The organism is Luteimonas sp. A537, assembly GCF_054052065.1.
In genome coordinates this window covers 1-114,671 of the sequence record NZ_JBSVRH010000001.1, presented here as the reverse complement: position 1 = coordinate 114,671, position 114,671 = coordinate 1, and the positions used below count along the sequence as shown (strand labels likewise).

The following is a 114,671-nucleotide window of genomic DNA, read 5'->3' as shown; positions in this document are numbered from 1 at the left end:
TGCGCGGGATCGGGGTGGCGGTGAGCGTGAGCAGGTGCACGTTGGCGCGCAGCGCCTTCAGCGCCTCCTTCTGGCGCACGCCGAAGCGCTGCTCCTCGTCCACGATCACAAGCCCGAGGTCCTTGAAGCGCACGTCCTTCTGCAGCAGGCGGTGGGTGCCGACGATGACGTCGATCGTGCCCTCGGCGACCTTCTCCAGCTCGGCCTTGATCTCCTTGGTGCTCTTGAAGCGCGACAGCACCTCGACCCGGATCGGCCAGTCGGCGAAGCGGTCGGCGAAGTTGCGGTAGTGCTGCTCGGCCAGCAGCGTGGTCGGCACCAGCACCGCGACCTGCTTGCCGGCGGCGGCGGTGGCGAACGCCGCGCGCACCGCGACCTCGGTCTTGCCGAAGCCGACGTCGCCGCAGACCACGCGGTCCATCGGCTGCGAGGACTGCAGGTCGCGCAGCACGGCCTCGATGGCGGCGTGCTGGTCGGGCGTTTCCTCGAACGGGAAGGTGGCCGCGAAGGGCTCGTACATGCCGCGGTCGACGTCGATCGCGAGTCCGGCGCGGGCCTGGCGCTTGGCCTGGATCTCCAGGAGTTCCGCTGCGACGTCGCGGACCTTCTCGGCCGCCTTGCGCTTGGCCTTGGTCCACTGTTCGCCGCCCAGCGAATGCAGCGGCGCGGTCTCCGGCGAGGCGCCGGAGTAGCGGCTGATCAGGTGCAGCTGCGCGACCGGCACGTACAGGCGGTCGCCCTTGGCGTATTCGATCTCCAGGTACTCGGCGGGCATGCCGCCGGCTTCCAGCGTCACCAGCCCGCGGTAGCGGCCGACGCCGTGGTCCTCGTGCACGATCGGCGAGCCTTCGGACAGCTCGCCGAGGTCGCGGATGATCGCTTCGGGCTCGCGGCCGACGCGCTTGCGGTGGCGTGGCTGCGTCGCGCGCTCGGGGAACAGCTGGCGCTCGGTGAGCACTACCAGCGGCTCGCCGCCGCCGGCCGCGTCGCCGTCAAGCGCGAAGCCGTCCTCCAGCGGCGCGACCGCGATCGCGAAGCGCGCGACGCCGGTGGCGAAGCTGCGGAAGTCGGGCAGCACCTGCGGCCGCAGGGCGGCGGCGTCGAGCACCTCCAGCAGGGCTTCGCGACGGCCGGCGCTGTCGGCCGACACCAGCACGCGGCCCGGATAGCTGCCGAGGAAGTCCTTCAGCGGCGCGGCGGCGGCGTCGTGGCGCGCGGCCACCGGGAGTTCCGGCGCGGGCTGCTCGCCCAGGCGCGCGGCCTCGGCGTGGCGCGGATGGTCGGCGCCCGCGAGCTCGATCCGCGGCGCGTCGTTGAAGCGCGCGCGCAGTTCGTCCGGCGCCAGCCATAGCGCGCCAGGCGGCAGCACGGGATGCTCGACGTCGTGGCGCCGCTGCTCGTGGCGTTGCTCCGCCTGGGCCCAGAAGTGATCGGCCGCGGCCGGCGCGCCCTCGTCCACCAGCGGCAGGGTGGCCTCGCCCAGATAGTCGAACAGGGTGGCGGTGGCGCCGTCGGGGAAGAACAGCGGCAGGTAGTACTCGATGCCCGCCGGCGCCGCGCCGGCCTTCAGGTCCTGGAACAGCGCGCTGCGCCGGGTGTCGATGTCGAAGCGTTCGCGCAGCGCGTCCAGGGCCCGCCCGCGCGATGCCTCGTCGAGCGGGACCTCGCGGCCGGGCATCAGCTGGATCGCCTGGACCTTGTCCAGCGAGCGCTGGCTCTCGGGGTCGAAGACGCGGATGGTGTCGATCTCGTCGTCCAGCAGCTCGACCCGGAACGGCGCCGCCTCGCCCATCGGATAGACGTCGAGCAGGGCGCCGCGCACTGCGAAATCGCCGGGATCGTAGACCTGCGGCACGTTGCGGTAGCCGGCCGCGTGCAGGCGGCGCTTCTCGGCGTCGAGGTCCAGGCGCTGGCCCACGCGCAGGTCGAAGCTGTTGCCGATGACGTAGGACAGCGGCGGCAGGCGCTGCATCAGCGTCTGCACCGGCACCACCAGCACGCCGCGCGTCATCGTCGGCAGCCGGCGCAGGGTGGCCAGGCGCTGCGAGACGATTTCCGGGTGCGGGCTGAAGCGGTCGTAGGGCAGGGTCTCCCAGTCGGGGAAGCCAAGCACCGGCAGCGTGGGGTCGGCGCCGAGGAGCGTCTGCAGGTCGGCCTCTATCTGGGTCGCCGCATGGTTGTCGCGCGCCACCGCCAGCAGCACGCCGTCGTGGGCGCGCGCGGCCGCGGCCACGAACCAGGCCAGCGCCGAGCGCGAGGCCGGTGCGCGCCACCACGCCCGCGGGCGCCCGGGACCGGGCAGCGGGGGACGGGGCAGCAGGAGGGGGGCGGAGCTGGCTGGGGGAGTCTTGTCGGTCATTCAACGCGCGGAAAGGCGGCGGCGCCAACGGCGTGGCGCCGCCGGTGCGAGGGCGCGCAGTTTAACCCGTGGTCCTGTCGACGCCGGCAACCGGCGTGGTCGCGGCCAAGGGCAGGCGCAGGCGAACGAAGCCCGGGTCGGCGCCCTCGACCAGCTCGAAGCCCATGGAGCGCGCCAGGTCCAACAGGGGACCGTTGTCCTCGAGCACGTCGCCGTGCACCGCATCGAGCCGCTTGCCGCGCGCCCAGCGCGCGACGCGGCGCATGAGGTGGCGGCCGAGCCCCATGCCGGCGACGTTGCGCCCGACGAGGATCGCGAACCGCGCCTCGCGCGTGCCGGGGACCACGGCGGCGTGGGCCAGGCCGGAGAGCATCGCCTCGCCCGGCGGCAGCGGCTCGGACACGACCAGGGTGAAGGCGGTGCGCGCATCGGGCTGGGCGAGGCGCATGGCCTCTTCCGCGCCCATGGCATCGGCGCCGGCAAGCAGGTGGCGACCGAGTTCCCCGGGCTCCATCAGCTCGAAGCCGGCACGGAGCACGGGCGCATCCTCGGAGCGGATGGGGCGGATCAGGACGTCACGGCCGTTGCCGAGGCGGATCTCCTCGTGCCACGGCGGAAGGCGGTTTCTTGCGACCATGGAGCGGATGCTGTCACGGTCGAAGTGAAGCCGGCCTCTACATCCCGGCCCCGACGGCCGGCAGCGGCGTGCATGCGGCCGCGCCCGGTGGGGTTCAGGGGGGGCTGCGCAGCCAGTGCAGGCGCGCGCTCGCGCCGCGTTCGCCCAGGGCCCGGGCCAGGGCTGCCAGCGCCGGCTCCAGCACGGCGTCCAACTGCCATGGCGGATTGACCACCATGAGGCCGCTGCCGTTCATGCGCAGCGGCGAGTCGTCCGGGCGCACCATCAGTTCGGCCAGCAGCGCGGACTTCGCCGGCAGGTCGGCGGCGCGGCGCTGGAACGGCCCAAGCGTGCGCCGCAGCTTGATCGGGTACCAGAGCGCGAACACGCCCTGCGGGAAGCGCCGCAGGCCGTCGCGGATCGCGGCCAGGGAATCATCGAACTCGGCCAACTGGCTTTCGTAGGGCGGGTCGACCAGCACCAGGCCGCGCCCGATGCGGGTGTCGCCGTCCCGCGGCGGCAGCAGGGCGCGCATGGCGGCATAGCCGTCGCCGGCCTGCACGCGCACGCGGCGGTCGTCGGCGAAGGTGGCGCCCAGGACCTTGACTTCCTCCGGCTGCAGTTCGCAGCAGGCGATGCGGTCGTCGGCGCGCAGCGCGTGCGCGAGCAGCCATGGCGAGCCCGGGTAGGCATCGGCGCCGTGCAACTGGCGGCAGGCGCGGACGGCGTCCAGGTAGCGGCGCAGCAGCGGGTCCTTCGGCGTCTCGGCGAACAGGCGGGCGATGCCGTCGTCGGCCTCGCCGGTGCGCTTCGCGCTGGCGCCGGCAAGGTGGTACAGGCCGCGGCCGGCGTGGGTGTCGAGCGCGAACAGCGGCGCCGGCTTGGCCACCAGTGCATCGCACAGGGCCAGCAGGACGACGTGCTTGAGGACGTCGGCGTGGTTGCCGGCGTGGAAGGCGTGGCGGTAATTCATCGGCGAAGGATACCGGTCCTGCGCCGGCCCGCGGCCCCGGTATGCTGCGCGCCATGCCCGCGCACGCGCCGACGACGCCATCCACCCTGCTGCTGGTCGAGGACGATCCGGCGATTGCCGAGGCCGTGCTTTACGCCCTGCGGGCCGAGGGCCACGTGGTCGAGCATCTTCTGCTGGGTGGCGGCGTCGCCGCACGGGTGCGCGCCGGCGGCATCGACCTTGTGCTGCTCGACGTCGGCCTGCCGGACATCGGCGGCTTCGAGGTCTGCCGGCAGCTGCGCGCCTTCAGCGCGGTGCCGGTGGTGTTCCTGACCGCGCGCGGCGACGAGGTCGACCGGGTGCTGGGCCTGGAGCTGGGCGCGGACGACTACATCGCCAAGCCGTTCTCCCTGCGCGAACTGGCGGCGCGCGTGCGGGCGCGATTGCGGCGGCATCCGGCGGCCGCAGACGGGCGCGGGGCGCAGGCCGAGTCCGCCCTTGCACCCGCCAGGCATGGCCGCTTCGAACACGATCCCGCCGCGCGCCGGGTCCGTTTCACGGGCGTACTGCTGGACCTGACCCGCTACGAATACGCCCTGCTCGCCGAGCTGCTGCGCCGCCCCGGCGCCATCCTCAGTCGCGCGCAGCTGCTCGACCGCGCCTGGGACGACGCCCTCGACAGCGGCGAACGCACCGTCGATACCCACGTCAAGACGCTGCGCGGCAAGCTGCGCGCGGTCGACGCCGGCGCCGAACCGGTGCGCACGCATCGCGGCATCGGCTATTCGCTGGACGTGGACTGAGTCCGGTGCGCATCGGCCTGCGCATCCTGTTGGGCTATTTCCTGATCGTGGCGCTGGCGGCGCTGCTGCTGGGCCAGGTGTTCCTGCGCGAGGTGAAGCCCGGCGTGCGCCAGGCGATGGAGGACACCCTGGTGGATACCGCCAACGTGCTGGCCGAACTCGCCACCGACGACCTGCTGTCGGGCCGCATCGATGACGGCCGCTTCGCGACCCGCATCCGGGCGCTGGCAGGGCGCGACATCGGCGCCGGCATCTGGGGCTTCGAGAAGCGCGACGTGAACTATCGGGTGACGGTGACCGACGACCGCGGCATCGTGGTGTTCGATTCCGCCGGCCGCGACCTGGGCGCCGACTACTCGCGCTGGAACGACGTCCACCTGACCCTGCGCGGGCGCTACGGCGCGCGCTCCACGCGCAGCGACCCGGATGACGACGCCAGCTCGGTGATGCACGTCGCCGCGCCGATCCGCGACGGCGCGCGCATCGCCGGCGTGCTCACCGTGTCCAAGCCCAACCGTGCGATGGCGCCGTTCATCGCCCGCAGCGAAGCGGTGATCCTGCGCTGGGGCCTGGTGTTGCTGGGCAGCGCGCTGCTGGTGGGCCTGTCCGCGGCCTGGTGGCTCTCGCGCCAGCTCGGCGGCCTGCGCGGCTATGCCGACGCGGTCACCGCCGGGCGGCGCGCGGTGCTGCCGCGCTCGGCGGGCGAGTTCGCCGACCTCGGGCGCGCGCTGCAGACCATGCGCGAACGCCTCGAAGATCGCCGCTACGTCGAGCGCTACGTGCACACGCTGACCCACGAGCTGAAGTCGCCGCTGGCGGCGATCCGCGGCTCGGCCGAGCTGCTTGAGTCACCGCTGCCCGAAGCCGACCGCCGGCGCTTCGCCGCCAACATCGGCGCCCAGAGCGAACGCATGGCCGCAATGATCGACAAGCTGCTGGCGCTGGCCGCGGTGGAGCACCGCCAGCGCATCGAGGATCCGGCGCCGGTGGACCTGGCGTCGATCGCGCGCGATGTCGCTGAAGCAGTCGCGCCCCGGCTGCGTGCCGATGGCGTCGTGCTCGAACTCGAGGCCGATGAACCGCTGCCCTCGCCGGTCGGGGATGCGTTCCTGCTGCGCCAGGCGCTGGAGAACCTGGTCGACAACGCGATCGCGTTCTCGCCGCGCGGCGGCAGGGTCTTGCTGGCGCTGCGCGCGCGCGACGGCGGCGTGGCGGTGGACGTTTCCGACGACGGCCCGGGCGTCCCGGACTACGCGCTGGACCAAGTGTTCGAGCGCTTCTATTCGCTGTCGCGCCCGGGCGATGCCGGCCGCAGCAGCGGCATCGGCCTGACCTTCGTCGCCGAGGTCGCCAAGCTGCATGGTGGCCGGGCGTCGCTGCGGAATCGCGACGGCGGCGGTGCGCTTGCCGGCATCGAACTGCCCGCTGGCTGATCGCCGACTTCACACTCGCCTCACCGTCACCCCGCACTCCACACACGCTGTCCCGCCAGGCTGCCCGCACTTCCCGGGAGGACTGGACATGAGACTGTGGTTGAAGATCCTGATGGTTGCGGCGATGACGCTCGCCATCCTGGTGCCGCTGGCGATGGTGGGCGGCGTGGTGGAGGAACGGCAGTCACGACGCGCGGAAGCGGTGGCGAGCATCGCGGCCAGCTTCGGCGGCCGCCAGGTGGTGTCGGGGCCGGTGCTGGTGGTGCCCTATACCGAGAACGTGCGCGAGCAGGTGGCCGACGCCGCCGGCGTCATGCGCACCACGCTGCGGCGGCGCACGCGGCACTGGACGTTCTTCCCCGAGACCCTGGTGGTGGACGGTGAACTGGTGCCCGAGACCCGCAGGCGCGGCCTGCACGAGGTCCGCGTCTACCAGTGGCAGGGCGCGGTGCAGGCGCGCTTCGACGCAAGCGTTCCCGATGACGGGCCCGAGGGCGCCGAGCGAAGCATCGGCGAACCCTGGCTGGCCTTCGGCATCGCCGACGTGCGCGGCCTGCGCGAATTGCCGCGGATGCAGTTCGGTGGTCGTGCGCTGCCGCTGGCGCAGGGCATCGGCCACGAGGACGGTCCCGGCGTGCATGCGCGCCTGCCGGCCCCGGCGGCGGGCGCACGGCTCGCCTTCGAGACCCGGCTGGACATTGAACTGCGTGGCACCGAGTCATTCGCGATGATGCCGCTGGCGCGCGACAACGACCTGCGCCTGCGCTCGAGCTGGCCGCATCCGCGCTTCGAAGGGCTGTCGCCGGTGCACGACCGCGACGGCGCCGGCTTCCGCGCGCAGTGGAAGGTGGCGTCGCTCGCCACCGACGCCCAGCGCCGCTATCGCCGGCATGCGTCATTGGGCGACGCCGGTCCGTCGCTGCACTGGAGCCCGGATCCCGACGCCGCCGGCATCACCCTGGTCGACCCGGTGAACGCCTACCTGCAGGCCGAGCGGGCGACCAAATACGGCGTGCTGTTCGTGCTGCTGACCTTCGTCGCCTTCTTCATGTTCGAGCTGATCCGCCAGCAGCCGATCCACCCGATCCAGTACGGACTGGTGGGCCTGGCGATCGCGATCTTCTTCCTGCTGCTGGTCAGCCTGGGCGAGCACATCCCGTTCGGGTTCGCCTACCTGTCGGCGGCGGCCGCGTGCATCGGGCTGATCGGCTTCTACCTTGCGGCGGTGCTCGGTGGTGCGATGCGCGGCGCGGGCTTCGCGGCGATGCTGGCCCTGCTCTATGCGGCCCTCTATGGCCTGCTGGTCTCCGAGGACAATGCGCTGGTGCTGGGTGCCGGCCTGCTGTTCGTGGTGCTGGCGGCGATCATGGTCCTCACACGCCGGATCGACTGGTACCGCGTGGGCGCGGCGCTGCCGTCCTCGGGCCGCTGAACGCGTGCGCTCAGGACAGGCCCGGAACGTGCGAACCCAGCCACAGCGCGCCGCCGCCGAGCAGCGAGCCGATCACGGTGGCGGCAAGCACGTCGCTGGGCCAGTGCAGGCCCAGCACCACGCGCGACAGGGCGACCATCGCGGTGAACGGCAGCAGCAGCCAGGCCAGCGGCGGGTAGTAGGCCAGGGCGACGATGGTGAAGGCGACCGCGTGCAGGGTGTGGCCCGACGGGAAGCTGAACTCGTCCAGCGGCGCGATCCAGGCGCGGATGCGGACGTCGGCGGCATAGGGCCGCGGGCGCCGCGTCCAGCGTTTGAGCCCCTTGTACAGCAGCAGCGCGACGGCGCCGGTGGCGGCCATGTGCGCCGAGGCGCGCAGGCCGTCCAGGCCATCCACCAGCACCATCGCCGCCATCAGCAGGTACCAGGCCACCCCGTCGCCGGCGCGGCTGACCGCTGCGAAGACGCGAAGCACGCCGCTGCGCGCGCACCAGCCGTTGGTGCGCAGGCAGAGGAAACTGTCGGCCCAAAGCCGGCGGTCATGCGAGGGCAGGGTGGACATCGGCGTGGCTCCGGTCGCGGGCGATTCCCCGCAGGATGGCGTCGAAATCGGCGGCGACCTGGGCCGGCCGCAGCGGCTGCACCGCCATGCGCGCGCCCTGGCCCATGTCGCGACGCGAACGGTCCTCGAGCGAAAGCCGGCAGGCGGCATCGATGAAGGCGGCTTCGTCGTGCAGCTCGATCGCCGCGCCGTGCAGCCCGTGGCGCAGGTGTTCGGCGGCGGCGCCGTAGCGGAAGGCGACGGTCGCCACGCCGCTGGCCATGGCCTCGATGGTGACGTTGCCGAAGGTCTCGGAGAGGCTCGGGAACAGGAACAGGTCGGCGCTGGCGAAGTGGCGGGCAAGGTCGTCGCCGCGCTGCAGGCCGCAGTAGATGAAGTCCGGGTTGGCCTCGCGGATCCGCGCGAGCTCGGGGCCTTCGCCCACCCAGACGAAGCGCGCGTCCGGCCGCAGTTCCTGCAGCCTGCGGAAGGCGCGGACCGCGAGGTCGAGGTTCTTTTCCGCGGCCACTCGGCCGATGTAGGCCACGGCGAGGTCGTCGGGGCCCAGGCCCCAGCGGGCGCGCAGCGCGACGTCGCGGTGCGCCGGGTCGAAGCGCCGGGTGTCGACCGCGCGCGGCAGGTGCACCACGTGTTCGAAGTCCAGGCGTCCAAGCTCGGCGCACAGCTCCCTGGTCGGTACCAGGGTGGCGGCGGAGCCGTTGTGGAAGCGCCGCATCCAGGCCAGCGCGAGCGGCTGCATGAACGCCACGCCGTAGTCGCGCATGTAGTGGTCGAAGCGGGTGTGGAAGCCCGAGGCCACGGGGATGCCGAGCGCCTTGGCGGCGCGCATCGCCGACCAGCCCAGCGGGCCCTCGGTGGCGATGTACACCGCGTCGGGGCGCTGCCGGCGCCAGCGGCGGCGAAGCTTCGCGACCGAGGGCAGGCCAAAGCGCAGGCCGGCGTAGAACGGCACCCGGACGCCGCGGGCCAGCACGTGGCCGGCGGCCCCGGTTTCACCCCGATGCTGCCGCGGGCGCACGACCTCGACCTCGTGGCCGCGGGCGCGGAGTCCGCGCTCCAGCTCCTGCACGGTGAGCGCTACGCCGTTGACTTCGGGCGGATAGGTCTCGGTGACGATGGTGTAGTGCATGCGGGGCTCCGGTTTGACCGAAGCCTGGCGCCTGGCGGTGTCGCGCCTGTTGCAGGAATATGACCGCGGTGTGACCCGGTTCGATGCGTGCCGCGGGCCCGCGCGCGAGTCGCGCTACCAGTGCAGCTGCACCCGCGCTTCGACGATCGACGGGTCGTCGCTGACCACGGCGCCGCTGGCGGCGTCCGTGCGGCGGCTGGCGACGTCGACGTAGTTCAGGGCCAGCTTGGCGTTGCTGCGCCAGTACCAGTTGACGCCCACGGTCCAGGCCTCCATGCGGCCGCCGCGCACGGCGCCGTCGTCCAGGTCGAGCTGGTCGTAGCGAAGTCCCAGCTGCCAGAGCCCGCTGTCGCCCACCTGGGTGCGCGGCAGGCCGCCGCGGTAGTCCCAGGTGGTACCGCCCGGTGTCCACATCGCGCTGGCGTAGCCGCCGCTGGTGTCGTAGGCGGATGCATCGATGCGATCGCCGCGGGCGAGGAAGTACTCGCCCTGCAGCTTCAGCGGGCCGCGGATCCACAGCGCCTCGAGTCCGGTGGTGGCCAGGCGGTCGACGTCGGCCATCGGACCGCTGTCGACCAGGCGTTCGGCGAAGTCGGCGTTAGGGCGCGCGCGCAGGCGCAGCTGGTCGCTGTCGGTATCGCGGTCGACGTGGCTGAGGCCGAGATGCAGCACCTGGCCTTCGTCGCGGACCGGTGCCCACCAGGTGCGCAGGCCGTAGCCCGCACCGTGGGCATCGTGGTCGAGGTTGCGTCCGAACCAGCCCAGCGTGGCGCCGTGGCTGCCGGCGTCGTAGCTCCAGGTCGCGCCCAGGCGGCGGCCGGTGGCGAAGGTGCCGGTGGCGGCGGCCTTGGCGATGAAGTCGTTGTTCTTGGCCGAGGACAGTTCTTCCAGTCCGTTGAGTTGCTTGGACTGGCCGAGCAGCAGGGTATGGCTGGGGCCGTCGTCGCCGCCGAAGCGCCAGGACAGGTTGTTGTCGAGGTAGCTTTCGCCTTCGACGTCGTAGCCCAGCACCCAGGACAGGTTGCCGGGGCCGCTGCCCTTGAGCACCAGTTCGAAGCGGCGCACGCCGGTGGCGCGGTCGCGGCCGTCGTCGCGGCCGTCCAGGTCCATCAGGTCATTGTCGAACCAGTAGCCGTCGACCTGGAACATGCCTTCGAATGCGACGTCGGAGCCGGCGACGGTGCCCAGCGGGATCTCGGCGTGGGCGGGAAGGCAGCAGGCGGCGGCCAGGGCGATCGGCAGCAACAGGAATTTCATCGGGACGTCACGATCCGGTCATCAGGGGGGGGCGATGGAGTTTAACGCGCGCACCGTGAGCGGCCTTGGAACGCAGCGTATGCCGCCGCCGCGGCCTGGCCGCCAGAACACCCGCCAACCCGCACCCGCACCCGCGGCCGCGGCCGCGGCCGCGGCTCAGCCGCCCAGCTGGCCCGTGTCCACGCGGCTGAGGCCGCCCGGAGCCTCCTGGAAGCCGGCGGCCAGCAGCGCCAGGCGCAGCGCGGGCTCGTCGCTGCGGGCCAGCGTCTGCAGGGTGTAGCGTCCGTCGGCCTCGATGGCGAAGGTGGCTTCCAGGTGCAGGCGGCCGCCTGCATCCTCCGGAAGCAGGGCGAGCGAGCCGGTGCGGCCTTCGCAGGCCGGGCTGCCGCTGAGCAGCATCGGCGGAAACGCGTGCCCTGCAGGACCGGTCCCGGGCAGCGTGGCTTCGATCCGCACGCGGCCGCCGGCCTCGCGACAGGCTTCGCCGTCGAACAGCAGCCGCACGTCCTCGAGCGAGGCGCGCAGGCCGAGTCCCGGCGGCGCCGGCAGGGGCAGCACGCCGTTGCCGCCGTCGATGCCGCGCAGGCGCCCGCCTTCGAGCACCAGCAGGGCCTCCGGCGTGTGCAGCCGCAGGCGCTGGCGGCCGGCCAGCAGCGGCAGCGGCGACAGTCGCGTGCCGACGTCGCCGAACGCCGCGCCGTGCCAACGCAGCTGGCGCAGTTCGCCGCGCCACAGGCTGCCGCCGGCGTCCACCGCCGACAGCCCGGGCGGCAGCGGCAGGCGTGGCAGCACCAGCTGCAGCGGCACTGCGAGCAGCAGGGCGACCGCGAAGGCCCCGGCGAACCACGCCGCCAGGCGACGGCCGCTCATGGCGCCGCCCCGCCGAAGCCGACTTCGGCGCGCAGGCCGCCGTCGGCACGCTCGACGCGCAGCGACGAGGGGGCGATGCCATCGCGCCCGGCCAGTTGGCCGAGCCACCCATGCAGCGCGGGCGAGGCCACGCGCTCGAAATCGAGCACGAAGGCGCCGTCGGCGGCGCTGCGCTGGCGGCTCGGGGCGAGGCCGGCTTCGCGCACGCTGTCGAGGATCCGCCGCTGCAGGGCTTCGCCGCCGGCAGGTGGCGATGAGCCGCGGGAACCGGCCAGCATCGCGACCTCGGCTTCGACCTGCTGCACGCCGGCGATGGCGCGCGCGTGGCGGTCTTCGGCGCCTTCGCGCAGCGCCTGAAGTGGCCACAGCAGGCCGTACCACCAGGCGAAGGCCGCCAGCAGCGCGGCCATCACCGCCAGCATCACCCGCTCGCGGGGTTCGCGGCCCCGCCACCAGCTCCGGATCCGGGTGTCGATGGTCATGCCGAAGGCTCCAGGGCCAGGCCGGTATGCAGGCCGCCGGGGACGTCGCCGCTGCCGCCCTCCACCAGCGTCCACCCGTCGGCGGCAAGTGCGCCGCGGATGGCCTCGATGTCGTCGGGCGCGGCGTGGAACACGACCGCGCGCAGGCGGTCGCCGCGCAGGTATTCGAGTTCGACCAGGTGGGTCCCGGCGCGGCCGGCGACGGCGGCGAACAGCGCGCCGCTCGCGGCCGTGAACGCATGCGGCTCGCGCACGGCCTGGAGCTGGCGCGCGAGCGCGTCTGCGCCGGTGCCGGTGCCGGTGCCGGCGCCAGCGGCGCGGCCGGGCAGGGCGTCGCGCACCAGGGCCCCGGCGCGCGATTCCAGCGCGTGCGCGGCCAGCTCCAGGCGCAGCGCCTGCGCCGCCACGAGGACCAGGGGCGACGCGACCAGGGCGGCGGCAAGCCAGGCCAGGCGCCGCCACGTCGCATGCCCGTCGTGCGCGGAAGCGGGCGCGAACGCGCCCTGCAGCAGGTCGACTTCCGGATTCAGCGCGCGCGCGGCGCAGGCCGCCAGGTCCCCCGGGAGCCGCAGTTGCTCCCGTCCGACCAGCACCTGCGCCGCCAGCGCCGGCGTGGTGCAGAAGGCGAGGCCGGGGCCGCGCACCAGCCAGCGCTCGCCCGCGTCCAGCACCTGCACGGGGTCCGCGTCGCCGGAGGGCGGCGGCAGCAGCAGCTGCTCCGGGACCGCGGCGTCGGCGCGCAGGCCGAAGCCCGCCGCGCGCGCCAGCCACTCGCGCAGGGCCGCGGGCTCCACGGACGCGATGGTGCGGGTTCCATCCGCGGCGCCGGCGTCGAGAGCGACGTGCAGCGCGGCGGGGCGCGCCAGCCGCTCGGCGAGCAGGGCCTGCGCCGCCGCGCGCGCCTGGGCCGCGGTGTGCGCCTTCAGTGCGATGCGGTCGATGCGCACGGCGTCGCCAGGCACCACCAGCACGGTGCGCGTCGCGGTGGCCATCGCCGGCGCCACGGTCCCTGGCGGCATGTCGGTCCGCGACAGCACGCGGCCATCGTCGGCCAGGCCCAGGCAGGTGGCCGACGCCGCGGGATCGGCGGGCAGGAACAGGATGCGATTGCTCATTCGTCGTGTGTCCATCGGCGCGCCACCAGGCGCGCGGGGTCATCGGAGTCGCTGTCGAGCAGCGCGCTCAGCACCACTTCGGCGCCGTTGTATTCCACTTCCGTGCGGAGCTTGAAATAGCGGGTGCGCACGCGAAGCTGCTCCAGCACGGGGTTGGACAGCCGCGCCGCCAGCACCGGCGGCTGGGTCGCGAACGCGGTCACGTCCAACCAGCCGCCGGCCGGGCGCGCGGCGATCACGCGTCGCGCGGCGCCGATGTCGAGGGCGTTGTCGCTGAGCATCGCCAGCACCACGGCGTCATCGTCTTCCAGGGTGTTGACGTTCACCGGCGCCAGCGTGCTGTCGGGCAGCGCGCAGACATGGGGGCGCAGGCGCGCGTAGGCCGCGGCGTCGTGGCCGGCGATCGCGCGCAGCTCGCTGGCTTCGGCGAGCAGGGCGCCGGCGGTGCGATGGCCGGGGCCACGCGTGGCATAGGCCGCGTCCTCCGCTCCCGCCGGCCCCGGCAGCTGATCGCTGTCGATCCAGTCCACCAGGGCGTCGGACAGGGTGGCTGCCTGCACCGGATCGAACTCCAGTGCCCGCAGCAGCGCGAGGTACTGGCGCACGCCCGCCTCGCGCCGCGACCATTGCCCGGCCACGCCTTCGACCACGCTGTTGAGGTTGAAGCAGGCGGTGCCGTCGTCGATGCGCACGCGCATCGCGCCGCCATCGATCGGGAACACGAAGGGCCGGCCGTTCCAGTTTCCAACCAGGGTGGTGCGGCGGTCGCCGGCATCAAGCTGCGCGATGCGCGAGCGCGCCAGCGCCTCGCTGCCGAGCGCGTACCACTGGGCCTGGACCAGCGCCTGCGCGTTGCCGGTGCGGCGCAGGCCGAAGCGGATGTCGTCCAGCACCGCCACCAGCAGCACGGCCATCACCGCCACCAGCAGCAGCACGGTCAGCAGCGCGGCGCCCCGTTCGCACACGATGGACGCAGTGTGCCCGCGGCCTGGCCCGTGCCGGCAGGAACGGTTCACTGCGCGATCCCCGGAAGCAGGAATCGCTGGCGCACGCCGCCGATGCCGTCGAGCTCGAGCTCCAGTTCGATCGCCGCCGGCAGGTCCGTGGTGCCGCCGTGCCAGCCGTCGTTCCAGCGTTCGCCGGAAAGGTAGGCCACGCGTGCAGCCGAAATGCCGTCGATCAGCACCCGCGCCGATGGCGGAACGGCGCCGTCCACGGCCGTGCGCGCGCTGCGCTCCAGGCGGCCGTCGACGATGCGGTATTCGACGTATTCCAGCGATGCGCGCGGGCTGCCATCCGGATTCTCCAGGCCGCGACGGACGAAGGCGAACAGCGGCCCCGGTTCACCCGGGCGACCACCGGTGAAGGCGTCGCGTGCGTTGCTGCCATCGGCGCGCCGTACCATCCGCAGCGCGGCCTGCGAGAGGTCCGCGCGCAGCAGCGCACGCGCGCGCTGGAACTCGCCCAGCCGGTCCATGCGCGCACGCAGCACGCCCTGGCTGTCGACGGCGTAGGCCATGGCGGCGACGCCGGCGGCCGCGATCAGGCCGAACAGCGCCAGCGAAACCATCACTTCGAGCAAGGTGAAGCCGCGCTGCCCGCGCATGGCGGGGGCAGCACCGGGCGCACGAACGGGACGCGCGCCACCTCGCGGGGCGGCGCGGCTCACTGCGGCACGCTCCGGAACAGCGACACCTCGGCGGCCACGCGCTCCCCGCCGGGTGGCGACACCCTGATGTCGACGCGCAGCAGCGCCGGATCGGCGGTCGGCGTGGTGCTGCGGCTCCAGCGCCAGGCGACGCCGCCGGCCTCCTCGCTGCCCGCGGCGTCGCCGGCAAGCGCGCGCAGGTCGAGCGTCGCGGCGTCGACGGCAACGTTGTCCGCGACCACCGCGGCCAGCACCTTCTCCTCGATCGCGACCGCGGTCCGCGTGCTTTCGCCGGCGAGGTTGAGCAGGCCGAGCACGGCCAGCGCGAACACGGCGAGCGCCACCAGCATCTCGATCAGCGAGAAGCCGGCGGCGCGTGGGTCAGCGGGCGACGCCATCGATCTCCACCTCGCCGCCACCGCCCACCGCCACGCGCGCGCGCCGCCCTTCGCGTAGCAGCACCAGGCTTTGCGGCGTCGTCGCGCCAGTGGGGTCGAAGCGGAACGAGACCCCGGCCTCGCGCCGCGGAAGCCGCGGCTGAGTGCCCGGCGCCCAGTCCACGCTGGCGAAGGCGCGGCCGTCGAGCGGCTGCCAGCCATCGAAGCGCCGGCGCGAGAATCCGTAGCCACCCGCCGTCACGCGGACCTCCACCGTGCGCATGCCGAGGATCGCCTCGTCGCGGGCGTGGGCCAGGCGCGCGGCGAAGGTTTCCGCCTCCTTCGCCAGGGCGTCGTCGCTGGAGGGCAGCGTCAGCGCCACGGCCGCGCCGGCCAGGCCGATGACCAGCAGCACCACCATCAGCTCGACCAGGGTGAACCCGCGCGCGCGCCGCATGCCTTCGCCTCAGCGCCAGTTGCCGATGTCGGCGTTGTCGCCTTCGCCGCCCTCGGCACCGTCGGCACCGAAAGAGAAGACATCGAAACCGCCACTGCGGCCGGGCTGGCGGTACTGGTAGGCCTGGCCCCAGGGATCGTCGGGCAGGCGGCGGATATAGCCGCCCTTGCGGTAGCGCTCGGGCCGCGCGAGGCCGGACGGCGCGTCAAGCAGGGCGTCGAGCCCTTGCCCCGTGTTCGGGTAGGCGAGGTTGTCCAGGCGATAGGTCTCCAGCGCCTGCTCCAGCACCGAGATGTCGGCGCGCGCCTTTTCGGTCATGGCGCGGTCCTGGCTGGGCATGACGTTGATCATCACCACCGTCGACAGCAAGCCGATGATGACGATGGCCACCATCAGTTCGACCAGGGTGAAGCCGGCGGCGCGATGCCGGCCGCCGGTGCCGGAATGGATGGGAGTGCGTGTGTCGCGGCTTTGCATGTGGTCCTCCGTCAGCCCGCCACGAGGGCGTTGAATTGCAGGATCGGCAGCAGGATGGCGAGCACGATCACCGCCACCGCCGCGCCGAGCACGATGATGATCAGGGGTTCGAGCAGGCTCATCGCCGCCGTGGTGAAGGTGTTGAACTCGCGTTCCAGGTAGTCGGCGGCGCGGTCGAGCATCGCTGCGAGCCGCCCGCTATCCTCGCCGCTGGTGGCCATGTACAGCAGGGTCGGCGGGAACACCGCGGCGCGCTTCATCGCGTGCGACAGGCTGCCGCCTTCGCGGATGACCTCGACCATCGATTCCGTGGCTTCGCGCAGCACGGTGTTGCCGACCGTGCGCGCGGTGATCGCCAGGCCTTCGATCAGCGGCAGGCCGCTTTCGGACATGGTGGCCAGCGTCCGCGCCATGCGCGCGGCGTGGACGTCGCGCAGGATGCGGCCGAGCAGGGGCAGGCGCAGCAGGGCGGCGTCGAAGCGGCGGCGGACAACGGGCCTGCGCAGCAGCCGCACCGCGGCGAACCCGGTGGCCGCCAGCAACACCAGCATCGGCAGCCACCACGTCGAAAGCAGGTCGGAGATGCCGATCACGATGCGCGTGAGCAGAGGCAGCTCGCGGCCCATCGACTCGAACTGCTCGACCACCTTGGGCACCACGAAGACCATCAATGCGATCACCACCAGCACCGCGGTTACCGCCAGCGCCGCCGGATAGACCAGGGCCGAGACCAGCTTGCTGCGCACCTGCTGGTCGCGTTCGTGCAGGTCGGCCAGGCGTTCCAGGATGGCGGGCAGGGCACCGGTGCCTTCGCCGGCGGCGACCATGGCGCGATACAGCGGCGGAAAGGCGCGGCCTTCGCGCGCCATCGCATCGGACAGGCGGAAACCTTCGACCACGCGCGCGTGGGTGGCCATCACCACGCGCCGCGCCGGCGCGCGTTCGGACTGGCTGCCGATCGTGCGCAGCGCTTCTTCCAGCGGTGCCACCGCCACCAGGGTGGCGAGCTGGCGGGTGAGGAGGGTCAGGTCCTTGGCGCTGAAGCGGCCGCCAAGGCGCGCCGTCTTCTCCGCGCGCTCGGTGGCGGGCTCGACCCGCACCGGCAGCAGGCGCCGGCCTTCAAGCAGGCGCCGCGCTTCGGACGCGTTGCCGGCGTCGAGCACGCCCTCGCGGTTGCGGCCCTGCACGTCGAGCGCGGAGTACTCAAACGCCGCCATGGTCCTGCAGCTCCTGGCGGGTGACGCGCATGGCTTCCTCGAGCGTGGTGTCGCCGCGCAGCACGGCGTTGCGCGCGGCGTCGCCAAGGCGGCCGGCGGTGACGAAGGCCTGTGCCGCCAGCGCGTCCTCGTCGGCACCGGAGCCGATCAGCTGGCGCATGGGCTCGTCGATCTCGAGCGCTTCGTGGATGCCCAGGCGCCCGGCATAGCCGGTGTGGCTGCACTGCGCGCAGCCGGTGGCGCGGTAGAGCGTGGCGCCGGCCGCCGAAGGACCGAGCAGGCGGATCGCGGCCGGGTCGTCGACCATCGGCTGGCGGCAGGCCGCGCACAGCCGCCGCAGCAGGCGCTGCGCCAGTACCAGGCGCAGGCTCGACGCCAGCAGGAAGGATTCGATGCCCATGTCGCGCAGGCGCGTGACCGCGCCGGGCGCGTCGTTGGTGTGCACCGTCGACAGCACCAGGTGGCCGGTCAGGCTGGCCTGCACCGCGATCTGCGCGGTCTCCGGGTCGCGAACTTCGCCGACCATCACCACGTCCGGATCCTGGCGCAGGATCGCGCGCAGGCCGGCGGCAAACGTCATGCCGACCCGCGCGTTGACCTGGGTCTGGCCGACGCCGTCGATGGCGTATTCCACCGGGTCCTCGACGGTGAGGATGTTGCGGCGGCCGTCGTTGAGCGCGGCCAGCGCCGCGTACAGGGTGGTGGTCTTGCCAGCGCCGGTGGGACCGGTGACCAGGAGGATGCCGTTGGGCACGCGCAGGGCGCGTTCCAGCGCTGCGCGAACCGGTGGTTCCAGGCCCAGGCCGTCGAGCGTGAGCGTGTCCTGGTCTTTGTCGAGGATGCGCATCACCACGCGTTCGCCGCCGCGCGCCGGCAAAGTGGAGACGCGCACGTCCAGCGCCTTGCTGCCCATGGCCAGGCCGATGCGGCCGTCCTGCGGCAAGCGCTTTTCGGCGATGTCCAGGCGCGCCATGACCTTGACGCGCGACACCAGCAGCGGCGCGATGCGCGCCGGCAGGCGCAGCGCTTCACGCATCACGCCGTCCACGCGCATGCGCACCACCAGCGCGGATTCGAAGGATTCGATGTGGACGTCGGAGGCGCCGATGCGCGCGGCCTCGGCGATCAGGCCGTTGATCAGGCGGATCACCGGGGCATCGTCCTGCGCGTCGAGCAGGTCGGCGGTGGCGGGGATGTCGCCGGCCAGGGCGTCGAGGTTGCCGGGAAGCTCGAACTCGCCGCCGCCGCCGGCCAGCGCGGCGTCGGCGTAGAGCTCCGACAGCCGGCGGTCGAAGGCGCTGCGCGGCAGGACTTCGACCTCAAGCTCGACCCCGAGGCTGCGCCGCGCTTCCAGCAGCGCGGCGGGATCGGCGTCCTCGCGCAGGCCGACCCGTGCATGCGCGCCTGATTCGCCCATGCCGAGCAGCACCACGCCGTGATGCTTGGCGAAGCCGTAGGCGAAGGCAGGTAGCGCTTCGCTCATCGCGCGTGGTCGCCGGTGGCGTCGTCGTCGCCGGATGCCGGCAGGGGCGTCGCCGTGGCACCGGGCGTCGCGGCAGGCGCCGGCATCATCGGCGGTGCAGTACGCAGGTATTCGCGCACCAGCTCGTCCAGCGCGTTATCGCGCTCGCCCATCACCGGCAGCTGGCTGCGCATGTAGTCCCAGCGCCCGGCACTCATCGCCTGCGCGTCCGCCGTGCTGCGCACGATGGTCGGGCGGATGAAGACCATCAGGTTGGTCTTGTCGCGCGAGCGCGACCGGTGGCGGAACAGGTGGCCGACGATCGGAATGTCGCCCAGCAGCGGCACCTTGGACACGGTGTTGCGGTCGCTCTGGTCGAGCAGGCCGCCAAGCGCGACGATCTCGCCGTCGTCCACCAGCACCCGCGTCTCGACCTCGCGCTTGTTGAGCACCAGTTCGGCGAAGTCATCGCTCACCGGCCCGGCGATCGAGGACACCTCCTGGCGCAGGGTGAGCGTGATGCCGCCGCCGGCGTTGATCTGCGGCGTGACCTCGAGCTGGATGCCCACGTCCTGGCGCGCGGTGGTCCGGAACGGGTTGCTGTTGGAGTCGCCCAGCACCTCGCCGGTGGTGATCGGCACTTCCTGGCCGACAAGGATCCGCGCCTCTTCGTTGTCGAGAGTGAGGATCGACGGCGTCGACAGCAGGTTCGACGCCGTGTCGCTGTTCACCGCGTCGATGATCAGGCCGAAGGTGGCGTTGTCGTTGCTGCCGGCGATGCCGCCGAGCGCGCCGTTGATGCCCAGGAGCGACTGCACCGCGGCCTGGCGGGCGAGGTCGAGCACGCCGTTGTCGTCATCGTCGTCATCGCCGCGGCGCTGCTCCGCGTACCAGCCGGCGGCCAGCGGCATGATCCCGGGATTGGCACCTGGGTGCTGGGTGGCGAGGAAGGGGATGTTGCTGCCTTCCTTGCCCGCGATCAGCAACTGTGCGCCGAGGCGCTTTGCGGCGTTATCGGAAATTTCGACCACGATCGCCTCCACCAGCACCTGCTCTCGGCGGGTGTCGAGCTGGGTGATCACGTCGACCAGCAGGCGCTGGGTCTCCGGATCGGCGTTGATGATCAGCGAGTTGGAGCCGGGGTAGCGGACGATGGTCGGGCGTTTGCCGGGCACGGCGGTGATCAGCTGTGCGGCGTTCGCATCGGTGGCGACCCCCGTGGCGCTCGCCGCGCTGCCCGTTGCCGACTCCTCGCCGTCGGGCGTCTGCCCGACCAGCTGCTGCAGCACCGGCAGCAGCTGCTCGGCGCTGGCATGCTGCAGGCGCACCACGCGCACGCCGCCGGTGCGCTCGGCGCGGCGGTCGAGTTCGAGGATGGTCTGCACCACGCGCTGCACCGCGGTCGGCGCGCCGCGGACCACGATCGAGTTGCTGCCTTCCACCGGCTGGATCGAGAGTTGGCCGCCTCGGCCTTCGCCGCCGCCGAACAGCTGGTTGACCGTCGCCGCCACTTCGCGCGCCGAGCTGTTGCGCAGGGTCACGGTGTCGATGCCGGCGGTGTCGCTGTCGATCTGCGCCACCAGGCCGCGGATGCGGCGGATGTTGTCGGCGTAGTCGGCGATCAGCAGCGCATTGCCCTGCGGCGTCGGCACCACCACGCCGCCGCGGCCGATCAACGGCTTGAGCGTTTCGGCGGCGATGCGGGCGTCAACGGTTGAAAGCGGCAACACCTGGGTGGTGAACGCCGAGCCACCGCTGCCGCCGCCGGGCAGCTGCGCCGCGGCGGTGTCGGGCACCACGCGGTAGGCGCCCGGCCCCGCGCTCACCGCCACCAGGCCGTTGGCGCGCAGCACCGCGAGCAGCACGCCCAGCAGCTCGGCCTCGTCCATGGCCACGTCGCGGGTGATGTTGACGCTGCCCTGCACTGCGGGATCGATGATGAAGGTGGTGCCGGTGGCGCGTGCGACGTCCTGGATGAAGGCGCGGATATCGGCGTCCTGCGCGCTCACGCCCGCGGTGTCCTGGGCGAAGGCGAAGGGCGCCGGGTGCGCGACCAGCGCGAGGGCGAGTGCGATGGCGAGGAGTCGCTGCTTCACGGTGTCTTGGCCTGCAGGGTCGCGCTGCGGATCTGGCCGTCGCGCCGGTAGGTGAGGGAGATCGAGGACGCGCCGGAGAGGCTGTTGGCGAGCTCGGCGTAGCGTTCGGCGTCCAGTGCCTCGTTGTTCACCGACAGCAGGACGTCGCCTGCCTGCAGTCCCGCCTGGCGCAGCACGGCGCCGTCGCCGCGCGGGATCACGGTGTAGCCGGTGATCCGGCCATCGGTTTCGTCCGGGCGAAGGCCCATCTGGGCGAGCAACTGCGCCGGGTCGATCGCCGGGTCGGCCGTGTCCGCGGCCGGTGCGGATGTTGGTGCTGTATGCGCGAGTGGCGGGGCTGCATGCGCCGCTGTCGGACGGGCTGGCGTGGGGCGTGCGTCGGGCTTCGTGAAGCGGAGTTCGCTGCGACGCCCGCCGCTGTCGAGTACCACGTGGTCGGCTTGCACCTCGGCCAAAGCCACGCCAGGTGCCACGGCTTCGCCGGTGCTGTACGAGCGCTGCGGGCCTTCGCGCATGGCGATGATGGCGCTGCCGCCGGCGGAGGCGGGGCGGACCGCGAACAGGCGCAGGCCGGAGGCGTCGGCGCTGGCGGCGATGCCCGCGCTGTGGTCGGGGTAGAAGGCATCGATGGCCAGGCGCCCGGGCTGCTCGCGGATGACCGTCGCAGCGTCGATCGCGGGCGCGCCCGGCGGGGCGGGCGGCAGCAGCAGCCAGGCCAGGCGCGCCGCCTGGAAGGCCAGCAGCACGACGATGGCGACCTCGACCGCCCGCCGCAGGCCATCGGGCCTGCGGAAGCTGTCAAGGGCGGTGCGAACGTCGGGAAGGGAATGGAGTGCGGGCACGGGCAAGGGCGTCGTGGCGCAGGATGCTGCGCCCTCGCGACAGGATGCGAAGCTTTCGTGACAGGCTTGTTGCAACTGACACATTCGTGTCGTTTTGCGGGGAGTGCCTTGACGGGACACTCCCGCACGTTGCCCCCATTTGCCCGTCGCGCCTCTTCCCCCGCGGGCGGTGGAAGAGGGCTCTCACGTCCGGACACTCCCGCAGACGGGGGAAGAGGGTTCGTCAGAACTCGGTCGAGATGCTGAACGAGTACGACACGCCCGGGTCGTAGCGCAAAACGTGGATCTTCTGGCCGCCGCCGCCCTCGATGTACTCGTCGTACTCGGTGTCGAGGATGTTGCGCGCCGCGAAGCCCAGGGTCACCGGCGTTTCACCAAAGCGCATGGTCTTGCGCAGGACGAGGTCCAGGGTCAGGCCCGGGTCTTCCATGACGTCCTGGCGCAGGTTGTTGCCGCGGGCCGAGATGCGCTCGCTGACGTAGTTGGCGATCAGCGTGGCCTGCAGGTCCTTCGCGGTGTTCTCGATGCCGAACTGCAGGTTGGCGATGTGCTCCGACTGGCCCTGCATCCGGCTGCCGTCAAGGATCAGGCTGCGTGCGGGCTGCGTGGTGCCGCTGCCGCCGTCCAGGGCGACCGTGTCGTTCGCGCCTGCGTTCACCTCGGAGTCCGTCCAGGTGTAATTGGTGGCCAGATACAGGCGATTGTCGTCCCACCATTCCGCGGCGATGCCGGGGTCGAAGTACTTCTTGAACTCCAGCTCGGCGCCATACACCGTGGCCTCGGGCGCGTTGACGAAGGTCTGCCACAGCTCGTCACCGCCGCCGGTGAACATGATCGATTCGATCGGCTTGTCGATCTGCTTGTGGAACAGGCCGGCGGTGAAGTATTCGCCCGAGCCGAAGAACCACTCGTAGCGGACGTCGAGGTTGGTCAGTTCGCTGTCGACCAGATAGGGATTGCCGTAGAGCTGGCGATCCTTGTCGGGATCGGTGTACAGCTGTGGCGAGAGCTCGCGGAACTGCGGCCGGGCGATGGTCTGCGAGGCACCGAAGCGGACCTGCCGGTTCTCCGCGACGTTCCAGGTCAGGGTGAGCGCGGGCAGGATGTAGTCGTTTTCGAGCGGCGCCACGGCCTCGGCGCGTGCACCGGTGTAGATGTTGTACGGATGCACCGCCTGGGTGGCGTCCTCGTAGCGGACGCCGAGGGTGCCGCGCAGCTTGGGGGTGATCTCGCCGTCGACCTGCAGGTAGGTGCCGAGCACTTTGAGCGTGGCGTCGTAAGCGGCCTGGCCGGCTAGGCCGGTGGTCTCCTCCAACCGCAACCAGCCCTGGCTCAGGTTGTAGTCGGAGAACAGGTAATCGGGGCGCTGGTACGGGAAGTAGTGGGGCAGGGTGGCGCCGTTGCCGGGGCCGTCTCCCGCGAAGTACCTGAACTCCCGCGACCAGGCGTTGCGGTCGTTGTCCATGTACGAGGCACCACCGCTCAGCGTGACGTCACGCTCGATTGGCAGGCGCCAGGTGACGTCGACGCCGCCGCTGGCGACCTCGTCCTCGACCTTGCTGAAGCGGGTGTAGTTTTCCTGGTTGCCGACCGAGTAGGCCCAGTAGCCGTCGCCTTCGTCGCGGAAGCCGATCATCTTCTCGTAGGGCACGTCACGGGTCGCCTGGGCCCGGGCGGCGCGCCACTCGACCTTGAGGTCGCCGTACTCGCCGAATTCGTGCGAGCCGCTGATCTGGTTGTTGACCATCCCGCGCTCGAACCAGCGGGTGTCGTCCCTGCGGTAGCCGTAGTTGCTGATGTAGTCCATGCCGGCGCGGCTGCGGGCTTCCTTGAGCGTGTCGTGCACGTACAGGGTCGTGAGATCGATCCTGTTGTTCCCCCACTCGTAGCCGGCGCCGAGCAGCGCGTTGACGCGGGCGTTGTTGCGGGTGGAAAGGAACTCGTAGTCGTTGCCGTAGGCAAGCGTTTCCAGGTCAGGGCCGAGGAATACGCCCTGCTCCTGGTCGCCGAAGATGGTGCGCCACTCGTTCTCGAAGCCAGCCACGGCGACGAAGCCGATGCGGGCGTCGTCGCCCATGTCGGCGGACCAGCCGGCGCTGAAGCCGAAATTGACGTCCGGGTCGATGCTGTCGTTTTCCTGCAGCACGTTGACGCTGGCGTTCTCGAGGCTGCGGCCGATCGTCGCGAGCTCCTGGTTGCTGAAGTTGTTGCGGTCGACCCGCTTGCCGGTGCCGATGGCGTCCTGGAGCGCGCGCGGCATCTTGCGGGTGCCGTCGTCGTAGCCCCAGAAGTCGTCGCCGCCGCCGCCGTAATAGGTCAGGCCCTTCTCCATGGTGGTGTTGTCGTTGAAGCCACCGCCCACGCTGAGCTTGAAGAAAGGCTCGTCGGGGATGTTGAGCGACTGCAGGTCGATCACGCCGCCGCCGAACTCGCCGGGATAGCGGACCGAATAGGTCTTCTGCACGGTCATGCCCTGCAGCACTTCGGCCGGGAACAGGTCCAGGGGCACCACGCGCTGCATGGGCTCCGGGCTGGGCAGCGGCGAGCCGTTGAGCAGCGCCGACGAATAGCGCTCGCCAAGGCCGCGGACGTAGACGAACTTCTCGCCGACGATGCTCACGCCGGACACGCGCTGCAGGGCGGCGGCCGCGTCGGCGTCGCCGGTGCGCTCGAAGTCCTCGCGCTGGACGAACGACGCGACCTCGGCGGTCTGCAGCATCGGCTCGGGGATGTATTCGCCACGTACTTCGACGGCGTCGAGCTGGACCGCCTGGTCCGGCGCCGGCTGCGCGGCCACGGCGCCCGACTGCGCGATCGTGGCCTGCACGATCGTGGCCTGCGAAGGCACCGCGGCGTGGCCGCCGGGCGCTTCAGGCTGCTGGGCCCACGCGCCCTGGCATGCGATGAGTGTGGTGATCGCGACGGACAGGCCGCTGCGTGACGGTGTGCGCTTCATAGTGGGACCTTGGACTGTGCGGATGCGGTGGTGCCGGACGTAGGGAGGGGCGGCCATCGTGGCCGCCCCTTTTTTCTGTTGCGGCAGGTGCGCCGGTCAGCAGGACGAACCGGCCGTCAGGCCGCAGGTCCAGCCCTGCCACCAGGTGTCGTTCGCGTCCCTCACGCCGCCGATGTAGTCGACCTGCTCGAAGAAGCTGTGCTTGCCCGGAAGGTTCGCGACCGCCGGGACCGCGCTTTCGTTGGCACCGTTGACGAACACGCCGGTCAGGGTCGAGTTGCCGGCAACGGTGTTCGTGCCCGCAGCGAAGGCGGCTTCCGCGTCGGCGTTGTTGAAGTTTTCCGGGCAAGCGAAGAACACCGACTCGAGGATCGCGCTGCTGCCACGCTCCGGCACCTGCTCGATGCTCAGGCAGGTCAGGCCCTTGCCGGTGCCGCCGGCCTTGCGGGTGACCACGGTGTTGTAGATCTCCGCGCGGCTGCCGAGGTTGACGGTGAAGCCGGAGCCGTTGCCGCTGCTGCCACCGGCACGGCCGACGTAGGTGAAGTTCGCGACCTGCGGGTTCGAGTACTGCCCGGCGGTGAGCGGGATGGGATTGCTGCTGTTGGTACCCGACCACTCATTGAGGTTGTCGCCGGTGCTGTCGCGCTGGACCACGACGCCGAACTGCACGCCGCCGTTCCAGCCAGAGTCGATGTCGAGGCTGTCGTCGCTGGCGCCGGTGACCACGATGCGGCGGGCGTTGACCGAGCCGCCGAAGATCTCGATGCCGTCATCGGAGCTGTTGTGCACCTGGACGTACTCGACCGTGGTGCCGCTGCCGACGCCGCCCATGGTGAGACCCTGCAGTTCGTTGCCACCGGAGAACGCGAAGCCGGAGTAGCGGATCTGCATGTACTGCACGGTGCCGGAGTTGTCGGTGGCCGCGTTGCCGCCGTACATACCAAGGTCACCGCCCTCGATCCTGGTCTCGCAAGCTGCGCTGCCCGGCTCGAAATCGCCGATGCAGGTGTTGACCGGCGCGCGGCCGGCGAGCACCAGGCCGCCCCAGCGGCCATCGGTTTCGGCGTCGGCATTGCCTTCGACGTCGATCTTCGCGGTCAGGATGATCGGCTCCTCGGCGGTGCCGAGTGCATAGATCTTTGAACCGCGGTTGACGACCAGGGCATCCGGGCCGGCGGAGGCATACACGGTCACGCCCGGCTCGATGTTGAGGATGCCTTCGCGCGCACCCGCTTTCGGCGCGGCGGGGTCGCCACCCATGTCCTCGCCGACGTGGACGGCGCCATTGATGGCGTAGACGGTGCCGGCAGCCTTCGGGACCGTGAGTTCGCCGATGATGCGCTCGGGCAGCTCGCAGGCGCGGAAGTCGGCGATGGTGCCGATGTTCCTGAAGCCTTCCGGGCAGTTCTCGGCGGGGCCACTGGTCGGCGGCGGCGGAGGCGGCGGGGGAGTGGTCGGCGGCGGAGGCGGCGGGGTGGTCGGCGGCGGTGGGAATGCGCCTTCGCCGGGCGACGCGACGCGGTCGGCGCCGCCACCGCAGGCACTGAGCGCGAGCACCGCGCCAAAGGTCATGAGGAGGGCCTTGGAACTATGGCGCATGGACATCGGTTGGGTCTCCGGGAGGAATGGACTGCGAACGCAGCGATGGAACCGCGGCCGTTGCTCGCCCTCGTTGGGCGGCGTCCGCTGCGTTCCGGATGAATCGGAAATGAAGGCTAGATGCGTGCCGTTACAGCTTTCTTTCAGGGAGAAGTCGCACGGCGGCGAGTTGGCATGCATGGCAATCGCGTGACATCCGGAAGACGGCTGTCATCGCGCGGTCATGTGTCCGGTGTCTGCTTCACTCGGGCGATTCCTCACGGGCATGACCATGGACACACCGGTGATCGATCACGCACTGCTGCAGTGGCTGCTTGAGCAGGTGCAGTCGGGCGCGTCGCCAGAGGACGTGGTGGTCTCGATGGTCGCGCGCGGCTGGGCGGAGGACGATGCCGTCGCCGCGCTCGAGGATGCGATGCGCGGACACCTCGACGCCCATGCGCTTGCGAACGACCTGCCGCCGCCGGAAAAGGTGCCGGCACCGATCGTTATGAATGGACCGTCGGTGATCGATGCCGGGGACCGGCGCGTGCGGGTGCTGGCGAACATGCTGCATCCGCGCGTGGTGGTGTTCGGCAGCGTGCTGTCGGATGCGGAGTGCGACGCCCTGGTGGAGATGGGGCGACAACGCCTGCGACCCTCGGCGGTGTTCAACCCGGACACCGGCGCCGACGAGTCGCACGAGGCGCGGAGCAGCGAAGGCACGTTCTTCAGCCGTGGCGAGAATGCGCTCTGCGCGCGCGTCGAACGCCGCCTGGCGGCCCTGGTCGATTGGCCGCTGGAGAACGGCGAAGGCCTGCAGCTGCTGCGCTACGGCCCGGGCGCGCAGTACAGGCCGCACTACGACTACTTCGATCCCGACCGCCCCGGCGCACACGTGGCGCTGTCGCGTGGCGGCCAGCGCGTGGCGTCGATCGTCATGTACCTCAATACGCCCGACTGCGGTGGTGCGACCACCTTTCCCGACGCCCGCTTTGAAGTCGCGGCAGTCAAGGGCAACGCGGTGTTCTTCGCCTACGATCGACCGCATCCGATGACCGGCAGCCTGCATGGCGGCGCACCGGTGATCGAGGGCGAAAAGTGGGTGGCGACCAAGTGGCTGCGAGTCGGGCCGCACACCTGACTGACCGCATGTCGGAGTATTTGCACCGCTCATCAATTGAAAGATGCTTTGTCATCGAGGTGTAACCCAACGCAGCGCCGCGCGTAGTGTGATCACTGCATCACCTACAGGCGCTTCGTGCGCAGGAGCACCGACATGCAGCGGATCGCGATCCCCCTTCTCCTCTCCGTGGCCCTTCCGTTCGCCGCCGCCGCGGCCGAGACCGCGCCGCAGTCGACCCAGCAGGTCTACACCTACGCGCTCGAACTCGACGCCGACGGCCGCATCGCGAGCCTTGAGCCGCACGGCAGCGCGCCCGGGCCCACCACCTCCGCCCTGGCCGCGGAGATCCGCGACTGGGTGTTCAACTCCGGCGCGGCCGCCGGCGCCTCGCGCACCTTCCTCCGCGTGGTGGTCGACGAGGCGGCCGGCGGTGGCCACGAAGTGGTGTCTGCCACCACCGGTCCGGCGCTGGCGGCGATGACCCCGCCCGACTACCCGATGCGCGACCAGCTCGCCGGCCACGAGGGCATGGTGGTGCTGCGCCTGGAAGTCGCCGCCGACGGCTCGGTGAAGGATGCAGGCGTGCACGCGGCCACCGGCACCGTGTCGCGGGCGATGGCCGATGCCGCGGCGGAAGCGTCGCGCCAGTGGCGGTTCTCGAGCGAGCAGGTCGGCGGCGAGGCGGTGGCGTCCACGCTGCTGTGGCCGGTGTGTTACCTCGGCCCCTGGTCGTCGCCATCGGCATGCAGCTGGACCGGACCCGATGCCCAGCGCTTCTCGAGCAAGAGCGTGCTGCCGCTGCAGCCCAACGTCACCGTGTCCTGGACGGCGGCACGCTGAGCCGGGCGCCGGCGGCCGTCGCTCAGGCGGTCGCCCCGCCGGCATGCGCCGCGTCGCCAGGCGCCTTGCCGGCAGGCGTCTTGTCGGGATACGTGCACAGATCGCGGATGACGCAGGGCCCGCACTCCGGGCGCCGGGCCTTGCACACATAGCGCCCGTGCAGGATCAGCCAGTGGTGGGCGTCGAGCAGGTAGTCCGCCGGCACCCGCTTCACCAGCCGGTCCTCCACCGCGCGGACGTTGCCGCCGTGGGCCAGGCCGGTGCGGTTGGAGACGCGGAAGATATGCGTGTCGACCGCCATCACCGGCTCGCCGAAGGCGGTGTTGAGCACCACGTTGGCGGTCTTGCGGCCCACGCCCGGCAGGGCCTCGAGCTCCGCGCGCGTACGCGGCACTTCGCCGCCGTGGCGTTCGATCAGGAGCTTCGCCATCGCGACCACGTTGGCGGCCTTGGCGTTGTACAGGCCGATGGTGCTGATGTAGCGCTTCAGTCCGTCCTCGCCGAGCGCTGCGATGGCGGCGGGCGTGTTGGCGACCGGGAACAGGCGCCGGGTGGCCTTGTTGACGCCGACGTCCGTGGACTGGGCCGACAGGGCCACCGCCACCAGCAGTTCATAGGGCGAGGCGTACTCGAGCTCGGTGACCGGCTTCGGGTTCAGCGCGGACAGGCGCGCGAACATCTCGCGCACGTCGGCGTTGGGCATGATCCGGCCGCGCCGCTCGGGAAAGGCGCTCAAGGCTGGTGACCCGATGCGCGCGCCCTGGCGCGTGCCAGCGCCGCGGCTGCGGCCGCGGGCAGGGTGGGGCGGGAGGGCGCCGAGAGTGTGCCAACGCCAGTGTCGGTGCCAGCGCCCGTGTCGATGCTCATGCCGTGCGCTGCACCGCCGGCAGCTGCTTCGCCCGAGGCTGCCTCGTTTGGAGGATTGCCTGCCGGCAGCCCCCCGCGGGCGCGCAAGCGCTCATTGGCGATGCGATCAAGGCGTGCATCTCGGGCGCGATAGCGCTCGCGCGCCGCCCACGCCGCGAGCAGCCGGTCGCGCGCGGCCGACAGCACGTGGTTGCCTTCGGCGTCGAGTCCGGACAGCGGCTTGAAGCGCGCCAGCCCTGCCTCGATCGCTGCGTCGAGATCGTCGTCGCGCAGCAGGTCGAGAATGCGTCGTGCCTGAGCGGCATCCAGTGCACCCGCGCCCATGCCGCCATCTCCTCCGCTCGACATGCGTCCGCTCAGCGGCCGTTGAACGCCGGCTTGCGGCGCTCGAGGAACGCGGCCATGCCTTCGCGCGCGTCGTCGGTGGAGAAGGCGAGGCCAAACTGCGCGCTCTCGTACTCCAGCCCGTCGTCGATCGCGCACTCGCCGCCGACATGGATCGCATCGAGGATGCCGCGCATCGCCAGCGGCGCGTTGCCGGCAAGCTTCGCGGCCAGCGCCATGGTTTCGGCTTCCAGCTCCGCCGCCGGCACCACGCGGTTGACGATGCCCAGCTGCAGGGCGCGGGCCGCATCCACCGGCGCGCCGAGCAGGGTGAGCTCGAGCGCCGCCGCGCGGCCGGACAGGCGCAGCAGGCGCTGGCTGCCGCCGAAGCCCGGCAGCAGGCCCAGGGTGACCTCGGGAAGGCCGAGCTTCGCGGTGTCGGCGGCGATGCGCAGGTGGCAGCACATCGCCAACTCGAGCCCGCCGCCCAGGGCGAATCCGTTGACCATCGCCACCACCGGCTTGGGCATGCGCTCCATCCGCCGCATCAGGCGCTGGCCGACCAGCGAGAAGTCGCGCGCCTGCACGGCGCTCAGTGCCGACATCTCGGCGATGTCCGCGCCGGCAACGAAGGCCTTGCCACCGCTGCCGGTGAGCACCACGGCGCGGACGCGGTCGTCGGCCGCGGCGGCATCGAAAGCAAGCTGCAGGGCCTCGAGCGTGCCCCGGTTCAACGCATTCAGCTTGTCGGGGCGGTTGACGGTGAGCACGCGGACGGCGCCATGGTCGGCGGCCAGGATGAGTTCGGACATGGAATCCTCGGTGTCGGGCCGGGCGGAACTTCCGCCGCCGGGCAGGGTCGGAATGGGTGGTGTCAGTGGCGGTTAAGCACTGGGGCCGGTATCCTAACGTGTCCAGACGGGGCGGCCAGGCCGCCCCGCCGCATCTTGGACCCAACCAATCGGCAATTCCGGAGAGTCCCACGAATGAAGTTGCGCCTGCTCGCTATCGCCCTTGCGGCCACAACCCTGGTTGCCGGCACCGCCGCAGCCCAGGACACCACCTCTGAGAAGGGAAAGCTCAGCTATGCGATCGGTTACAACACGGGCGCGGAGCTCGCGGAGCTGACCGAGCGGGGCGAAGCCATCGACGTCAACACCGTCGTCAAGGCGCTGCAGGATGCCTACGGCAAGAAGGATCCCGTGGTCGCCGTCGACCAGCTCCGCACTGCGGTCGAGAACATGCAGAAGCGGCAGCAGGCGAAGATGGAAGCCGAGTTCAAGAAGGTTTCCGACGCCAACAAGGCGGCGAGCGACAGCTTCCTTGCCCAGAACAAGGCCAAGGCAGGCGTGAAGACCCTGGCCAGCGGCGTCCAGTACCGCGTGATCGAGACCGGCAACGGCGCCAAGCCGACGCAGGCCAGCGATGTCGCGCTGACGTACAAGGGCTCGCTGCCTGACGGCACCGTACTGATCGACACCAACCAGGTGCCGCAGGGCCAGACCCCGGGTCCGGTCGAGCTCAAGGTCAGCCAGGTGCCGCTGGACGGCCTGCGCGAGGCGCTGCTGCAGATGCCGGCCGGCTCGCGCTGGGAAGTGGTGCTGCCGGGCGACAAGGCCTATGGCAATGACATCCGCGCCGGCCGCATGGCCAACCAGGCGGTGGTGTTCGACGTCAAGCTGGTCAGCGTCAAGTGACCGCGGGGCGCCGACGGCGCCCCTTGTCCAGCTGCGCGGCCTCCGCTGCGCACGCTGCTGCTCCAAGGACGCGCCGGCCCCGTGCCGGCGCGTTCGTGTCCGGGGCCCGCGCAGCAATCCGGATACCGGGATGAACACCGCCTTCCGCGCAGTGCAGAGCCCCTGCACCGGCGTATGTACCCTTGATCCGAACGGCTTCTGCGACGGCTGCCTGCGGACCGGCGACGAGATCGCGGGCTGGCTGGCGATGGACGACGCGCAGCGCGAGCACCTCATGGAATCGGTGTTGCCGGAGCGTGAGGCACGCCGCGGCTGATGGCCGGCGTGCCCGCCGACGCCGCGCTGCAGGCTGCGCTGGGTCCGCTGAACGCGGTACCCGTCGGCCCGGCCTGGAACCTCGACGAACTGAGCGATCTGCTGCCGGCGCATGCCGCGCTGGCTGATGCCGCGGTGCTGGTGCCGCTGGTCGGCGAAGGCGAGACCAGCGTCATCCTGACCCGGCGCCACGATGGCCTGCGCCAGCACGGCGGGCAGGTGAGCTTTCCCGGCGGGCGGGTGGATCCGGGTGATGCCGGTCCGCTCGCCGCCGCATTGCGCGAAGCGGAGGAGGAAATCGGCCTGCGGGCCGCCGATGCGCGCGTGCTCGGCTACCTGGATCCGCTGGCGACCGTCTCCGGCTTCCGGGTGCTGCCGGTGGTGGCGCGGGTGCCCGCCGGTTTCGAGCCGCGTCCGCGGCCGGGTGAGGTGGCCGAGGTCTTCAGCCTGCCGCTGGCGTGGCTGATGGCCCCCGAGAACCTCGACCGTATCGTGATCAACTACCTTGGGCGCGAGCGCCACGTGCTTGAATACCATCGCCACGATGCTGCACCGGGCCAGCGCGTCTGGGGCGCCACGGCATCGATCCTGTACAACCTGCGCCAGCGCCTGCTGGCCGTTGGAGGCCTGCCATGAACGCAACGCCCGGTTGGAGCACCCTGGTATCGCCCGCCGAGCTTGCTGCATGCCTTGGCGACCCGATGCTGGTGCTGCTGGACGCCCGTTTCTCGCTCGGCGATCCCGCGGCCGGCGGGGCGGCGTGGCGCGATGGCCACCTGCCGGGTGCGCTCTACGTACACCTGGACCGCGACCTGTCCGGGTCGCACGTGCCGGGCGCCGGTCGCCACCCCTGGCCCGGTGCCGCGGAGTTCGGCCGCACGCTTGCCGCCCTCGGCATTACCCCCGCCCACCAGGTCGTCGCCTATGACGCCGCGGACGGTGCCTTCGCCGCGCGCGCCTGGTGCCTGCTGCGCCTGGCAGGGCACGCCCGCGTGGCGGTGCTCGATGGTGGCCTCGCCGCCTGGCGCGCGAAAGACCTGCCGCTGGATACAGCCATTCCGGACGTGCCGCCGGCCGCGCCGTACCCGGTGGCCTTCGACCGTGCGCGGCTGTTCGATGGCCAGCGGGTGGAAGCCCACCTTGCCGCCGGTGGCCGGCTGCTGGACGCGCGCGGCGGCGAGCGCTTCCGCGGCGAGGTCGAGCCCATCGACGCGCGCGCCGGGCACGTGCCAGGCGCGACGTCGAGGCCCTACGCGCTCAACCTGGATGACGGCCGCTTCAAGCCACGCGACGTGTTGGCCCAAGAGTTCAGCGCGCTGCTCGGCAACGACGCCCCTGCGCGGGTGGTGGCGATGTGCGGCTCCGGCGTGACCGCTTGCCATCACCTGCTGGCGATGGCGCATGCGGGGCTCGACGGCGCCGGGCTCTACACCGGTTCGTGGAGCGGGTGGATCGAGGACCCGGCGCGTCCTGTCGCCACCGGCGACCACTGAGTCGCGCCGCTTCCCATGCGCGCAGCCTGCGCGTGGCAGATGCGCCGTCGTATTGCTGTGCCGCGTTACTTGCCCAGCCGTGCCACCAGCGCGCGCAGTCCGGCCTGGGTGTCAGGATCGTTCCAGGCGTCGACGAAGGTGTCGATGTCGATGCGCTCCGGCGCCAGCGCGGCGAGCAGGTCGGCGCGGGCGATCGCGCGGGTGTGCAGCACCGGTCGGCGCGGCAGCGCCAGCAGCCCTTCCAGCCAGGCGCGGGCGCGTGCAACCACCTCGCCTGGAGTGGCGAGCTCGTCGACGAGCCCGATCTCGAGCGCGCGCGCGCTTTCGACCAGCTCGCCACCCACAAGCATGCGCTCGGCGCGATGGGGACCGATCACGCGGCGCATCAGGTGCTGGATGCCATCGGGCGCGACCAGGCCGACCTGGGTCTCGTTGAGGCCGATGCGGAACGGCCCTTCGGCCATCACCCGGTAGTCGCAGCACAGGGCGAGCACGCAGCCGCCAGCGGGCGAGTGGCCGGTGATCGCCGCGGCCACGGGCACCGGTGATGCCGCCAGCGTGCGCGCGGCGTCGAGGAAGCCGGTCCAGGCCGCGCCCAGCGCTTCGCGCGACTGCAGCGACATGAGGTGGGGCACGTCGAGCCCGGCAGAGAAGACCTTCTCGCCGCCCGACAGCACCAGGCCCTGCGCGCCGGCATCGACGGCCGCGGACACGGCTGCCGCCAGTGCCCGGCAGAGTTCGGGGTTGAGCGCATTGACCGGCGCGCGCGCGAGCCTGAGTTCGGTGATCGCGCCATGGTCGATGGTTTCGATGAATGCTGTCATGCGTCGTCGGATCCGCGCCGGAGTGGATGGCTATGATAGGTGCATGACCAGCCTCCTTCGCACTCTCGTTCCCGCCATGCTGCTGTGTGCAGCCACCGCAGGCGCTTTCGCGTCCGGCCCTGTTGGCTCTGATTCCGAAGCCACCGTCGATCCCGACGCCTGCACCCCGCGCGTGGTCGAAGGCTGGCTGCGTTCGCCGCCGATGCCGATGCCGATGATGGCGGGCTTCGCCCGTATCGAGAATCCGTGCGCGACCGACGTCGAAATCGTCAGCGCGCACAGCGACGCGTTCGCAAGCGTCGAGCTGCATGAAACCCGGGTTGTCGATGGCGTCAGCAGGATGCGCGAAGTGCCTCGCTTGCCCGTGGCCGCGGACGGCGAAGCGGTACTGCAGCCGGGCGGCCTGCACCTGATGCTGATGCGTCCGGTGGCGCCGTTGCAGGCCGGTGGCTCGGCACGCGTCGAATTCACCCTCGCCGACGGCCGCAGCATCGGTGCCGATTTCGAGGTGCGCGCCGCCAACGCGCGCTGAGGTCGAGGGCCAGGCGCCGGACGGACACCGGGGCGCGATTCTCAGGAATGAAACATCGGGCACCTGCGTCTTCCGCAGGCGTCGGCCCCTGTCCGTCGCAGGTCCAGCGCACCTGGTCGCGCGCTTCCGGGCGTGGCACGCCGCGGCACGTTGCAGCCTTATCAATTGCTTGCGTAATCCTCTGTGGATTGGCACCAAACCTGCGTAAGGCAGGGTCGCACCGGCGTGCTGTACCTCCCCCCCTTGTGCGCTGGCGCGACATCCCCCCAGGAGAACGACAATGCGCATCCACAAGAGCATGTTGGCAGCAGCGGTGCTGCTTGGCATCGGCCTGTCCGCACAGGCATGGGCACAGGACCAGACCGAAGCCGGACCCGGCGACAACAACGCCAGCAATACCGAAGACAACAGCAGCGGCGACGGCTCGGCATCTCGCGGGTCACGCTGTACCGGCTGATGAATCGCCATGGCCTGCGTGGCGGCGCCGACGAATCCGGAACCGCCTGAGCTTTGCGGTCAGTGGCCGCCTGCTCAGCCAGCCGCGATCGCGCGCACGACCTCCGGCAGCGGCGTGGGGCGTCCGCTGGTGCGGTCGATCCACACCATCACCACATGGCCATCCGCGTGCAGCAGCGCGCCGTCGGCGCTGGTGATGCGGTGGCCCAGGGTCACGCTGCTGGTGCCGACGCGGTCGGCGGTCAGCTCGACCACGACCGAGCCGGGGTAGGGGATCGGCTGGCGGTAGTTCATCTGCACCGCCGCCAGCAGCGGGGCGGTGGTGTCGGTCACCCACTCCGTGCCCAGCGACTCGAACCAGCGGATCCGCGCCTCCTCCAGGTAGGTCATGAAGTTGGAGTTGTTGACGTGGTTGAAGGCGTCAAGGTCGCGCCAGCGCAGCTCGATGGGCATGCGCTGCAGCAACTTGCCGTGTTCGGCGGGTTCGCGTGTCATGTGATGTCCCTGGCCTTGCGGCGACGGGTGGGGGTTCCGGTCTTGCCGCGCGAGCGCGGGCGCGGCGCCTCGCCGACCACGGGCGCCCCGGAGCGCGCCCTGTGTTCGTCCAGGAGCTTCGCCAGGAAACGCCCGGTATGCGACTGCGGCATCGCCGCGACCTCTTCGGGGGTGCCTTGGGCAATGATCTCGCCGCCGCGGTGGCCGCCATCGGGCCCGAGGTCGATCACCCGGTCGGCGGTCTTGATCACGTCGAGGTTGTGCTCGATCACCACCACCGTGTTGCCGTCGTCGCGCAGCTTGTGCAGCACGCCGAGCAGGTGGTCGATGTCGTGGAAGTGCAGGCCGGTGGTGGGCTCGTCGAGGATGTACAGCGTGCGCCCGGTGTCGCGGCGCGACAGCTCCTTCGACAGCTTCACCCGCTGCGCCTCGCCGCCGGACAGCGTGGTCGCCGACTGCCCCAGCCGGATGTAGCCCAGGCCGACGTCGGTGAGCGTTTCCAACTTCCGCGCCAGCGTCGGCACTGCGTGGAACAGGTCCAGCGCGGCCTCGACGGTGAGTTCCAGCACCTCGTGGATGTTGAGGCCCTTGTAGCGGATCTCGAGTGTCTCGCGGTTGTAGCGCTTGCCGCCGCAGACATCGCAAGGCACGTAGATGTCCGGCAGGAAGTGCATCTCGACCTTGATCAGGCCGTCGCCTTGGCAAGCCTCGCAGCGACCGCCGCGGACGTTGAAGCTGAAGCGGCCGGGGCCGTAGCCGCGCACGCGCGACTCCGGCACCTGCGCGAACAGCTCGCGCAGCGGCGTGAACAGGCCGGTATAGGTGGCCGGGTTGGAGCGCGGCGTGCGCCCGATCGGCGACTGGTCGATATCGACCACCTTGTCGAACAGGTCCAGGCCCTCGACCGAGCGGAACGGCGCCGGCGTGTGCGAGGCGCCGTTGATCTCGTTGGCCGCCAGGGCGTACAGGGTGTCGTTGATCAGCGTGGACTTGCCCGAGCCGGACACGCCGGTGACCACGGTGAACAGCCCGTTGGGGATCACCAGGTCGACGTCCTTGAGGTTGTTGCCGCTGGCACCGAGCAGGCGCAGCTCCAGCTTGGGATTCGGCGCGTGGCGGGTGGCCGGGATCTCGATCCGGCGCTTGCCGGAGAGATACTGGCCGGTCAGCGAGCGCGGCGCGGCGAGGATGTCCTCGTAGCTGCCTTGGGCCACCACCTCGCCGCCGTGCACGCCGGCCCCGGGGCCGATGTCGACGATGTGGTCGGCCAGGCGGATCGCGTCCTCGTCGTGCTCGACCACGATCACCGTGTTGCCGAGGTCGCGCAGGCGGGTGAGCGTGCCGAGCAGGCGCTCGTTGTCGCGCTGGTGCAGGCCGATCGAGGGCTCGTCGAGCACGTACATCACACCCACAAGGCCGGCACCGATCTGGCTGGCCAGGCGGATGCGCTGGGCCTCGCCGCCGGACAGCGAATCGGCCTTGCGCTCAAGGGTGAGGTAGTCGAGGCCGACGTCGACCAGGAAGCCCAGGCGCTCGCGGATCTCCTTGACGATGCGCGCGGCCACCTCGCCCCGCCAGCCGGGCAGTTCCAGCCCGGTGAAGAACTGCAGCGCCTCGCCGATCGGCAGCACCACGATCGACGGCATCGCGCGCTCGGCCACGAAGACGTTGCGCGCCGAGCGGTTCAGGCGCGCACCGCCGCAGTCGGGGCAGGGCTGCTCGCTGATGTACTTGGACAGCTCCTCGCGCACCGCCGAGGATTCGGTCTCGCGGTAGCGGCGCTCGAGGTTCGGGACGATGCCCTCGAAGGCATGGCTGCGCTTGCTGCGCACGCCACTCTCGGTCACGTAGGTGAACGGGATCCGCTCCCCGCCGCTGCCGAACAGCACCGCCTGGCGCACGGCTTCGGGCAGCTCCTGCCAGCGGCTGTCGACGTCGAAGCCGTAGTGCCGCGCCAGCGACGCGATCAGCTGGAAGTAGTAGTGGTTGCGGCGGTCCCAGCCGCGCACCGCGCCGGCCGCCAGCGACAGCTCGGGATGCACAACCACGCGGCCCGGATCGAAGAACTGGCTGACGCCCAGGCCGTCGCAGGTCGGGCAGGCGCCGGCCGGGGCGTTGAAGGAGAACAGGCGCGGCTCGAGTTCGGGCAGCGCGTAGTCGCAGACCGGACAGCTGTAGCGGGAGGAGAACAGCAGCGGCTCGGCCGCGTCGTCGTCGAGCGGACGAACCTCGGCCATGCCGTCGCCCAGCTTGAGCGCGGTCTCGAAGGATTCCGCCAGGCGCTGCTGCATGTCCTCGCGTACCCGGAAACGGTCGATCACGGCCTCGATGGTGTGCTTCTGGCGCAGCGCCAAGGGCGGCACGGCATCGATCTCGTGCACCACGCCATCCACGCGCACGCGCACGTAGCCCTGCGCGCGCAGCTGCTCGAACACCTGGGCGTGCTCGCCCTTGCGCTCGCGGATCACGGGTGCAAGCAGCATCCAGCGCTGCTCGGCGCGCGCCGGGTCGCTGCCCAGGGCCATCACCTGGTCGACCATCTGGCTGACGGTCTGCGCCTCCAGCGGGTACTGGTGGTCCGGGCAGCGCGGCTGGCCGACGCGGGCGTAGAGCAGGCGCAGGTAGTCGTAGATCTCGGTGATCGTGCCGACCGTCGAGCGCGGGTTGTGCGAGGTCGACTTCTGCTCGATCGCGATCGCCGGCGACAGGCCTTCGATGTGGTCGATGTCGGGCTTGTCCATCACGCTCAGGAACTGGCGCGCGTAGGCCGAGAGCGACTCGACGTAGCGGCGCTGGCCCTCGGCGTAGATCGTGTCGAACGCGAGCGAGGACTTGCCGGACCCCGACAGCCCGGTCACGACGATCAGGCGGTCGCGCGGCAGGTCGAGGCTGATGTCCTTGAGGTTGTGGGTACGTGCTCCGCGGATGCGGATGAGGTCGAGCGCCATCGGGTAGTCCGGGGGAAAGGAGAGGGTAGGCGATCAACCAGCCTACCAGCCCCTTGGATGGGGGCGATCCGCCGGATTTCCAGAACCCCGCCGTCGCGGGCAAAAGAAAGGGGCCCGGCGAACCGGGCCCCTCGCATGTCACGTTGCGACCTGTATCAGCGGCGCGCGGTGTAGTTCACCGTGATGGTCTCCGAGCATACGTCGGTGCCGGCGTTGCAGACCTGGTAGGTCGCCGAGCCGGGGCCCGCCGACTCAGCGGTGAAGGTATGCACGAACGAGCCGGTGTTGGCCGAAGTGGCCACCACTTCGCCATCGAACAGCACGTCGACCTGCTCACCTTCGCCACCGGTCCACGCCAGCGGCACGCGGATGCGCTGGCCACGCAGCGGGAACACCTGGCGAGCCACGAGGTCCGCCGGAGCGGCCCCACCGCCTCCCTCGATGTCGTAGCTGGCGACCAGCGAAACGTCCGTGGCCGACTCGTAGCCGTTGATGCGGATGAACCACTCGCCCGCGGCGGGTGCCGGGATCAGGCAGTCCTCGATGCTGCCGTACAGGAACGGGCGGCAGTCATAGAGCGTATCCGTCGGCTGCGCGCCGTGCCTCACGTAGAGGTCGGTGTCGCCGTTGGCACCGTCCATCAGCACTGCCAGATTGCTGGCGCCCTCCGGAACGTCGATGAAGTAGAACACGTCCTCGCCGGCATCCACGCTGATGCCCGTCTCGGCAACGCCGTTCTGGAGCTCGGTGGGCGGATCCACCTCGACCGGCGTGTCGTCATACGTGCCTGTCACGGAGTAGCCGTTGGACGCGCTGTAGGAAACGACCCTGACGTGCCACTCACCCGCGCTGGGCGCGGTGAAGTTGCAGGTTTCGGCAACCACGCCACCGGTCCACGGACGGCAGTCGTACAGCGAGGCGGTCGGCGCCGCGCCGTAGCGGACGTAGATGTCCGAGTCGCCGGTCGCGCCGGTCCCCGGGGTCAGGTCGAACGTCAGCGATCCCATGTCCGCCGGCACGTTGAGCACGAAGAACTTCTCGTTGCCCGCGCCCATTGATTCCAGTGGGACGGCGACGCCGTTCTCGAGCTCGGTCGGCGGCGGCGGCAGCGGCGGCGGCGGCGGGTCGGCCGGCAGCGCTTCCTCGCCGGATGCCACTGCAACCGCGCGGCCGGCGTCGATCAGGCTGGCGCACCAGCGCGAACTGGTGTCGCAGTTGGTTACCAGGCCGTTGGCGGCATAACCGGTGTTGCGCAGGATCGTCGCGACCTCGTCCGGCGGCAGCCACTCACCCGCGGCCTCCATCATCAGCGCGGCCGTACCGGCCACGTGCGGGGCCGCCATGGATGTGCCGGCGTACCAGGCATAGGCGTCGTCTTCCTGCACGGTCAGGCCGCTGTTCACCGTCGACAGGACCTGGTCCTCTTCCGGCAGGGAGCCGCTGCCGCCCGGAGCCGCGACAGTGATGTCCGCGCCAAAGTTGGAGCTGGCGTAACGCGTGTTGTCGGGACCCGTGCCCGCCACCACGATCACACCGTCGCAGCCTGCCGGAGCGAAACCGGCGATGTCGGAACTCGAGTTGCCCGCTGCAACGACCACGGAGGTGCCGTTTGCGACGGCGATGTCGATCGCGTCCTGCATGTCGGTCGGACATGCGATCGAGCCGCCCAGGCTGAGGTTGATGATGTTTGCGGGGGTGGCGTTGTCGGGAACGCCCGGAACGGAGCCGCCCGAGGCCCAGACAATGGCGTCGTTGATGTCCTCGAAGCTGCCGCCCGCGTTGCCCAGGACGCGGACATGCTGGACCTTGGCGCCGTGGGCAACGCCCGCGCCACCAACGCCGTTGTCGGTCAGCGAGGCGATGGTGCCGGCCACGTGGGTGCCGTGCCAGCTGCTGTCGTACTTGCTGTCCCAGTCGCCCTCGTCATTCGGATCCGGGTCGCGGGCATCGTTGTCACGCGCGTTGGCGGGGTCGGAGATGAAGTCATAGCCCGCGATGAACTGGCCGGCCAGGTCGCCGTGGTCGACCTGTCCCGTATCGAGCACCGCAATGATGTAGCCGGTGCCGTCGACGCTATCCCAGGCTTCGGTGGCATTGATGCCCATGCCGCCGCCTTCGTAATGCCACTGCTGCGCGAACAGCGGGTCATTCGGCTCGAACATGCGGTACATGCGGCCGTTGGGCTCGACGGCGCGGATCGCGGGGTTGTTCCTCAGCGCGGCTTCGAGCTGCTTGCGCTCGACCACGTCGATGGAGCGCGCCGTGCGGATGATCTGCGCACCCGTGCCGGTCGTGCGCTCGATCGCGATGCGGGTACCGAGCAGCTTGCCGACGGTATCGAGCTGGCGCTGCAGGTCGGCCGCGGGCTTCGCGCCCTTCTGGAAGCTGACGATGAAAGAGTCGTATGCGGTGTCCGCCGGCGCCTTCAGGTTGGTTCCGTAGGGATGGCCGGGCTTGGCGAACAGAGGGGCCTTGACGGCGCTCTTCTGGGTCTGTGCCGGCTTGCTCGCCGCCGGCTTCTTGAGTGCCGCGTAGGACGGCCCCGCGACGAGGGCGGCGGTAATCGCCACCGCGAGCGCGGTTGTTGTGGTGTTCCAAGTCGTGCTTGTCATTTCGTTCCTCTCTCCTTTCGTCGATCCGGCGCAGCTATGGCGTCGGCCCCATCCACGCAGTGGCTGTTGCTACTTCAGTGGAAGCTGTTCGCGCATCCGCGGCGCGACCAGGGGTCGACGGCCTGCGGACGGGCGGAATTCGGATATGGACGCGCCGTGGCGCGGATGCGCGGTGCCGCAGGGCAGGCACGAAGCCGGGCGGGGCGGGCTGGCAGCGCGTGCGCGATGCGGCACGCTCGTGCGCCAGTCACCCTGGGGACTGGCGTGGCCTTGCGCCGCCTTGTTGCTGCAGGTGGAACGATGCACGTACAGAGGCTCTCCGTGAAAGCAGACGATTCGACCCTCTGCTTTGCGGATATCCGCAAAGCAAACGGGTGCCTGGAGCTGTCCTTGCAGCGAACGGTCCCCTGTGACCCGTCCGACCGTTCGAACCTACCGGAAGCGGGGGGCGATGCGCAACCGTATAACCCCCATTCACCCTGGTTTGACCCGAAAGCCCCGTTCCAATTACAATTCCGCTCCTGTCTACCCCAAGGGTGGCAGGCGACCACAATAACTACATAGGAAGCTTGGTCATGTATGCAGTCCTGGTAACAGGCGGAAAGCAATACCGCGTGATGAAGGGCGAGACGCTCCGCGTCGAGCTGCTGGACGTCGAAGCAGGCAATGAGATCACGTTCGACAACGTGCTCATGCTTGGCGACGGCGAGGGCATCAAGGTTGGCGACGCGCTCAATGGCGCGACCGTCACCGCCACCGTCAAGGCCCACGGCCGCGCCGACAAGGTGCGCATCGTGAAGTTCCGCCGCCGCAAGCACCATCGCAAGCAGATGGGCCACCGGCAGCACTACACCGAAATCGAGATCACCGGCATTGCCGGTGGCGACAAGAAGTAAGGAGACGCAGCCATGGCACATAAAAAGGGCGTAGGTTCCTCGCGCAACGGCCGCGATTCCAACCCGAAGTACCTCGGCGTGAAGATCTATGGTGGCCAGGCGATCGATGCCGGCAACATCATCATCCGCCAGCGCGGCACCCAGTTCCATCCGGGCAACGGCGTCGGCCTCGGCCGCGACCACACCCTCTTCGCGCTGATCGATGGCAAGGTCGAGTTCACGACCAAGGGCCCGAAGAAGCGTCGTACCGTGAACGTGGTTGCCGAGGCCTGAGCCTGGCAGCACGCTCCGCGAAGGCCCCGCTCCGGCGGGGCTTTTCGTTTCCGGCGCCTGCGCCGGCACCTGCTGCATGTTCGATCATCCGCCGCGGCTTCATCGCCCGGCCCCGCCACAGCCTGGATCCATCGCCATGAAACTCGTCGACGAAGTCGAAATCACCGTCACCGCCGGCAATGGCGGCAATGGTTGCGTGGGCTTCCGCCGCGAGAAGTACATTCCGCTCGGCGGCCCCGACGGCGGCGATGGTGGCAATGGCGGCGATGTCTGGCTTGAAGCCACCCGGAACCTCAACACCCTGGTCGACTTCCGCCACCAGCGGGTGTTCCGCGCCCGCCGCGGCGAAGACGGCATGGGCCAGCAGCGCTACGGCAAGGGCGGCGAGGACACGGTCATCATGGTGCCCGTTGGCACCCAGGTGCTGAACATCGATACCGACGAGGTGATCGGTGATCTGGTCGGCGACGGCGACCGCCTGCTGGTCGCGCGCGGCGGCAAGGGCGGGCTCGGCAACATCCATTTCAAGACCTCGGTCAACCGTGCGCCGCGAAAGGCGACGTCGGGTGACGAGGGCGAGCAGCGCGGGTTGCGCCTGGAGCTGAAGCTGCTCGCCGACGTCGGGCTGCTGGGTTTTCCGAACGCCGGGAAGTCGACCCTGATCCGCGCCGTGTCGGCGGCCACGCCGAAGGTGGCGGACTATCCGTTCACCACGCTGTACCCGAACCTCGGCGTGGTCAGCGTGGAGCCCGCGCGCAGCTTCGTGATCGCGGACATCCCCGGGCTGATCGAGGGCGCCGCCGACGGTGCCGGCCTGGGCGCGCTGTTCCTGCGCCACATCCAGCGCACCGGGTTGCTGCTGCACTTGGTGGAAGTCGAGCCGCTGGACGGCTCGGATGCCGGCGACCAGGTGCGCGCGATCGAGCGCGAGCTGGAGAAGTTCGACGCCGGCCTGATGGCCAAGCCGCGCTGGCTGCTGTTCAACAAGGCCGACCTGCTGCCGCCGGAAGACGCCCGCGCCCATGCCGAACGCGTCGTTGCGGCACTGGGTTGGACGCAGCCATGGTTCGTGGTCTCAGGCCTCGCCGGCGAGGGCACCCGCGAAGTCATGCTGCGCGTGCAGGCCTTCCTCGACGAGCAGGCCCGCGACGCCGCGGATGCGGCAGATGCCGCCGGGGTTTGAGGCGAGCGTGGTGGGAAGAGCGGTTTTCAGCCACGGATTTAAGCGGATGAACGCGGATCAGAAGCAGAGCCATTCATCGTGCCTTTGCTCTATCCGCGTGTATCCGCGTAAATCCGCGGCCAAAAACGCCTTTCTGTCGGCCCACGCAAAAAGCCCGGCCGGAGCCGGGCTTTTGTCCACCGCGCTGCGGCGTGCTTCAGGCGGCGCTGGCCAGCGCCTTGATGCGCGCGGTCAGGCGGCTCTTGTGGCGGGCGGCCTTGTTCTTGTGGATCAGGCCGCGGGCGCTGAAGCGATCGAGCAGGGGCTGCGCGGAGGTGAAGGCCTCCTGGGCGCCGGCGGCGTCGTTGGCGTCGAGCGCCTTGAGCACTTTCTTGACGGCGGTGCGCAGCTGCGAACGCTGGCTGTTGTTGCGCAGGTTGCGCACGACAGCCTGCTTGGCGCGCTTCTTGGAAGACTTGATGTTGGCCACAATGGGATCCTGGGAACGGGTGTAAAGACGGAATTCGGGTCAAGCGAGCAGGAAATTATGGGGGAATCAGGGGCTTGCGTCAAGAATCCTTGCCAGATGGAGGCGCGGGCGTGAACGGGGCTGGACAGGACGGGTCGAAAGCTCCGGGCAAGGCCACCCCGGAAGCGGTCGCGGGGCTGGATCCCGCCGCGTCGATGCCCGCGATGCCCCCGGCCGAAGACGGCGCAGTGGCGGACGCGGCCACAGGCGGCAGCGAAGGCCCGGACCCGGCAGGAAAAGGCCCGGGGCGCCGCGGCGGCGGCCTGCTGCGCTCCACCGCGGTGTTCAGCGCGATGACACTGCTGTCACGGATCGCCGGTTTCCTTCGCGACGCGCTGCAGTCGCGCGTGTTCGGCGTCTCGGTGGCGATGGATGCGTTCGTCATCGCCTACCGGATCCCCAACTACCTGCGCCGGATTTTCGCCGAAGGCTCGGTGCAGATGGCGTTCGTGCCGGTATTCAACGAGCTGCGCGAGCGCAAGGCCCCCCGGGAGCTGAAGGAGTTCCTGGATGCCATGGCCGGCGCACTGCTGGCCGTGGTGCTGGTGTTCGCGGCGGTGGGCATGCTCGCGGCGCCGCTGGTGGCCGCCGTGTTCGCGCCGGGCGCCGTGGACGAGCCGGGGAAGCTGGGCCTGATCGCCGACATGTTGCGCATCACCTTCCCCTACCTGGTGTTCATTTCGCTGATGGCGCTGGTGGCCTCGGTGCTCAACAGCTTCGGCCGCTTCGCGCTGCCGGCAGTGACGCCGGTCCTGCACAACCTCGTGATGATCGTGGCGATCGTCTGGGTGTCGCGCTACTTCGCACAGCCGGTGATGGCACTGGCTTGGGGCGTTCTGGTGGCTGGCGTGCTGCAGTTGGCGCTGCTGTGGCCGGCCCTGGGCAGGCTCGGCCTGCGCCCGCGCTTCCGGCCTGGCTTCCGCCATCCCGATGTGCGCCGGGTGGCCAGGCTGATGGTGCCGACGCTGTTTTCCTCGTCGGTGGCGCAGCTCAACCTGCTGGTGGGCACCGTGTTCGCGTCGCTGCTGGTCACCGGCAGCCAGACCTGGCTGTACCTGTCCGATCGCCTGGTGGAATTCCCGCTGGGCCTGTTCGGCGTGGCCATCGGCACCGTGATCCTGCCGCACCTGTCGCGGCGCCATGCCGCAGAAGACAGCGAAGGCTACGGAGCTGCCCTGGACTGGGCGCTGCGCATGGCGCTCCTGGGCGGCGTGCCGGCGGCCATCGGCCTGCTGCTGCTGGCCGAGCCGCTGACCGCGGTGGTGTACCAGGGGGGCCGCTTCACCGCGCACGACACCCGCATGGCCGCGCTCAGCCTCTCGGCGATGAGCATCGGCATCCCGGCGTTCATGCTGACCAAGGTCCTGGCGCCGGCGTTTTTCGCGCGCCAGGACACGAAGACGCCGATGCGCGCGGCGATCATCACCGTCATTGCCAACGTGTTGATGACCATCGCCTTCACCACCCCGCTGTGGCTGTGGGACGTGCAGGGCGCGCACGGCGGCATCGCCCTGGCCACTGGGCTGGCGGGGATCCTCAATGCCTGGCTGCTGTGGCGCTATGTCAGGCGTGCCGGCCTGGTGCGCCTGCAGCCGGGCTGGGGACGGTTCTGGCTGCGCCTGGTCGTGGCCTGTGCGGCGATGGCAGCCGTGGTGCTCGGGCTTCGTGGATGGGTGGGGGACTGGACCGCGATCGAAAGCCTGGTGCTGCGCACGCTGTGGCTGCTGGCGGTGGTTGCCGGTGGTGGACTGGCCTACGTCGTTGCGCTGCTGGCACTGGGCCTGCGGCCGCGGCACCTGCGCCACTGAGCATGGGCGCGCGGCGGCGTCGGTATACTTGCCGACCGACTGCGGTCGGGCGCGCTGCCGCTGTTGGCGGCGCCCAACCATCCTGGACCCCATGAAGCAGCTGTTCCGCGACGTCGACGGCGGGCCCCTGTGCCCCGAAGGCAGCGTGGCCTGCATCGGCGCCTTCGACGGCCTGCACCTCGGCCATCGCGCGCTGGTGGGTCACGCGGCGGAGCGCGCGCGTGCGCTGGGCCTGCCGCTGGCAACGCTGAGCTTCGAACCCCTGCCGCGTGAGTTCTTCGCGCCGGACGCGCCGCCGCCGCGCCTGATGCTGCCGCGCGCGCGCGCCGAGGGCCTGTTCGCGCTCGGTGCCGACCTGGTGGGGCTGCTGCGCTTCAACCGCGCGTTCGCGGCGATGTCGCCCGACGGGTTCGCCGAACGCGTGTTGGCGCGGCGCCTGCGCGCGCGCGAAGTCTGGGTCGGTCCCGGCTTCCGCTACGGCAACCGCCGCGCGGGTGACCTCGGCACGCTGCAGGCCGCGGGCGCGCGGCTGGGCTTCAGCGCCGGCGAGATCGCACCAGTCATGCTCGATGGCGGACGCGTGTCGAGCACGCGCATCCGTGCGGCGCTGGTCGCAGGGGATTTCACCGCCGCCGCGCGCCTGCTCGGCCATTCCTACGCCATTGGCGGGCGCGTGGTGCGCGGCCGCCAGCTCGGGCGCACGCTCGGCTTCCCCACGGCCAACCTGCGCTTCCGCGGCAAGGTGCCGGCGCTGCAGGGCATCTACGCCACCCGCGTGCATGGCGTTGGCGACGCGCCCTGGCCTTCGGTGTCGAGCTTCGGCACCCGGCCCACGGTGGACGGCATCGAGCCACTGCTGGAAGCCCACCTGTTCGATTTCGACGGCGACCTGTACGGTCGCCGCATCGAGGTGGAATTCGTTGCGCGCCTGCGCGACGAAGAAAAGTACCCCGACCTGCCGACCCTGGTCGCGCAGATGGACCGCGACGCCGTGCAGGCGCGCGAAATTCTGATGCATACCCCGCAGCGAGCGACCGCGTGACCGACGACAGCCAGCGCTACAAATCCACCATCCTCCTGCCCGAGACCGCGTTCCCTATGCGCGGCGACCTGCCGAAGCGGGAGCCGGCCACCCTGGCGCGCTGGGAGGCGGAAGGCCTGTATGCCCGCCTGCGCGAGCATGCCGAGGGCCGGCCGCGCTTCGTCCTGCACGACGGCCCGCCCTATGCGAACGGCGTCATCCACCTGGGCCATGCGGTCAACAAGATCCTCAAGGACATCATCGTCCGTTCGAAGACGATCGCGGGCTTCGACGCGCCGTATGTCCCGGGCTGGGACTGCCACGGCCTGCCGATCGAGATCGCGATCGAGAAGAAGCACGGCCGGGTTGGCGTGAAGCTCGACGCCGCCGCCTTCCGCCAGGCCTGTCGCGAGTACGCGCTGGCGCAGGTCGAGCTGCAGAAGGCCGACTTCAAGCGACTGGGCGTGCTCGGCGAGTGGGACGATCCCTATCTCACGCTCGACCCGGCGTACGAAGCCAACGAGATGCGCGCGCTGGCGAAGGTGATCGACAACGGCCACCTGGTGCGCGGCGCGAAGCCGGTGTACTGGTGCTTCGACTGCGGCTCGGCGCTGGCCGAGGCGGAGATCGAATACCAGGACAAGGTCTCGCCTGCGGTCGACGTGGCCTATCCGGCGCGTGAAGCGGACGCGGTGGCGCGCGCCTTCGGCACGGTGCTGCCCGGCGGCGTCGAACTCGCGGCGCCGATCTGGACCACCACGCCGTGGACGCTGCCGGCGTCGCTCGCGATGGCGCTGGGCCCGGACATCGAATACGCGCTGGTCGAGGGGCCCGCGCACGACGGGCGTGCCCGCTGGCTCGTCGTGGCCGCGTCGCTGGCTGCGAAGGTCCTGGCACGCTACGGCGTCGAAGGCGAGCCGGTGGTCCACGGCCATGCCAAGGGCGCTGCGCTGGAAGGCCTTTTGTTCGCGCATCCGTTCTACGCCGAACGCGACATCCCGGTGATCCTCGGCGACCACGTCACCGACGACGACGGCACCGGCGCCGTGCACACCGCGCCCGGCCACGGCCAGGAGGACTTTGCGGCGGCGCGCGAGTACGGCATCGTCGACCGCTACAGTGCGGCGCAGATGAACCCCGTCGACGGGCGCGGCGTGTACCTGCCGTCGACGCCCGCGGCGAACGGCACGGAGCTGGCCGGCACCCATATCTGGAAGGCCAACGACGCCATCATCGAGGTGCTGCGCGCGAGCGGCGCGCTGCTGGCGGATTCGAAGATCGAACACAGCTATCCGCACTGCTGGCGGCATCGCACGCCGGTGGCGTTCCGCGCCACGCCGCAGTGGTTCATCTCGATGGACAAGGCCGGCCTGCGCCGCGACGCGCTGGCCGCGATCGAAGGCGTGGAGTGGTTCCCCGGCTGGGGCGAGGCGCGCATCGCCGGCATGGTCGAGGGCCGCCCGGACTGGACGATCTCGCGCCAGCGCACCTGGGGCGTGCCGATCGCGCTGTTCGTGCATCGGGTAACCGGCGAACCGCATCCGCGTTCAAGCGAGCTGATGCGCGCCGCGGCCGACCTGGTGGAGCGGGGCGGCATCGACGCCTGGTTCGCGCTTGATCCGGTGGCGCTCCTGGGCGACGAGGCCGCGGACTACGACAAGGTCACCGACATCCTCGATGTCTGGTTCGACTCCGGCCTCACCCACGAGTGCGTGCTGGCGGCGCGCGGCATCGGCAAGCCGGCCGACCTGTACCTGGAAGGTTCCGACCAGCATCGCGGCTGGTTCCAGTCCTCGCTGCTGACCGGCATCGCGATCGACGGGGCGGCGCCGTACCGGCAGTGCCTGACCCACGGCTTCACCGTGGACGAGCACGGCCGCAAGATGTCGAAGTCGCTCGGCAACGGCATCGAGCCGCAGGAGATCATGAAGACGCTCGGCGCGGACATCCTGCGCCTGTGGATCGCATCGGCCGACTACAGCAACGAGATGTCGCTGTCGAAGGAGATCCTCAAGCGCAACGCCGACGCCTACCGCCGCATCCGCAACACCGCGCGCTTCCTGCTCGGCAACCTGCACGGCTTCGATCCGGCGGTGGACCTGGTGGCGCCGGCCGACATGGTCGCGCTGGACCGCTGGATCGTGCACCGGGCACACGGCGTGCAGCAGAAGATCGTCGATGCCTGCGCGCGCTACGACTTCGCCGAAGTGGTGCAGCTGCTGATGAACTTCTGCAGCGTCGACCTGGGCTCGCTCTACCTCGACGTGACCAAGGACCGGCTTTACACCATGCGCGAGGACTCGCGCGGCCGGCGCAGCGCGCAGACCGCGATGTACCACATGGCCGAGGCCTTCGTGCGCTGGATCGCGCCAATCCTGTCGTTCACTGCCGACGAAATGTGGGGCTACCTGCCGGGCGAACGCGAAGGCAACGTGCTGTTCGCAACCTGGTACGAAGGCCTGGCCCCGTTGACCGATGACGCGCCGCTGTCGGCGCGTGAGTTCGACGACCTGCTGCGCCTGCGCGAGCAGGTGTCCCGGGTGCTGGAGCCGATGCGCGCCAGCGGCGCGATCGGTGCCGCGCTCGACGCCGAGATCAGCCTGACCTGCGGCGTGGCCGACCAGAACCGGCTGTCGGGCCTGCTCGACGAGCTGCGCTTCTTCTTCATCAGCGGCGACGTGGCCCTGCTGGCCGATGACGACGCCGGCGAAGTCGTGGTGGCCGCCGTGCCCACCGACAAGCCGAAGTGCGTGCGCTGCTGGCAGCGCCGCGGCGACGTCGGCACGGTCGAGGCGCATCCACAGCTGTGCACGCGCTGCGTGTCGAACGTGGAAGGCCCGGGGGAGGACCGCCTGTGGTTCTGAGGCCGAAGCCCAACGCATTGCCGTGGCTGATCGTTTCGCTCGTGGTGCTGATGCTCGACCAGATCAGCAAGCAGTGGGTGCTGACCAGCCTGCCGGAGTACACCGCGATCCCCGTGATCGAAGGCTTCTGGAACTGGTACCGCACCTACAACACTGGTGCCGCCTTCAGCTTCCTGTCCGACGCCGGCGGCTGGCAGAAATGGTTCTTCACCGTGCTCGCCTTCGGCATCAGCGGCCTGCTGGGCGTCTGGCTGGCGCGCACGCCGCGCGCGGACTGGCGCACGGCGCTGCCGTTCGCGCTGGTGATCGGTGGTGCCATCGGCAACGTGATCGACAGGCTGCTGCACGGGCACGTGATCGACTTCATCCAGTGGCATTGGCGCGACCATTACTGGCCGGCGTTCAACATCGCCGATGCCGCCATCGTCGGCGGCGCCATCGGCATCGCCCTGTTCGGAATTTTCGCCCCGAAGAAGCCCGAAACCCTGTAGGACAGCTGTTTGTGGGAGCGGCTATGGCTGCGGCCGGGGCACCACGCCATCGCGGCTATAGCCGCTCCCACAAAAGCGGAAGGCCGCTCCGGCTCCAGCGGAAGGCCGCTCCCGCAAGGGCAGGAGCGCTCCCATTGGGGCAGGGGTAGAATGGCGGCATGGATATCCTGCTCGCCAATCCCCGTGGCTTCTGCGCCGGCGTCGACCGCGCGATCGAGATCGTCAAGCGCGCGATCGAGACGCTGGGGGCGCCGATCTACGTGCGCCACGAGGTCGTGCACAACCGCTACGTGGTCGACGACCTGAAGCAGCGCGGTGCGATCTTCGTCGAGGAGCTCGACGAGGTGCCTGACGGCAATACGGTGATCTTCAGCGCCCACGGCGTCTCGCAGGCGGTGCGCCACGAGGCCGACCGGCGCGGCCTGAAGGTGTTCGACGCCACCTGCCCGCTGGTGACCAAGGTTCATTTCGAGGTCGCGCGCCACTGCCGCGCCGGCCGCGACGTGGTGCTGATCGGCCATGCCGGGCATCCCGAGGTCGAGGGCACGATGGGACAGTGGAGCCGCGAGCGCGGCACCGGGTCCATCTACCTGGTCGAGGACGTGGACGATGTCGAGGCGTTGCAGGTCGCGCAGCCGGACAACCTGGCCTACACCACCCAGACCACGCTTTCGGTGGACGACACCCGCGGCGTGATCGCGGCGCTGCGGGCGCGCTTCCCGGCGCTCCAGGGCCCGAAGAACGACGACATCTGCTACGCCACCCAGAACCGCCAGGACGCGGTGCGCCTGCTGGCCACCGAGTGCGACCTGGTGCTGGTGGTCGGCTCGCCCAACAGCTCGAATTCCAATCGCCTGCGCGAGCTTGCCGAGCGCGACGGCGTCGAGGCCTACCTGATCGACGGCGCCGACGAGATCGACCCGGCATGGGTGCTTGGCCGTCGCCACGTGGGCGTGACCGCAGGTGCCTCGGCGCCCGACGTGCTGGTGGAAGGCGTGCTGGCGCGGCTGCGCGACCTTGGCGCCGACGGGGTGCGCGAGCTCGATGGCGAGCGCGAGAACATGGTGTTCGCCCTGCCCAAGGAGCTGCGGCTGCGCTTGGTGGACTGAGGCGCGCGCCTCCGGGCGCCTGCGCCGGATGGCGCTCCGGAAAGGAAAAGGCCGCCCGGGGGCGGCCTTTTCCATGATGCTGGTGCCGGAAATAGGAATCGAACCTACGACCTACGCATTACGAATGCGCCGCTCTACCAACTGAGCTATTCCGGCGGGGTCGCACATTGTAGGGGCGGCCGGCACACCGGTCAAAGCATCACAGGCCCACGATCTCCAGGCCGGTGCGCAGCCGGTCCGCCAGGCGCATGGCCAGGGCCACGATGGTGAACGTCGGGAAGGCCCAGCCGCCCGTGGGGAACACCGAACTTCCGGCGACATGCAGGTTCTCCAGGCCATGGACCTTGCAGTCGCGGTCGACCACGCCGTCGCCCGGCCGGTCGGACATGCGGGTAGTGCCGATGTGGTGGGCCGTGCCCACGAGGCCGGGGCTCAGCGTGGTGTCGGCGACCCAGGGCGCGGGCTCGAAGCGGCCGCCGCAGCAACGCGCGGCCTCGCTGCCGAGCAGGCCGGCACTGGTGCGGAACGATGCGTAGTCGAACTCGGTGAAGCGCCAGTCCACCCGGACCTTGCGCAGCCCCAGGGCATCGCGTGACTCGCCGAGGGTGATCCGGCTTTCGGGGTTGGGCGACTGCTCGAAATAGGCCATCAGGTCCACGGACCTGACGCTGTCGACGGAGCGATGGCGGAGCTTGCGGGCGACGGCACCGGCCACGTGTCCGGCGTTCATGCCCATGCGCAGGGCCAGCCGCGCGCGTTGCCCGCCGCCAGCGGGCGGTGGCGCGGCCGCGGGCGGGCCGGCGATGCCCGAGGCCAGGGCGCGCTGTACTTCGTCCTCGACCGCCCGGTCGTCGTTGGCCGGCGGCGTGCGGAACGTGGCGCGCAGGTCGCGCAGTGCCTGCAGCCCGGCGGGCGCGGAATCGAGCACGGGCAGTGGCCGGGCGCGGGCGTTGAGAAGGCGCAGCCGGCGCTGGGCGCTGTCGGCCAGCGCGAGCTCGCGATAGAGCGGACGCGATTCGCGTTGGCCGTCGCGGTCATAGGGGCGCAGCAGCGCGTCCAGGTTGCCTCTGACGATCCGTCCGGCGAGGCATCGCGGGTGATCCATGAAGTAGCGGCCGACCTGATCGTGGGCATTGCCCAGTCCGCGCGGGTGCGCGCCATCGGAAAGCAGCAGCAGGCGTGCATTCTCGATGCCGCCGGCCGCAAGCACGTAGTGGCGCGCGTTCACGGTGCCGCGGCGGCCGTCCAGGCTGCCGATGCGCGCGGCCTGCACGCGCCCGGCGCCCGGCGTGGCCGCGAGCTCCATCAGGTTGGCGTGCAGCAGCAGGGTGATGTTGTCCGATTCTTCGAACAGAGGCCGGTACTGGGCCTGGAAGAAGACCGGGCTCTCGATGCATACGCGGTCCACCGCGCATTCCTCGAGCAGGGGCAGCGCATGCGCGAAATGCGCGTTGCCGAAACTGCCGTCGCCGATGCCATGGCGCGGATCGATGCGAAGCGTGGACCGCGCGTGGCCGCACCAGGTGGCGAGCTCGTCGAAGCCGATCGGCCAGCCGCTGGCGGGCACCCAATCGCGCGACGCCAGGTCCAGGCGCGTCAGCGGCACGCAGCCGCCGCCCCAGAGCCGCGAGCTGCCGCCCAGCGCGCGCAGCCGGCACAGGTGCGGGTCGAGCCTCGCGGGGCCCACGGACTCGCCTTCGTTCAGCGCCTGCGCGCTGCGCTCGCTTTCCAGGCCTCCGCTTTCAAGCAGGCATACGCTGAAGCGGCTGTCTGCGAAGGCGGTGGCGATCGCGATGCCGGCCGGTCCCGCGCCGATGATGCAGAGGTCGCTCCGGTAGTCGCCCGGCGCCGAAGGATCAAGGTAGTCAAGGATCAAGCGTGGTCTCCCTGGAGCGGCAGCCGCGCATTCGGGGGCGCCGCTGATTGACAACGCCAAGCCCGGCGGGCAGCGGTCATCCACGGCGGCTTGCACGGGACCGGGGGCCACGTCTCGCGTGGCGCGACCCGGCGCCGCTATCCTGAGCTCCTTCCGAACAGGATCCTTCCATGGCCAAGGCGCGCACTGCCTACGTCTGCACTGAATGCGGGGCCGATTCCGGCAAATGGCAGGGACAGTGCGGCGCGTGCGGGGCCTGGGACACGCTGTCGGAGATCGTCCTGGAGACCGCCGCTTCATCGAAGGCCGCCGCCCCCGCGCGGCGCGGCGGTTGGGCAGGCAAGGCCAAGGTCCCGGAAGTCACGCCGCTGAAGGACGTCATGCAGGTCGACGACCAGCGGGTGTCCACCGGCATCGGCGAATTCGATCGCGTGCTGGGCGGCGGCCTGGTCGAGGGCGCCGTGGTGCTGGTGGGCGGCGATCCGGGCATCGGCAAATCCACCCTGCTGCTGCAGGCCGTGGCCAGCATGTCCGCAGCGCTGCCGGGGCTGTACGTGACCGGCGAGGAATCCCTGGCCCAGGTCGCCGGCCGCGGCCACCGCCTTGGCCTGCCGCTGGATGGCGTGAACGCGCTGGCCGAGACCTGCGTCGAGCACATCCTCGGCCATGCCGCCAGGCTTCGGCCCAAGCTGATCGTGGCCGACTCCGTGCAGACCCTGTGGACGGAGACCCTCACCGCGGCGCCCGGGTCGGTCAGCCAGGTGCGCGAGTCCGCCGCGCGCCTGGTGCGCTACGCCAAGGAAACCGGCACCGCGGTGTTCCTGGTCGGCCACGTCACCAAGGAGGGCGGCATTGCCGGTCCGCGCGTGCTCGAGCACATGGTCGACGCGGTGCTCTACTTCGAAGGCGAGTCCGGCAGCCGTTTCAGGGTGCTGCGCGCGTTCAAGAACCGCTTCGGCGCGGTCAACGAGCTGGGCGTGTTCGCGATGGGCGACAAGGGGCTCAAGGAAGTGCCGAACCCGTCGGCGATCTTCCTCTCCGGCGGCACGCGCCAGCCCGGCAGCTGCGTGATGGTGACCCGCGAGGGCACGCGGCCGCTGCTGGTCGAGGTGCAGGCCCTGGTCGATTCCTCGCCGCTGTCCAATCCGCGCCGGGTGGCGGTGGGCATGGAGCAGAACCGGCTGGCGATGTTGCTGGCCGTGCTGCACCGCCATGGCGGCATCGCGGTAGGCGACCAGGACGTGTTCGTCAACGTGGTCGGCGGCATCCGCGTGCAGGAGACCGCGGTCGACCTGCCGGTGTTGCTGGCCGTGCTGTCATCGCTGCAGGACCGGCCGCTGGCGGACAAGACGGTCGCCTTCGGCGAGGTCGGCCTGTCGGGAGAGATCCGCCCGGTGCCCAACGGCGAGGAGCGGCTGAAGGAGGCCGCCACCCACGGCTTCAAGCGCGCCATCGTGGCCAAGGCGAATGCGCCGAAGGCCGGCCGCTACAAGGATCTTGAGGTGGTGGGCGTCGAGCGCCTGGCCGATGCCATCGATGCCGCGGGCTGAGGGGCTGGCCACGGCCGCTCCCACGACACGCCGGGGTCTTCAGGCGCGCTGCAGGACAAGCTCCAGCACGAACTTGCTGCCGAAGAAGGCCAGCACCAGCAGCGCCATGGCCGCCAGCGTCCAGTGCACCGCCTTGCGCCCGCGCCAGCCGAAGCGCCAGCGGCCCAGCAACAACACGCCGAACACAAGCCATGACAGCACGCTGAGCACGGTCTTGTGCGCAAGGTGCTGGGCGAACAGGTTTTCGACGAACAGCACGCCGGTCAGCAGGGTCATCGCCAGCAGTACGAAGCCGGTGCCGATGGTGCGGAACAGAAGGGTTTCAAGTTCGACCAGGGGCGGCAGGGCGCGGAGCCAGCGGTGGATCTCGCGACGACTGAGCGCGCGATCCTGCAGCCAGAGCATCCCCGCCAGCAGCGCGGCCACGGCGAGGGTGGCGTAGGCCAGGAGTGCGAGCCAGGCGTGGAACTGCAGCCGCCAGTCCAGCGGTTCCGGCGGCAGGTGGCCGTGGAGGTGGTTGCCGAGGAGCGCCAGCGCCGCGAGCGGGAACACCACCACCCCGAGCGAGGCCGTGCGTCCGCGGGCGCCAACCGCGGTGGTGAGGGCCGCCATGCCCAGGGTCACCAGCGAAATCGCCGCGAAAAAATGCATGTCGGCGCCGCCGAGCCCGCGCCAGGCCAGCACGTGTTCGAGTGCATGCGCCAGGATGGCGCCGCCCGCCGCGAGCGGCCAGGCGCGGCCGCGCTGGCCGCTCCGGATTCCGCGCACCAGCAGGCCGGCGGCCGCCATGTAGAGAACGATCGCGATGAGGACGGGAATCATCCGCGCAGTGTCGCATACGCACCGGCCGGCCTGAACGGGCGGCGACGCCGTGCGGCGGGCGCTATGCTGTCCGCAAGCGGGGCCGCGGCCCCGTGGCACTCCAAGCCCGGCTGCCTGTGTTCGATGGATATTCCAATGGATATGGCGACCGGGCCGTGGCCTTCGCGGCCACCGGGTTGGACTGGAAACGGGCCGGCCTCCCTTGTCCTGGAATGGAGCGACAACATGGCTGCCATGGTCGACCGTTTCGGACGGTCGTTCCCGTATCTGCGCCTCTCCCTGACCGAGGCGTGCAACTTCCGCTGCAGCTATTGCCTGCCGGACGGCTACCAGGCGGACGGGCGTCCGCGTTTCCTCGAACTCGATGAAATCCAGCGCCTGGTGCGCGCCTTCGCCGCGCTGGGGATGAGCAAGATCCGGCTCACCGGCGGCGAACCGACGCTGCGCAAGGACCTGCTGCCGATCATCGCCGCGGTGTCGGCCGTGCCCGGCGTCCGCCGCATCGCCATCACCACCAACGGCACCCTGCTGCCGCGCCACGTGCGCGAGTGGCGCGAGGCAGGCCTGACCGCGCTCAATGTCAGCCTGGACACGCTGGACCCGGAACGCTTCCGGGCGATCACCGGCCACGACCGCTTCGTCGAGGTCACCGAGGGCGTGGAGATGGCGCTGGGCCTGGGCTTCGATTCGGTCAAGCTCAACGCGGTGCTGCTGCGCGGGCGCAATGACGACGAACTGCCGCGCTGGTTCGACTACCTGCGCAAGCGCGATGTCGCCATCCGCTTCATCGAACTGATGCGCACCGGCGACAACCTCGGGTTCTTCGAACGCCACCACCTGCGCGCCGAAGCGCTGGAGGAACAGATCGTCGAAGCCGGTTGGACGCTGCGCCCGCGCGCGCCCGACGCCGGCCCTGCGCGCGAGTATTCGCATCCGGATTACAGGGGTCGCATCGGCATCATCGCGCCGTACTCGAAGGATTTCTGCGCGGGCTGCAACCGCCTGCGGGTGACCGCGCGCGGCGACCTGCGGCTGTGCCTGTTCGGCGACTTCGGCATCGGCCTGCGCCCGCTGCTGCAGTCCGACGACGACCATGACCCGCTGGTCGCGCGCATCAGTACCCAGCTCGGACTGAAGGCGGCCGGCCACGGCCTGCACCAGGGCGAGACCGGCCTCACCCCGCACCTCGCATCCATTGGAGGATGAGCGGCGCAATGACGGACCAACGCATGGGCGGACAGCGCGTGACCAATGAACCCGCGGCCTTCCACATGGCCGACATCCGCAACAAGCGGCCCACGCGCCGGCGCGCGGTCGCGGTAGGCGAACTGATGGCCGGTGCGGCCGCCTTCCCGATGATCGTCGAACGCCGCCTGCCCAAGGGCGACGCGCTGGTGATGGCCGAAGTGGCCGGCCTGCAGGGCGCGAAGATGGCCTCGGCGCTGATGCCGCTGTGCCACCCGCTGCCGCTGGAGCTGGTGCAGGTGCGCTGCGTGCCGGTGCCGGCGCGCAATGCCATCCGCGTGTACTGCGAGTGCGCCACCGAAGCCCGCACCGGCGTTGAGATGGAAGCGCTGGCAGGGGTCAACGCGGCGCTGCTGACGCTGTACGACCTGACCAAACCGGTGGAGCCGGCGCTCGGCATCGACGGCATCCGGCTGCTGTTCAAGGAGGGCGGCAAGAGCGGCCTGTGGCTGCATCCCGACGGCATGGATGAAGGCGAGCACGCGCACTACCGGCCGCGCGACCTTGCCCGCCTGGATGGCGTCCTGTGCGCGGTGCTGACGCTCAGCGACCGCGCCAGCCGCGGCGAATACGAGGACCTGTCCGGCCCGCTGCTGGTCGATGGCCTGCGCCGCCTCGGCGCGCACGTGGCCGGCGCCGAGGTGCTGCCCGACGGCATCGAGCCGCTGGCCGGAAGGCTGCGGGCACTCGCCGGCGAGGGCGTGCGCATCTGCCTGACCACCGGAGGCACCGGCCTTGGCCCCGAAGACCGCACGCCCGAGGCGCTGCGCTCGGTGGCCGACCGCAGTGTCGATGGCCTGGCCGAAATGTTCCGCAGCGAAAGCGCGAAGCACACCCCGCTGGCCTGGCTCAGCCGGGCCGACGTGGTGCAGGTCGGCGGCATGCTGGTGTTCGCGCTGCCCGGCAGCCGGCGCGCGGCGCAGCAGGGCATCGACATCCTGGCGCCGCTGCTCGCGCACGCGCTGGCCATGGTCGATGGCGGGGGGCATCCGTGAGCGGGGCGCTCGCGTACGACGATGCGCTGGCGATGGTCCTGCGCGAAGCGGCGCCGCTTGCGATCGAGCGGCGCGCCCCGCAGGACGCGCTGGGCCAGGTGCTGGCCGAGGCCGTGGCGAGCGAAGCGGACCTGCCGCCTTTCGACAACTCGGCGATGGACGGCTTCGCGCTGCGTGCCGCGGACAAGGTACTGGCCGCGGGCCGCGAGTTCGACGTCTGCGGCGCGCAGGTGGCTGGCGACGAAGCCGCCGCGGCCGGTGGGGGCGCCTGGGAAATCATGACCGGCGCACGCATGCCCGAGGGGCTGGACAGCGTGGTGCCGGTCGAGCGCGTGGAGATCCTCGGGCACGACGGTGACGGGCGGCCGCGACGCATCCGGCTGGCCACCGACGTGCCGCGCGGCGACAACGTGCGCCTGCGCGGCGAGGACATCCTCAGTGGCGCGCCGGCCGTGCCCGCCGGCAGCCGCATCGGCGCGGCCGAACTGATGGTGCTTGCCTCGCTCGGCGTCACCGCGGTGGCGGTGCGGCGGCGCCCGCGGGTAGCGGTGATCAACACCGGCCGCGAGCTGGTCGACGACCCGGCGCGCCCGCTGGCCTCGGGCGAGATCCGCAACAGCAACGGGCCGTTCCTGGCCGCACGCGCGGCCGCCGCGGGCGCGGACGTCGTGCTGCGTGAAACCGTCGGCGACGAGCCGGACATGTTCCTGGCTGCGCTCGAGCGCGCGCTGGTCGCAGGTGCCGACGTGGTGTTGAGCACCGGCGCGGTGTCGATGGGCCGCCACGACTTCGTGCCCGACGCGCTGCGCGGCATCGGCGCCGGCATCCGGTTCCACAAGGTCGCGATCCGCCCGGGCAGGCCGCTGCTGTTCGCGCGGCTGGCCGGCGGCGCGCTGTTCTTCGGCCTGCCCGGGAATCCGGTGTCGAGCGCGGTGGGCCTGCGCTTCTTTGCCGAGCCCGCCCTGCGCGCGATGGCCGGCATGGCGGCCGAGCGCCCCCTGCGCATGCCGCTGGCCACCGCCTACCGCAAGCGCGCGGCGCTGCGCTTCCACCTCAAGGGGCGGGTCGAGCTCGTCGACGGCGGCCTGCGTGCCCGCGTGCTGGAGGGCCAGGAGTCATTCAAGGTGCTGCCGCTGCTTGCGGCCAACGCCTGGATCGTGGTGCCGCCGGAGTCGATGGCGCTTGAGGCGGGCGAGATGGTGGAGGTCCATGGCCTGGGGCATCTCGAGGCCCCGCTGATCGGAGAGGTGCCGGAGTGAAAGTGCAGCTGAGCCTGTTTGGTGCGTTCCGGGCGCATGATCCCGCGGCGCAGGTCGAGCTGGAGGTTCCCGAGGGCGCGCGCGTGTCCGACCTGCGCGAGGCCCTGGAGCAGCACGCACGCGAACACTGGCCGGCGTTCCGGCCGGAACTGCTGAAGGCGTCGGCCTTCGCGAGCGAGAGCTCGGTGATGCGCGATGCCGAGGCCCTGGTCCCCGGCGTCGCGATGGCCGTGCTGCCGCCGGTGAGCGGAGGTTGAGCATGGAGCGCTTCCACTGCGCGGTGACCGACATCGCCGACGGCCCGCTGGATCCCGCGGCGGCGCTGGAGTTCGTGTCCGACCCCGGCTTCGGCGGCATGGCGATGTTCATCGGCCGCGTGCGCGACCTCAACCACGGCCGCGTGGTCACCGGCGTCAGCTACGACATGTTCGAGCCGTTGGCGCTGAATGGCTTCCGGGCCATCGCCGAGGATATCGATACCCGCTTAGGGCCGAAGGTCCGGCTGTACGTCGCGCACGCCAAGGGGCGCCTCGGCGTGGGCGACCTGGCGGTGGTGGTGGCCGCGGGTACCCCGCACCGCGACGAGGCCTTCCGCGCCTGCCGCGAGCTGATCGAGAAGGTGAAGCACACCAGTCCGATCTGGAAGCAGGAGCACTACGGGGACGGTGACAGCGTGTGGAGCGAGGGCTGCTCGCTGTGCGGCGTCGATGAAGCCGCCGATGACCGTCCGGCTGGCGCGGCTTCGACGTTCGAAGGAGGCGCGTCGCTCCCGTCCGCCACGGGGCGATGAAAGTCCAGCTCCAGGGCCAATCGCTGCGCCTGCGCATCGACGAGGAAGAGCTGGCGCGGCTGCTGGCTGGCAAAGAGCTGGTGAACGAGACGCAGGCGGCGCCCGGCGCCATCGCCTGCCAGCGGCTGCGGCTGCTGGTTGGCGGCGCTGCGCGCTTCGACGCCGATGGAGGGGCGTGGACCTTCAGCCTTCCCGACGCCGAAGTCCGCGGCTACGTTGCCCGGCTGCCATGCCGCGATGCCCTGGAGTTCGAGCTGCCTGGCGGCGGAGCAGCGCTGAAGCTCGCCTTCGAAGTCGACGTCCGCGACAGCGTCCGCCGCCGCGGTCCACCGCAGCGCCGCAGGACGCCGCGCCCCGAGTGACGGCCGCCGCGATTGCCCGGCGGGCCGGGAAGGGATCCCCGGCTGAAAGCTATACTTGGGGGTCCACAGCTCCCTGCCAGGCGTCCCCATGTTCGAATCCCTCACCCAGCGACTCTCCGGCACCATGGAGCGCCTGCGCGGTCGCGGTCGCCTGACCGAGGAGAACATCCGCGAGGCCACGCGCGAAGTGCGCATCGCACTCCTCGAGGCCGACGTCGCGCTGCCCGTGGTCCAGGCCCTGATCGAACGCATCAAGGTGCGCGCGGTCGGCCAGGAGGTACTGAAGTCACTGACCCCCGGCCAGGCCCTGATCAAGGTCGTGCGCGACGAGCTGACGTCGGTCATGGGCGCGGCCGCGTCCGACCTCAACCTCAACGTGCCGGCGCCGGCGGTCGTGCTGATGGCCGGCCTGCAGGGCGCGGGCAAGACCACCACCGTCGGCAAGCTCGCCAAGCTCCTGAAGGAGAAGCGGAAGAAGAAGGTGATGGTGGTCAGCGCCGACGTCTACCGTCCCGCCGCCATCGCCCAGCTGGAGACGCTGGCCAAGCAGGTCGACGTGCGCTTCTTCCCCTCGGACGTCTCGCAGAAGCCTGCCGACATCGTCCGCGCGGCGATTGCCGATGCGCGCAAGTCGTTCATCGACGTGCTGCTGGTCGACACCGCCGGCCGCCTCGCCATCGATGAGGCGATGATGGCCGAGATCAAGGAGCTGCACGCCGCGGTCAAGCCGGTCGAGACCCTGTTCGTGGTCGACGCCATGACCGGCCAGGACGCGGCCAACACCGCCAAGGCCTTCAGCGACGCGTTGCCGCTCACCGGCGTGGTGCTGACCAAGACCGACGGCGACGCCCGCGGCGGCGCGGCGCTCAGCGTGCGTTACATCACCGGTCGCCCGATCAAGTTCATCGGCACCAGCGAGAAGGTCGACGGCCTGGACGTGTTCCACCCGGACCGCATCGCCAGCCGCATCCTCGACATGGGCGACGTGCTGTCGCTGGTCGAGCAGGTGGAAGGCCAGGTCGACAAGGACAAGGCGCAGAAGCTCGCCGAGAAGGTCGCCAAGGGCAAGAAATTCGACCTCAACGACATGCGCGACCAGCTCGAGCAGATGCAGGGCATGGGCGGCATCCACGGCCTGATGGACAAGCTGCCGGGCATGGGCCAGATCCCCGATTCGGTGAAGAACCAGGTCACCGGCAAGGAAGTGCCACGCATGGTCGCGATCATCGGCTCGATGACCAAGAAGGAGCGCCGCAACCCGGCGCTGCTCAACGGCTCGCGCCGCAAGCGCATCGCCGCCGGCTCCGGCGTCACGCCGGCCGACGTCAACAAGCTGATGAAGCAGTACCAGCAGATGGAAAAGATGATGGGCAAGCTGGGCCGCGGCGGCATGAAGGGCATGATGCGCGGCCTGCAGGGAATGATGGGCGGGCGCGGCGGGATGCCGTTCCGCTGAGCGCGGACCATCGCATGGGCGGCGAGCCTGCCTTCGCTGGTGCTGCGCCGGCGGTGAGCGATCCCTTGGCCGCCGGGCACTTCACCACCCTCCAGGTCCGCAACGGCCTGGTGCAGGGCAGGGACCTCCACCTCCTGCGGCTGCGCAACGCGTCCCGGGAGATGTACGGCGGCGGGCCGCGCAAGGCCGAGGTGCGCGCGCTGATACGTCGCCGCCTGGCCAACGCAGGCGAGGCGGGCAGGGACTGCACGCTCCGGGTACAGGTGCGCCCGGTGCCGCCGGATACAGGTGGCGACGATGTGTTCGGTCCGCCCTTGGAGTTCGATTCGCCGGACTACGAAGGCGGGATTCCCGCCACGCAGCGCGTCGATGTCGGGATCGGTCCGCCGCGCCTGGTCCCGGTGGCCCCGCTTCGCCTGCGCAGCCATCGCGGGCTGCGTGCGTGGCCAGGCGTGAAGCATCTCGCCATCGGCCCGCAGTTGGACGCGCGCAATGCGGCCATCGCGGCCGGCTTCGATGATGCGCTGCTGGTCGCCGAAGACGGGCGTATCGCCGAAGGCACGTTCTGGAACATCGCCTTCTGGGATGGCCAGGTCCTGACCTGGCCGCTCGCCCCCGCGCTGCCCGGCACCACGGTCATGATGCTGCGCATGGCGATGGCCGGGACCGGGGTCGCGGAGCAGCGGGTGACGGTGATGCTGGACGGGATCGACCGGCAGCGCGCGGCGGTAGCGCTCAATTCGCGGGGGATCCAGGAGATCGCGTCGATCGACGGGCAGCGGTTGCCGGGCGATGCCGGCTTCACCGCCCGGCTGAGGGCGCTGCTCGCGGAGTGGGACTGGACGTCCTTCTGAATCGGCGGCGGAGGGGTGTCGCGCGGGGCGGCCGCCTGCGCTACAATTCCCGGCTTACCTCGCCATCCTGGCGACTGGGCAACACAGAGAACGCACCATGGTCAAGATCCGCCTTACCCGCGGTGGCGCCAAGAAGCGCCCCTTCTACCACATCATCGTCACCGACTCGCGCAGCGCGCGCGACGGTCGCAACATCGAGCGCGTGGGTTACTACAACCCGGTCGCGCAGGGCGCCGAACAGCGCGTGGTGCTCGACACCGCCCGCGTGGACCATTGGGTCTCGCAGGGTGCGCAGGTCAGCGACAAGGTCCGCAACCTGTACAAGGAAGCGACCAGCACCGCGGCGGCTCCCGCCGCCTGATGGCCGGGCCGCGCGTTCGCGCGCGGCCACATCCTTCATGGACACCACCGGGCGCCGCATCCTGCTGGGCAGGGTCCACGGCGCCTTCGGCGTGCGTGGCGAACTGAAGCTGGAATCGTTCACCGAGCCGGCACGCGCGATCCTTCGCTACCAGCCCTGGATCCTGCGCGATGCGCAGGGCCGCGAGCGTGAGCTGTCGGGCGCGCAGGGCCGCGAAAGTCCCAAAGGCCTGGTCGTGACGCTGCCGGGCATCGAAGACCGCGACGCCGCCGAGGCGATGCGCGGCAGCGAAGTCCGGGTCCCGCGCGCGGCGCTGCCGCCACCGGCGCCCGGCGAATACTACTGGGTCGACCTGGAAGGCCTGCGCGTGGCCAATGTCGAAGGCGTCGACTTCGGCACCGTGTCGCACCTGTTCTCCACCGGCGCCAACGACGTGCTGGTGGCGGTGGGTGATCGCGAGCGGATGATTCCCTTCGTGACTCCCGATTACATCGTCTCGGTCGATTTCGAGGCCGGCCTGGTCACGGTCGACTGGGACCCGGAGTTCTAGGCATGGCCGCGGGCGCCATCGACGCCATCGACGTCGACGCCAACACGCGCGATCCGATGCGCATCGACGTCATCAGCCTGTTCCCGGACTTCGTCGCCCAGGTGGCCGGCCACGGCGTGGTCGGGCGCGCGGCGGAGCGCGGCCTGCTGTCGCTGCACGGCTGGAATCCGCGCGAGCATGCCGAAGGCAATTACCGCCGCGTCGACGACCGCCCCTTCGGCGGCGGGCCGGGCATGGTGATGCTGATCGACCCGCTGCGCGCCGCGCTGGCCGCCGCGCGCGCCGCCGACCCGGCGCCTGCGCACGTGATCTACATGAGTCCGCAGGGGCGGCCGCTGGACCAGGCAAAGGTTCGCGGCTTGGCCGCGCTGCCGCGCCTCGTGCTGTTGTGCGGGCGCTACGAAGGCGTGGACGAGCGCCTGCTCGCGGCCGAGGTCGACGAGGAGCTGTCGATCGGCGATTACGTGCTGTCCGGCGGCGAACTGGCCGCGGCGGTGGTGGTCGATGCCGTGGCCCGCCTGCTGCCCGGGGCCCTGAATGATGCGGAGTCGGCCGCCCAGGACAGCTTCGAACCCGCGGCAAACGGGGGCGGGGGGCCGCTGCTGCTCGATTGCCCGCACTACACACGGCCGGTGGAGCATCCGCTGGGGGCCGTGCCGCCGGTGCTGCTCTCCGGCAACCACGCCGCGATCGCGACCTGGCGCCGCCAGCAGGCGCTGGGTCGGACCTGGCTGCGCCGCCCGGACCTGATCGACCCCGGCGCGCTGTCCCGGGCCGACCGTCGCCTGCTCGACGAATGGCTGGCCGAATCCGGCCTGGCTCCCGCCGGCAGCGTCCCGCGCCCGGCCGGGTAACACGCCGCTGGCAGACAAGCAGGAAACCACGCTACAATGCGCGGCTAGCTGTAACCACGCCAAGACGCGGGTCCACGTGCACTCGCGCTATAACAGCCCACAGGGCACTACCAACAGGCACAGGCAATCACGACCATGAACAAGCCCTCACTCAATACGCTGCTGCAGAACTTCGAGACCGAGCAGGTCACGCGCGAATTCCCCGTCTTCGGTCCCGGCGACACCGTGATCGTCAATGTCAAGGTGAAGGAGGGTGCGCGCGAGCGCGTCCAGGCCTACGAAGGCGTGGTGATCGCGAAGAAGAACGCCGGCCTGAACTCCGCGTTCACCGTTCGCAAGATCTCGCACGGCTTCGGCGTCGAGCGCGTGTTCCAGACCCACAGCGCGGCCATCGATTCGGTCGAGGTCAAGCGCCGCGGCGCGGTGCGCGCGGGCAAGCTGTACTACCTGCGCGAGCTCGAAGGCCGCAAGGCGCGTATCAAGGAAGACCTGGCCGGCAACGCCAAGGCGCGTGCGAAGGCCGCCGCCGAAGCCGCTGCAGCCAGCGAGGCAGCGTCGGCCGAGTAAGCCCGGCCACGCGCTCCACCGGACGGCCGCCTTCGGGCGGCCGTCCGCGTTTCCGCGATCAATCCGCTGCCGGCGCAGCCACGGGCACGCCTGCCGGCATGGCGGCCGCGTACGTCCGCGGTGCCATGCGCGGGCAGGAGTCGGCCACCGGTGCCGGCGGCTGCGCCGGTATCTCGGCGGGGATCGCGACCGCATCCGTGTCGCCGTCGCCTGCCAGCATCCGCGCCTCGCGCCAGCGACCCCAGCGGTAGTAGGCCAGCGACATCACCATCGCGCACAGCGCGCTCACCGGGAAGCTCAGCCAGATCGCATCCGCCCCCAGCGCCGGCTGCAGCAGGTTGGCGAAGGGCACGCGGATGCCCCACAGCGCGACCACTAGGATCAGCAGCGGCGGCACCACCGCGCCCGTGGAGCGCACCACGCCCGAGACCACGAAGGTCACGCCGAAGAACAGGAACGACCAGATCGCGATCAGGTTGATGTGCTGCCCGGCCTCGATCGCCGGGCTGCCCGGGGGCAGGAACAGCGACAGGATCCGCGGGCCGAACAGCAGCAGCGGTGCGATCAGCGCGCCGGTCAGCAGGAAGTTGAAGGCGACGCCGGCACCCATGGTGCCGCCGACCCGGTCCCAGCGCCCGGCGCCGACGTTCTGCGCCGCCATCGAAGTGCATGCCGCGCCCATCGCCATCGCCGGCATCTGCACGTAGGTCCACAGCTGCAGGGTGGCGCCATAGGCCGATGCGGTATCCACGCCGTAGCTGTTGACCATGCTGATCATCACCAGCATCGCCAGCGATACCAGGATCATCTGCAGTCCCATGGGCACGCCCTTGACCACCAGCGCGCGCACGATGGCCGGGTCGGGCAGGTAGGCGCGCACTTCCGCGCGCGGGATCCACAGCGGGTGCCGGCGCCAGCGCAGCCAGGCCAGCATCGCCGCCAGGCTGCAGGCGTTCGCCACCAGGGTGGCGCCGGCGGAACCCGCGATGCCCATCCGCGGGAACGGGCCCAGGCCGAAGATCAGCACCGGGTTGACCACGATGTCCACGACCACCACCACGGCCAGGAACACGAACGGCGTGCGGGTGTCGCCGGCACCGCGCAGCACCGCGGTGAGGAAGGCGAACATGTACATGAAGGGCACCGCCAGGAAGATGATCCTGAGGTAGGCCTCGGCCAGCAGCAGTGACGCCTCCGGCGTGCCCATCCAGTCCAGGATGTGGCGCGCCAAGGGCAGCCCGGCGGCGGCCACCAGCAGCGACAGCGCACCGAAGAAACTCGCGCTGGTGCCGATGACGCGCCGTGCCCGGACCGGGTCGTGCGCGCCGATCGCCTGCGCGACCAGGATGGTCGCGGCCATGCCGATGCCGAACACCGAGCCGAGCAGGAAGAACATGATGTTGTTGGCGTTGGCCGTGGCGACCAGGGCCTCTTCGCCGAGGAAGCGCCCGACCCAGACCGCATTCACCGAGCCGTTGAGCGACTGCAGCACGTTGCCGGCCAGGATCGGCAGCGCGAAGACCAGCAGGGTAGGGGCGATGGCGCCCGCGGTGAGGTCGCGCGTCGAAGGTTTTGCCATTGGCACATCGTGCCAGAAGCGATGTCGAGGCCGGCGTTAGAATCAGGGCATGACTGCACAGGACCACGCGCCCGCTGCGACGGCCGGCGTACGCATCGATATCTGGCTGTGGGCTGCGCGCTTCTTCCGGACGCGCACGCTGGCGAAGCAGGCCGTGGACAACGGCAAGGTCGAGGTCGGCGGCCAGCGGCCGAAGCCCTCGCGTGCGGTGCGGGTGGGGGACGCGCTGCGGGTGGCACGTGGCGAGGACGTGTTCGACGTCGAGGTGCTTGCCCTGTCGGACGACCGCGGCCCGGCACCGGTCGCGCGCCTCCTTTACCGCGAGTCCGACGCCTCCCGTCAGGCGCGCGAAGAGGCCGCATTGGCCCGGCGCGCGGCGCATGACGGCTATCGCGCGCCGGAGCACCGCCCCGACAAGCGTGCGCGCCGCCTGATCCGTGCCCTGGGCGACATTGACGCCAGCTGACATGGAAAAGGCCGCGGCCCCAAGGGAGCCGCGGCCTTCGTTCGGCTGCGTCGGAACGGGAGATCAGCTCTCCGAGCGCGGCTCCTGCTCACCCAGGCTGTTGGGCGAGGTGGTGCCGGCAAACGCGCCAAGCTTGCGCAATGCCGCCTCCACGCCCGCGCCGTAGGCAGGATCAGCCTTCGTGCAGTTGTCGACGTGGCGCTGCTTGATGAAGTCCGGCGCATCGCCCATCGCACGGGCGGTGTTGTCGAACAGCAGCTGCTGCTTGTCCGGCGTCATCAGCCGGAACAGGTCGCCGGGCTGCTTGTAGTAATTGGCGTCGTCGTCGCGGAAGTCCCACCAGTCGGCGTCGCCGGTGATCTGCAGCGGCGGCTCGCGGAACTGCGGCTGCTCCTGCCACTGGTTGAAGCTGTTGGGCTCGTAGTGCAGCCGGCTGCCGTAGTTGCCGTCGACCCGGCCGATGCCGTCACGATGATTGCTGTTGACCGGGCAGCGCGCGGCGTTGACCGGGATCTGCTGGTAGTTGGTGCCCAGCCGATAGCGCTGCGCGTCGGCGTAGTTGAACAGGCGCGACTGCAGCATCTTGTCCGGCGACGCGCTGATGCCGGGCACCAGGTTGCTGGGCGCGAAGGCGCTCTGCTCGACGTCGGCGAAGAAGTTCTCCGGATTCCTGTTGAGCTCGAACTCGCCGACCTCGATCAGCGGGTAGTCACCCTTGGGCCAGACCTTGGTCAGGTCGAAGGGGTGGTAGGGCACCTTCTCCGCCTCGGCTTCCGGCATGACCTGGATGTACAGCGTCCATTTCGGGAATTCGCCGCGCTCGATCGCGTCGTACAGGTCGCGCTGGTGGCTCTCGCGGTCATTGCCGATGATGTCCGCGGCCTCGGCATCGCTCAGGTTCTTGATGCCCTGCTGCGTGCGGAAGTGGAACTTCACCCAGAAGCGCTCGCCGGCCTCGTTCCAGAAGCTGTAGGTATGCGAGCCGAAGCCGTGCATGTGGCGATAGGTGGCGGGGATGCCGCGGTCGCTCATGACGATCGTGACCTGGTGCAGCGCCTCGGGCAGCAGCGTCCACCAGTCCCAGTTGTTGGTGGCCGAACGCAGGTTGGTGCGCGGGTCGCGCTTCACCACCTTGTTGAGGTCCGGGAACTTGCGCGGATCGCGGATGAAGAACACGGGGGTGTTGTTGCCCACCATGTCCCAGTTGCCTTCCTCGGTGTAGAACTTCAGCGCGAAGCCGCGAATGTCGCGCTCGGCGTCCGCCGCGCCACGCTCGCCGGCGACGGTGGTGAAGCGGGCGAACATCTCGGTCGTCTTGCCGACGGCCTCGAAGATCTTCGCCCGGGTGTACCTGCTGATGTCATGGGTGACGGTGAAGGTGCCGAAGGCGCCGGAGCCCTTGGCGTGCATGCGCCGCTCCGGAATCACTTCGCGCACGAAATTGCCCAGCTTCTCGTGCAGCCAGACGTCCTGCGACAGCAGCGGGCCGCGCGGGCCGGCGGTGAGACTGTTCTGGTTGTCCGGAACCGGGGCGCCGAAATCGGTGGTGAGATGGGTGACGGGGCATTTCTTCCCGTCGTCGGAGGGCTTGTTCATGCGCTGGCTCCCAATGCCGTGGTGGTCGGCCCTGACTCTAAGGCCGGATGATTGGAATATGAAATCGATTCAACGCCATTGATTGATAGCCCATGGCTATTGCCGCGGATCACTTCTTGCCGAACAGCCCGCCGCCGATCTTCATCAGGTCGCCGATGCCGAGCTGGCCATCGCCGTCCTGGTCGAGCACCGCACCGAGCAGGCCGCCTGCGCCGCGCTGTTCGCGAATGGCGCGCTGTTCCTGGCCGAGGATGCCGCTCAGCGCGTCGGCGCCGTCACCGCTGGCCCCGGATTGGCGCTGCTGGAACATCTGTTTGGCGAGGTAGGCCATCACGATCGGCGCCAGGATCTTCATCAGCTGCCCGGCCTGGCCCTGGCCCAGCCCGGTGGCCTGCGCCACGCCGGCTTCGGCACGCGGCTGGTTGCCGCCGAAGATGTGGCCAAGGATCGCGCCGCCCTGGCTGGCGCCCGCACCGGCGCTGCTGCCTCCGCCCAGCACTGCGCCCATCACGCCGGCCAGGTCCAGGCCGGCATGGTCCTTCTGCAGCGCGCCGTACAGCGCCTGCGCGCCCTGCGGCTGGCTGGCATTCTTGCCGAGTGCGCCCATCAGGAGCGGCAGCGCCGCGCGGATCGCGTCGGACGCCTGCGCCGGTGCGACACCCAGCTGCTGTGCAACCTGCTGTGCAGGCGCGCCCTGGAGCTGTGAAAGAAGATCGTCGGTGAGATTGGCCATGTTCGTATCCTCGGTGTCGGATCCCCGATGCTACGTCGTTTCGATGGCGCAACGGCGCGCCAGGCGTGCCGGATCAGGACTTGCGCGATGGTGGCTGTCCGGGGTCGGGTCCATCGATGCGCGGCCCCCAGTGCTCGATGGCGTGCAGTTGCAGGCGACGCTCGACCAGCCTGCGCCACGATGGCACCAGCGGCAGCTCCAGCACCGGTTCCAGCGCCAACGGGTCGAGCACCCGATCGAACAGCAGGCGGTTGAGGCGCTGCAGCGACCAGTCCGGCCACGGGCGCTCAAGCAGGCGCAGGGTGTCGCCAGCCTCCGCCGCTCCCGGCTGCGGCACGCGGTAGTACCAGCCCGTGCGGCCGCTGTCCTGTACGCGGCGCGCCATGTCCGGTACGCCGAAGCGGTCGTTGAGCTTCCAGCACGGCTGCCGCCCCTGGCTGACCTCGAGCACCGCGCTGCCCAGTGTGAACCGGTCGCCGATGCAGACCGTGCCCTCCTCGAAGCCCTGGCCGCTGAGGTTCTCGCCGAATGCCCCTGGCGCGGCCAGCACCGGCAGCGCCCCAAGCTCCGCGCGCCACGCCGAGTAGTGGTCGAAAGGGTAGTGGTGCACGGCCTTGTCGACGCCGCCGTGGACGCGCAGGTCGCCCTGCTCATCGCCGTCCAGGCCGGTGGCGGTGATGCGCACCAGGCCGCTGCGCGGGCGCTTGTCGATCCCGCTGCGGCTGCCCGGACGCGTGTACGGCACGGCCACGCCCGTGAGCAGGGCATCCACGCGCATGCGGATGTCCGGCGCGGGGCTCATGACAGCGTCTTCAGCCGGTACAGCGCTTCCAGCGCCTGCTTCGGCGTGAGCTCGTCGGGATCGATCCCGGCGAGCGCGTCCAGCGCGGCGGACGACGGCGCGAACAGCCCGAACTGCTGCGGCGAATCGAGCGTTTCCGCCGACAGGGGCGGCGATGCGGGCTGGCCGTGCTGCTCGAGTTCGGCCAGTCGCGCGCGCGCCTGGCGCAGCACGGGCTTCGGCAGCCCGGCCAGCGCGGCCACCTGCAGCCCGAAGCTCCGGTTGGCCGGACCATCCTTGACCGCGTGCATGAATACGAGCCGGTCGCCGTGCTCGACCGCGTCCAGGTGCACGTTGGCGATCCCGCTGCCCGGCGTGGCCAGCGCGGTCAGCTCGAAGTAATGGGTGGCGAACAGCGTGTAGCAGCGGTTGTGCGCGGCAAGGTGGCGCGCGCAGGCCTCGGCCAGGGCAAGGCCGTCATAGGTCGACGTGCCGCGCCCGATCTCGTCCATCAGCACCAGCGAATGCTCCGTGGCGTGGTGGAGGATGTGGCTGGTTTCGCTCATCTCGACCATGAAGGTCGACTGGCCGCGGGCAAGGTCGTCGCCGGCGCCGATGCGGGTGAGGATGCGGTCGATCGGGCCGATGCGCGCGCGCGCCGCCGGCACGAAGCTGCCGATGAAGGCCAGCAGCACGATCAGCGCGTTCTGGCGCATGTAGGTGCTCTTGCCGCCCATGTTCGGGCCGGTGATGACCAGCATCCGGCGCGCGCTGGTATCCGGATTGCCGTCAAGCATCAGGTCGTTGGGCTCGAAGGGTTCGTCGCGCACCGCTTCCACCACCGGATGGCGGCCGCGTTCGATCTCGAGGCAGGCGTCATCGACCAGTTCCGGGCGCGACCAGTCCAGCGCCATCGCGCGCTCGGCCAGGCCGGCGAGCACGTCGAGTTCGGCGAGCGCCGCGGCGCAGCGCTTGAGTGACTCCAGGTGCAGGTTGAGTTCGTCGAGGATCTGTTCGTAAAGCAGGCGCTCGCGGGCCAGCGCACGTTCGCGCGCCGACAGCACCTTGTCCTCGAAGCCCTTCAGTTCCTCGGTGATGTAGCGCTCGGCGTTGGCCAGGGTCTGCCGCCGGGTGTAGTGCGCCGGTGCCTTGGCCACGTGCGCCTTGCCGATCTCGAGGTAGTAGCCGTGCACGCGGTTGTAGCCGACCTTGAGCGTGGCGATGCCGCTGGCCGCGCGCTCGCGCGCCTCGAGGTCGATCAGGAACTGGTCGGCATGGGTCGACAGCCGGCGCAGTTCGGCGAGCTCGGCGTCGTGGCCGTCGGCGAACACGCCGCCGTCGCGGGCGAGGACCGGCGGCTGCTCGACCAGCGCGTCCGCCAGCAGCGCCGCCTGGGCCTCGTGCTCGCCCAGGCTTGCCACCAGCGCCTGCAGCCGCGGGGAATCCACGGCCGCGAGCGCCGCGCGCAGCCCGGGCAGCAGGCCCAGCGCATCGCGCAGCGTGGACAGGTCGCGCGGGCGCGCGGACCGCAGCGCGATCCGCGACAGGATGCGTTCGACGTCGCCGAGCGCGCGGAAGCGCTCGCGCAGGTCGCGCTCGACGCCGTCGGCGAGCAGCGCACCGACCGCATGCTGGCGCTGGCCGATGATCCCGCGGTCGCGCAGCGGGCGATGCAGCCAGCGCCGCAGCAGGCGCCCGCCCATCGGCGTGACCGTGCTGTCGAGCACGCCGAGCAGGGTGTGCTTCTGCTCGCCGTCCACGCGCGTGTCGAGCTCCAGGTGGCGACGGGTGGCGGCGTTCATCGCGATCGCGCCGTCGCTTGATTCCAGCGCGATCGCGGTCAGGTGCGGGAGGCGCTGCTTCTGCGTCTCCTCGACGTAGCCGAGCAGGGCGCCCGCCGCGGCGATGGCCTGCGGCAGGTCCTCGATGCCGAAGGCGCCCAGGTCGTGCAGGCCGAAGAACTGCAGCAGCTGCCGGCGCCCGCTGTCGGCGTCGAACAGCCAGGGCGCGCGCCGGCGAACGCCGCCGCGGCCGGTCGCGAACGCGGGCCAGCCCTCCTCGTCGGGCAGCAGCAGCTCGGCGGGATCAAGGCGTGCGAGCTCGGCCTCCAGCGCGTCGTCGCCGACGACCTCGTTGGCCAGGAAGCGCCCGCCTGCGAGGTCCGCCCAGGCCAGGCCGTAGCTGACGCCCTTGGACGACGTGCCGCCGCGGCTGACAGCGAGCAGCAACGTATCGCGGCGTTCGGACAGCAGCGCCTCGTCGGTGACCGTCCCCGGCGTGACGACCCGCACCACCTTGCGCTCGACCAGGCCCTTGCTGGTCGCGGGATCGCCGACCTGCTCGCAGATCGCCACCGACTCGCCCAGCGCCACCAGGCGCGCGAGGTAGCCTTCGGCGGAATGGTGCGGCACGCCCGCCATCGGGATCGGCGCCCCACCCGACGCGCCGCGCTGGGTCAGGGTGATGTCCAGCAGCTTCGCCGCCTTGCGGGCGTCATCGTGGAACAGCTCGTAGAAGTCGCCCATGCGGAAGAACAGCAGCACGTCGGGGTGCTCCGCCTTGGCGGCGAAGTACTGCTTCATGAGCGGCGTATGTTCGGGCTTTCTGTCCAGCTTCATTCGTCCGGCGGCAGGGGCGCGCGAGGCACGCGCCCGGCACCGGATTGTAGCTGGGCAAGGCCGTCTCGCTGGCGACAGGACCCGGTACCACCACGAGCCCATGGCCGTCGCAGCGGAGCAGCAGCAGGCCGCCGCGGCCGCACATACGCATGCGTCCGGAATTGTGCTAGCGTCGCTACAAGGTTGCGAAAGCCGCAGCACCGGGCCAGTCCCCCCACACGGGCCCCGTGCGTTCCGCCATGCACTTCATGGCGGCGGCCGCGCCGACACCGATGACCGAAACAACATCCATCGTAGGGGGACACCCATGGTCTCAGGCCATCTGCAACGCCACGCGCTCGCCACGGCGCTCATCGCCATCCTTGCAAGTCCCGCACTGGTATCCACGGCGCATGCCCAGGACGCGCCGCCGGGCGCTGAAGAACGACCCACCACGCTTGCCGGCATTACGGTCACCGCGCAGAAGCGCGAGGAGGTACTGCAGGACGTGCCGGTCTCGGTGACGGTTCTGGACGAGCAACTGATCCAGGACACCGGCGTCCGCGACATCAAGGACCTGCAGGTCCTGGTGCCGGGGCTCACCGTGACCAGCACCCAGAACGAGGCCATCACCACCGCGCGCATCCGCGGCATCGGCACCGTGGGCGACAACGTCGGCCTCGAGTCGTCGGTGGGCGTGGTCATCGACGGTGTCTATCGCCCGCGCAACAGCGTCGGCTTCGGCGACCTCGGCCAGATCGAGCGCATCGAAGTGCTGAAGGGGCCGCAGGGCACGGTGTTCGGCAAGAACACCTCCGCCGGCGTGATCAACGTCGTCACCCGCCGCCCGAGCTATACCCAGAGCGCCGAGGCCGAGATCACCGCCGGCAATTACGGTGCGTTCGGCGTTGCCGGCAGCTACAACGATGCCTTCAGCGACAGGGCGGCCTTCAGCGTCTACGCGGCCAAGCGCAAGCGCGACGGCTGGATGGACGTGGAAACGGGCGCCGGCCCGCGCACCAACGACGAAGACTACGACCAGGACTTCCACACGATTCGCGGCAAGCTGCTGTTCGAGCCCACCGAGAACCTCGACATCCTGCTGTCGGGCGACTTCACCAACCGCGACGAGAACTGCTGCACGGCGGTGCAGACCGTGGTCGGACAGAGTGCGCTGGTGCTCAACGCCGTCGCCGGCCACCAGGCGGTGGCCGCGCCCGGTGACGATCCCTTCGACCGCGTCGCCTACAGCAACCGCCCGACCACGCAGAAGATCAAGGACAGCGGCGTGAGTGCCGAGGTCAACTGGGATCCGGGCTGGTTTGGCGGCGCGACCCTGACCTCGATCACCGCTTCGCGCGAGTGGGAGAGCGTCAACGGCCTCGACTACGACTTCAGCACGGCGGACATCCTGTACCGCAATCCCGACGAGGACGAATCGTTCACCGGCTTTGAAACCTTCAGCCAGGAGTTCCGCCTGACCGGCTCCACCGACCGGATCGACTGGATGGTCGGCATGTTCTATTCGGACGAGGACCTGAACCGCGCCGAGAGCTATCGCGTCGGCGCGCACTATGAGCCCTATGTCTCTTCGTTGATCACCAATCTCGTGCTGGGTGAGCTGGCGCAGCAGCTGGGGCCGCTGGGCATCCCGGTCGACATGAGCAATCCGGCGCTGTTCCTGTCGCAGGTCAGCGGCCAGCCTTTCGGCACCAATTTCGCCGGGCTGGGCGCGCACGACCGCTACAAGCAGAATGCGGAGAGCCTGGCGTTCTTCACCAACAACACCTGGCACGTGAACGACGCGCTCGACCTCACCATGGGCCTCCGCTACACGCGCGAGGAAAAGCAGCTGTCCTCGATCTACAGCAATCCCAACGGCAGCATCGGCTGCAGTTCGATGCTGGCCAACCCGGGTGCGCGCGTCGGCGGGGCGCTGTACCAGCGCATCCCCGGGCTGGCGTTGCTGCCGCCGGAACTGCAGGCGCAGATCATCGGTGGCGCGGCCAACCAGATCCTCGGTTATTCCTGCCTGCCGTGGGCCAACGCGCTGCACAACGGCCGTTCGACCATGCAGGAACTCGACGAGAAGGAGTGGTCGGGCACGCTGAAGGCGGCCTATCGCTGGAACGAGAACGTCATGACCTACGGCTCGGTTGCGCGCGGCCACAAGGGCGGCGGCTTCAACCTGGACCGCGTGCAGTCGGCTGACGGCCTGTCCGCGAGCGGCGCGGGCATCATGCCGGTCAACGACACGTCGTTCGGCGGCGAGTTCGTCGACAGCTTCGAGCTTGGCGCCAAGACCACCTGGGCCGAGGGCACGCTGCTGCTGAACGCCACGCTGTTCCACCAGGAGTACGAGGACTTCCAGCTCAACAGCTTCCTGGGTACGAGCTTCGTGGTGCGCTCGATCCCGGAAGTGACCTCGTCGGGCATCGACGCCGAGATCCTGTGGCAGCCGCGCGCGGTGCAGGGCCTGATGCTGCAGGGTGGGCTGATGTATGCCAAGACCGAGTTCGGCGACGACATCCCCGGTCCCGACTTCATGGTGGGTACGCCGGCGAGCACGTCCGGCGCGTTGTACAAGCTGTCCGGCGCGACGATGCCGTTCGCACCGGAGTGGTCCGGCTCGCTGTCGGCGACGTACGAATGGGACTTCTCCAGCAACCTGATGGGCCGCTTCAACATCGGCGCGAAGTACATGGGCGACTACAACACCGGTTCGGACCTGGACGTGGAGAAGCACCAGGATTCGTACACGGTGGTCAATGCGCGCTTCGGCATCGGCCGCGCCGACAACCGCTGGATGCTGGAGTTCTGGAGCACCAACCTCACCGACACCGACTACGTCCAGGTGGGCTTCGACGGTCCGCTGCAGGCGCTGTTCCCGGACCCGGGCAATCCGTTCAACACCTACAACGCGTTCCCGGCCGCGCCGCGCATGTACGGCGTGACCCTGCGCGTCCGCTACTGATCCACGTGGCAACCGGGGCCCGCGCATCTCCGGATGCGCGGGCCCTTTTTTTCGGCCCGGGGCGACAAGCCCCCCGTGACCCCCGATACTGCGTGCTTTCGGCACGGAACAACACGATGGATGTCCCTGGCGACGCGGAACTGGCACGACTGGCCGAGCGCACCGGCACCCGGCTGCAGGCCGACCGCGACATGCTGGTGACCGCGGAAAGCTGCACCGGCGGCTGGATCGCCAAGACCGTCACCGACGTCGCCGGTTCATCGGCCTGGTTCGACTGCGGCTTGGCCGCATACAGCTACGAGGCCAAGCAGGCGCTGCTGGGCGTGCGTCCGCAGACCCTGGAAGAGCACGGCGCGGTCAGTCGCGAGACCGTGATCGAGATGGTTTCCGGCGCGCTTGTCACGTCCGGGGCCACGGTGGCGGTGGCCGTGACCGGCATCGCCGGGCCGGGCGGCGGCACCGAGGACAAGCCCGTGGGCACGGTATGGATCGGTTGGAAGCGCCGCGGCGGCTATCCGCAGGCGGAAGTCTTCGTCTTCGCCGGTGATCGCGATGCGGTCCGCAGGCAGACCGTGGCCGAAGCCCTGCGGGGGCTGGAGCGGCTGCTGTGAGTCGCCTGCGATTGGCGCTTTCTATGGGTTTCCCGCGTCGGCCGGCATGAAGAGGCCTGGTTCGCCGCCCACGTAGACACACATGACGTCGCTGCGGTACCGCGTTCGCAGGAAACCCGTCGCTTCGAACACGTCCGCGTGTTGCGGATTCGAATACGCGATGACGATGCGTCGAGGCGCGGCCCTGCAAGCAGCTTCGAGATTGGCCAGTACTTTGCGAATCACCACGTCATCGAACGGATTGTAGAAGTAGCAGAACAGGTCTCCCGGCGGCGGGTGGTAGGCGGCGGCATCCATGCACAGCAATTCGATCTCTGCGGCGCGCGGCTGGCGCGCGGCAAACGCGTCGATATTCAAGCGCGCCTGTACACACAGCGAATCGAACAGTTCGACGCCTATCACGCGGCGAAAGCCCATGTCGGTGGCGAGTGCAAGCGCACGCCCCTTGCCGGCGCCATAGTCGATGAATGTGTATTCCGCTGGATTGAACGGTTGTGCGGCACGCATCAGCCGGTTGAACCTGGCGAACGGCAGCGGGGCGTAAAAGACGGCATTTTCAAGATGTTGCGGATGGGGCCCGCTCCCGACGGATTCGGTTGCCTCGATTCGCCCCATGGTGGCGATGCCGAACTTGCGATCCAGCCTGGTCTCGCGTTGCGTCCGCAACCAGATCGGGATCTTGGCGAAGACGCCGAAGACGCCATCGATGCGGACCTGGCGGATCAGTTTTCGGATGAAGACGAGCATCGTCAGCCGTCCTGGTCGAACCACGTCACGTGCAGTTCCGGCAGGTCGGGCAAGGCGAGGTCGCCGTCGAGGTGCAGCCCGATGATCGGCTGTTCGCTGCGGGCGACGAACCCTTCGGCCCGCCAGCCAGCCATGGCACCGGCCGTGGCTGCCAACAACAGGTGGATCGCGGGTCGACGCTGCTTGCGCGCGGCAGCGACCAGGGCCCGGACGAGTGGTCGCGACAGCCCCGTCATTGCATCGGCCGACCAATAATCGAGCACCTGGAGCGGATCGCCCGGTGAGTCCTCGGCGTCACAGGCGAACCAGGCCAGCAGCTGCCCGTCGCTGTCGGACACCAACAGATAGCGCGCCCGTCCGGCAGGTGGCAGGTCGAAGCGCCAGCGCACCGCTGCGTGGTCGCGGACGCTGGTCAGTGCGTCCGGACGCGCGCCCGAATGCCACAGTCCATCCATTGCCGGGACGCTCGATCCGGACCAGCGCCAGTGCAGTCCGGGCACAAGGCCATCGGCCGCGCGGTCACGCAGGACGCCGGCCAGGTCCACGATGGCGCCGAGTGGCTGGGCGACGATGCCCGGAAGCCTGCGCCGCAGGTAGTCGCCATGGCGCAGCACCTTCGCGTGTCGCACCAGCTTGCCCAGTACGCTGAAGCCGGCACGTCGACTTACCCCGACCGCGCCGGGTCTCGGCAATCCATACAGCAGGTCGACCTGCCCCCGGGCGGCTTCGATCAGCGCCTGCTGCAACACCAGCGCCGGCCCCAGCGAGCGATGCTGCGTCGTGACCGCGAAATGGGCGACCACGGCGGCGCGGACAGACTGCCCGCGCCAGCGCATCGGCCGCGGGCCGGCACCGATCACCCCCACCAGCTCACCGCTCGGCTGATGGCGCAACAGTTGGATGATCGGCGGGCCGTGCGGGCTGTCGCGATAGAAGTGGTCGTACTTTTCCGGCTGCATCGCAAGTGGGCCGAAGTGGTCGCCCCAGATGGCAAGGATCGCGTCGCGGTCGCGATCGACGTCGCCTGGATGGGTGGTGTAATGGGGCGACACGACCGGCACCCGGCTGGCCGCTTCGATGGTACTCATCGAGCCGCCACCAGCCGCCGCTTCAGCATCCGATGCATCCGCTCGCCCTGGTTCAGCACCAGGCGATTGATCAGCGTGTTGTGCAGGATGGCGTAGTCGCCCAATACGCATTGGCCAGGCCACAGGTTCGGGAACATGGTGTTGTCGGCCACCGTGCAGGAATCGACCGCCTGCAACTGCGGATGCGTGTCGCGGATGCTGCGCATCTGGAACAGCTCGATCAGGACCCCGGGCGAATGCCGGGCATGCGCCTCCTCGTAGGCGATCTTGAAGGTGAAGGCGTGGGCGCCGCTGACGAAATTGCACTTCATCGCGATGGGCCTGCCGTCCAGTTCCAGCGCCAGCATGTGCAGTTGGCCGCGCGCGTGGGCAGCCTGGCAGGCTGCGAACAGGAATGCCTGCCGTGATTCGTCGACGCCCAAGGCGGTCCCTGCGCGGCCTTTCCAGCCGGAGGCCTCCACCTGCAGGAAATTTTCCAGCCACGTCGCGAGATCGTCGCCGTCGGACATCGTCCGGTAGCTGAGCGCGCCTTCCTCTCCCAGTCGGCGCTCCTTGCGGCGAAGCGTGCTGCGTTGTTTCGCAGACATGTGCTCCGGATCGTCAGGTGCGTCCAGACGATGCATCGCGCGCGTCCAGCGCGTGCGTCGGGACAGCAGCTGCGGCCGTCGTGCGATGGCCGTGTCCAACGCGGCTGCCACGTCTCCGTCCATGCGGATGTCGACCAGCTCCATGACGCCTGCCGTCGTCCCCTTGTCGGCGAACCAGTCAAGGATGGCGTCGATGGCCTCCTGTACATGCTCGCGGTGCAGCAATGGCGCGGCCAGGAAGGCGCATTCGTGGATCCAGGAGCGCAGCGTCCGCTGGGGCAGGCGCTTGAAGTGGGGGCGGAAGGCCAGTGGCAACAGGCAGATCAGCTCGTTCGTGGCGCGGCGTACCGCCAGCAGCTGCAAGGGTTCGGTGGACAGGAATTCCAGTGCCGGCCGCAGGCACCAGCTTTCATAGAAAGGATTGGGTTCGGTCGCGTTGGCGGCCAGATGGTCGATTTCCAGGGCGAGTGCATCATCGATGCGCCTGACCTCGGTCAGCTGGACCTCTGGAGTGCGAATTGCGTTCATGGATGCGCCGGTTCCTCCCTGGACGGAGATGTTTCGCCCGTTTCAGCTTGGGATAACGCAAGAAGGACCGATGGCTGGACATCTCCCGCGGCCGCCTGGCCGCGCGTGCCGCCGGTATAGTTCCCGGATGGATTGCGATTGCACCGACCTTGTCCGGTACCGGATTCGCCACCTGCGTGGCCGAAGCCCTGCGCGGGCTGGAGCGGCTGCCGTGAGTCGCCTGCGATGACCATGCTCGATGCCCTTGCCGGTGTCCGCGACCTCGGGCGCCTGCAGGAGATCGCCGTCGTCTTCGTTCGCCACGGCTTCGGGGACCTCGTGCGTCGCAGCGGCATGGCGGGCGTACTCGAGCGCGCCGGGCGGCTGCTGCACTGGGAGCGCGCCGAGGAGCGGCTGGAAATGAAGCCCGCGCAGCGCCTGCGCAGTGCGCTGCAGGAGCTGGGGCCGACCTTCGTCAAGCTGGGCCAGGTGTTGGCCACGCGCGTGGACCTGCTGCCGCCGGAGTGGATCGCCGAGCTGGGACTGCTGCAGAACGCGGTCCCGGCGCTGCCCTGGGAGGCGGTGCGGCCACAGCTGGTGGAGGACCTGGGCGTCGAGCCCGAGGTGGCCTTCGCGCGGGTGGAGCCGATACCGATCGCGGCGGCCTCGCTTGCGCAGGCGCACCGCGCGTGGCTGCACGATGGCGCGGCGGTGATCCTGAAAGTGCGCCGCCCGGGGATCGTCGAGGTGGTCGACGCCGACATGCGGTTGATGGCGCGGCTGGCCGAAGTGGTCGAGTCGCAGCTGCCGGACCTGCGCCGCTATCGCCCGGTCGAGGTCGTGCGCCAGTTCCGGGCCTCGCTGCGGCGCGAGCTCGACTTCGCCGCCGAGTGCCGCAGCGCCGAGCGGATCGCCGCCAATTTCGCCGACGACGAGCGCGTGCTGGTGCCGCGGGTGCACTGGCAGTGGACGTCGGAGCGGCTCAACGTCCAGGACTTCGTCGACGGCATACCCGCGGGCGATCTCCCTGCGGTCGATGCCGCCGGCCTGGACCGTGCCGCGCTGGCGCGGGCGGGCACCGGCATCGTGCTCAAGATGGTGCTTGAAGACGGCCTGTTCCACGCCGACCCGCATCCCGGCAACCTCTTCTTCCTGCGCGACGGCGGCATCGCGATCATCGACTTCGGCATGGTCGGCCACCTCGGCGAGCGCCGCCGGTTCGAGATCGCGCGCCTGCTGCACGGCATGGTCGAGCAGGACGCCGAGGCGGTGGCCGACATCCTGCTGGACTGGAGCATTGGCGGCGAGGTCGACGAGGAGCGCCTGGAAGCGGATACGGCGGCGGTGGTGGACCGCTACCGGGGCGTGCCGCTGAAGGACCTGCGCATGGGCACGATGCTGTCCGATGCCGCCGGCCTGCTGCGCAGCCACGGCCTGATGTTGCCACCGGATCTCGCGCTGGTGATCAAGGCCTTCCTGACGCTGGAAGGGTTCGGTCGCCAGCTGGACCCGGATTTCGACATGGCGACCGAGGCTCGGCCGTGGCTGGAGCGGGTGATGCGGCGCCGGTTCGCGCCCGCGGCCCTGGCCCGTCGCGGGCGTCGTGGCCTCGCCGGGATGCTCGAGTTCGGCGCGGAGCTGCCGCGCGACCTGCGCCGGCTGATCCGCGCCGCGCGCGGCGGACGGCTGGGCGCGCGCATCGAGATTCCCACGCTGCAGGCCCTCGGCGACCAGGTCGACCGCGCGGCCAGCCGCCTGACCATGGGCGTGATCACCGCGGCGCTGATCATCGGCTCCTCGATCGTGATGAACAGCGTCGGCGGTGGTGCCCGCAATCAATGGCTGATGGCCTTGGGTGTGGCCGGGTTCGTGGGCGCGGCTGCCTTGGGGGTGTGGATCGTGTATTCGATCTGGAAGGGCGCGCACAGGCGTTGATTCCTGTGGATGTTAGTAGTATTACTACTAACCATGGATATCACCGACACCCAGCAGTCCATCCTCGCCCTGATCGCCGAGCGCATCGCGGAGGAGGGCATGCCGCCCTCGCAGGCCGAGATCGCCCGCGCCTTCGGCTTCAGCAGCGTGCGCGCCGCCCAATACCATCTGGAGGCGTTGGAGGCTGCAGGGGCCATCGAGCGGGTGCCGGGGCGCGCGCGCGGGATCCGCGTGCTGCGGGCACCGGAGCTCCCGCAGGGATCGCTCGGATTCCCGGGGGACGAGGTCGCGGCTGCAGCCGCTGCCACAGGGCGCCAACCTGGTGCGGGTACGGCTTTTGTGGGAGCAGCCACAGCTGCGAATGCCGCGGCCGATCTCCTGGAGCTCCCCGTCCTCGGCCAGGTCGCCGCCGGCGTCCCCATCGGCGCCGACATCGGCAGCGACCAGATGGTCCTGATGGACCGCGCCTTCTTCTCCCCGGCGCCCGACTACCTGCTGCGCGTGCGCGGCGACTCGATGCGGGACGAGGGCATCTTCGACGGCGACTTGATCGGCGTGCACCGCACCGCCGACGCGCGCTCGGGCCAGATCGTCATCGCCCGCATCGACGACGAGATCACCGTCAAGCTGCTGAAGGTCGGCAAGGACCGCATCCGCCTGCTGCCGCGCAATCCGGACTACGCACCGATCGAGGTCGCACCGGATCAGGACTTCGCGATCGAAGGCCTGTACTGCGGCCTGGTGAGGCCGAACCGGTGACGCGGAATTCCCCCACGCTCACCCGCACCTTCCGCCGCTGCCGTTGACCCGCCGCAACCATTAGCTTCGAAACCACGGCGCGATGTCGCAGCCCCTGCGACCGCCGGTACGCACACTAGCCACATTCCCGAATACCTGATCCGAGGACACCACGATGGACGAGAACAAGAAGCGCGCGCTTTCCGCAGCCCTGGGCCAGATCGAAAAGCAGTACGGCAAGGGATCGGTGATCCGCATGGGCGACCGCGTCGCCGAAGTGGTCCCGGTAATTCCCACCGGTTCGCTGCAGCTCGACATCGCGCTCGGCATCGGCGGCCTGCCGCGCGGCCGCGTGATCGAGATCTACGGCCCCGAGTCCTCGGGCAAGACCACGCTTACCCTGCAGACCATCGCTGAATGCCAGAAGCTTGGCGGCGTGGCGGCGTTCATCGACGCCGAGCATGCGCTCGACCCGACCTACGCGCAGAAGCTCGGCGTCAACGTCGACGACCTGCTGGTGTCGCAGCCCGATACCGGCGAGCAGGCGCTCGAGATCGCCGACATGCTGGTGCGCTCCAACGCGGTCGACATGGTGGTGGTCGACTCGGTCGCCGCGCTTACCCCGCGTGCCGAAATCGAAGGAGAGATGGGCGACCAGCTGCCCGGCCTGCAGGCACGCTTGATGAGCCAGGCCCTGCGCAAGCTCACCGGCAACATCAAGCGCAGCAACTGCATGGTGTTCTTCATCAACCAGCTGCGCCACAAGATCGGCATGATGATGCCGGGCCAGAGCCCCGAAGTGACCACCGGCGGCAACGCGCTCAAGTTCTATGCCTCGGTGCGCCTGGACATCCGCCGCATCGGCGCGATCAAGAAGGGCGAAGAGATCATCGGCAACCAGACCCGCATCAAGGTGGTCAAAAACAAGATGGCGCCGCCGTTCAAGCAGGTCATCACCGAGATCCTCTACGGCGAGGGCATCAGCCGCGAAGGCGAGCTGATTGACATGGGCGTGGACGCCAAGCTGATCGAGAAGGCGGGCGCCTGGTACAGCTGCGGCGAAGAGCGCATCGGCCAGGGCAAGGAGAACGCCCGCCTGTACCTCAAGGAGAATCCGGAGGTCGCGAAGCGGATCGAAAGCGAACTGCGCGCCCGGCTGATGCCGCAGGCCGTCCTGGCCGCGGCCGCGGCTGCCGGTGACGAAAGCGCCAAGGCCAGCAAGGGCACCAAAGAGCCCAAAGAGCCCAAAGAAGCCAAGGAAGCCGCAGAAACCAAGGCCTGAGCGGGGTGGCCCGGGCGGGTGAAGGAGGGGGTGCCGATGGTGGCGCGCCTGAGGGCACCACCGGGCGGGGCCGCCGACGGCGGCCGGAGCTGACCCCGGCACAGCGTGCGCTCGGCCTGCTGGTTCGCCGTGAGCATTCGCGCAAGGAGCTCGCCCGCAAGCTCGAAGCCCGTGGCGTTGAGAGCGCGGAAGCCGAGGCCGCGATCGAGCGCATGGCCGAGGCCGGCTGGCAGGACGATGGCCGCTTCGCGACCGGCCTGGCGCGCATGCGTGCGGAGGCGGGTTACGGCCCGCTTCGGATCCGTGCGGAGCTTGGCACCCATGGGCTCGGCGGCGAGATCATCGAAGCGGCGTTCGAGGCACTTGCGGAGTCCGGCGCCGACGACTGGCGGGCCAATGCCCGCAGGCTGGTGCAGCGCCGCCATGGCCCAGCGGTTGCCGATGACCCGGTGCTGCGGCGCAAGGCCGCGGACCTGCTGTTCCGTCGCGGTTTCGACCATGACTCCGTGCGCGCCGCCACCGCGCCCGGGGACGAGGACGACTGAGCCGTTGGGCCCCGCCGGTGCTGCGTACTTGCGCCGTCCTGCTAACCTATCGGCATCCGAGCGCTAGCGCCCGGCGCCCGTGCCTGGCTGCGGCCAGCGGAGTCGCCGGGAGAGGCGCCGCCCCCGAAAAGCCTGCACGCCAAGATGCCAGATCGTACCCATCCAACGCGCCCCACCACGGCCGATATCCGCCGTGATTTCCTTGCCTTCTTCAGCGATCGCGGCCACACCGTCGTGCCCTCGGCATCGCTGGTGCCCGGCAACGACCCCACGCTGCTGTTCACCAACTCGGGCATGGTCCAGTTCAAGGACGTGTTCCTGGGCGCCGAGAAGCCCGGCTACGTGCGCGCGACTGACGTCCAGCGCTGCCTTCGCGCCGGTGGCAAACACAACGACCTTGACCAGGTCGGCTATACCGCGCGCCACCACACCTTCTTCGAGATGCTGGGGAACTGGTCGTTCGGCGACTACTTCAAGAAGGACGCCATCGCCTGGGCCTGGGAGCTGCTGACCGGGGTCTGGAAGATCCCGGCCGAGCGCCTGCTGGTCACCGTCTACCACACCGACGACGAGGCCTACGCCATCTGGCACGACGTGGTGGGCGTGCCCGCCGAGCGCATCATCCGCATCGGCGACAACAAGGGTGCGCCCTACGCCTCGGACAACTTCTGGCAGATGGCCGACACCGGCCCCTGCGGCCCCTGCACCGAGATCTTCTACGATCACGGCGCCCACATCCCTGGCGGCCCCCCGGGCTCGCCCGACGAAGACGGCGACCGCTACATCGAGATCTGGAACCTGGTGTTCATGCAGTTCGACCGCCAGCCGGACGGCCACATGGACCCGCTGCCTGCGCCCTGCGTCGACACCGGCATGGGCCTGGAGCGCCTTGCCGCGGTGCTGCAGGGCGTGCATGGCAACTACGAGATCGACCTGTTCCAGGCGCTGATCCGCGAAGCCGCAGCGCTGACCGGCACCGACGACACCGGCAACAAATCGCTGCGGGTGATCGCCGACCACATCCGCGCCTGCAGCTTCCTGGTCGTCGACGGCGTGCTGCCGTCCAACGAGGGCCGCGGCTACGTCCTGCGCCGGATCATCCGTCGCGCCCTGCGCCATGGCTGGATGCTCGGCGTGCGCAAGCCCTTCTTCCACAGGCTGGTGGCCACCCTCGACGCACTGATGGGCGAGGCCTACCCGGACCTGCGCACCCAGCGTGCGCTGGTCGAACGCGCGCTGCTGGCCGAGGAAGAGCGCTTTGCCGAGACCCTGGATTCGGGCATGCGCATCTTCGACGAAGTCGCTGCGCGCAGCGCCGGCTCCGCTTCCACGGACCCCGCCTCCAACGTCATGATCCCCGGCGCCGATGCCTTCCGCCTGTACGACACGTACGGCTTCCCGCTTGACCTCACCGCCGACATGGCGCGCGAGCGCGGCATGGAGGTCGACGTCGCCGGCTTCGAGGCGGCGATGGAGCAGCAGCGCGAGACCGCGCGCGCGGCAGGCAAGTTCGGCGGCGGCACCACCCTCCCGGCCGATCTGGTGGCGAAGATGGAGCCGACCGGCTTCCTCGGCCACGACCGCCTGGAGGCTGCCGGGCTCACGGTCGTGGCGCTGCTGCGCGACGGCCGTCCGGTAGAACGCGTCGAGGCGGGCGAAGAGGCGATCGTGTTCCTCGACCGCACCCCGTTCTACGCCGAGTCCGGCGGCCAGGTAGGCGACACCGGCGAGCTCGCCGCACCCGTTGGCGCCTCCTTCCTCGTAGACGACACCCGCAAATTCGCAGGCCAATACCACGGCCATATCGGCCGCGTGCGCACCGGCGCGCTTGCGGTGGGCGACCAGGTGCTCGCCAGCGTCGACGCCGCCCGCCGCGGCACCACCGTGCTCAACCACAGCGCCACCCATCTGCTGCACGGCGCCCTCCGCGAGCGCCTCGGCACCCACGTCGCGCAGAAGGGCTCGCTGGTCGCGCCCGACCGCCTGCGCTTCGACTTCTCGCACTTCGAGCCGATCACCGCGGACGAACTCCGCGACATCGAGCTCCGGGTCAACGACGAAGTGCGCGCCGACCACGGCGTGAGCATCCGCGAGATGGCGATGCAGGAAGCGGTCGACGCCGGCGCCATCGCGCTGTTCGGCGAGAAGTACGGCGAGCGCGTGCGGGTGGTGCAGATGGGCGACTCGGTCGAACTCTGCGGCGGCACCCACGTCGGCCGCACCGGCGAGATCGGCCTGTTCAAGCTGGTGTCGGAAGGCGGGGTCTCCGCCGGCGTGCGCCGCATCGAGGCGCTCACCGGCCGCGCCGCGCTCGATCACGTGGCGGCGGAGGAGGCGCGTCTCTCCGAAGCTGCGCGCCTTTTGGGCGGGACCGCCGCCGAGGTCGGCGACAAGCTGCGCGCGCTGCTGGACAGGCAGAAGAAGCTGGAACGCGAACTCGAGGCGATGAAGGCGCGCGCGGCCAGCAGCGCCACCGCCGACCTGTCCGCCGGCGCGGTCGATGTCGGCGGCATCAAGGTGCTGGCGGCGCGGATCGAGGGTCTCGACGCCCGCGCGCTGCGCGATGCCCTGGACCGCTTCAAGCAGCAGCTTGGCGATTCCGTGGTGCTGCTTGCCGGCGCCAGCGAAGGCCGTGCCGCGCTGGTGGCGGGTGTCAGCGGTTCGGCGCTTGGCCGGATCAAGGCGGGCGAGCTGCTGTCGCACGTGGCCGCACAGGTCGGCGGCAAGGGCGGCGGCCGGGCCGATATGGCCCAGGGCGGCGGCGAGGACGGGCCCGCCCTGGAGGCCGCGCTCGCCGCGGTTCCGGCCTGGGTGGCAGGGCGCGTGGCCTGAACCGCGGCAGGATTCGTTACTTTGTACATGCACGCAGCGGGCAGGCGCCTAGTTATCATGGCGGGATCGCGTGAACACTCAGGAAGGCCGCAGCTGCGAGCCTTTCAACAAAGACCGGGCGGAGACCCGGCCCATGGAGCTCCCACATGTTGATTTTGACCAGGCGGGTCGGCGAGACGCTCATGATCGGTGACTCGGTCACCGTGACCGTGCTCGGCGTCAAGGGTAACCAGGTGCGCGTAGGCATCACCGCGCCCAAGGATGTTTCCGTCCACCGCGAGGAAATCTACCAGCGCATCCAGCGCAACGAGCCCGTGGCAGCGGCCGGCGAGGACGGCGGCGCCGACGACGGCGGCAAGGATTCGAATTAAGTTTGCCGGCTGCGGGCCGAGCCGGTATTCTTACGCACCGCGCCGGTCGGCTTGGCCAGCGTGGGGATGCAACACCCGGAGAGTTGCCCGAGTGGCTGAAGGGGCTCCCCTGCTAAGGGAGTATAGGGTTTATAGCTCTATCGAGGGTTCGAATCCCTCACTCTCCGCCAGATTTATGGCGGTAGGCGATTGACGAAAGTTGGCTGTCTCTGCATAATTCCGCTTCTGCACAACGCGCCCGTAGCTCAGCTGGATAGAGCACCAGGCTACGAACTTGGGGGTCGGAGGTTCGAATCCTTCCGGGCGCACCATAGAGAAAGCACAAGGGTCAACGGCTTAGCGCTCGTTGGCCCTTTTGCGTTGTGGGCGCGGCGCCCGTATCAAGGAAGGCTTGGCGGGAAGGGTGTCCAACAAACAAGTTGGAGAAATCCTCGATGATGAGTTCGCCGAGGACCGCCGCGCTTGAGGGTCTACGTGCTGACGGAGGCCGCATCGGTCGCCCGATGGTGCGTGCCTTCGAACGCCAGCCCGGCGACGCCCAAGGCCGTGCCGAGACCAGGCCGTCGGGGCAACTGCACGCGCTTGGTGAACCGGTCCTTGAGGTTGAAGTGCTGCGTGTCGATCGGAAAGCCGATGCCATGGAAGTCGGCGTCCTGCTGGATCTGGCGGCGGTCGTAGTTGCCCCGCGAGCCCTAGGCGGTGAGGCGGAACGGGCGCAGCCAGTCCTGTAGTTGCGCCACGACCTCGACGAATCCCGCGGCCGGATCGACGTCAGGCTGGGTGATCGACGTGAGCTGCGTGCAGAACGGCGTCAGCCGGGGATTGCGCACGGGCTGCACGAAGACGTTGAACTCCTCCTTGATCCGCCATGACGCAGGATCCAGCAGCGCCGCACCGATCTCGATGATCTCCATTTCCTTCCGCGGAACCGAGCCCTGGTCGTCGCAGGTGGCTTCAAGGTCGAGCACCAGGTAGCGCCTCATGCGAGTTCCACCGCGGGTGCGCCGAGGTCGGCGGGAATGATCCGGATCCGACCCGCCAGTGACGAAAACAAGATCACGACGTCCAGCGGCAATGTCTTTGCCGACCTGGGATTCGATGAGGCCGAGGCCCAGGTGCTTGCGCTCCGTGCCGACCTCATGGCCCAGCTCGAGAAGACGATCAAGGCGCGCAACATGACCCAGGTCGCGGCCTCCAAGATCCTGGGTGTGAGCCAGGGGAGGGTGTCCGACCTGGCCCGCGGCAAGGTCGAGAAGTTCAGTCTCGACATGCTGGTCACGTTTGCGGCCAAGTTGGGAAAGCCAGCCAAGGAGTGAGTTGTCGGCCTGATTTCGACCTCCAGGCGGCGGAACGCGCAGGTGCCCGTGCCACACACTTGGAGGCCGCTTCCGTGCCACGCCCTGCGCCAACTTCGTGCCAAACGGCTTGATCACGGCGAGAATCGGCGCGAGGCTGACGCCCGGCTGAGGGCGCGGCCCACGCCAGGCCAAGTGTGACGCAGCGCACGCTCCAGGGCGGGGCGCGCCGGTACGATCCGATCCGCACCCGTCCGCGCGCGGACGCGGTGCCCACGCACACACCGCGACGTCGAACAGGGGCGCCGTCGCCATTCCCGGAGTTCCCCCGATGCGATTATGTCTTCACCAAGATGTGCGATTACCTGCGTGCCAGATCGCAGGTCCCGAACCACGGCCTTCGCGCAGGTCCCGCCACACGCGCTGCCTGGCTGCCGCAGCCACCGTCTTCCTCCTCGCCGCATCCTTCCCGGGCCTTGCCGCCGAGTGGTTCGTGTCCACGGCCGGCAGCGACAGCACCGGCACCGGCACGCTCCAGAAGCCGTTCCGCACCATCCGGCACGCCGCCGCAGGCAGCGTCTCCTCCGCAGGCGACACCATCACCATCCGTGGCCCTTCCGGCAACCGGACCTACAACGAGTGCGAAGTGCGCCTGCGCCACCGGCTCGTGCTCCGCTCCTACCAGGGCGAACGAGCGCATATCCATTGCGGCAACACGTCGGACGTAGCGGTACGCATCGATGTCAACGCCTCCGGCAGTCGCGTGGCCGGCTTCGAGATCAGCGGCGGCTACTACGGCGTGATGCTGATGACCAACTGGGAGCAGGGCGGGCCGTCCAGCGCCCACGGCGCGCGTAACGTGGTGCTCGAGGACCTGCTGGTCCACGACACCGGCCGCGACGGCATCAAGATCACGCCGAAGTCGGACAACGCGACCATCCGCCGCGTCGAGATCCACACCACCGGGGTCGGTTACCCGGCGGGCACGCCGGACGATTCCAAGAACGCCGACGGCATCGACAACGTCAATGGCTCGGGCATGGTCGTGGAAGACAGCTACATCCACGACACCGCGACCACGGGCCTGTACTTCAAGGGCGGCGCGGCGGACGTGGTGATCCAGCGCAACCGGATCGAGAACACCGGTGACGCGGGCATCCTGGTCGGCTTCGACACCAGTCCCGAATTCTTCGACCTGCAGCTCAACCCGGGCTACTACGAGGCGATCCGCGGCACGGTGCGCAACAACTACGTGCGCAACACCGGTTATGCGGGCATCGGCATGTATGCGTCCAGGGATTCGCTGGTCGCCAACAACACGATCGTCGATGCGGCGCGGAAGGGTCATGCGCCGCTGTACTTCGGGGTGACGTTCCAGGACTGGGACCCGGCGGCGGGGCGTCCCGCCAACCGCAATCCCATGCTGCGCAACAACCTGGTGGTCCAGGACGGCGGCCGCTGCATGGAGATCCGCTACTCCAGCGAACTCGGCGGCCTGTCCGGGCTCAGCGGCTCGCCCGGCAGTGACTACAACGGCTTCCAGGCCAACTGCAGGTTCCGCGACGCGCGGCCGGGCAGCAACCTGGCCGATGGCTCGCTGGCGCAGTGGCGATCGACCACCGGTTCGGACGCGAACAGCATGACCGCCACGTTCACAGTGGATGCCACCGGGCATCTGCCCGCCGGCAGCCCGGCAATCGACCGCGGCGTGGCCCTGTCGCAGGTGCTCGACGACATCGACGGCCAGATCCGCCCTGTGCGCTACGACATCGGCGCCGACGAATACATGGGCGCCAGCCTGGCACCCGTGCCACGCAACGGATCCGCGCCGCTGGTGCCGCCCGCGGTGGGACCGGCGACCGCAGGCGGTGGTACCGGCAGCGCGCTGGCGCCTGCATCGGCCGGCGATCGCGCCGGGACGCGCGTCGCGCCGGTGCCGGCAGGCGCCGTGGACGCCGGTGCGCGGCGCCAGGTCCGCATCACCGCACCGGCCGTGGTCGCCTGGCGGCGCTTCATGGCCTGGCTGGACGCGGCGCGCGACAGCTTGACCCTCCACATGGAGTGACACGCGCTGTCGCAGGGCAGCGCCCGAGGGCCCCGGTGGAGACGCCGGGGCCTTTTGCCGTCCGGGCGGTGGCCGTCTTTGCCCGCATTCCGAGTTTTCCCATGCAGGAGATCCGGATTGGACCGGGTCTGGCACCAGGCCGAACGGGGGAGCAATGCACAGAATGGCTGCCGTTGATGCGGTGGGCACCACGCCCGCCAACCGGAGGTCCACGTGATCGGCGTCTTTGGAAGCCGTGCCAACCGCGTGGCCCGGTGGCTGTGGATCGGCGAGTCGCTGCTGGTGGTGCTGGCGGTGGTGGCGGCGATCGGGCTGCGCTTTCCCGACGATCCCGCCGGCCGCGACCTGCTTTTCGCACGCGGTCCGCTGCCGGCGCTGCTGGTGTCGGTCTTCGTGACCCTTTCGATGGCGGCGTTCGGCCTCTACCAGTCGCATATCCGGCTCAACCGCAGCGAGCTGCTGCTGCGCCTCCTGCTTGCGTTCTCCTTCGGCGGCGTTGCGCTGCTGGTGCTGTATTACCTGGTGCCGCCGATGTACATCGGCCGGGGCCTGCTCGCGATCACCCTCGGGCTTGGATTCGCCGGCGTCTACGGGCTGCGCGTGGCCATGCAGTGGTTGATGCGCGGCGAAGCGTACAAGCGCCGCGTGCTCGTTTACGGGGCCGGGCGCAACGCCAACCTGATCAACTGCCGCATGCGGCGCCGGGCGGACCGGCAGAGCTTTGCGGTGGTCGGCTTCCTCCCCGTCGCCGGCCAGCAGGTCGTCGTGTCCGACGCCCTGTGCCTGGACGTCGAGGAGTCGCTTCCCGCCCTGGTCCAGCGCCTCGGCGTGCACGAGATCGTGGTGGCGCCCGATGAGCGCCGCGGTGGCCTGCCGATGGAGGACATCCTGGCCTGCGCGCAGCGCGGGGTGTCGGTGGTCAACCTGCCGGCGTTCTTCGAACGCGAGGCGGGCATGATCAAGCTCGAGGTGGTGGACCCGTCGTCGCTGGTGTTTTCCGGCGGCTTCGACCACTCCTTCATACGCCGCCTGAGCAAGCGCGCCTTCGACCTGGCCGCGGCGCTGGTGCTGCTGGTGGTGGGCTGGCCGGTGATGCTGCTGGTCGCGCTGGCGGTGCGCCTGGAGGGCGGTGGCCCGGTGCTGTACCGGCAGGTTCGCGTGGGCGAGGGCGGCCGCAGCTTCGAACTGGTGAAGTTCCGCAGCATGCGCACCGACGCCGAGAAGGATGGCATCGCGCAGTGGGCCAGCAGCAACGACGACCGGACCACCCGCGTGGGCCGCTTCATCCGCAAGACCCGCCTGGACGAGCTGCCGCAGCTGTTCAACGTGCTGGGCGGTGACATGAGCTTCGTCGGCCCGCGGCCGGAGCGCCCGCAGTTCGTCGACCGGTTCAACGACGAGATCCGCTACTACAGCGTGCGCCACTCGGTGAAGCCCGGCCTCACCGGCTGGGCGCAGCTGCGCTATCCCTATGGCGCATCCGCCGCCGACGCGCACGAGAAGCTGAAGTTCGACCTGTTCTACGTCAAGAACCACGGCCTGCTGTTCGACTTCCTGATCCTGCTGCAGACCGTGGAGGTCGTGCTCTTCGGGCGCGGTGCGCGATGAGCCGGCCGCACGCCGGCGCGGATTCCGTTCTCCCTGACTCGACCCATCCATGGATGTCCCAGTGAGCCAGTACGAAGCCCAGGTGCGCAGTTTCATCGACGAAAACTTCCCGCCCGCCGTTCCCGGCGAGGCGCCCTCCGCGGATCTCAGCCTGCTCGAATCCGGCGTCATCGACTCGATGGGCGTGCTGCTGCTCGTCACCTGGCTGGAGCAGGACTTCGGCTTCGTGGTCGACGACGACGAGGTGGTGCCGGAGAACCTCGACAGCATCGCCGCCATCGACGCCTTCATCGCGCGCAAGCTGGAAGCGGAGCCCGTGGAGTGACTGCGCGCTGCGAACGCTGGCTCGCGCAGGCGGCCACGGCGCATCCGGGCAAGGTGGCTATCGTGCGCGACGGGCGCCGCGTGGACTACGCCACCCTGCACGCCGACAGCGAACGGTTTGCCGCGGCCCTGGCCGGGCAGGCCGGCCTGGAAGACGGCGACCGCTGCGTGGTGTTCCTGGAGAACTCGGTCGAGGCGGCGGTCGGCGTGTTCGGGACCCTGCGCGCGGGCGGCGTGTTTTCGGTCATCAACCCGACCACCAAGGCCGACAAGCTGGCCTTCGTGCTTGGCGACTGCGGGGCGTCGGTGCTCCTGACCCAGGCCAGCCTGCTGCCGGTGGCGCTGTCGGCCGCCGCGCGCGTGCCGGGCCTGCGCCGCATCGTGGTGGTCGATGGCGACGGCGATGGCGCCGATGGCACGCCCATCGGCTATGGCCGCTTCCTCGCGGCGGCCGATCCGGCCCGGCTGCCGGCCGAGGTCGGCATCGACACCGACCTGGCCATGCTGGTCTACACCTCTGGGTCGACCGGCAATCCCAAGGGCGTGATGATGACCCATGCCAACGTGCGCTTCGCAGCGACGTCGGTCACGACCTACCTCCGGTCCAGCGCCGACGACGTGGTGCTCAGCGTGCTGCCGCTGGCCTTCGACTACGGCCTCTACCAACTGCTGATGTGCGTGAAGCTCGGTGCCACCCTGGTGCTGGAGAAGTCCTTCGCGTTCCCGCAGAAAGTGCTGCCGCTGCTGGCAAGCGAGGGCGTGACCGCGTTCCCGCTGGTGCCGACGATGGCCGCACTGCTGTTGCAGCTGCGCAACTTCGATCCCGCCTGGGCGCGCAGCGTGCGCTATCTCACCAATACCGCCGCGGCCCTGCCGCCTGCGCACATCCGCCGGCTGCAGCAGCTGTTCCCGGATGCGCGCGTGTACTCGATGTACGGGATGACGGAATCCAAGCGCTGCACCTGGCTGCCACCCGAGGAGCTGGAAAGAAGGCCCGACAGCGTCGGCATCGCCATCCCCGGCACGCAGGCATGGGTAGCCGACGACGCGGGCCATCCGCTGCCTCCGGGCACCATCGGCGAACTGGTGGTGCGTGGCGGGCACGTCATGCAGGGTTACTGGAACAACGCCGAGGCCACCGCCCGCGCGCTGCGACCGGGGCGCTATCCCTGGGAGCGGGTCCTGTACACCGGCGACCTGTTCCGGATGGATGCGGAGGGCTTCCTGTACTTCGTCGGGCGCAAGGACGACATCCTCAAGTCGCGCGGTGAAAAGGTCAGCCCCAAGGAAGTCGAGAACGTGCTGTACGCCATGCACGGCGTGCGCGAGGCGGCGCTGGTGGGCGTGCCCGACCCGGTGCTCGGCCACGCCCTCAAGGCGCTGCTGGTGGTCGATGGGCCCGGGCTGGACGCGCGCGCGGTCATCGCGCACTGCCGCGCCCACCTGGAGGAGTTCATGGTGCCGCGCACGGTCGAGTTCCGCGACTCGCTGCCCAAGACCGGCACCGGCAAGATCCGGCGCAGCGAGCTGCAGGCCGAGGCCGACGCGCAAGCGCCGCTGCCCCACGCGCTCACGTCCTGAGCGCCCCGGGGCGGCCGCTGGGCATTCATCCCATCGATGGCCTGGTCCGGGATCGCGACGACGGGGTTTCGGGTAGTCATGTGGCTTCCAGCTCGGGCAGGGGCGGTGCAGGCGCGCGTGCAGGCGTCATGCTTTGCAGCAGGCGCGTCGAAAGAATCCCGACGAAGGCCTGGTTGTCGGCGAATCCGGTCGCCTTGCCGCTCCGCGCCTTGGCGTACAGGCGCGCCACGGCGGCGGCGTCGAACATGCCGTCGGCGCGGATGGCATCGGGGTCGAAGGCCTCGGCCACGTAGTCCAGCGGCTGGCCGTCGACGAAGAAGCTCTGGCTGTCGGGCGCGCGATAGGGCTGCTTGGTGCGGCGCAGGATGTCGTCGGGAAGCAGGCCGGCCAGCGCCTTGCGCAGCACGTGCTTCTCCGAGAGCCCGTGGATCTTCCACTGCGGTGGAAGCCGGTTGGCGAATTCCACCAGGGTGTGGTCGAGGAAGGGGTAGCGGCCCTCGATCGATGCGGCCATCGCCGCGCGGTCGCCCTGGCTGGCCAGCAGGTAGCCGGCGAGCAGGGTCTTCGCCTCGACGTACTGGTCGCGCGCCAGCGGAGCCCAGCGCATGATCGATGCGGGCAGGCGTGATTCCACAAGCGACATCGGATCGAAGCCGGCCACCGAAGCGCGCAGCTCGGGAGACAGGAACGCCAGCGCACGACCCGACGTGGACCAGCGCGGCAGGTGGGCGAACACCGGGCGCCCGATGTGCTCCATGCCCTGGCCGAAGAACGCGGCGGCGAACGCCGGGTTGGAAGACGGCGAATTGGCCAGGTAGCCGTACAGCCGGCCGAGCAGCTTCGGACGCGCAGCAGATGTTGGTTGGCGCGCCCAGAAGCGGCGCACTTTGGCTTCCTTGAACAGGTCGTAGCCGCCGAAAACCTCGTCGGCGCCCTCGCCGGTGAGCACCACCCTGTAGCCTTGGCGGCGCACTTCATCGGCGAGGAGCATCAGCGGAACGCCCGCGGTGCGCAGCACCGGGGTCTCGGCATGCGCGACGAAGCGCTGGAACGCATCGCCGATCTCGTGTGTGCCGATGCGCAGCGTGGTGTGGTCGGTCCCCAGGTGTCGGACCATCGCCAGCTGGTGTTCGCTCTCGTCGAATTCGCGCTGGGCGAATGCGACCGAGAACGTGCGCACCGGCGTCCGGGTGGCGGTGCGTATCAGTGCCACGATGCCGGACGAGTCGAGGCCGCCGCTGAGGTAGGCACCCACGGGCACGTCGGCGCGCAGTTGCAGGCGCACGGCGTCGGTCAGGCGCTCGCGCAGTTCGCCGGCGGCCTGGTCGATGTCGCGCCATGGCCGGGCTACGTCGGCGGCCTCCGGGAAGCTCCAGTCCCAGTAGCGATGCAGGCGTTCGCGGCCGTCGGCCTCGATGCTGAGGATGTGCCCCGGCGGCAGGGTGGAAACGTCCTGCCAGGCGGTGTCGGGGTCCAGCGGCGCCCACAGCGTCAGCGCCTGCGCCAGGCCGAGTGGATCCAGCCGCGCATGCCCGGGCAGGGCCGCGAACAGGGCCTTCACCTCGGAGGCGAACCACAGCGTGCCGCGGGCCCGGGTGTAGTACAGCGGGCGGATGCCGAGGCGGTCGCGGGCCAGGACCAGACGCTGTTTGCGCGCGTCCCAGAGCGCGATCGCGAACTGGCCGTTCAGATGGTCGACGAACGCATCGCCATGGCGCTGGTACAGGTGCACGATCACTTCGGTGTCCGAGCGCGTTCGAAAGACGTGGCCTTGGGCCTCCAGCTGCCCTCGCAGCTCAACGAAGTTGAAGATCTCGCCGTTGAACACGGTCCACACGCTGCCGTCAGGACTGGCCATCGGCTGGTCGCCGGTGGCCAGGTCGATGATCGACAGCCGCGCGTGCGCCAGGCCGACGCCGTCGTCGACGTGGAAGCCGTAGCCGTCGGGGCCGCGATGGGCAAGGGTGGTGATCATCGAGCCCAGCACGGCCCGTGCGCCGTCTGGGGGTGATGGGCTTCCGAGGTAGCCGGCAAGTCCGCACATGCTCAGTACTCTCCGTGGACGCGATGCGGCGCCGCGCTTCCCGCGCGTGGGATGCAGGCAGCGCCGGCGCCCTGTCGCGCCTTGTCGTCGGACGCGGGCCTGGGTGATCCGACCTGCAGGGGTCGCAGCGGCGAGCTGTACCAGTCGGCCAGGCGGTCGCATTCGAAATGCAGCCAGGACGGTCCGTAGATCCAGTGCGCGTCGTCGGCGTCGCGGGCGACGGGCTCGCCCATCAGCGCGGCCACGGTGCGGCGATCCATGCCGAGCTGTGCGTTGACCAGCGCCGGTGCCACTGTGTCGTGGGAAGCGCGGGGGGCGGTGTCGGTCGCCGACGGCGGGTCGGAGACCGGCAGCCAGCGCCAGATCGCAGCGACCACCAGCAGCACCGGCAGCAGCAGCACGCGCATGCGCGGAACGCGCCGTGCGGCCCCTGTGGGAGCCGGCGACGGCGAAGCGACCATGCGTGACATGGAGGCCGGCCATGGCCGCGGGCCGAGCGTGGAAGAGCTGCGTCGGGTACCGTCCGCATCCGGTGCGCCCGGAAGCCGGCCCTGCCCGCGGTGGAAGTCGAGCACGGCCGCATAGCCCAGGTTGAGCGCGATGAGCACGTCCGGATTGCGCGGCCGTGTGGCAGGACGGTCTGGATGCAGCTCGGCGACGCGCCGGCGATAGGCCTGCTTGAACGCGACAAGGCCGCAGTCGGGTGCCACGCCAAGCTCGGCGTAGATCTTCGCGAAGTCGACGCCACCGATCATGTTGCGCCCCTGCCGGCTCACGCCACGGCCTGGCGGCAGAACAGCCGCGGGACCTGCACCATGGCCCGGAACAGGTCGCGACCCATGCCTTCTTCCACGGCGGTCCGCTGCAGGTCGAGCTGCGCCGATCCCGCATGCGCGATCCCGCCGTAGAACGAGAACGCTTGTTGCACGCCAGCCTCGTGCAGCAGGCGCCGGGTGTCGTCGTTGAACGCGGTGGGACTGCCGACCGGATAGGCGAAGTGCTTCATCGCGATCCCCAGCTCCTCGCGCAGGCGCGTCGCGCAGCCCTCGATCTCCGCGCGCTGCGCTGCTGCGGGCAGCGTGGACAGGATCGGATGGTTCACGGTGTGGCCGCCGATGGTCATGCCGGCGTCGGCCATCGCGCGGACCATGTCCCAGTCCATCCATTCGCCATCCACCGTTTCCGGCGGTTCGATGCCGGTCTCGGCCGCCAGGCGCGCCCGGAATGGTGCGAGCTGTTCGAATGGCAGCTTTTTGTAGACGCCAAGGACGCGACGGATGTCGGCTTCGCGGTTGCGCTCCAGCGTGATCGGGTCGTCGAGCCACGGCGCAAGGTCCAGCGAGGCGCGGCGGGCCTCACGCACCTGCATGGCGATCGCGTCCCACCATGGGAGGAGCTTGCGGTCGATGAAGCCGGTGGCGATGAAGAACGCCGCGGGCACGCGGTGGCGGAGCAGCGCCGGGAGGGCGATATCGTGGTTGTCCAGGTAGCCGTCATCGAAGGTGATGGCGACGTGGCGCCCGCGGGGCCGCCGCAGGGCATCGGCGATGTCGTCGAGCGCGATGACGTCGCAGTTGGCCTTCAGGAAGGCGACCTGCGCATCGAAGCCCTCGGCGGTGGCGCTCCACAGGGCGCGGTCGTAGCGCGATCGGCTGCTGTCGCCGACGCGGTGGTAGTTCAGCACCAGCACGCCGTCGCGCGGGAGCGCGGCGGCTGCCATGCGGCGCAGCCCCGGTGCCGCCAGAACCTTCGCCACCATGTCCCTCTTCATCATCCGGCCATCCCCGACCGCGGCCTGTTGCCGCCGATATTCCCGTTGTCCATACCAACGCGAAACCACGGCGCAACCAGCCATCCACACGGGAAACCCGATGCACCAGCACCACGCGCCGCACAACGAAACCTCCGTCGCCGGCGCAGCCTGGCAGCGCCGCCGCGGCCCGCTCGCCTGCATGGTGCTTGCCATGCTGGTGGCATTCGCGCCGCCCGCCGCCGCGCGCGAATGGTTCGTTTCAACCGAGGGCAGCGACGCGAACGACGGCAGCCGGGAGCGCCCGTTCCGGACCGTCGGCCACGTGTTGTCGCCGGCCAACTACCTCGTCGGGGACGGCGACACCGTGACCCTGCGTGCGCCGCCGGGCAACCGCACCTACAACGAGTGCGACGTGCGCCTGCGCGTCCGCCTGGTGTTGCGCTCGCATCCCGGGGAGCGCGCGCACATCCACTGCGACATCGCGACGCCGGAATCCGTCGTCGTGCAGGTGGACCCGACGGCATCGGGCAGCCGCATCAGCAACCTCGAGCTCAGCGGTGGCCGGGTCTACGGCGTGATGATGCAGACCAACTGGTACCAGGGCGGCCCGGCCAGTGAACACGGGGCCTCGAACGTGGTGCTGGAGGACCTGCTGATCCGCGACACCGGGCGCGACGGCATCAAGATCACGCCCAAGTCGGACAACGTGACCATCCGCCGCGTCGAGATCCGCAACACCGGGGCCATCTACCCGCCCGGGACGCCGGTCGATGCGATGAACGCCGACGGCATCGACAACGTCAACGGCTCGGGCATGGTGGTGGAAGACAGCCATATCCACGATGTCGCCACCACCGGCCTGTACTTCAAGGGCGGCGCCGCCGACGTCGTGGTGCAGCGCAACCGGATCGAGAACACCGGCGTGGCGGGCATCCTGGCCGGCTTCGACACCAGTCCGGAGTACCTGGATCCCGAGGTGAATCCGGGCTGGTACGAGTCCGTGCGCGGCGTGGTCCGCAACAACCTGGTGCGCAACACCGGCTACTCGGGGATCGGGCTGTACGCGGCGAAGGATGCGCTGGTGGCCAACAACACCATCGTCGATGCCGGCCGCCGCGGCCACGCCGGGCTGTACTTCGGCATCGCCTTCCAGGACAGGGAAGCACATGCCGGGCGACCGCCCAGCGTGAATCCGCGGCTGGTCAACAACCTGGTGCTGATGGACAGCGGGCACTGCGTCGAGATACGCCACTCCCTCGAAATGGGGGGGCTGTCCGCGCTCGCCGGCGATCCCGGAACCGATTACAACGCCTATGGCGACGGCTGCAGCTTCATCGATGGCAGGCCCGGGCGTGGCGGCCTGCACCTGCCGGTGCCGCTGCCGTTCGCGCGATGGCAGGCCGGCTCGGGTGCCGATGCGCACAGCGTTTCAGGCGGGTTCCGGGTCGACGATGCCGGCCGCCTGGTCGCCACCGCGTCCGTCCCCGGTGCCGGGATCGCGGTGGACGGGGTGGAGGATGACATCAGCGGTTCGCTTCGCACCGGTGCGATGACCATCGGCGCATTCGGCGCCGAGGTGCGGGCGCCGGCAGCCGTTCCGATGGATGGCGGCGCGCCGGTGGACGATCCCGCATCGTCCGGACACGGCGTCGTGGCGCCTGCGGGACCGGCAACCGCGGACCCCTCCGCGCCGGCGGCGGCGCGCGGCCCGTGGGCGTCGGTCCTGGCATGGGTGGCGCTTGCCGCGGCGCTGGCCCTGCTGTCGGCGGTCGTCGCGGCGGCCTGGCTGCTGCACCGTCGCAACGTGGCCGGCTGGCTGCTCTCCTGGCTGCGCCAGGATTGGCGCGCGCCGGTGCCGCAGGGCACCACGCGGCACCTGCTGTTCTGCTTCGTCGACCACTACGAGCCGGGTTGGGGGCAGCCGGGATACGAGCGCGAGTGCGAGCGCGTGGCGCGCTGGCAGCGCGACCTGCCGCTGCTGTGCGCGGGCCACCGCGACGCCGACGGCCGGCCGCCGGTGCATTCGTTCTTCTTCCCCGGCGACGAGTATCGCCCGGAGCACATCGACTCGCTGGTCGAACTGTGCCGCATGGGCCTGGGCGAGATCGAGATCCACCTGCACCACCACGATGACACCGAGGCGACGCTGCGCGCCAAGCTTGCCGACTTCGCCGACACGCTGGCGACGCGCCACGACGCGCTGCCGCGCGACCCGGTGACCGGCCAGCCGCGCTGGGCATTCATCCACGGCGACTGGGCGCTCGACAACAGCCACCCGGGCGGCGGCCACTGCGGCGTCGACAACGAGCTGACGGTGCTGCGCGAAGAAGGCTGCTATGCCGACTTCACCTTCCCGGCCGCCCCCAATCCCTGCCAGCCGCGCACGATCAACCGCATCTACCGCGCCACCGATGATCCGCTGAAGCCGAAGTCGCACGACACCGGCGCGCGCGTGCGCGTGGGCGGCCGGGCCGAAGGCGACCTGGTGATCATCCAGGGGCCGCTGGGCCTGCGCTGGAAGAGCCGCAAGTTCGGACTGCTGCCGCGGATCGAGAACAGCGACATCCGCGCCGTGGCGCCGCCCAGTCCCGACCGGATCGATGCCTGGGTGCGGACCGGCATCCACGTCGAGGGGCGGCCGGAGTGGACCTTCGTGAAGATCCATACGCACGGCGCCGAGGATTGCGACATGGACACGCTGCTGGGGACGCCCATGGACCAGGCCTACGATCACCTGGAGTCGCGATACAACGACGGCCGGGACTGGAAGCTGCACTACGTGAGCGCCCGCGAGATGTACAACATCATGCGCGCCGCCGAGGACGGGCTGGCGGGCGACCCGAACCGCTTCCGCGACTACGAGGTTCCGCGCCCGGGGTACCGTGCGGCCGGCGGCGCCGGCAGCCGCGCGGCGGCGACAGAGCGTCGCGCGGTGGCCTCGTGACCGGCGCCGGGATGGGCCGGGCCATGGCGGAGGGGGTTTGATGCGGGTCGGGATCATCGGCTGCGGCAAGATCGCCGACGGCCATGCCGAACAGCTGCGCGCCCTCGACGGCGTCGAACTCGTCGCCGCCTGCGACCGCGAGCCGCTGATGGTCGGGCAGTTCACCGATCGCTGGCCGGGCGTGGCGGGCTACACCGACGTCGCAGCCATGCTGGAAGCGCAGCGGCTGGACATCGTGCACGTGGCCACGCCCCCGGACTCGCACGTCGCCCTGGCCTGCATGGCGCTGGACGCGGGCTGCCACGTGTTCGTCGAGAAGCCGTTCGCGCTCGACGCCCGCGGGGCCGCGGCGATCCTCGACTGCGCCACGCGCAACGGCCGCAAGGCGTGCGTGAACTACCTCTACAATTTCGAGTCGCCGGCGCTTGCCCTGCGCGGCCTGCTGGACCAGGGCCGACTTGGCGAGGTGGTGCACATCGACACCAGCTACGGCTACAACCTCTCTGGCGACTACGGCATCGCGGTCATGTCCGATCCCGCGCACTGGGTGCACCGCCTGCCCGGCAAGCTGTTCCACAACGTCATCGACCACGTGCTGGCGAAGGTGGTGCCGTTCCTGGAGGGCCCGGTCGAGGTCCATGCCAAGGCGTGGCGGATGCGCGCGGACAGCGGCAGCGCACTGGTCGATGCGATGCCCGACGAGCTGCGCTTCCTGCTTGCCGGCAGCAACGGCGTGACGGTGTCGGGCATGGTCAGCTCGCATGCCCGCCCGGTGTCGCACGCGATGACCGTGCGCGGAACGCGCGACACGGTCGAGCTTGATTACGGGGCCCGGACCCTGGTGCGCAGCCAGCGGCAGCAGCAGCCCAGCGCGATCGGGCGGCTGTTCCCGGCCTGGGTGCAGTCGGCGCGCTTTGCGCGCAGCGGCCTCGGCAACGTCGCGGCGTTCGCACGCCACGACTTCCATTACTTCGAATGCATGCGGGTGCTGCTGGAGCGCTTCCACGAGGCGATCCGCGGCGTCGCGCCGGATCCGGTGCCAGCCGCGGAGATCCTGCAGGTGGCGACGCTGATCGACGCCATCGTGGATGCGGTGGACACGACGGAGGCGCGGCGATGAGGATCCTGGTGACCGGGGCGGGCGGCTTCCTCGGGCGGCACGTCGCGGCAAGTCTGCTGGAGCAGGGCGTGGAGCAGCTGCGCATGCACTTCCGCGGACGGCCGCCACCGGGGCTGGTCGAGCAGTTGGCCGGCCGCTTTCCCTCGGCGTCGATCGAGACCGTGGGCGCCAACCTGCTGTACCGCCAAGACCTCGATGCGGTCACCGCCGGCGTGGACTGCGTGGTCCATGCCGCCGCCGGCATGCGCGGATCGGCCGCCGACATGTTCGCCAACACCGTGGTCGGCACCCGCAACCTGCTCGATGCCTGCGTGGCCTCCGGCGTGCGCCGGCTGGTGCTGGTGAGCTCGTTCTCGGTCTACCGCACCGAAGGCCTGGCGACGGGCGCGGTGCACGACGAATCGGTGCCGATCGAGGACGTCGGCATCGCCAAGGGCGCGTATGCGCACGCCAAGACGCGGCAGGAGCAGCTGGTCGATTCGTACCGGCAGTCCGGTGAACTCGAGACGGTCACGCTGCGTCCCGGGGTCATCTACGGGCCGGGCGCCGCCGGGCCGTCGTCGCGCGTCGGGATTTCCGCGATGGGCCTGTTCTTCAGCCTCGGCAGGGGCGCCGAACTGCCACTGACCTACGTGGAGAACTGTGCCGACGCGATCGCGATGGCGGCACTGCGGGCGCCGGACGGCGCGGCGTACAGCGTGGTGGACGACGACCTGCCGAACTGCGCGGACTACCTTCGCGGGTTCCGTGCCCGGATGCACGGGATACGCATGTTGCCGGTGCCGTACTGGGCGCTGCTGCTGGGTTCGCGGGGCCTGGTGGCCTACAACCGCCGCTCGAAGGGCCAGCTGCCGGCGGTGTTCACGCCCTACATCGTGCGCTCGATGTACCGGCGCTTCCGCCATTCCAATGCCGCCCTCAAGGCGCTTGGATGGACGCCGAAGGTGCCCACGGCGGAAGGCATGAGGAGGACGTTCGACGCCCTGGGCGACGGCGCGCAGCCCTAACAGGCTGCTGAAGTACCTCAGTCCACATAGGCTACAGAGCACACGCGAACTGTAGATCATCGATACGCGGCGCAGACGCTCTCAGCGAGTAATTGTTCACGGTCAAGCGGCTGGATGAGTTCATCCCGGCGAACCATCCGTTGCGCCGGTGCGCGAGCGAGCACGATGTGGCCAAGACCGCCAGTGAGCTGCGTTACATGGGCCAGGCGCATTGACGCTTGGCGCAGACATGGGCTACGACGTGGCCGAATTCGTCGAAGCCTTGCAAGAAGAAGCGCACGCGCCGCGAAGTGTTCCTGGCGGAGATGGAAGAAGTGGTGCCCTGGAAGGGGCTCGTGAAGCGGATTGAACCCTTCTACTGCGCCGCGGAACGGGGTCGCCGGCCGTATCCGCCGAAGACGATGCTGCGGATCCACCTGATGCAGAACTGGTTCGGACTGAGCGATCCGGCGATGGAAGAGGCCCTGTACGAGATCGGTTCGATGCGGGCGTTCGCGAAGCTGTCGCTGGCGCTGGCGACTCATGCAGATCATCCAGCTCAAGCTGGGGCGCATCCGGGATCGCGTACAGGCCAACCACAAGGCAGTCTTCAGCTGGGACGACAACCTGGTCGAAGCCGTGCTGGCCCGCTGCACCGAGGTCGACAGCGGCGCGCGCAGCGTCGATCACATCCTCAATGGCACGGCACTTCCCGAAATTGCGGAATCCGTTCTGGCGAGGATGGCCGAGGGCGGTAAGATCGAGGCCATCAAGGTTTCAGCGGACAAGAAGGGCGCATTCAAGTACCGGATCACCTGATCCGGCATCAACCTCAAGGAGGAGCCGATGGCTACTGACACCCGCAACGAGCGCGAGAACATCCTCGCCAACATCCACCAGCACTGGCAGGGCACGTACCAGCCGGGGAGCGTCGATTACAGTGCCTGGCGCAGGCTGGAGCCGGCGCTGGTCGCCGACCTGCTCGACAACGCTCCTGTCGCCGCGCGCCACGACGCGCGCAGGCTGCTTGCCGACCTGCAGCAACATCCCTGGCGCATCCTGTCGGCCCAGGGTGGGAAAGGAGCCGAGGGCCTGCAGCTCACACTCCAACTGAAGGGCCGCCAGGTCCAACTTCAGTGCAGCGATAGCCCGGCGCTACGCGTCGTGGGGATCACCGGGTAAACAGGAAAACAAAGCCATGGATGCGCTTGTTCAGATGCAGACGCTGTTGGGCGCCGCACCGCTGCAAGGCGGTCGGCTGCTGAAGTTGCACACCGCGCTGGGGCAGGACGCCCTGGTCGCGGAAACCCTGTCGGCGGCGGAACAGCTTGGCGAAGGCGGCTTTCGCCTGTCGCTGGGCGTGCTGTCGGCCGACGCCGGGCTCGACGCCGGCAAGCTGTTGGGGCAACCGGTGCTGCTTGAACTGCGCACCGACGCCGGCGGCATGCGGCCGTTCCACGGCCACGTGACCGCGTTCGAGCTGCTGGGCAGCAACGGCGGCCTGGCGCGCTACGGGCTGGTGATCGAACCGTGGCTGGCACTGCTGCGCCAGCGCGTGGACAGCTACGCGTTCCAGGACAAGAGCGTTGTCGAGATCGTCGAGGACGTGTTCGCCGACTACGCCGAAGCCGGCGCGCTGGTCCCGGCTTGGCGCTGGGAGCTGCGCGATCGCAGCGTCTACCCGAAGCGCAGCCTGACCACCCAGTACGCCGAGAGCGACTTCGACTTCGTGCAGCGCCTGCTGGCGGAGGAGGGTATTGCGTACTGGTTCGAGCACGCGGGTGATCCGTCCAGCGAAACCCGCGGCACTCACACTCTGGTGCTGGCCGATCACAACGAGGCATTCGCCGACAGCGGCCGCATCCGCTACCACCGCGCGGACGCCACCGAGGCCGAGGACAGCATCCGAGTCTGGCGCAGCACGCGACGCGCGCAGACCGCGCGGCTGTCGCGCGCCAGCTGGGACTATCGCAGCCTGGGCCTGCGTCCGGCGACGGCCGAAGGCGACGACGTGTCGGGCATGGGCGTGGAGGACGACGACATCGCTGGCCCTTACGCCTGGCACGACAGCGCCGATGGCGAACGCAGGGCGCGGCAGCAGTTGGAGGCGCAGCAGGTGCAGGCGCGGACCTTCGAGGGTGAAGGCAGCTGGCGCGGCCTCGGTGCGGGTGCGCAGTTCGAACTGGCGCAACACCCCGACCACAGTGGCGACCAGGCGCAATTCACCTGCCTGCAGGTCTGGCACGAGGCGCGTAACAACCTGGGTGCCGGGATCGTCGAACGTAGCGAGGCCGAACTCGGCGCGGCCCTGCCGCCGCCGCTGCTGGCACAGGCGCTGCAGGGTATCGGCTTGCCGGGTGCGCTGGAGCTGGCGTCGTTTGGCCAAGCTGACGCATCCAGCGCGGGATCCAACCTGGACTTGGGCGAAGGCTTCTACCGCAACCGTTTCGAAGCCATTCCGGCCGCAACCCCGTACCGCCCGCAGACCGTCGACGGCCACGGCCGCAGGCGGCATCCCCGGCCCACGGTCGTCGGCACCCAGACCGCGATCGTGGTGGGCGACGGCGGCCCGGTGCTGACCGACCGCGACCATCGCATCAAGGTGCAGTTCCACTGGCAGCGCGGCGGCAACGCCAGCAGCGGCCAGGCGCACCCGGGCGGCGACGACAACGCGCCCGGCACCGCGGAGGCCTGGACCTGGGTGCGAGTGGCGACTCCGTGGGCAGGTGACAACTGGGGCGGCGTGATGGTCCCGCGCGTGGGCCAGGAGGTCGTGGTCGCGTTCCTCGAAGGCGACATCGACCGCCCGGTGGTGGTGGGCAGCGTGTACAACGGCGCGGGCAACGAAGACGCCCCGCACAACCGGATCGGCAGTGGCGCAGCTAACGCCACCGGCAACGCCCCGGCGTGGTTCGAGGGCAACGAGCACGCCGCGGTGTACGCCGGCCTGAAGAGCCAGGCGCTGGCCGACAGCCAGGGCGGCAGCGGCGGCTACCAGCAGCTGCGGCTGGACGACACGCCCGGCCAAGGCCGTGCCCAGGCCAGCACCACCCAGCAGCAGACCACGCTGACGCTCGGCCACCTGAAAGGCGGGCAAGACAACGTGCGCGGCGCGGAGCGCGGGTTCGGGGCGGAACTGTCCACCCAAGCCAGTGGCGCGCTGCGGGCCGGCCAGGGCTTGCTACTTACGACTGAACCTGGCAGCCCTCAACTGGCCGCGCCGGTGGCGCACCAGCAGCTTGGCCAGAGCGAGCAGCTGCTGCAGTCGCTGGCGGACGTAGCGAAGACCCAACAGGCGCAGCTCGAAGGCGATCCCGACGAACTACCTGCACAAGCGTCACTGAAGAGCCTGCAGGAGACGCTGCAGGTCACGCAGAGCGGCAGCGCCCCGGGCAACGGGATCGAAGGCGGCGAGGGCGAAGTGCCGGGCTGGAGCGCGCCGGCCATCGTGGGCAGCAGCGCGGCGGGCATTGCCAGCGTGACCCCTGCGGACCAGGTGTGGGTGTCCGGCACGCAGACGGTGCTGAGCGCAGACCGGGACCTGAACTGGCTGAGCCAGGGCGAGACGGTGCTGCTGGTGGCCGAGGGTGCCGTGCTGTTCACCCACGGCGGTGAAGCGCCGGCAGACAAGCCGCACAAGGAGCGTGGCATCGCGCTGCATGCGGCGCAGGGCAAGGTAAGCGCGCGTGCGCACCGGAACGTGGCGAAGGTGGCGGCGAAGACGAGCGTGACGATTGCCAGCACGCAGGCCGACATCGATGTTGATGCCAAGAAGCATGTACTGCTAACCGCACAAGGGGCCTACTTGAAGCTGGAAGGCGGGGACATCGAACTGGGCGCACCCGGGACGATCGAGTTCAAGGCGACGAAGAAGGAGCTGCTCGGGCCAGAAAACGTGATGTTGGAACTGCCTTCCCTACCTGAGGCCAGCCTCGCGCAGAGCCAGAAACCAATCAAGTTCGATATCAGCTTGAAGGATGTTCCCGGCCCTTCAGGCTATCCACTGGCGGATACTCCATGGAAGATCGTAAAAAGCATGGGGCGTCCCCAAGGGATGGCGCTGATCGCAGAAGACGACGTGATTCTGCAAGGCGAAACCGATGCTCAGGGCAATGTGAAAATTGATGATGCCGATCAGGAGCTACTCGCACGCGAATACCGCCATGGGCCTGGAAGAATTTGGCTGATGTACCCGGGTCAAGCAGTGAAACTGTCGGTGGTCGAAGAGCGCGACGACTGGAGCGATGAGGATAGAGCCGTTGCTGCCATGAGCGCGGCAGGGTTCAGTCCGGATGCCCGCTCCTACATGGCCAACACGCGTGCCGTAGGTGAAATTGAATACGCGATGGAGTCTCTTGGTGAAGCAAGCGATGCCGGGCTTGTGAAAAAGCTGGACGCGTAGGCCAATGAACGTATCGAATTTGGGTCTGAGCCGAACCTGCGGGTACGGAGACACGGAGAGTGGCGCATGACAGCAGGAAGCGAGCGGGAAGAAAGGATCACGCAACGCGTCAATTCAACCGGTAATGCAAGAAGATCCGAGCATCAGCCGCAGTGGTTCCTGAACAACGGGCGTTCGGTGGAGGTCAACAATTCATCGAGCGTCGTGACGCCGGCGAGTGTGCCAGCTTGGGGAGACGTGTTCGGGGCGGCCAGACCCGGGCACGATGTCGAGTTCTTCGTTGGCGGCCAAGAATACTTCACCAAAGTGTCCAGGGCCATTCGTGAAGCGAAGAAAAGCGTGTTCATGACTGGCTGGCAGATCAATTACGCGGTTGAGATGGGAGATGGGTTCAAGCTTCTTGGCTGTCTCGATCAGGCGATCGAGAACGGCGCTTCGGTCTACGTGCTGCCTTGGTTGGCCCCACCAGGACCGATCGACACGGGTTATCTGCATACGATGCTGGCGGTATTTCACCTCAATGGAACCCGCGACGGAAAGCCCAGGAATGGACATGCCTATTGCTTGCCGGCGGTCGGCCAGAGCGACATGTCGAGTATCAATGCCTTCTTTTCCCATCACCAGAAACTGGTGGTAGTCGACAACGAAACAGCGTTCGTGGGGGGCATCGACCTGGCCTATGGGCGCCGTGAGGATGGCCGCTACTCGCTGCATGCCAATGGCCGAAGGCTGGAAGAGTTCTACAGCCACTGTGTCCCACCGATCCGTGAACCAACCCATCGGGAAAGAAGCGATTGCATAACTCTGTTGGAACTGATTGCCGCAGGCGTCTCACCCCATGGCACACGTTGGCTGACGACCTTCGCGACGTCACCCAGCACTGGCGTACTCGCCAGTGCACGCGATGGCCTCGACAGAGCTGGCGGGGCGATTGACGATGCGACGGACTGGGTCGCCGACAAATGGGACCAGAACAATTTTTTGGCTGATTTCTCGCGGCGGATGAGGAATGTTCCCGTGGATGCCGCCCAGGCCGGATTGGAGTTCGCATGGGACAACCTGCCCGACGACCTGCGCCGGCGCATCGAGGCGGGATTCGCCAGCGGCGCGCAGCATCTTCTGGATGCGGGCGATATCGTCTGGGCCATTCTCAACGGTGTGGACATCTCGCGCATGCCGTTTCGGGAAGAAACCTTCACTGTCGTGCGGCAAAGCGTGAATGCATTGGTCGGCGTCCTGGTCACGTTGACGGCCAACAATGTCGGCAAGCGTTCCCGTTACGAACGCCTGTTCGAGAAGCTGGAACAAATGCCCGGGAGCGATCGGCTTCCGGATCCGGACGTACAGCCGCGCCAACCCTGGCATGACGTGCATTGCGGCATTGTCGGGCCAGCCGTCTACGATCTGAGCCGGAATTTCGTGCAGCGCTGGAACGCCGCTGCCAAAAACTATCGCGATAGCTACAACGGATTCCGCAGCGATCGCGTCGTTCGCAAGGTCGTCGGTACGTTGCGGATTCCGTTGCCGTCGCGCGCCAACTGTCCCTCGATCCCGGCCGAGCACGTGCCGACGCGGCCGCAGGTCGCAGCGCAGCCCAACGAGAAGTGCTGGGTACAGGTGCTGCGCAGCGCGCCCGTCCGTCTGCTCAGGGACGAGAGTGCCGCAGGCGCCGAACAGGGCAACGGACGTGCGCAGAACAACTGCCTCAAGGCCATGCTCAAGGCGATCCACGGCGCGCAGCACTTTCTGTACATAGAAGGCCAGTTCTTCCAGACCAATCACGAGGGCGAGAGCCGCGAGCCGGACAAGCAATGGTCCGGAGCGACCGGTGCCCAGCTGTCCTACTACGGCCTTGCCGGCTACGACCGGTTCGCGGAGATGCTCGGCATCAAGGGCAAGCCGGTCAACGACATCCAGCCGTCGGACATCCGCTGGAGCGCGGTGGACGACATCAAACAGGATCCCGAGGGCGCGGCGTTCTTGGCCTCGCTCAAGCAGATTGTCTCCAACTGGCAGACCATCCACATTGTCGACCGTCTGGCGGGCTCCGAAAATCACCAGCGCATGCTGCTGAACCCGGTAGGCAAGGCGCTCGCAAGCCGGATCGAGCGTGCGATCGACGACGACCTGCCATTCCATGCGTACCTGGTGGTCCCGGTGCATCCGGAAGGCAAGCTCGACGAGATCACCATCATGCGACAGGTGGATCTGACCATGAACTCGCTGGTCCACGGCTCGCAGAGCCTGGTCAACGGCGTGCGGCGGGCTTTGGTGGCGCGCGACAAGATCCGAAATGGCATGCCAGCTGGAACAGCGAAACAGGAAGCGCGATTGATGACCGTGCGAGAGATAGAACGCTACGATGCATCGAAGCATTGGGTCGACTACCTCACCTTGCTCAACATGCGTAACCACGCCGAGATCGGCGGGCGGCCCGTCACCGAACAGATCTACGTGCACAGCAAGCTATTGATCGCCGACGACCGCGTGGCGGTGATCGGCAGTGCCAACATCAACGATCGCAGCCTGTTGGGCGGGCGCGACTCGGAACTGGCGGTCATCGTCGCCGGCGGCGCCCACAAGACCGTCAAGCTCGATGGCCGTCGCGATATCCGCGTCAGCGAGCGCGTGCATGATTTCCGCCGCCGGCTGTGGGAAAGCATCTTCGGCAAGCATGCCGGGTCACGTGCGGCCAGCGGTTTGTTGACGGACGCAATCCTTGACCGGCCTGCCGCGCCAGCGTCCTGGCTTCGTATCCAAGACGTCTCACGGCAGAATGCGGTCGCCTACGAATCCGCATTCGCCTTTGTTCCCCGCAACCTGCCGCATCCGGTGGTGCCCAGCGGCCCCAATGAGGACAACAAGCCACGCACAGCCAGCATCTGGCCCACCTGGGAATACCCCAGCGATTGGCGCGGTACGGGTAACAGCGGTACCACGGTCTATCGCGGCAAGCTGAAGTACCGGATGCCGTTCGACGAGCTGTTCTGGCGCAAGGCTGCACGACCGGACGACGGTGGGCAGCGGAGCTGGAACGTGCGCTACGACGCGCCGGGACGCCCGAGCGAGGTGGCCGGCCTTGCGCCGGAATCCGCGCCGGGGCGTATCCAGGGCTTCATCGTCGCGTTGCCGGTACAGTGGACCGCGCAGGAGTCCAACGACACCCAGTTCGCGCTGGCCGTGCTGGCCAACAATGAACTAGAAGACGCGAAGAACAAGAGTACGCAGCTGGCCTCGATTGAACCTGCTGACAGCAAATCGCAACGGGAGGAAGTTGGATGAAGCATGCCGGACTTGCGGTTGTGCTGCTGCTGGCGAGTACCCAGGCGGCGTGCACGCCAGCCAGCCAGACCTCGCCCAAGCCGGACACGCATCCCTGGCTGCGGCCCTGGCATGTCGAGCAGTTGACGCAGGTGCGTGCCTACGCGCCCGCTGCAATCGCGGGCATGCAGCGCGAATGCCTGGGACGTCTGGCGTTCGAGGTGATGCCGGACACAGAGTGGGCGACCGACCGGCTGGGCAAGATCGAGGACAGCGAGTTCGTGGAGTTCGCCGACGGAGTGCCGGGCGACCGACAGGAGCGGCTGGCCTATGGCGACCTGTCCATCTGGGTGTCCGCGCCAGCGACGCATGCGGATATGCAGAAGAGGCACGACCACTATGCTTTCGTCGATGGAGGGAGTAATGCAGAAGCTTGGGAGCGGGGCGTTGCGGGATTAGAAGCCGAACTAGAGGCAGCAAAACAGGAAGGACCCGATGCGCCGGTTTTCATTCTTGAAGAACGGTTGACCGAATCCCGAGTCAAACTTGAAGACGCCCGACATAGGAAGCGGCTGGACTTCGGTCTGCCCGATGAACTGTCCTATGACGATGGCGCCGGCCAGATCCGCATCCGTTTCCTGCTGCAAGGCCGCATGTTTACCATAGTTCGCGATCACCCGGGTCTGCGCGATGGCGACCCGCGCCGGGATGCGATGCTGGCCGAACTGCGCGACGTGCTGTCTCGGTTCCGTGCACGCGCACCGGGCGACGTGCCGGACGAACCCGGTGTGTGCCTGCCGCATGCGTTCATCGCCGACGACGGCACGGGCGATTACCACACCCATGCCTCGTTCCGGTATCCCGACCGTCCGGGCGTGGTGTACTCGATCGACACCGGTTACCGCCCGCCGGACGGCGAGCGCGGAACGGCGTGGATGCCGACGCCCGCGCCGGTGCGGGTGATGAGCTATCCGGCCACGATCCTGGAGGTGTTCCGGGACCGGGTGCGGGACATCTATCCGATCACGCCGCGCGGCGCGCATATCGGGCCTTACAACGCGGATCAAGGCGGCGTGTCGGTGAACGTGGCCAAGGTCGGCGAGCCGGACGTCCACACCTACACGATCTTCACCGGCCTGCAGGGCATCGCCGGATTGCAGACGTGGCCGTTCATCGGGGTGGAAGCGCAGACCTACACTCGCCTGCAGTACGAGCAGTTGGCGGAGAATCCGCCGCCACAGGCGGAAACCCAGACGCGGCTGGATGCGTTGCTCAAGAGCACGCACCTGCGCCGGACGACGGTGGAGTCTCCCGAGTTCGCCGAGATTCTCGACGAGTGAACCTTGGCACAGCTGGCATTTGACCCGCTGAAAGTACCCCGGTGACTGACGTTATATGGGTCATTACAGAGTGCCCGTCCCGCCGCGTCACTTCTCCACGGTGTGCGCATGCACGAGCTCGAAGACGAAAGCTGGCGGCTCAATGACGAGTGTCGGTAGAGTGGACAGGCAGAGTGGACAGGCAGAGTGGAGAGTAGCAACTCTGCGTCGAGCCTCACCGTACTGGCCAACAACGACCCACCGCCCGACCGCGATACGCAACTGGCAATGAGGCAGGACGCGCAGGAAGAGGAAGCCGTGGGATGAAACATCCGTGTGCCTGGGGAATATTGGCAAGTCTATGGCTGTCCGGTTGCGGGCGGGCATCTGAGAATCCGGCCCCCGAGTTCCCACAGTTGAGCCCGCACCACCTGCAAACTTTGCGGGAGATCCGCGACTACCAGCCCGTGGGCGGCGTGCAGGCGCGGCGCGAATGTCTGGGGCGGCTGGTGTTCGACGCGCCCAACAACTTGGAGTGGGCGCTGTCACCGGATCCAGAGGATATCCCGGAGGCCATGCAGTTCCCCGATGGTGTGCCGGGCGCGCGTGGGGAAATGTTCCGCTACAGACAATTGAATATTCGGATGTCGTATCCGTTGCAGGTGGAGTGGATTAAGCAGCGGCGGGACACGTTCATTGAGAGCAAGGAGAGCAACATCCGCGCTGCGAAAGCGCGAATCCCCGGCTTTGAGGCCGCCATGGCAGAGAAAAAAGCGGCGAACGATGAATTGAGCGAACTATTGGCCAGTGCTTATCAAGACAAAATCGACAAAGCTAACGAGTTCATCGCAATGTGGGAAGCGTGGAAGATCGTCGACCTGGGCCTGCCGGACAGCTTTGCCTATCAGGACGATAAGAGCATCTACCACCTATTCCTGCATCGCCAGGACCGCTTGTTCTACATCCGAGCCTATGGCGAGGGTGAAGCCCAGAAGCAGGACGCCGCGTGGCTGCGGGAACTGATGTCGCGGTTCCGCGCACGCGAGGCCTATGAGATTCCGACCGAGCCAGGCATCTGCTACCCATACGCTTTCCTTGCCGATGACGGCACCGGGGATTACCACGCCAAGGCAACGTTCCGTTATCCGGATCGCCCGGGCGTGGTCTACACCCTCGATACCGGCTTGGTGGTGGGCATGGATGCTGGGGAGGCAAGACGCCCGCAACCGGCGGCGTTGTGGGCCGGTACGTTGTCGGCAAGCGGCCTGCTCGCGGGTCCGCTGACCGCTGGCCGCAAGCAGGAAATAATCGGTCTTCGCGGGGCGAAACTGGGGCCTGTCGGCGCGGACCAGGGCGGGATGTCATTGAACACTGCCGACGAGGGCGAGCCGGAAGTGATGTCGTATGCGGTGTACACCGGCAACGACGGGGTGGAGGGCATCCAGGCTTGGCCGTTCATCGCCGTCGAGATGCAGAGCTTCACGCGCAGGCAGATCAACAGCCTGGAACAGGACCCGCCACCGCTTGCCGAGAGCCGCGAGCGGCTGGACAAGCTGTTGCGCAACCTGTACCTACGGCCGACCACACCCATTATGCCGGAGTTGCAGAAGCTGCCGTAGCCGTGAGTGCGGCGAGTTGCTGCCGTCCGGCAAGTCGAGACACGAAGGAGCATGGACTTGCCTACTTTAGAGCGTGAGCGGCGTTCGTTGCCGGTCGAACGTGCTGACTCACTTGGTTCACGCACATGGGCGTGGACTCGAGGGAACGTACTTGCGGCATGGAGGGACTTTCGCGAGGCATCTACGTGCTTGGCGTTGGGCTTCGTGACCGCCCTGCGCGCGCAGGTGTTGATCCGGTCCTGCGCGCTCGGCCTTGGCGTGGGAGTGCTCTGGCTGGCTGTGTTCCTGCACTTCCACGACCAGGTCGGTCAGATCGCTTTCTTGCTCGCCTTCAGCCTGGTGATGGGGCTCATGCTGCCGCTGGGAATGGTGACGCAGGTTGCAACCATTCCGTACAGCGCATCCGGAGGCATGGCGGCGATCGGCGAGGTGGTGCTCCCGGGCATCCCGAACGCAATGATCTTGCTGTTCAATATCGCTGTCGTCCTGCTCTATATCCTGGCGCTGGCAGCGGCCGTGGTGGTGCTGCTATGGCTCGTTGCTTACCTGATCACGACGATGATGCTGTCACGAGGCGTGATGCGCGAGCATATCGAGCTGACATTCGCAGACAGCGATACCGGATCTTCCGACGAATCGACGTGGCGTGAGGTTCCAGTCGTGAGCTGGCGCCAGCGTTTGAAGTGGGGCATTGCGTTGTGCGTACCGATTCTCGGAGGCATCTTGATGCTGGTGTTGCTGTCTCGTTGGGTGGTACGGCCCGCGTTGTACTGGATGATGCCGAAAGGGCTGTCGAAGGGCGAACGGGCACGATTGATCACATGCTGTAATGGTCCGGCAACCTTCCTCGGGGCAATGCTGATCCTGGTTGCCGCCGTTCCGCTGCTGAACCTGATGCTGCCGGCACTGCTGCTGGCATGCACCGGCCATTTGTCGCGCCGGGTAATGTCCGGGAAGTATCTGCTTGCCGGCAATGGGGTCGATGTGAACAAAATGGCGCTGGCTGTCGATCGGTGAAACTTGTGCGAAAAGACGCCTGCTCGCGGATTGAGAGGTGCCGGCGCTACATGGCGACCGTCGGCGCGTCCAGCCTCGAGGCCGAGGAACCGCCCATCAGGTGTTGATTGAATGCGCGGATCGCCAGAAAAGGAATATGCCTTTCTCCGCGAGCACCTGCAGGACACGTTAGGCGTTCCGCTGGTTTATACGTTCGGTTACGTCGCGATGAATGTTCGCAGTATTCTTCATACGCCGCTAAAAAGGCAGGAGAAGATGCTGAAGGATGGCGTTCCAATCCGGGGCAAGCAATTCGTGGACGTAGACGACTTCGGCATGGAGTTGGTCTACAAGCCTGACCGGAAACAGCTGCCGGCACTGGAGACGGTGCTGCGCTTTCCGGTGGCGCGCCGATGAGTCGAAGCACCCACAAAATGGCACGCAACCTGCTGCTGGGAATGAAGGAGCTCCCCAAGCAGGGGGGGGGCTGGGGCTTGCTGTTAGCCCGGGGTGAGACAAGCCGGCGGAGCTGCCGCCCAACGCGCATGACGCGGTTCAGGCGCTCAATCCTGCCTACATCGAGTTCGTGCCCCGCGCCATGGTGCGTTCACGACGTGGCGTGCTGCTTTGGCCGCACGTGCTGGTCAGCAAGTCGCTATGCGGCTGGTGGGAGGCACGCTTTTGCGCACCTCGGCAGCAGCCTTGATCGGTGCCTCCGCCACAGGCGTGGGCATCGTATTGTTCATCGTCGGTGTAGCCTGGGCCCTCTATGCGGCCAGCCTGGAGCACGACGAGAATGAGAAGTTTCCCGACCGCAGCTTCTTCGGCAGGCACAAGAGTACCGAAGGCCGTTTCGGAGGCACCCAGATGGACAATCCGGACGCATGGGGCGCGCACGGCCTGGACGATGAACTGCTGGCGATGGGCGTGCTGGCCATTGAGCGCGAGATCAACGACCGCAAGTACCAGGCCGTCCGGCTGGTGTTCGCGTTGCACAACAAAGGCGAGAACGACCCCATCGCCCAGGCCGAAGTGTGGA

General features: G+C 69.5%; 97 protein-coding genes, 3 tRNA genes, 3 pseudogenes and 1 riboswitch (1 of these 104 running past the window's edge). Of the genes and pseudogenes, 60 read left to right on the top strand and 43 right to left on the bottom strand.

Translation table 11 applies throughout. The features are described from left to right. From mfd to ACW7GZ_RS00505, 3 genes are all read right to left on the bottom strand, one after another. Positions 1-2,359 carry the 5' portion of a transcription-repair coupling factor gene (gene mfd / locus ACW7GZ_RS00515; protein WP_457007266.1) on the bottom strand. 1,157 nt of this gene lie to the left of the window's left edge, so the window shows 2,359 of its 3,516 coding nt (coding positions 1-2,359); the start codon lies at positions 2,357-2,359; the stop codon falls past the left edge of the window. Positions 2,360-2,420: 61 nt separating this feature from the next. Beyond that, on the bottom strand, positions 2,421-2,996 hold the full coding sequence (locus ACW7GZ_RS00510) for an N-acetyltransferase family protein (RefSeq protein WP_457007264.1): 576 nt from the start codon (positions 2,994-2,996) through the stop codon (positions 2,421-2,423). Between the two features lie 94 nt (positions 2,997-3,090). Then, entirely contained in the window at positions 3,091-3,948 is an 858-nt protein-coding gene (locus ACW7GZ_RS00505; RefSeq protein ID WP_457001863.1) for a 23S rRNA (adenine(2030)-N(6))-methyltransferase RlmJ, read from the bottom strand. Positions 3,949-3,989: 41 nt separating this feature from the next. On the opposite strand from ACW7GZ_RS00505, the gene creB reads away from it, so the two are divergent. The 3 genes from creB (at position 3,990) to creD (ending at position 7,595) form a co-directional block, all read left to right on the top strand. Further along, on the top strand, positions 3,990-4,730 hold the full coding sequence (gene creB / locus ACW7GZ_RS00500) for a two-component system response regulator CreB (protein ID WP_457007262.1): 741 nt from the start codon (positions 3,990-3,992) through the stop codon (positions 4,728-4,730). A 5-nt stretch (positions 4,731-4,735) separates the two neighbouring features. Next, positions 4,736-6,163: a two-component system sensor histidine kinase CreC gene (gene creC / locus ACW7GZ_RS00495; RefSeq protein WP_457007260.1), complete on the top strand. Its 1,428-nt coding sequence runs from the start codon at positions 4,736-4,738 to the stop codon at positions 6,161-6,163. A gap of 88 nt (positions 6,164-6,251) precedes the next feature. After that, on the top strand, positions 6,252-7,595 hold the full coding sequence (creD, locus tag ACW7GZ_RS00490; protein ID WP_457001868.1) for a cell envelope integrity protein CreD: 1,344 nt from the start codon (positions 6,252-6,254) through the stop codon (positions 7,593-7,595). Positions 7,596-7,605: 10 nt separating this feature from the next. Here the strand turns inward: creD and ACW7GZ_RS00485 are convergent, their stop codons facing one another. The 17 genes from ACW7GZ_RS00485 to ACW7GZ_RS00405 form a co-directional block, all read right to left on the bottom strand. After that, positions 7,606-8,157 (bottom strand): phosphatase PAP2 family protein, encoded by a 552-nt coding sequence (locus tag ACW7GZ_RS00485; protein WP_457001869.1) that lies wholly within the window; start codon positions 8,155-8,157, stop codon positions 7,606-7,608. Continuing rightward, complete coding sequence (locus tag ACW7GZ_RS00480; protein WP_457007258.1) at positions 8,135-9,286, bottom strand: glycosyltransferase family 4 protein; 1,152 nt, start codon at positions 9,284-9,286, stop codon at positions 8,135-8,137. The genes ACW7GZ_RS00485 and ACW7GZ_RS00480 overlap by 23 nt, the downstream gene beginning before the upstream one ends. A 114-nt stretch (positions 9,287-9,400) precedes the next feature. Beyond that, on the bottom strand, positions 9,401-10,543 hold the full coding sequence (locus ACW7GZ_RS00475; RefSeq protein ID WP_457007256.1) for an OprO/OprP family phosphate-selective porin: 1,143 nt from the start codon (positions 10,541-10,543) through the stop codon (positions 9,401-9,403). A gap of 156 nt (positions 10,544-10,699) precedes the next feature. Continuing rightward, positions 10,700-11,413 carry a type II secretion system protein N gene (gspN, locus tag ACW7GZ_RS00470; protein WP_457007254.1) on the bottom strand — a complete coding sequence of 238 codons (714 nt, stop codon included), beginning with the start codon at positions 11,411-11,413 and terminating at the stop codon, positions 10,700-10,702. Further along, positions 11,410-11,895, bottom strand: coding sequence for a type II secretion system protein GspM (gene gspM, locus ACW7GZ_RS00465; protein WP_457001876.1), 486 nt, complete (start codon positions 11,893-11,895; stop codon positions 11,410-11,412). Before gspM ends, gspN begins: the two co-directional genes overlap by 4 nt. Then, positions 11,892-13,010, bottom strand: coding sequence for a type II secretion system protein GspL (gene gspL, locus ACW7GZ_RS00460; protein WP_457007252.1), 1,119 nt, complete (start codon positions 13,008-13,010; stop codon positions 11,892-11,894). The genes gspM and gspL overlap by 4 nt, the downstream gene beginning before the upstream one ends. Further along, positions 13,007-14,026: a type II secretion system minor pseudopilin GspK gene (gspK, locus tag ACW7GZ_RS00455; protein WP_457007250.1), complete on the bottom strand. Its 1,020-nt coding sequence runs from the start codon at positions 14,024-14,026 to the stop codon at positions 13,007-13,009. Before gspK ends, gspL begins: the two co-directional genes overlap by 4 nt. After that, positions 14,023-14,616 carry a type II secretion system minor pseudopilin GspJ gene (gene gspJ, locus ACW7GZ_RS00450; protein WP_457001882.1) on the bottom strand — a complete coding sequence of 198 codons (594 nt, stop codon included), beginning with the start codon at positions 14,614-14,616 and terminating at the stop codon, positions 14,023-14,025. Before gspJ ends, gspK begins: the two co-directional genes overlap by 4 nt. 59 nt (positions 14,617-14,675) lie before the next feature. Continuing rightward, a complete protein-coding gene (gene gspI / locus ACW7GZ_RS00445; protein ID WP_457001884.1) occupies positions 14,676-15,056 on the bottom strand; it encodes a type II secretion system minor pseudopilin GspI in 381 nt (126 codons plus the stop codon). Then, the gene (locus ACW7GZ_RS00440) at positions 15,040-15,492 is read right to left on the bottom strand and encodes a GspH/FimT family pseudopilin (RefSeq protein WP_457001886.1); all 453 of its coding nucleotides are present in this window, start codon (positions 15,490-15,492) and stop codon (positions 15,040-15,042) included. Before ACW7GZ_RS00440 ends, gspI begins: the two co-directional genes overlap by 17 nt. 9 nt (positions 15,493-15,501) lie before the next feature. Then, positions 15,502-15,969 (bottom strand): type II secretion system major pseudopilin GspG, encoded by a 468-nt coding sequence (gene gspG, locus ACW7GZ_RS00435; protein WP_457001887.1) that lies wholly within the window; start codon positions 15,967-15,969, stop codon positions 15,502-15,504. Between the two features lie 11 nt (positions 15,970-15,980). Beyond that, positions 15,981-17,186, bottom strand: coding sequence for a type II secretion system inner membrane protein GspF (gspF, locus tag ACW7GZ_RS00430; protein WP_457007248.1), 1,206 nt, complete (start codon positions 17,184-17,186; stop codon positions 15,981-15,983). Beyond that, positions 17,173-18,705 carry a type II secretion system ATPase GspE gene (gspE, locus tag ACW7GZ_RS00425; RefSeq protein WP_457007946.1) on the bottom strand — a complete coding sequence of 511 codons (1,533 nt, stop codon included), beginning with the start codon at positions 18,703-18,705 and terminating at the stop codon, positions 17,173-17,175. The genes gspF and gspE overlap by 14 nt, the downstream gene beginning before the upstream one ends. After that, positions 18,666-20,744: a type II secretion system secretin GspD gene (gene gspD / locus ACW7GZ_RS00420; RefSeq protein ID WP_457007246.1), complete on the bottom strand. Its 2,079-nt coding sequence runs from the start codon at positions 20,742-20,744 to the stop codon at positions 18,666-18,668. The genes gspE and gspD overlap by 40 nt, the downstream gene beginning before the upstream one ends. Then, positions 20,741-21,586 carry a type II secretion system protein N gene (locus ACW7GZ_RS00415; RefSeq protein ID WP_457007244.1) on the bottom strand — a complete coding sequence of 282 codons (846 nt, stop codon included), beginning with the start codon at positions 21,584-21,586 and terminating at the stop codon, positions 20,741-20,743. The genes gspD and ACW7GZ_RS00415 overlap by 4 nt, the downstream gene beginning before the upstream one ends. Before the next feature lie 223 nt (positions 21,587-21,809). After that, the gene (locus ACW7GZ_RS00410) at positions 21,810-24,542 is read right to left on the bottom strand and encodes a TonB-dependent receptor domain-containing protein (RefSeq protein ID WP_457007242.1); all 2,733 of its coding nucleotides are present in this window, start codon (positions 24,540-24,542) and stop codon (positions 21,810-21,812) included. Between the two features lie 96 nt (positions 24,543-24,638). Continuing rightward, a complete protein-coding gene (locus ACW7GZ_RS00405; protein ID WP_457001897.1) occupies positions 24,639-26,150 on the bottom strand; it encodes a hypothetical protein in 1,512 nt (503 codons plus the stop codon). Positions 26,151-26,415: 265 nt separating this feature from the next. On the opposite strand from ACW7GZ_RS00405, the gene ACW7GZ_RS00400 reads away from it, so the two are divergent. Continuing rightward, a complete protein-coding gene (locus ACW7GZ_RS00400; RefSeq protein WP_457002853.1) occupies positions 26,416-27,267 on the top strand; it encodes a 2OG-Fe(II) oxygenase in 852 nt (283 codons plus the stop codon). A gap of 135 nt (positions 27,268-27,402) precedes the next feature. After that, positions 27,403-28,089 (top strand): TonB family protein, encoded by a 687-nt coding sequence (locus ACW7GZ_RS00395; protein WP_457001899.1) that lies wholly within the window; start codon positions 27,403-27,405, stop codon positions 28,087-28,089. A gap of 22 nt (positions 28,090-28,111) precedes the next feature. On the opposite strand, the gene nth is transcribed toward ACW7GZ_RS00395, so the two are convergent. From nth to ACW7GZ_RS00380, 3 genes are read right to left on the bottom strand one after another with little or no spacing between them, the layout of a single operon-like run. Beyond that, entirely contained in the window at positions 28,112-28,792 is a 681-nt protein-coding gene (nth, locus tag ACW7GZ_RS00390) for an endonuclease III (protein WP_457002855.1), read from the bottom strand. Between the two features lie 29 nt (positions 28,793-28,821). Then, on the bottom strand, positions 28,822-29,280 hold the full coding sequence (locus ACW7GZ_RS00385; RefSeq protein ID WP_457001901.1) for a hypothetical protein: 459 nt from the start codon (positions 29,278-29,280) through the stop codon (positions 28,822-28,824). 32 nt (positions 29,281-29,312) lie between these two features. Beyond that, positions 29,313-30,092: an enoyl-CoA hydratase-related protein gene (locus ACW7GZ_RS00380; RefSeq protein WP_457001903.1), complete on the bottom strand. Its 780-nt coding sequence runs from the start codon at positions 30,090-30,092 to the stop codon at positions 29,313-29,315. A 174-nt stretch (positions 30,093-30,266) separates the two neighbouring features. Between ACW7GZ_RS00380 and ACW7GZ_RS00375 the strand changes: the two genes are divergently transcribed. From ACW7GZ_RS00375 to ACW7GZ_RS00365, 3 genes and pseudogenes are all read left to right on the top strand, one after another. Further along, entirely contained in the window at positions 30,267-30,977 is a 711-nt protein-coding gene (locus tag ACW7GZ_RS00375; RefSeq protein WP_457001905.1) for an FKBP-type peptidyl-prolyl cis-trans isomerase N-terminal domain-containing protein, read from the top strand. Between the two features lie 130 nt (positions 30,978-31,107). Further along, positions 31,108-31,928: pseudogene (locus ACW7GZ_RS00370) on the top strand (NUDIX hydrolase). Then, positions 31,925-32,785 (top strand): sulfurtransferase, encoded by an 861-nt coding sequence (locus ACW7GZ_RS00365; protein ID WP_457001906.1) that lies wholly within the window; start codon positions 31,925-31,927, stop codon positions 32,783-32,785. Before ACW7GZ_RS00370 ends, ACW7GZ_RS00365 begins: the two are co-directional and overlap by 4 nt. Positions 32,786-32,850: 65 nt before the next feature. Here ACW7GZ_RS00365 and ACW7GZ_RS00360 read toward each other — a convergent pair whose 3' ends face one another. Continuing rightward, positions 32,851-33,609 (bottom strand): enoyl-CoA hydratase/isomerase family protein, encoded by a 759-nt coding sequence (locus ACW7GZ_RS00360; RefSeq protein ID WP_457001908.1) that lies wholly within the window; start codon positions 33,607-33,609, stop codon positions 32,851-32,853. 43 nt (positions 33,610-33,652) lie between these two features. Here ACW7GZ_RS00360 and ACW7GZ_RS00355 point away from each other — a divergent pair, with 43 nt between their 5' ends. After that, positions 33,653-34,141 carry a copper chaperone PCu(A)C gene (locus tag ACW7GZ_RS00355; RefSeq protein ID WP_457001910.1) on the top strand — a complete coding sequence of 163 codons (489 nt, stop codon included), beginning with the start codon at positions 33,653-33,655 and terminating at the stop codon, positions 34,139-34,141. Positions 34,142-34,421: 280 nt separating this feature from the next. Beyond that, positions 34,422-34,598, top strand: coding sequence for a hypothetical protein (locus ACW7GZ_RS00350; RefSeq protein ID WP_457001912.1), 177 nt, complete (start codon positions 34,422-34,424; stop codon positions 34,596-34,598). A 74-nt stretch (positions 34,599-34,672) separates the two neighbouring features. On the opposite strand, the gene ACW7GZ_RS00345 is transcribed toward ACW7GZ_RS00350, so the two are convergent. From ACW7GZ_RS00345 to ACW7GZ_RS00335, 3 genes are all read right to left on the bottom strand, one after another. After that, entirely contained in the window at positions 34,673-35,092 is a 420-nt protein-coding gene (locus ACW7GZ_RS00345; protein WP_457001914.1) for an acyl-CoA thioesterase, read from the bottom strand. Further along, entirely contained in the window at positions 35,089-38,040 is a 2,952-nt protein-coding gene (gene uvrA, locus ACW7GZ_RS00340) for an excinuclease ABC subunit UvrA (protein WP_457001916.1), read from the bottom strand. The genes ACW7GZ_RS00345 and uvrA overlap by 4 nt, the downstream gene beginning before the upstream one ends. 155 nt (positions 38,041-38,195) lie before the next feature. Next, on the bottom strand, positions 38,196-40,652 hold the full coding sequence (locus ACW7GZ_RS00335) for a S8 family serine peptidase (RefSeq protein ID WP_457007240.1): 2,457 nt from the start codon (positions 40,650-40,652) through the stop codon (positions 38,196-38,198). A 575-nt stretch (positions 40,653-41,227) separates the two neighbouring features. Here ACW7GZ_RS00335 and rplU point away from each other — a divergent pair. From rplU to cgtA, 3 genes are all read left to right on the top strand, one after another. Next, positions 41,228-41,548 carry a 50S ribosomal protein L21 gene (rplU, locus tag ACW7GZ_RS00330; protein ID WP_343253567.1) on the top strand — a complete coding sequence of 107 codons (321 nt, stop codon included), beginning with the start codon at positions 41,228-41,230 and terminating at the stop codon, positions 41,546-41,548. 12 nt (positions 41,549-41,560) lie between these two features. Continuing rightward, positions 41,561-41,821, top strand: a complete 261-nt coding sequence (rpmA, locus tag ACW7GZ_RS00325; RefSeq protein WP_343253566.1) for a 50S ribosomal protein L27 — start codon at positions 41,561-41,563, stop codon at positions 41,819-41,821. A gap of 136 nt (positions 41,822-41,957) precedes the next feature. Then, entirely contained in the window at positions 41,958-43,004 is a 1,047-nt protein-coding gene (gene cgtA, locus ACW7GZ_RS00320; RefSeq protein ID WP_457001921.1) for an Obg family GTPase CgtA, read from the top strand. 196 nt (positions 43,005-43,200) lie between these two features. Here cgtA and rpsT read toward each other — a convergent pair whose 3' ends face one another. Then, the gene (gene rpsT / locus ACW7GZ_RS00315) at positions 43,201-43,473 is read right to left on the bottom strand and encodes a 30S ribosomal protein S20 (protein WP_343253564.1); all 273 of its coding nucleotides are present in this window, start codon (positions 43,471-43,473) and stop codon (positions 43,201-43,203) included. Positions 43,474-43,583: 110 nt separating this feature from the next. Between rpsT and murJ the strand changes: the two genes are divergently transcribed. From murJ to ispH, 5 genes are all read left to right on the top strand, one after another. After that, positions 43,584-45,320, top strand: coding sequence for a murein biosynthesis integral membrane protein MurJ (murJ, locus tag ACW7GZ_RS00310; protein ID WP_457007238.1), 1,737 nt, complete (start codon positions 43,584-43,586; stop codon positions 45,318-45,320). 91 nt (positions 45,321-45,411) lie between these two features. Beyond that, entirely contained in the window at positions 45,412-46,362 is a 951-nt protein-coding gene (locus ACW7GZ_RS00305) for a bifunctional riboflavin kinase/FAD synthetase (RefSeq protein WP_457001924.1), read from the top strand. Between the two features lie 56 nt (positions 46,363-46,418). Continuing rightward, positions 46,419-49,205, top strand: coding sequence for an isoleucine--tRNA ligase (gene ileS, locus ACW7GZ_RS00300; protein ID WP_457007944.1), 2,787 nt, complete (start codon positions 46,419-46,421; stop codon positions 49,203-49,205). Beyond that, the gene (gene lspA / locus ACW7GZ_RS00295; protein ID WP_457001925.1) at positions 49,196-49,696 is read left to right on the top strand and encodes a signal peptidase II; all 501 of its coding nucleotides are present in this window, start codon (positions 49,196-49,198) and stop codon (positions 49,694-49,696) included. Before ileS ends, lspA begins: the two co-directional genes overlap by 10 nt. A 158-nt stretch (positions 49,697-49,854) precedes the next feature. Then, complete coding sequence (gene ispH, locus ACW7GZ_RS00290) at positions 49,855-50,805, top strand: 4-hydroxy-3-methylbut-2-enyl diphosphate reductase (RefSeq protein ID WP_457001927.1); 951 nt, start codon at positions 49,855-49,857, stop codon at positions 50,803-50,805. Positions 50,806-50,885: 80 nt separating this feature from the next. Here ispH and ACW7GZ_RS00285 read toward each other — a convergent pair. Both ACW7GZ_RS00285 and ACW7GZ_RS00280 read right to left on the bottom strand, forming a co-directional pair. After that, positions 50,886-50,961 (bottom strand) — tRNA-Thr (locus ACW7GZ_RS00285). Positions 50,962-51,004: 43 nt separating this feature from the next. After that, positions 51,005-52,681 (bottom strand): GMC oxidoreductase, encoded by a 1,677-nt coding sequence (locus ACW7GZ_RS00280; protein WP_457007236.1) that lies wholly within the window; start codon positions 52,679-52,681, stop codon positions 51,005-51,007. Between the two features lie 170 nt (positions 52,682-52,851). Between ACW7GZ_RS00280 and radA the strand changes: the two genes are divergently transcribed. Continuing rightward, entirely contained in the window at positions 52,852-54,231 is a 1,380-nt protein-coding gene (gene radA, locus ACW7GZ_RS00275; protein WP_457001930.1) for a DNA repair protein RadA, read from the top strand. A 39-nt stretch (positions 54,232-54,270) separates the two neighbouring features. Here radA and ACW7GZ_RS00270 read toward each other — a convergent pair whose 3' ends face one another. After that, positions 54,271-55,053: a cytochrome C assembly family protein gene (locus ACW7GZ_RS00270; RefSeq protein WP_457001931.1), complete on the bottom strand. Its 783-nt coding sequence runs from the start codon at positions 55,051-55,053 to the stop codon at positions 54,271-54,273. Positions 55,054-55,139: 86 nt separating this feature from the next. Continuing rightward, positions 55,140-55,287, top strand: a riboswitch (molybdenum cofactor riboswitch). Here ACW7GZ_RS00270 and moaA point away from each other — a divergent pair. The 12 genes from moaA to rplS all read left to right on the top strand — a co-directional run bounded on the left by moaA (position 55,279) and on the right by rplS (position 64,346). Continuing rightward, positions 55,279-56,259: a GTP 3',8-cyclase MoaA gene (gene moaA, locus ACW7GZ_RS00265; RefSeq protein WP_457007234.1), complete on the top strand. Its 981-nt coding sequence runs from the start codon at positions 55,279-55,281 to the stop codon at positions 56,257-56,259. It overlaps the preceding riboswitch by 9 nt. A gap of 8 nt (positions 56,260-56,267) precedes the next feature. Next, positions 56,268-57,293, top strand: coding sequence for a bifunctional molybdenum cofactor biosynthesis protein MoaC/MoaB (gene moaCB, locus ACW7GZ_RS00260; protein ID WP_457007232.1), 1,026 nt, complete (start codon positions 56,268-56,270; stop codon positions 57,291-57,293). After that, positions 57,290-58,552, top strand: coding sequence for a molybdopterin molybdotransferase MoeA (locus ACW7GZ_RS00255; protein WP_457001936.1), 1,263 nt, complete (start codon positions 57,290-57,292; stop codon positions 58,550-58,552). Before moaCB ends, ACW7GZ_RS00255 begins: the two co-directional genes overlap by 4 nt. Further along, entirely contained in the window at positions 58,549-58,809 is a 261-nt protein-coding gene (locus ACW7GZ_RS00250) for a MoaD/ThiS family protein (protein ID WP_457001938.1), read from the top strand. Before ACW7GZ_RS00255 ends, ACW7GZ_RS00250 begins: the two co-directional genes overlap by 4 nt. Positions 58,810-58,811: 2 nt before the next feature. Next, on the top strand, positions 58,812-59,342 hold the full coding sequence (locus ACW7GZ_RS00245; protein ID WP_457001940.1) for a molybdenum cofactor biosynthesis protein MoaE: 531 nt from the start codon (positions 58,812-58,814) through the stop codon (positions 59,340-59,342). Further along, a complete protein-coding gene (locus ACW7GZ_RS00240) occupies positions 59,339-59,704 on the top strand; it encodes a hypothetical protein (RefSeq protein WP_457001942.1) in 366 nt (121 codons plus the stop codon). Before ACW7GZ_RS00245 ends, ACW7GZ_RS00240 begins: the two co-directional genes overlap by 4 nt. A gap of 88 nt (positions 59,705-59,792) precedes the next feature. Beyond that, positions 59,793-61,160, top strand: a complete 1,368-nt coding sequence (ffh, locus tag ACW7GZ_RS00235) for a signal recognition particle protein (protein WP_457001944.1) — start codon at positions 59,793-59,795, stop codon at positions 61,158-61,160. Between the two features lie 53 nt (positions 61,161-61,213). Further along, positions 61,214-62,014, top strand: coding sequence for an aminotransferase class IV (locus tag ACW7GZ_RS00230; protein WP_457007230.1), 801 nt, complete (start codon positions 61,214-61,216; stop codon positions 62,012-62,014). Positions 62,015-62,111: 97 nt separating this feature from the next. Then, entirely contained in the window at positions 62,112-62,375 is a 264-nt protein-coding gene (gene rpsP / locus ACW7GZ_RS00225; RefSeq protein ID WP_457001948.1) for a 30S ribosomal protein S16, read from the top strand. A gap of 37 nt (positions 62,376-62,412) precedes the next feature. After that, positions 62,413-62,925, top strand: coding sequence for a ribosome maturation factor RimM (gene rimM, locus ACW7GZ_RS00220; RefSeq protein WP_457007228.1), 513 nt, complete (start codon positions 62,413-62,415; stop codon positions 62,923-62,925). Positions 62,926-62,981: 56 nt separating this feature from the next. Next, on the top strand, positions 62,982-63,779 hold the full coding sequence (gene trmD, locus ACW7GZ_RS00215) for a tRNA (guanosine(37)-N1)-methyltransferase TrmD (RefSeq protein WP_457002859.1): 798 nt from the start codon (positions 62,982-62,984) through the stop codon (positions 63,777-63,779). 135 nt (positions 63,780-63,914) lie between these two features. After that, on the top strand, positions 63,915-64,346 hold the full coding sequence (gene rplS, locus ACW7GZ_RS00210) for a 50S ribosomal protein L19 (protein WP_457001952.1): 432 nt from the start codon (positions 63,915-63,917) through the stop codon (positions 64,344-64,346). Between the two features lie 58 nt (positions 64,347-64,404). Here rplS and ACW7GZ_RS00205 read toward each other — a convergent pair whose 3' ends face one another. Beyond that, a complete protein-coding gene (locus ACW7GZ_RS00205; RefSeq protein WP_457007226.1) occupies positions 64,405-65,925 on the bottom strand; it encodes an MATE family efflux transporter in 1,521 nt (506 codons plus the stop codon). A gap of 49 nt (positions 65,926-65,974) precedes the next feature. Here ACW7GZ_RS00205 and ACW7GZ_RS00200 point away from each other — a divergent pair, with 49 nt between their 5' ends. Further along, on the top strand, positions 65,975-66,391 hold the full coding sequence (locus tag ACW7GZ_RS00200; protein ID WP_457001956.1) for an RNA-binding S4 domain-containing protein: 417 nt from the start codon (positions 65,975-65,977) through the stop codon (positions 66,389-66,391). Positions 66,392-66,454: 63 nt separating this feature from the next. Here ACW7GZ_RS00200 and ACW7GZ_RS00195 read toward each other — a convergent pair whose 3' ends face one another. The 4 genes from ACW7GZ_RS00195 to mutS all read right to left on the bottom strand — a co-directional run bounded on the left by ACW7GZ_RS00195 (position 66,455) and on the right by mutS (position 72,119). Continuing rightward, positions 66,455-67,987, bottom strand: coding sequence for a catalase (locus tag ACW7GZ_RS00195; protein WP_457007224.1), 1,533 nt, complete (start codon positions 67,985-67,987; stop codon positions 66,455-66,457). A gap of 109 nt (positions 67,988-68,096) precedes the next feature. Continuing rightward, positions 68,097-68,720, bottom strand: a complete 624-nt coding sequence (locus ACW7GZ_RS00190; protein ID WP_457007222.1) for a DUF937 domain-containing protein — start codon at positions 68,718-68,720, stop codon at positions 68,097-68,099. A gap of 73 nt (positions 68,721-68,793) precedes the next feature. Next, positions 68,794-69,522: an MOSC domain-containing protein gene (locus ACW7GZ_RS00185; protein WP_457007220.1), complete on the bottom strand. Its 729-nt coding sequence runs from the start codon at positions 69,520-69,522 to the stop codon at positions 68,794-68,796. Further along, a complete protein-coding gene (gene mutS / locus ACW7GZ_RS00180) occupies positions 69,519-72,119 on the bottom strand; it encodes a DNA mismatch repair protein MutS (protein WP_457007218.1) in 2,601 nt (866 codons plus the stop codon). The genes ACW7GZ_RS00185 and mutS overlap by 4 nt, the downstream gene beginning before the upstream one ends. A 307-nt stretch (positions 72,120-72,426) precedes the next feature. Here mutS and ACW7GZ_RS00175 point away from each other — a divergent pair, with 307 nt between their 5' ends. Continuing rightward, positions 72,427-75,072: a TonB-dependent receptor gene (locus ACW7GZ_RS00175; RefSeq protein WP_457001966.1), complete on the top strand. Its 2,646-nt coding sequence runs from the start codon at positions 72,427-72,429 to the stop codon at positions 75,070-75,072. 116 nt (positions 75,073-75,188) lie between these two features. Next, positions 75,189-75,683 (top strand): CinA family protein, encoded by a 495-nt coding sequence (locus ACW7GZ_RS00170; protein ID WP_457001968.1) that lies wholly within the window; start codon positions 75,189-75,191, stop codon positions 75,681-75,683. A 21-nt stretch (positions 75,684-75,704) separates the two neighbouring features. Here the strand turns inward: ACW7GZ_RS00170 and ACW7GZ_RS00165 are convergent, their stop codons facing one another. Genes ACW7GZ_RS00165 through ACW7GZ_RS00155 form a run of 3 tightly spaced genes read right to left on the bottom strand, consistent with a single transcriptional unit; the run spans position 75,705 to position 78,633 of the window. Further along, on the bottom strand, positions 75,705-76,430 hold the full coding sequence (locus tag ACW7GZ_RS00165) for a hypothetical protein (RefSeq protein WP_457001970.1): 726 nt from the start codon (positions 76,428-76,430) through the stop codon (positions 75,705-75,707). A 2-nt stretch (positions 76,431-76,432) separates the two neighbouring features. Further along, positions 76,433-77,518: a hypothetical protein gene (locus ACW7GZ_RS00160; RefSeq protein WP_457007216.1), complete on the bottom strand. Its 1,086-nt coding sequence runs from the start codon at positions 77,516-77,518 to the stop codon at positions 76,433-76,435. Next, positions 77,515-78,633, bottom strand: a complete 1,119-nt coding sequence (locus ACW7GZ_RS00155) for a GNAT family N-acetyltransferase (RefSeq protein WP_457007215.1) — start codon at positions 78,631-78,633, stop codon at positions 77,515-77,517. Before ACW7GZ_RS00155 ends, ACW7GZ_RS00160 begins: the two co-directional genes overlap by 4 nt. Positions 78,634-78,864: 231 nt before the next feature. Between ACW7GZ_RS00155 and ubiB the strand changes: the two genes are divergently transcribed. From ubiB to ACW7GZ_RS00115, 8 genes and pseudogenes are all read left to right on the top strand, one after another. Next, entirely contained in the window at positions 78,865-80,547 is a 1,683-nt protein-coding gene (gene ubiB / locus ACW7GZ_RS00150) for a 2-polyprenylphenol 6-hydroxylase (protein WP_457007942.1), read from the top strand. Positions 80,548-80,580: 33 nt separating this feature from the next. After that, positions 80,581-81,306 carry a transcriptional repressor LexA gene (gene lexA, locus ACW7GZ_RS00145; RefSeq protein ID WP_457001975.1) on the top strand — a complete coding sequence of 242 codons (726 nt, stop codon included), beginning with the start codon at positions 80,581-80,583 and terminating at the stop codon, positions 81,304-81,306. A gap of 154 nt (positions 81,307-81,460) precedes the next feature. Next, positions 81,461-82,498 (top strand): annotated as a pseudogene (gene recA, locus ACW7GZ_RS00140) (recombinase RecA); the annotation flags it as partial. 158 nt (positions 82,499-82,656) lie between these two features. Further along, a complete protein-coding gene (locus ACW7GZ_RS00135) occupies positions 82,657-83,112 on the top strand; it encodes a regulatory protein RecX (protein WP_457002863.1) in 456 nt (151 codons plus the stop codon). A gap of 144 nt (positions 83,113-83,256) precedes the next feature. Next, positions 83,257-85,944, top strand: coding sequence for an alanine--tRNA ligase (alaS, locus tag ACW7GZ_RS00130; protein ID WP_457007213.1), 2,688 nt, complete (start codon positions 83,257-83,259; stop codon positions 85,942-85,944). 146 nt (positions 85,945-86,090) lie between these two features. Further along, positions 86,091-86,315 carry a carbon storage regulator CsrA gene (gene csrA / locus ACW7GZ_RS00125; RefSeq protein ID WP_457001977.1) on the top strand — a complete coding sequence of 75 codons (225 nt, stop codon included), beginning with the start codon at positions 86,091-86,093 and terminating at the stop codon, positions 86,313-86,315. Positions 86,316-86,392: 77 nt separating this feature from the next. After that, positions 86,393-86,485 (top strand) — tRNA-Ser (locus ACW7GZ_RS00120). Between the two features lie 64 nt (positions 86,486-86,549). Then, positions 86,550-86,626: transfer RNA gene (locus tag ACW7GZ_RS00115), tRNA-Arg, on the top strand. 381 nt (positions 86,627-87,007) lie between these two features. On the opposite strand, the gene ACW7GZ_RS00110 is transcribed toward ACW7GZ_RS00115, so the two are convergent. Then, positions 87,008-87,298, bottom strand: a complete 291-nt coding sequence (locus tag ACW7GZ_RS00110) for an exonuclease domain-containing protein (protein WP_457001979.1) — start codon at positions 87,296-87,298, stop codon at positions 87,008-87,010. 36 nt (positions 87,299-87,334) lie between these two features. On the opposite strand from ACW7GZ_RS00110, the gene ACW7GZ_RS00105 reads away from it, so the two are divergent. From ACW7GZ_RS00105 to ACW7GZ_RS00085, 5 genes are all read left to right on the top strand, one after another. Continuing rightward, positions 87,335-87,631, top strand: coding sequence for a helix-turn-helix domain-containing protein (locus ACW7GZ_RS00105; RefSeq protein ID WP_457007211.1), 297 nt, complete (start codon positions 87,335-87,337; stop codon positions 87,629-87,631). A 472-nt stretch (positions 87,632-88,103) separates the two neighbouring features. Further along, complete coding sequence (locus ACW7GZ_RS00100; protein ID WP_457007209.1) at positions 88,104-89,675, top strand: right-handed parallel beta-helix repeat-containing protein; 1,572 nt, start codon at positions 88,104-88,106, stop codon at positions 89,673-89,675. Positions 89,676-89,888: 213 nt separating this feature from the next. Then, positions 89,889-91,283, top strand: a complete 1,395-nt coding sequence (locus ACW7GZ_RS00095; RefSeq protein WP_457001985.1) for a TIGR03013 family XrtA/PEP-CTERM system glycosyltransferase — start codon at positions 89,889-89,891, stop codon at positions 91,281-91,283. Between the two features lie 61 nt (positions 91,284-91,344). Then, on the top strand, positions 91,345-91,608 hold the full coding sequence (locus ACW7GZ_RS00090) for a phosphopantetheine-binding protein (protein ID WP_457001987.1): 264 nt from the start codon (positions 91,345-91,347) through the stop codon (positions 91,606-91,608). Continuing rightward, the gene (locus ACW7GZ_RS00085) at positions 91,605-93,188 is read left to right on the top strand and encodes a class I adenylate-forming enzyme family protein (protein WP_457007207.1); all 1,584 of its coding nucleotides are present in this window, start codon (positions 91,605-91,607) and stop codon (positions 93,186-93,188) included. Before ACW7GZ_RS00090 ends, ACW7GZ_RS00085 begins: the two co-directional genes overlap by 4 nt. Before the next feature lie 76 nt (positions 93,189-93,264). On the opposite strand, the gene asnB is transcribed toward ACW7GZ_RS00085, so the two are convergent. The 3 genes from asnB to ACW7GZ_RS00070 are packed head-to-tail and all read right to left on the bottom strand — an operon-like array spanning position 93,265 to position 96,991. Further along, positions 93,265-95,232, bottom strand: coding sequence for an asparagine synthase (glutamine-hydrolyzing) (gene asnB / locus ACW7GZ_RS00080; protein WP_457007205.1), 1,968 nt, complete (start codon positions 95,230-95,232; stop codon positions 93,265-93,267). A 2-nt stretch (positions 95,233-95,234) separates the two neighbouring features. Continuing rightward, positions 95,235-95,987, bottom strand: coding sequence for a hypothetical protein (locus tag ACW7GZ_RS00075; RefSeq protein ID WP_457001992.1), 753 nt, complete (start codon positions 95,985-95,987; stop codon positions 95,235-95,237). A 17-nt stretch (positions 95,988-96,004) separates the two neighbouring features. Then, a complete protein-coding gene (locus ACW7GZ_RS00070; RefSeq protein ID WP_457007203.1) occupies positions 96,005-96,991 on the bottom strand; it encodes a polysaccharide deacetylase family protein in 987 nt (328 codons plus the stop codon). Between the two features lie 112 nt (positions 96,992-97,103). Between ACW7GZ_RS00070 and ACW7GZ_RS00065 the strand changes: the two genes are divergently transcribed. The 13 genes and pseudogenes from ACW7GZ_RS00065 to ACW7GZ_RS00005 all read left to right on the top strand — a co-directional run. Beyond that, positions 97,104-99,929 carry a right-handed parallel beta-helix repeat-containing protein gene (locus ACW7GZ_RS00065; protein WP_457007201.1) on the top strand — a complete coding sequence of 942 codons (2,826 nt, stop codon included), beginning with the start codon at positions 97,104-97,106 and terminating at the stop codon, positions 99,927-99,929. Positions 99,930-99,969: 40 nt separating this feature from the next. After that, complete coding sequence (locus ACW7GZ_RS00060) at positions 99,970-101,049, top strand: Gfo/Idh/MocA family protein (RefSeq protein ID WP_457007199.1); 1,080 nt, start codon at positions 99,970-99,972, stop codon at positions 101,047-101,049. Then, complete coding sequence (locus ACW7GZ_RS00055; RefSeq protein WP_457007197.1) at positions 101,046-102,056, top strand: NAD-dependent epimerase/dehydratase family protein; 1,011 nt, start codon at positions 101,046-101,048, stop codon at positions 102,054-102,056. The genes ACW7GZ_RS00060 and ACW7GZ_RS00055 overlap by 4 nt, the downstream gene beginning before the upstream one ends. Before the next feature lie 218 nt (positions 102,057-102,274). Next, positions 102,275-102,565: pseudogene (locus ACW7GZ_RS00050) on the top strand (transposase); the annotation flags it as partial. Between the two features lie 13 nt (positions 102,566-102,578). Beyond that, positions 102,579-102,854, top strand: coding sequence for a hypothetical protein (locus ACW7GZ_RS00045; protein ID WP_457007195.1), 276 nt, complete (start codon positions 102,579-102,581; stop codon positions 102,852-102,854). A 27-nt stretch (positions 102,855-102,881) separates the two neighbouring features. After that, positions 102,882-103,217, top strand: a complete 336-nt coding sequence (locus ACW7GZ_RS00040; RefSeq protein ID WP_457003941.1) for a hypothetical protein — start codon at positions 102,882-102,884, stop codon at positions 103,215-103,217. Between the two features lie 16 nt (positions 103,218-103,233). Continuing rightward, positions 103,234-106,437 carry a type VI secretion system Vgr family protein gene (locus ACW7GZ_RS00035; protein WP_457007194.1) on the top strand — a complete coding sequence of 1,068 codons (3,204 nt, stop codon included), beginning with the start codon at positions 103,234-103,236 and terminating at the stop codon, positions 106,435-106,437. A 66-nt stretch (positions 106,438-106,503) separates the two neighbouring features. Then, positions 106,504-109,719 (top strand): hypothetical protein, encoded by a 3,216-nt coding sequence (locus tag ACW7GZ_RS00030; RefSeq protein WP_457002004.1) that lies wholly within the window; start codon positions 106,504-106,506, stop codon positions 109,717-109,719. Beyond that, a complete protein-coding gene (locus tag ACW7GZ_RS00025; RefSeq protein WP_457007192.1) occupies positions 109,716-111,038 on the top strand; it encodes a T6SS immunity protein Tli4 family protein in 1,323 nt (440 codons plus the stop codon). The genes ACW7GZ_RS00030 and ACW7GZ_RS00025 overlap by 4 nt, the downstream gene beginning before the upstream one ends. Positions 111,039-111,433: 395 nt before the next feature. Beyond that, positions 111,434-112,636, top strand: a complete 1,203-nt coding sequence (locus ACW7GZ_RS00020) for a T6SS immunity protein Tli4 family protein (protein WP_457007190.1) — start codon at positions 111,434-111,436, stop codon at positions 112,634-112,636. 204 nt (positions 112,637-112,840) lie between these two features. After that, positions 112,841-113,653, top strand: a complete 813-nt coding sequence (locus tag ACW7GZ_RS00015; RefSeq protein WP_457007188.1) for a hypothetical protein — start codon at positions 112,841-112,843, stop codon at positions 113,651-113,653. Positions 113,654-113,764: 111 nt separating this feature from the next. After that, positions 113,765-114,049, top strand: coding sequence for a hypothetical protein (locus ACW7GZ_RS00010; protein WP_457007186.1), 285 nt, complete (start codon positions 113,765-113,767; stop codon positions 114,047-114,049). 240 nt (positions 114,050-114,289) lie between these two features. Continuing rightward, positions 114,290-114,671, top strand: a 382-nt coding sequence (locus ACW7GZ_RS00005; RefSeq protein WP_457007184.1) for a hypothetical protein, incomplete at its 3' end; no start/stop codon positions are given.

Bases quoted from the DNA above. Each gene is read 5' to 3' on its own strand.
- ACW7GZ_RS00510 (WP_457007264.1), bottom strand. From the start codon at position 2,996: ATGGTCGCAAGAAACCGCCTTCCGCCGTGGCACGAGGAGATCCGCCTC.
- ACW7GZ_RS00505 (WP_457001863.1), bottom strand. From the start codon at position 3,948: ATGAATTACCGCCACGCCTTCCACGCCGGCAACCACGCCGACGTCCTC.
- creB (WP_457007262.1), top strand. From the start codon at position 3,990: ATGCTGCGCGCCATGCCCGCGCACGCGCCGACGACGCCATCCACCCTG.
- creD (WP_457001868.1), top strand. From the start codon at position 6,252: ATGAGACTGTGGTTGAAGATCCTGATGGTTGCGGCGATGACGCTCGCC.
- ACW7GZ_RS00485 (WP_457001869.1), bottom strand. From the start codon at position 8,157: ATGTCCACCCTGCCCTCGCATGACCGCCGGCTTTGGGCCGACAGTTTC.
- ACW7GZ_RS00480 (WP_457007258.1), bottom strand. From the start codon at position 9,286: ATGCACTACACCATCGTCACCGAGACCTATCCGCCCGAAGTCAACGGC.
- ACW7GZ_RS00475 (WP_457007256.1), bottom strand. From the start codon at position 10,543: ATGAAATTCCTGTTGCTGCCGATCGCCCTGGCCGCCGCCTGCTGCCTT.
- gspN (WP_457007254.1), bottom strand. From the start codon at position 11,413: ATGAGCGGCCGTCGCCTGGCGGCGTGGTTCGCCGGGGCCTTCGCGGTC.
- gspM (WP_457001876.1), bottom strand. From the start codon at position 11,895: ATGACCATCGACACCCGGATCCGGAGCTGGTGGCGGGGCCGCGAACCC.
- gspL (WP_457007252.1), bottom strand. From the start codon at position 13,010: ATGAGCAATCGCATCCTGTTCCTGCCCGCCGATCCCGCGGCGTCGGCC.
- gspJ (WP_457001882.1), bottom strand. From the start codon at position 14,616: ATGCGCGGGCAGCGCGGCTTCACCTTGCTCGAAGTGATGGTTTCGCTG.
- gspI (WP_457001884.1), bottom strand. From the start codon at position 15,056: ATGGCGTCGCCCGCTGACCCACGCGCCGCCGGCTTCTCGCTGATCGAG.
- ACW7GZ_RS00440 (WP_457001886.1), bottom strand. From the start codon at position 15,492: ATGCGGCGCGCGCGCGGGTTCACCCTGGTCGAGCTGATGGTGGTGCTG.
- gspG (WP_457001887.1), bottom strand. From the start codon at position 15,969: ATGCAAAGCCGCGACACACGCACTCCCATCCATTCCGGCACCGGCGGC.
- gspF (WP_457007248.1), bottom strand. From the start codon at position 17,186: ATGGCGGCGTTTGAGTACTCCGCGCTCGACGTGCAGGGCCGCAACCGC.
- ACW7GZ_RS00410 (WP_457007242.1), bottom strand. From the start codon at position 24,542: ATGAAGCGCACACCGTCACGCAGCGGCCTGTCCGTCGCGATCACCACA.
- ACW7GZ_RS00405 (WP_457001897.1), bottom strand. From the start codon at position 26,150: ATGTCCATGCGCCATAGTTCCAAGGCCCTCCTCATGACCTTTGGCGCG.
- ACW7GZ_RS00400 (WP_457002853.1), top strand. From the start codon at position 26,416: ATGGACACACCGGTGATCGATCACGCACTGCTGCAGTGGCTGCTTGAG.
- ACW7GZ_RS00395 (WP_457001899.1), top strand. From the start codon at position 27,403: ATGCAGCGGATCGCGATCCCCCTTCTCCTCTCCGTGGCCCTTCCGTTC.
- nth (WP_457002855.1), bottom strand. From the start codon at position 28,792: ATGCCCAACGCCGACGTGCGCGAGATGTTCGCGCGCCTGTCCGCGCTG.
- ACW7GZ_RS00385 (WP_457001901.1), bottom strand. From the start codon at position 29,280: ATGGGCGCGGGTGCACTGGATGCCGCTCAGGCACGACGCATTCTCGAC.
- ACW7GZ_RS00380 (WP_457001903.1), bottom strand. From the start codon at position 30,092: ATGTCCGAACTCATCCTGGCCGCCGACCATGGCGCCGTCCGCGTGCTC.
- ACW7GZ_RS00375 (WP_457001905.1), top strand. From the start codon at position 30,267: ATGAAGTTGCGCCTGCTCGCTATCGCCCTTGCGGCCACAACCCTGGTT.
- ACW7GZ_RS00365 (WP_457001906.1), top strand. From the start codon at position 31,925: ATGAACGCAACGCCCGGTTGGAGCACCCTGGTATCGCCCGCCGAGCTT.
- ACW7GZ_RS00360 (WP_457001908.1), bottom strand. From the start codon at position 33,609: ATGACAGCATTCATCGAAACCATCGACCATGGCGCGATCACCGAACTC.
- ACW7GZ_RS00355 (WP_457001910.1), top strand. From the start codon at position 33,653: ATGACCAGCCTCCTTCGCACTCTCGTTCCCGCCATGCTGCTGTGTGCA.
- ACW7GZ_RS00350 (WP_457001912.1), top strand. From the start codon at position 34,422: ATGCGCATCCACAAGAGCATGTTGGCAGCAGCGGTGCTGCTTGGCATC.
- ACW7GZ_RS00345 (WP_457001914.1), bottom strand. From the start codon at position 35,092: ATGACACGCGAACCCGCCGAACACGGCAAGTTGCTGCAGCGCATGCCC.
- uvrA (WP_457001916.1), bottom strand. From the start codon at position 38,040: ATGGCGCTCGACCTCATCCGCATCCGCGGAGCACGTACCCACAACCTC.
- ACW7GZ_RS00335 (WP_457007240.1), bottom strand. From the start codon at position 40,652: ATGACAAGCACGACTTGGAACACCACAACAACCGCGCTCGCGGTGGCG.
- rplU (WP_343253567.1), top strand. From the start codon at position 41,228: ATGTATGCAGTCCTGGTAACAGGCGGAAAGCAATACCGCGTGATGAAG.
- rpmA (WP_343253566.1), top strand. From the start codon at position 41,561: ATGGCACATAAAAAGGGCGTAGGTTCCTCGCGCAACGGCCGCGATTCC.
- cgtA (WP_457001921.1), top strand. From the start codon at position 41,958: ATGAAACTCGTCGACGAAGTCGAAATCACCGTCACCGCCGGCAATGGC.
- ACW7GZ_RS00305 (WP_457001924.1), top strand. From the start codon at position 45,412: ATGAAGCAGCTGTTCCGCGACGTCGACGGCGGGCCCCTGTGCCCCGAA.
- ileS (WP_457007944.1), top strand. From the start codon at position 46,419: ATGCGCGGCGACCTGCCGAAGCGGGAGCCGGCCACCCTGGCGCGCTGG.
- ispH (WP_457001927.1), top strand. From the start codon at position 49,855: ATGGATATCCTGCTCGCCAATCCCCGTGGCTTCTGCGCCGGCGTCGAC.
- radA (WP_457001930.1), top strand. From the start codon at position 52,852: ATGGCCAAGGCGCGCACTGCCTACGTCTGCACTGAATGCGGGGCCGAT.
- ACW7GZ_RS00270 (WP_457001931.1), bottom strand. From the start codon at position 55,053: ATGATTCCCGTCCTCATCGCGATCGTTCTCTACATGGCGGCCGCCGGC.
- moaA (WP_457007234.1), top strand. From the start codon at position 55,279: ATGGCTGCCATGGTCGACCGTTTCGGACGGTCGTTCCCGTATCTGCGC.
- moaCB (WP_457007232.1), top strand. From the start codon at position 56,268: ATGACGGACCAACGCATGGGCGGACAGCGCGTGACCAATGAACCCGCG.
- ACW7GZ_RS00245 (WP_457001940.1), top strand. From the start codon at position 58,812: ATGGAGCGCTTCCACTGCGCGGTGACCGACATCGCCGACGGCCCGCTG.
- ACW7GZ_RS00240 (WP_457001942.1), top strand. From the start codon at position 59,339: ATGAAAGTCCAGCTCCAGGGCCAATCGCTGCGCCTGCGCATCGACGAG.
- ffh (WP_457001944.1), top strand. From the start codon at position 59,793: ATGTTCGAATCCCTCACCCAGCGACTCTCCGGCACCATGGAGCGCCTG.
- rpsP (WP_457001948.1), top strand. From the start codon at position 62,112: ATGGTCAAGATCCGCCTTACCCGCGGTGGCGCCAAGAAGCGCCCCTTC.
- rimM (WP_457007228.1), top strand. From the start codon at position 62,413: ATGGACACCACCGGGCGCCGCATCCTGCTGGGCAGGGTCCACGGCGCC.
- trmD (WP_457002859.1), top strand. From the start codon at position 62,982: ATGCGCATCGACGTCATCAGCCTGTTCCCGGACTTCGTCGCCCAGGTG.
- rplS (WP_457001952.1), top strand. From the start codon at position 63,915: ATGAACAAGCCCTCACTCAATACGCTGCTGCAGAACTTCGAGACCGAG.
- ACW7GZ_RS00205 (WP_457007226.1), bottom strand. From the start codon at position 65,925: ATGGCAAAACCTTCGACGCGCGACCTCACCGCGGGCGCCATCGCCCCT.
- ACW7GZ_RS00200 (WP_457001956.1), top strand. From the start codon at position 65,975: ATGACTGCACAGGACCACGCGCCCGCTGCGACGGCCGGCGTACGCATC.
- ACW7GZ_RS00195 (WP_457007224.1), bottom strand. From the start codon at position 67,987: ATGAACAAGCCCTCCGACGACGGGAAGAAATGCCCCGTCACCCATCTC.
- ACW7GZ_RS00190 (WP_457007222.1), bottom strand. From the start codon at position 68,720: ATGGCCAATCTCACCGACGATCTTCTTTCACAGCTCCAGGGCGCGCCT.
- ACW7GZ_RS00185 (WP_457007220.1), bottom strand. From the start codon at position 69,522: ATGAGCCCCGCGCCGGACATCCGCATGCGCGTGGATGCCCTGCTCACG.
- mutS (WP_457007218.1), bottom strand. From the start codon at position 72,119: ATGAAGCTGGACAGAAAGCCCGAACATACGCCGCTCATGAAGCAGTAC.
- ACW7GZ_RS00175 (WP_457001966.1), top strand. From the start codon at position 72,427: ATGGTCTCAGGCCATCTGCAACGCCACGCGCTCGCCACGGCGCTCATC.
- ACW7GZ_RS00170 (WP_457001968.1), top strand. From the start codon at position 75,189: ATGGATGTCCCTGGCGACGCGGAACTGGCACGACTGGCCGAGCGCACC.
- ACW7GZ_RS00165 (WP_457001970.1), bottom strand. From the start codon at position 76,430: ATGCTCGTCTTCATCCGAAAACTGATCCGCCAGGTCCGCATCGATGGC.
- ACW7GZ_RS00160 (WP_457007216.1), bottom strand. From the start codon at position 77,518: ATGAGTACCATCGAAGCGGCCAGCCGGGTGCCGGTCGTGTCGCCCCAT.
- ACW7GZ_RS00155 (WP_457007215.1), bottom strand. From the start codon at position 78,633: ATGAACGCAATTCGCACTCCAGAGGTCCAGCTGACCGAGGTCAGGCGC.
- ubiB (WP_457007942.1), top strand. From the start codon at position 78,865: ATGCTCGATGCCCTTGCCGGTGTCCGCGACCTCGGGCGCCTGCAGGAG.
- lexA (WP_457001975.1), top strand. From the start codon at position 80,581: ATGGATATCACCGACACCCAGCAGTCCATCCTCGCCCTGATCGCCGAG.
- alaS (WP_457007213.1), top strand. From the start codon at position 83,257: ATGCCAGATCGTACCCATCCAACGCGCCCCACCACGGCCGATATCCGC.
- csrA (WP_457001977.1), top strand. From the start codon at position 86,091: ATGTTGATTTTGACCAGGCGGGTCGGCGAGACGCTCATGATCGGTGAC.
- ACW7GZ_RS00110 (WP_457001979.1), bottom strand. From the start codon at position 87,298: ATGAGGCGCTACCTGGTGCTCGACCTTGAAGCCACCTGCGACGACCAG.
- ACW7GZ_RS00105 (WP_457007211.1), top strand. From the start codon at position 87,335: ATGATCCGGATCCGACCCGCCAGTGACGAAAACAAGATCACGACGTCC.
- asnB (WP_457007205.1), bottom strand. From the start codon at position 95,232: ATGTGCGGACTTGCCGGCTACCTCGGAAGCCCATCACCCCCAGACGGC.
- ACW7GZ_RS00075 (WP_457001992.1), bottom strand. From the start codon at position 95,987: ATGATCGGTGGCGTCGACTTCGCGAAGATCTACGCCGAGCTTGGCGTG.
- ACW7GZ_RS00070 (WP_457007203.1), bottom strand. From the start codon at position 96,991: ATGGTGGCGAAGGTTCTGGCGGCACCGGGGCTGCGCCGCATGGCAGCC.
- ACW7GZ_RS00065 (WP_457007201.1), top strand. From the start codon at position 97,104: ATGCACCAGCACCACGCGCCGCACAACGAAACCTCCGTCGCCGGCGCA.
- ACW7GZ_RS00060 (WP_457007199.1), top strand. From the start codon at position 99,970: ATGCGGGTCGGGATCATCGGCTGCGGCAAGATCGCCGACGGCCATGCC.
- ACW7GZ_RS00055 (WP_457007197.1), top strand. From the start codon at position 101,046: ATGAGGATCCTGGTGACCGGGGCGGGCGGCTTCCTCGGGCGGCACGTC.
- ACW7GZ_RS00045 (WP_457007195.1), top strand. From the start codon at position 102,579: ATGCAGATCATCCAGCTCAAGCTGGGGCGCATCCGGGATCGCGTACAG.
- ACW7GZ_RS00040 (WP_457003941.1), top strand. From the start codon at position 102,882: ATGGCTACTGACACCCGCAACGAGCGCGAGAACATCCTCGCCAACATC.
- ACW7GZ_RS00035 (WP_457007194.1), top strand. From the start codon at position 103,234: ATGGATGCGCTTGTTCAGATGCAGACGCTGTTGGGCGCCGCACCGCTG.
- ACW7GZ_RS00030 (WP_457002004.1), top strand. From the start codon at position 106,504: ATGACAGCAGGAAGCGAGCGGGAAGAAAGGATCACGCAACGCGTCAAT.
- ACW7GZ_RS00025 (WP_457007192.1), top strand. From the start codon at position 109,716: ATGAAGCATGCCGGACTTGCGGTTGTGCTGCTGCTGGCGAGTACCCAG.
- ACW7GZ_RS00010 (WP_457007186.1), top strand. From the start codon at position 113,765: ATGCGCGGATCGCCAGAAAAGGAATATGCCTTTCTCCGCGAGCACCTG.